This window comes from Streptomyces lasalocidi (assembly GCF_005280215.1).
GTDB classification, from domain to species: domain Bacteria; phylum Actinomycetota; class Actinomycetes; order Streptomycetales; family Streptomycetaceae; genus Streptomyces; species Streptomyces longwoodensis.
Genome location: NZ_SZNQ01000001.1, coordinates 3561169 through 3672401, shown reverse-complemented (window position 1 = coordinate 3672401; position 111233 = coordinate 3561169). Strand labels below are relative to the sequence as shown.

Here is a 111233-nt window from a genome sequence, read left to right as displayed (position 1 = left end):
AGCAGCCGGCGTAGGCCTCCATGGCCTGCTCGTAGGAGCGGCGGCGCAGGGAGACACTGGCCGCCGGGGCGCCCACGCGGTCGGCGAGGCGGTCGACGGCGTTCTGGAGCTGGCCGTAGGTGCCGATGCTGAAGGCCGCGACCGACACCTTGGGCGTGCCGCCCGGGGTGTTCTCCAGGTGCAGCGAGGACCAGATCTCGTCGGGCTGGGCGGGGCCCCACTCCTGCCACGCCCGCACCACCGCGGCCGCCCGCGACCAGGGCCAGGTGAGGTACCCGGTGACCGCCTGCGGCGCGGGGTGGGTGCGGAAGCGCAGCTCGGTGACGACGCCGAAGGTGCCGTTGCCCGCGCCGCGCAGCGCCCAGAACAGGTCCTTGTTCTGGGTGGCGTTCGCCACGAGCTGCTTGCCGTCCGCGGTGATCAGGGTGGCCTGGGTGAGGCTGTCGCAGGTCAGGCCGTAGGCCCGGGAGACCACGCCGTGGCCGCCGCCGAGGACGAGCCCGGAGACGCCGACCGTCGGGCAGGAGCCGGCCGGGATCGTCACGCCCTTGGCGGCCAGCGCCCGGTAGACGTCGATGAGCTTGGCGCCGGCGCCGACGACGGCCTCGCTGCCGCTGACCCGGACCCGGCTGAGCCGGGAGACGTCGACGATCAGCCGTCCGTCGCCCGAGGACCAGCCGGCGTAGGAGTGGCCGCCGTTGCGGATGGCGACCTTGGTGCCGTGGGCGCGGGCGAACGACAGGGCCGTACGGATGTCGTCGGGGTGGTCGACGTAGGCGACGGCGGCGGGCTTCAGGCCGTCGAAGCGGGTGTTGTAGAGCTGGTGGGCCGTCTTCCAGGACGCGTCGCCGGGGCGGACCAGCGCACCGTCGAGGTCGTGCGCGAGCGCGGACCAGTCGGCCGGTGCGGTGGCTCCGCTCGCGGTGAGCGCGGTGATGCCGCCGGCGGAGCCGGAGCCGCCGGGCGTGCCACTGGGTGTGCCGCCGCCCGCCGGGCCCGAGCCGTTGCTGTCGCCGCCCTTGCACCCGGCGGTCACGGCCGCCGTGAGCGCGGCGGCGCCGCCTATGAACGTACGCCGTTCCATGGTCCGTCCCTGGTGTGGGGCGCCCGGGGGCGCCGTCCTGCACGGGCCCGTCGACCGGCGGGACCGCGCCTCATGGAGCGAGACGGCGGCGGGGCCTCAGGGGTTCCCGCCGTCCGTGGCGTGTCCCTGGGCGTCCGTGCGCGCCAGGCTTCTCGCCCGGCGGGCGGGGCCGCGCCAGCCGCAGGCGCAGCGGGCGTAACAGAAGCGTCCTTGCTCGACGGTGTCGGTGCGGTGCTCCCCGGGTGCGGGGGGAGCCGTGGGTCCGTCCTGCTGCGTCACGACGACTAAGGTACCCACGCTCGGCAAAGGCTTTCCCCGCCGCGCGCACTGCTTCCCGGGCGCCCCGCGCACGCCCTGCGCACGCCCGGGCCGCGCGTGACGGCGGCCCCCGCACCTCGTTAACCGGACGACAGGGCGCCCGTGACGGACGTGACCGGCTGGGGGTAGGCAGCGATGGCGCAGCGACAGCACAGGTGGGCGGGTGCGGTGGCCGTCGCGGGGCTCGTGGCCTCGGTCTGCGCGGGTGCCGCCGGGTGCGCGGGCAGCGGGGCGGCCGCCGAGGGCGGGCGGGGCCCCGAGGGCGGCCGGGCCACCGACCCGGTCGGGACCCTGCACCGGGCCGCCGACACCCTGGTCGGCGCCGGCAGTTCCCAGGCGCGCACCTCGATGGAGATGGCGACCGGTGGGACCCGGGTGACCATCCGTGGCGAGGGGGTCTACGACTACCGCCACCGGCTCGGCCGGCTGAAGGTGATGCTGCCGCAGGACCCCGCGGGCGAGAGCCGGCACCGCCCGATCACCGAACTCCTCACGCCGGACGCGCTGTTCATGAAGAACCGGGGTGCCGGGGTGCCCGCCGACAAGTGGGTGCGGGTGGAGACGGCGTCGCTGTCGGACGGCAACCTGGTCACCGGCGGGGCGACCGATCCGCTGGCCGCGGCCGAGGTGCTGCGCGGCACGCGCACGGCGACGTACCTGGGGCGCACCGAGCTGGCCGGGACCGCGGTGCGGCACTACCGCGGCACGGCCGACCTGACGGTGGCCGCGCGCAGCGCGACCGGCGGGAACCGGGCGTCGCTGGCCGCGGCGGCGAAAGGGTTCGCCACGGCACGGGTGCCGTTCGACGCCTACCTCGACGACGAGGGCCGCATCCGCAAGGTCCGCTACCGGTTCAGCTTCGTCAACGGCCAGCGCGGGCGGGCGGTCGAGGTCGCCTCGACGACGCTGCTCTACGGCTTCGGCGCCCCCGTGGACGTGCGGCTGCCGGCGCCGCGCGACATCTACGCGGGACGGGTCGCGGAGGAGTAGCGCCCCGTGGCACGGCCCGCGTACGCGGGGCGCGGTAGGCGGTGACTACGCCGTGGACTAGCCCGTCCGTGCCATGCGCGGTGTGTGGGCCGCTCCCTACTCTAGGAAGCCGGTGACGGCAGGGACGAGGTGATGCGCGTGGTTCCGGGCGGCGGTACGGCAGTGCAGGACCACGTGGCCCTCGCCGAGATCGAACTGTGCGGGGAGCTGATCATCGCGGCGTCGGCGGCCGAGGAGCGGCTCAGCCTGGAGAGCATCGACGAGGTGCTCCGGGTGGCCGAGGAGCGGGAGACCGCCGGGCGCGACTGACGTGTGCGCTTGACGTGCGCGAGCGGCGTGCGCGAGTGACGTGCGCCGCGCGGCCGTGGCCGAAAGAAGACCCCGGGCCGGCCGCGCGGGAGGCCCCGTCAGGTGCGCAGGAGGCGGCCGATCGCCTTCGTGGCCTCCTCGACCTTCGCGTCGATCTCGCCCCCGCCCTTGAGGGCCGCGTCGGCGACGCAGTGCCGCAGGTGCTCCTCCAGCAGCTGGAGCGCGAAGGACTGCAGGGCCTTCGTGGACGCGGAGACCTGCGTGAGTATGTCGATGCAGTAGACGTCCTCGTCGACCATCCGCTGCAGGCCGCGGATCTGGCCCTCGATCCGGCGCAGCCGCTTGAGGTGCTCGTCCTTCTGGTGGTGGTAGCCGTGCACCCCGCGGTCGTGGTCGGTGACCACCGCGTCCGCGCCGGCCTCCGGGGAGGGCGCCGGGGTCGCGCCGGCCTCGGTCGTCGTCATCGCGTCCTCCCGTTTCGGATGGTGGCGGGCGATATATACCCCTGCCGGGTATATGGTAGCCAACTTTGGCGGGTACAGGACCCTTGGTCGCCCCTGTGCTGATCACTCTGCCTCATGGGCGACACTGGGGGACGGCCCCTTAGCCGTGGCCGGATGATGCGCTTAGCATCACCCTGACCGAAACCGATGCACCCCGAGGACCCCACGTGCGCTTTCGTCTGACCCCCAGGGAGACGAGCTTCTACGACATGTTCGCCGCATCCGCGGACAACATCGTCACGGGCTCGAAACTCCTGATGGAACTGCTCGGAGCGGACATGTCCGCCCGGGCCGAGATCGCGGAACGCATGAGGGCGGCCGAACACGCGGGCGACGACGCCACGCACGCGATCTTCCACCAGCTGAACTCCTCGTTCATCACGCCGTTCGACCGGGAGGACATCTACTCCCTGGCCTCGTCCCTCGACGACATCATGGACTTCATGGAGGAGGCCGTCGACCTGGTCGTCCTCTACAACGTCGAGGAACTGCCACGGGGCGTGGAGCAGCAGATCGAGGTCCTGGCCCGGGCCGCCGAGCTCACGGCGGAGGCCATGCCGAACCTGCGGACCATGACGAACCTCACCGAGTACTGGATCGAGGTCAACCGGCTGGAGAACCAGGCCGACCAAATCCACCGCAAGCTGCTCGCCCACCTCTTCAACGGCAAGTACGACGCGATCGAGGTGCTGAAGCTGAAGCAGATCGTGGACGTCCTGGAGGAAGCGGCCGACGCGTTCGAGCACGTGGCGAACACGGTGGAGACCATCGCCGTCAAGGAGTCCTGAGCCCCAGCATGGACACCTTCGCTCTGGTCGTGACCATCATGGTCGCGCTCTTCTTCACGTACACCAACGGCTTCCACGACTCGGCGAACGCGATCGCCACGTCGGTGTCGACCCGGGCGCTCACGCCGCGGGCCGCGCTGGCGATGGCGGCCGTGATGAACCTCGCCGGCGCGTTCCTCGGGTCCGGGGTCGCCAAGACCGTCAGTGAGGGGCTGATCCAGACACCCGAGGGCTCGACGGGGATGGCGATCCTGTTCTCCGCGCTGGTGGGCGCGATCACCTGGAACCTCGTCACCTGGTACTTCGGGCTGCCCTCGTCCTCGTCCCACGCGCTGTTCGGCGGCATGGTCGGGGCGGCGCTGGCGGGCGGCACCACCGTGTACTGGAGCGGCGTGCTGGACAAGGTCGTCCTGCCGATGTTCATCTCGCCGGTGGTCGGCCTGGTCGTCGGTTACCTGGTGATGACCGCGATCATGTGGCTCTTCCGGCGGTCCAATCCGCACAAGGCCAAGCGCGGCTTCCGCATCGCGCAGACGGTGTCGGCGGCGGGCATGGCCCTCGGGCACGGTCTGCAGGACGCGCAGAAGACCATGGGCATCGTGGTGATGGCCCTGGTCATCGCCGACGTCGAGGACTACGGCGACCCCATCCCGGTGTGGGTCAAGCTGGTGTGCGCCCTGATGCTGTCGCTGGGCACGTACGCCGGCGGCTGGCGGATCATGCGGACGCTGGGACGCAAGATCATCGAGCTGGACCCGCCGCAGGGGTTCGCGGCGGAGACGACCGGCGCGTCGATCATGTTCGTGACGGCGTTCCTGTTCAAGGCGCCGATCTCCACGACGCACGTGATCACCTCGGCGATCATGGGCGTGGGCGCGACGAAGCGGGTCAACGCGGTGCGATGGGGTGTCGCGAAGAACATCGTGCTCGGCTGGTTCATCACGATGCCGGCCGCCGGGGTCGTCGCCGCGCTGGCCTACGGGCTGGTGAAGCTGACGGTGCTGTAGCGCCGCCGGGTTCGTCCTCCACGCGTGCACGCACCGGCTCACGTCTCCGGAAAAACGTTTCTGAACAGCAGCGGGCCCGCCCCCGGGAGCCAGGGGCGGGCCCTTTGCGTCCTCGCGGTGGCACCGCCATGCAGCACCGCGAGGGGTCTTTCGGGACGGCCCGGTCAGCCGAAGCGGCCCGAGATGTAGTCCTCGGTCGCCTGGACCGACGGGTTGGAGAAGATGCGCTCCGTCTCGTCGATCTCGATGAGCTTGCCGGGCTGGCCGACCGCGGCCAGGTTGAAGAACGCGGTGCGGTCCGAGACACGGGCCGCCTGCTGCATGTTGTGCGTCACGATGACGATCGTGAACCGCTCCTTCAGCTCGCCGATGAGGTCCTCGATGGCGAGCGTGGAGATCGGGTCCAGGGCCGAGCACGGCTCGTCCATGAGCAGGACGTCCGGCTCCACCGCGATCGCCCGGGCGATGCACAGCCGCTGCTGCTGACCGCCGGAGAGACCGGAGCCCGGCTTGTTCAGGCGGTCCTTGACCTCGTTCCAGAGGTTCGCGCCCTTGAGGGACTTCTCGACGACGTCGGACAGCTCCGACTTCTTGTACTTGCCGTTCAGGCGCAGGCCCGCCGCCACGTTGTCGAAGATCGACATGGTGGGGAACGGGTTCGGGCGCTGGAACACCATGCCGACCTCACGGCGCACCGACACCGGGTCGATGCCCTGTCCGTAGAGGTCCTCGTCGTCCAGCAGCACCTTGCCCTCGACCCGGCCGCCCGGCGTGACCTCGTGCATGCGGTTGAGCGTGCGCAGGAACGTCGACTTGCCGCAGCCCGAGGGGCCGATGAAGGCGGTCACCGAGCGGGGCTCGATGGTCATCGAGATGTCCTCGATCGCCTTGTGGGATCCGTAGTAGGCGGTCAGCCCGCTGACGTCGATTCGCTTCGCCATTGCTTCTTCACTTCCAGATAGTCGCCTTGGGGTCGCCGTCAGCGACCGGCCGCGCGGCGGTGGCCGCGGAGGGTTAGCGCGGGGCCTTCCAGCGGGCGATGCCGCGGGCCGCCAGGTTGAGGATCATCACGAACGCGATCAGCGTCAGGGACGCGGCCCAGGCCCGGTCGTACGCCGCCGTGGAACCGGCGCTCTGCGAGTACTGCTGGTAGATGAACAGCGGCAGCGACGCCTGGGCGCCCTCGAAGGGGTTGTTGTTGATGAACGGGTTGCCGAACACCAGCAGCAGGACCGGGGCGGTCTCACCGGCGATACGGGCGATCGCCAGCATGATGCCCGTGGTGATGCCGCCGAGCGAGGTCGGCAGGACCACCTTGAGGATCGTGCGCCACTTGGGCACGCCCAGCGCGAGGGACGCCTCGCGCAGCTCGTTCGGGACGAGCTTGAGCATCTCCTCCGTGGAGCGCACGACCACCGGCATCATCAGGATCGCGAGCGCGAGGGACCCGGCGAAGCCGAAGGGCTGCATGTCCCACATCAGCATCAGGCTGAGGATGAACAGGCCGGCGACGATCGACGGGATGCCGGTCATCACGTCGACGAAGAAGGTGACCGCGCGGGCCAGGTTGCCCCGGCCGTACTCCACCAGGTAGATCGCGGTGAGCACACCGATCGGGGCACCGATCACCGTGGCGAGGCCGACCTGCTCCAGGCTGCCGATGATGGCGTGGTAGATGCCACCGCCGGCCTCGGAGTCGGCGACGACGCCCATGGAGTGGGTGAGGAAGTAGACGTCGAGGACCTTGGTGCCGCGCTGCACCGTCGCCCACACCAGGGAGAGGAGCGGGATCACGGCGAGCAGGAAGGCGACCCAGACGAAGCTGGTCGCGACCCGGTCCTTGGCCTGGCGCCGGCCCTCGACGCGCGCGGCGATGACGTAGGTGCCGGCGACGAACAGGACCCCGGCCATCACGGCCCACTGGATCTTGCTGTCGAGGCCGGCGGCGGCGCTGATGCCGAGGCCCAGCGCGACGGACCCGGCGGCGATGGCCCAGGGGGTCCACTTCGGCAGGCTGGCGCCGCGCAGGGTGCTGGGGCGCTTGTCGGCGATGACGGCGTGGCTCATGCGTTGGCCCCCGAGTACTCCTTGCGGCGGGAGATGATCCAGCGCGCCGCGCCGTTGACCAGCAGGGTGATCACGAAGAGGACCAGGCCGGAGGCGATCAGCGCGTCCCGGCCGAACTCGTTCGCCTCGTTGAACTTGCTGGCGATGTTCTGGGCGAAGGTGCCGCCGCCCGGGTTGAGCAGGCTGGCGTGGATGTCGAAGTCCGGGGAGAGCACGGTGGCCACGGCCATCGTCTCGCCGAGCGCGCGGCCGAGGCCGAGCATCGAGGCGGAGATCACGCCGGAGCGGCCGAAGGGCAGGACCGACATGCGGACCACTTCCCAGCGGGTGGCGCCGAGGGCCAGCGCGGCCTCCTCGTGCATCCGCGGGACCTGGCGGAAGACCTCGCGGCTGACGTTGGTGATGATCGGCAGGATCATGATCGCCAGCAGGATGCCCACGGTGAGCATCGAGCGCGGCGCGCCCTCCTCCCAGCTGAAGACCCCGGTCCAGCCGAGGTAGTCGTTCAGCCAGCCGAACAGGCCGTCCATGTGCGGTACCAGGATCAGGGCGCCCCACAGGCCGTACACGATGGACGGCACCGCGGCGAGCAGGTCGATCACGTAGGCGATCGGGCCGCTCATCCGGCGGGGGGCGTAGTGGGTGAGGAACAGCGCGATGGCCACGGCGATCGGGACCGCGATGACCATGGCGATGACCGAGGACACGACCGTGCCGAACGCCAGGACCGCGATGCCGAACTTCGGCGGCACCAGGCTCGTGTTCCACTCGAAGGTGGTCAGGAAGTTGGCGTCGTCCTTGCTGATGGCCAGCGAGGCACGGTAGGTCAGGAAGATCGCGATCGCGGCCATGACGGCCAGCAGCAGGATGCCCGAGCCACGGGACAGGCCGAGGAAGACGCGGTCACCGGGGCGGGTGGCGCCCCGCGCGGCGCGCTTCTGCTCGGTCGGGGTCGGCAGCGTGGTGGGAGGTGGAGCTTCGTCTGTCTTCTGTGTCGATATGTCCATGGGGTTCTCCGGTCTGCGGAGTCGCTCTGGGCGGCTCGGGCGGGGCCGTGCTCGGCGGCCCCTGGCGGCGGTGCACCGGACGGCACGGTCCGGACCGGGGTCAGCCGGTCCGGACCGCGCCTTCAGTTCAGCTCAGGCTCGCGACCGTGCTGCGGACCTTGGAGATGATCGCGTCGGGCATCGGGGCGTAGTCGATGCCGGAGAGGATGGACTGGCCCTCCTGCGAGGCGATGTAGTTCAGGAACGCCTTGGTGCCGGGCAGGCTGGCGGACTTGTTGCCCTTGTCGCACACGATCTCGTAGGTGACGAGGGTGATCGGGTACGCGCCGTCGGCCTTGGTGGTGTAGTCGAGCTTCAGCGACAGGTCGCTGCCGGTGCCGACGACCTGGGCGGCGGCGACGGCCTTGGTGGCGCCGTCGGAGGAGGCCTTGACCGGGGCGGAGGCGCCCGTGTCGATGTCAACCGTCTTCAGACCGTCCTTGGCGTACGACAGCTCCATGTAGCCGATCGCGCCATTGGTCTGCTTGACGCCCTGGGCGACACCGGAGGAGCCCTGCGCCGCCTGGCCGCCCTTGGCCTGCCAGGCCTTGCCGCCGGAGTACTTCCAGTCGTTCGGGGCGGCGGCGATCAGGTACTTGGTGAAGTTGTCCGTGGTGCCGGACTCGTCCGAGCGGTGGAACGCCTGGATCTTCAGGTCGGGCAGCTTGGCGCTCGGGTTGAGCTTCTTGATGGCCGCGTCGTTCCACTTGGTGATCTTGCCGTCGAAGATCTTGGCGATCGTGGCGGCGTCGAGGGTGAGGCCGTCCACCCCGGAGACGTTGAACGCGACGGCGATCGGGCCGGCCACCATCGGCAGGTCGATGCCCTGGCCGCCGGAGCAGACCTGCTTGGAGGCGGTGACCTCTTCGGGCTTCAGCGCGGAGTCCGAGCCGGCGAACGCGACCTGGCCCTGGGTGAAGGCGGTGATGCCGGCGCCGGAACCGGAACCCTTGTAGTTGATCTGGACGCCGTTGCAGGCCTGGGTGAAGTTCTTGACCCAGGCGTCGATCGCGTTCTTCTGCGCGGAGGAGCCGTCGGCCAGGAGCTGGCCCTTGGCGTCGTCGCACTTGATGGAGCCGGCCGCGGTGGTGGCGGAGGCGGAGCTGCTGCTGTCACCGCTGGAGCCGGTGTCGTCCGAGCCGCACGCCGTGAGGGCCAGGGCGCCGGAGACGGCGAGAGCACCGAGGGTGAGGGCCCGCCGGTTCATGCGCTGAAGCTTCACTGAGGGTGATTCCTTCCAGGAGCCGCCGTCCTGGCGGCGTGCGAAAGTCTGGGTTGCGCGGATGCGACCGACAGGTCGCGTTCCGCACCGGGTAAGGCCGAAATTAGGCAGAACAGGTGAAGGCGCCTATGGGCGCAAATGAACGCCGGGTGAACCCTGGTGGACGGTGCGGTTAGGTCACGGAAGGCTTACGCCGAGGACACGGCGTGGTCCCGGTTCCCGGCCCGTCAGGCGGACCGCAGCGACTCCATGAGCGCGTCGACGAGGTCGCGGTCCCTGGGCTGGGTGAGCCGGGCCCGGGCGGACGCCGGCGGCAGCCACAGCACCCGGTCGACCTCGAGGTTCGGCACGAAACCGCCTGGTCCCGCCTCGGCGGCCCAGTAGCGGACCTCCTTGGGGCGGCCCTGGGCCCGGTAGCGCAGCGTGGGCAGCTCGGCGCCGGGCACCGCGGTGTAGCCGGTCTCCTCGACCACCTCCCGCAGCGCGCCCGCGAGGGCGTCCTCACCCCGCTTCAGCTTGCCCTTGGGATGGGACCAGTCGTCGTATTTCGGCCGGTGGACCAGGCACACCTCCAGGCCACCGCCGACGGCGGACCGGCGCCACAGGACGCAGCCGGCCGCCAGGACGGGGGTCTCGCCGGCATCCTCGGGGCCGTGTCCGCCCCGGGGGTACCGCGGGTCCTTCGGGGAGCTCACCGTGGGGTCACCGCCTCCGGGACGACGAAGGGGACTGCTGGAAGGGGACTGCTGGAAGGGAGTGGGGTCAGGCCGTGTGCACGGCGGGTCTCTGCCAGGCCCGCTGGAACGCGTACCGGGCCGCCTCCACCTCGTGCCGCTGGTCGGCGTGCAGCACACCGAGCGCGTACGCCGTGGCGGGCGCGATCCGGGGCGTACGGGCCGCCTGGGCCGCGGCGGCCGCCGCCTCGGAGGCGTCCCGGTGCCGGTCCAGGGCCTCGCCCGCGGCGATCAGGCGCACGTCGGGCGGGCAGTCGCCGCCGTGCAGCACCTCCAGCGCGTACCGGTGCAGGCGCAGCAGCAGCCGTACCTGGTGCCAGGGCGCGTCCTGCGGGTGCGGGGCGGTGTCCGGGGACAGGCCGTGGACCAGCGCCTCCGCGTTGTACGGGTGGCCCGCGGTGACCAGGGGCAGCGCGGCGACCGCGTCGGTGAGCCGCTCCTCGGCGGCCGTGGCGAACGGCGCCAGGTCGGTGCCGGGGGCGTCCGGGGTCAGCGGGACCTCGCTGGCCAGGACGGCGACCTTGTCCGCGACCGCGTGGAAGCGGGAGGAGCCGAGCGCCTGGAGCGCCGTGGAGTGGGCGCGGGTGCGGGCGAGCGTGAGCTGGCGGTCGAGCAGGGCACCGGCCTTGGCGGCGCCGACGGTGAGGGTGCCGCGTTCGTTCACGGGGCCGGGCGCGGTGGCCACGGGCCCGGCGGAGGACGTGGCGGTGCCCGTGGCGCGGGAGTCGGCGGGCGCGCTCGCGGTACGGGACGCGGCGGACGTGCTCCCCGCGGCGCGGGAAGCGACGGCCGCGGTCGCGGCGCGGGAGGTGCCGGGCGGGCTTCCGGCGGCGCGGGAGGCGGCCGGTGGGCCTCCGACGGTGCGCGAGGCGGCCGGTGGGTGGGCCGTGCCCGGGGCGGTCCGGGGGGCGGTGGACGCCTCCGCCGGGTCGGGGAGGTGGGCCGTCCCGTGCAGGGGGGCGCCCCCGCCCGCTCCCTGCACGGGGACCGCCGTCGCGCCCGACAGCCGCTGCAGCGCCAGCAGCAGCCGCTCCAGCCGGGCCTCGTACGCGTGCTCCAGCGCCAGCGTCCCGGACAGCCAGGCCAGCTCCGGGCGGATCTCCTCCGACCAGTCGGCGTCCAGAAGGGCCCGGAAGGTGTGCAGGCTGCCGCTGATGCGGCGGGCCGAGCGGCGCAGGGCGCGCGCCGCCTCGGCCGCCTCGTCGGTCCCCCCGTGGGACCCGCCCTCGCGCTGCAGCCGCAGCGCGCGGAGGAACTCCGTGGCCCGGGCGCGGAGGTAGCCCGCGAGGGCGTCCCCCGTCACCGGAGCCCCGGCCGCGGAGTCCGTCAGGTCATGGTGTCGCTGTGCCACGCCGGCGCCTCCGGGCGTCTATGAGCATCTCCTGGACGTTGCGCAGGGGCGCGCCGTCCGCATCGGTCGCGTGCCGGGTCCACTCGCCGTCCGCGCCCAGGTGCCAGGACGCGGTGGCGTCCGACATGCCGGTCTCCAGCAGCCGGTTGAGCGCGGCGCGGTGACCCGGGTCGACGACCCGGACGAGCGCCTCGATCCGGCGGTCGAGGTTGCGGTGCATCATGTCGGCGCTGCCGATCCACACCTCGGGCTCGCCGCCGTTGCCGAAGGCGAAGACCCGCGAGTGCTCCAGGAAGCGGCCGAGGATCGAGCGGACCCGGATGTTCTCCGACAGGCCCGCGACCCCCGGGCGCACCGCGCAGATGCCGCGCACCCAGACGTCGACCGGCACGCCCGCCTGCGACGCGCGGTACAGGGCGTCGATGACCGCCTCGTCGACCATCGAGTTGACCTTGATGCGGATGAACGCCGGGCGGCCCGCGCGGTGGTGCTGGGCCTCGGCGTTGATCCGCGAGACCAGGCCGTCGCGCAGGGACTTGGGGGCGACCAGCAGCCGGCGGTAGGTCTCGCGGCGCGAGTACCCGGAGAGCCGGTTGAACAGGTCGGACAGGTCCGCGCCGACCTGCGGGTCGGCGGTGAGCAGCCCGAGGTCCTCGTAGAGGCGGGCGGTCTTGGGGTGGTAGTTGCCGGTGCCGACGTGGCAGTAGCGGCGCAGCGTCTCGCCCTCCTGGCGGACCACGAGGGACAGCTTGCAGTGCGTCTTCAGCCCGACCAGGCCGTAGACGACGTGGCAGCCGGCCTCCTCCAGCTTGCGCGCCCACTTGATGTTGGCGTGCTCGTCGAAGCGGGCCTTGATCTCCACCAGCACCAGGACCTGCTTGCCCGCCTCGGCCGCGTCGATCAGCGCGTCGACGATCGGGGAGTCGCCGGAGGTGCGGTACAGGGTCTGCTTGATGGCCAGCACGTCCGGGTCGGCCGCCGCCTGCTCCAGGAAGGCCTGCACGGACGTGGAGAACGAGTCGTACGGGTGGTGCAGCAGCACGTCCCGCTGGCGCAGCGCGGCGAAGATGTCCGGCGCGGACGCCGACTCGACCTCGGCCAGGTCACGGTGGGTGCCGGCGATGAACCGGGGGTACTTCAGCTCGGGCCGGTCCAGGCCGTGGATGCGGAACAGGCCGGTCAGGTCGAGCGGGCCGGGCAGCGGGTAGACCTCCGCCTCGGAGATCTTCAGCTCGCGCACCAGCAGGTCGAGCACCTCGCGGTCGATGGACTCCTCGACCTCCAGGCGCACCGGCGGCCCGAAGCGGCGCCGCATGAGTTCCTTCTCCAGCGCCTGGAGCAGGTTCTCGGCGTCGTCCTCCTCGACCTCGAGGTCCTCGTTGCGGGTGAGCCGGAACGCGTGGTGCTCCAGCACCTCCATGCCCGGGAACAGCTCCTCCAGGTGCGCGCCGATCACGTCCTCGATGGGGACGTAGCGGCCCGGGGAGCTCTCCAGGAAACGGGACAGCAGCGGAGGCACCTTCACGCGCGCGAAGTGCTTGTGGCCGCTGACCGGGTTGCGCACGACGACCGCGAGGTTCAGCGACAGGCCCGATATGTACGGGAAGGGGTGCGCCGGGTCGACCGCGAGGGGGGTCAGGACCGGGAAGATCTGGTGCCGGAACAGCGTGAACAGCCGGGCCTGCTCCTTCTCTGCCAGCTCGCTCCAGCGGACCAGGTGGATGCCCTCCTCCGCGAGTGCGGGGGCGACGTCCTCGTGGTAACACGCGGCGTGCCGGGCCATCAGCTCGCGCGAGCGGGCCCAGATCATCTCCAGCACCTCGCGCGGCTGGAGGCCGGACGCGGAGCGGGTGGCGACACCGGTGGCGATGCGGCGCTTCAGACCGGCCACCCGGACCATGAAGAACTCGTCGAGGTTGCTGGCGAAGATGGCGAGGAAGTTCGCCCGCTCCAGCAGCGGGGTGTCGGGGTCCTCGGCGAGCTCCAGGACCCGCTCGTTGAACGCGAGCCAGCTGCGCTCCCGGTCGAGGAAACGACCCTGCGGCAGCTGGATCCCGTCCACCACGGTGTCTTCGTACGCGTCGAGGTCGGCGTCGAGGTCGGGTTCCAGATCGGAGACCACGGCGGCCACGGTGTGCGGGCGGTGCGCGGCGATGGAGCCCACGGAGGGCTGCGCGTGCTGGACCTTGGCCTGGGAGTTCTGCTGGCTCATGGATTCATTGTTCCGCGCTACGAGCGGGACAGGCGCGTCGGAACGCGCGGGCGGGAGCACGGCGGCGGTCCCGTCGGGGGGCGGCGAGGGCTCGGGCACGGCGGCGTTCATTGGCCGAGCGTCGCAAGGTCGTCTGAATCACCGGTTACGGAGACATGACGTGCGGGATAGCGGGGAGGGTCCCGCGGGGGTTGGTGGGGTCGGTGGGGTCGGCGGGGTTGGTGGGGTCGGTGTGGCGTGTCTGTGGTTCCCGGGCGTGGGTGGCTTCAGGGTGTTCGGTGGGCGCGCACGCGCGCGTGGCGTCCCGGTCGGTGGGCCACGCGCGCGTACGTGTGGGGGGTGCTGTGCCGGGGTTTCCCCGCGTCAGCGCGTCCGGTGCTGCCGCGTCTGGTGTCGTCGCGTCCGCCGGCGTACGACGGTGAAGGCCGCGGCGGTCGCCAGCGCGGCCACCGCCAGCACGACGGCCGTCTCGACCAGGTGCAGCGGCCAGTAATGGGACTGCGGGTGGTACGAGGCGTAGTAGCCGGTGACGCCCAGGTCGTCCAGGCAGCGCCGGGCCGCGGCCGGGGCGCCGCCGCAGTTCCAGTACGGGACGCCGGTCCGGGGTCGGCCGTGGACCAGGGCGCCGCTGTCCAGCACCCACGCGTGCTCCGGCGGGACGACCTCCGCCGCCGAGGTGCGGTGGACCTGCGGCCACAGGGAGGGGCGCAGGCGGGTGAGGGCCAGGTTCAGCAGTCCCATGACGGCCGGCGAGACGCCGAGCGCGGGCAGGGCGCGGCGCAGCAGGAGCGCGGTGAGCGTGCCGACGGCCAGGGCGCACAGGGCGTACGCGACGGTGGCGGGGCCGCGGGCCAGGAACGGCGCAGCCCCGCTCCACTCCTCGAACATCAGATGGGGATCGGAGTCCCAGGACCAGCGGAACACCAGGACCAGCACGGTCGCGCCGCCCGCGATCACCAGCGCGGGCACGGCGAGCTTGGCCGCCAGCCAGCGGGTGGGCGTGACGGACTGGGTCCACGCGAGGCGCGCGGTGCCCGACTCCACCTCCCGGCCGATCAGCGCGCCACCCGCGAACGCGGCCGCGGCGAGGAAGGCGTAGGCCACGAGCATGCCGATCCAGCCGACCGGGGTGCTGAAGCCGAGGCCGGGCACGGTGCTGTCGCAGAAGTCCTCACCGGTGCAATCGATGGCCGCCCGCTCGGTGGGGGCCGTGACCAGCGTCAGCCACACCAGCCAGCCCGACAGGCCGGCCACGACCGCGGCCCACACCAGCAGCGCGGTGCGGTGCAGCCGCAGGACGGTCCGCGCGGTGCCCCACGCGCGCGGGGCGGCGGGCGGCGCGGCGACGGCCCGCTCACCGGTGAGCGCGGTCATCCGGCGACTCCCGTCCGGCGGCCCTGAGCGGCTCCGGTCCGACGGTCCTGGCGTCCCTGGCCGGCTCCCGTCGTCCGGCGGTCCTGGGCGGCCCCGCCGGTCGACCGGCCGAGCAGGCGGAACGCAATCACCGTGAGCACGGCGACCAGGGCCAGCAGGACGGCCGTGGTGGTCAGCTGGAGGGGCCAGTAGTGCGCGGCGGGGTGGTAGCTGTGGAAGAAGCCGACCGCGTCGGCCTTGGCGTAGGTGGCCGTGCAGCCGTGCACCGCGTCCTCGGGCGGGCAGTGCGGGAGCGGGGCGTGCGCGCCGGTGGAGGTGACGATGCCCTCGTCGACGGTGATGCCCACGCCGCCGGGGCCCCGGCTGAGCGGAGTGACCACGGTGTCGGCCGCCCACAGGTGCGGCATCAGCCGGTCCGCGAGGACCCGGACCGCCGCCGTGGCGACCAGGCCGGTCACCAGCGCGGGCAGCGCACGGCGCCACAGCAGGCCCGCCAGCGCCCCGACCGCGAGCCCGGCCAGGGCCAGACCGACCGTGGTCGGGCCGTTGGTGTGCAGGGTGAGGCCGTCGTACCAGGACTTCGCCGTGTCCACGCGGCCGTTCGCCGCCGACCACGCGCGGTGGTGCAGCCGGACCAGCAGCCCGGTGCCCGCGGCGACCAGCACGGCCGGCGCGGCCAGCTTGACAGCGAGCCAGCGGGCCGGGGAGACACCCTGCGTCCAGGCGAGGTGCGCGGTGCCGGACTCCAGCTCACGGCCGATCAGCGCGGCGCCGGACCACGCGGCGACGAGGAACGGCAGCGCGGTCAGGGCGAGCGTCGTGTAGCTGTACACGTCCTTGTAGCGCAGGATCGCGTCCTGGTAGTAGGAGCAGCGCCCTCCGTCACGGCACGCGTCGTAGTCGCGCCACGCGTCGGCGGACGCGTCCGTCAGCGGGCCCGCGAGCCAGAGCAGCGCGGCGGCCAGGACGACGACCACGGCCGCCCAGACGTACAGGGTGGGACGGTGCAGGCGCAGCAGCCAGCGCAGGTCGCGGGCGAGCGCGGCGGGACGCCCGGGGGCGGTCGGCAGCGGGCCGGGGGTGGCCGGCAGCGGGGAGGCGAGGGCGCTCATGCGGCGGCCTCCGTGTCGGAGTTCGTGTCGGCCTCCGTGTCGGCCGTCATGGTGGTGTCGGTCCGGTCGGCGGGCTCCTCGGGGGTGAGGGGGGCGGCCTGCGGGTTGCGCAGGTGGGCGAGGACCAGCTCCTCCAGGGTGGGCGGCGTGGCGCGCCACTCGGCGGGCAGCGGGCCGTCCGGCCGGATCAGAGCGGTGAGCTGACGGCCGGTGGTGCGGGACTCCACCACCGTGTGTCCCGTCAGGTCGGCCGTCTCGGCGGACGCGCTCACGCGTGCGTGCGCCTCGATCAGCTCGTCGATCTCACCGGCCAGCCGCACCCGGCCGCCTCCGACGAGCAACAGGTGGTCGCAGGAGTCCTCCAGCTCGGCGACGACGTGCGAGGACATCACGATCGTGGTGCCGTACTGCGCCGCCTGCGCCATCAGCGTGCCCATCAGCTCGTGCCGGGCCAGCGGGTCCAGGTCGGCCATCGGCTCGTCCAGCAGGAGCAGTTCGGGCCGCTTGCCCAGCGCGAGCGCGAGGGCGACCCGGGTCCGCTGGCCGCCGGAGAGCGAGCGGATCCGCGCCCCGGGGTCCAGCTCCCCGGCCCGTACGACGGCTTCGGCGACGGAGGGCTCCCAGTGGCCGGGGTTGAGGTCGGCGCCCAGGCGCAGCGTCTCGGCGACGGTGAGCTGGGGGTAGAGCGGCTTGTCCTGGGCGACGTAGCCGACCCGCGCGCGTGCCGACGCCGGGTCCGTGCCCAGCACCGTGACATCGCCCTCGGAGGGCGCGGTGAGTCCGGCGGCGAGGACGAGCAGGGTGGACTTCCCGGCGCCGTTGGGGCCGACGACGGCGCAGACCCGGCCGGCGGGCAGCCGGAACGAGCAGTCGCGCAGGGCCCAGGCGCCGCGGCGCCCGAACCGCTTGCCGAGCGCGGTGGCCCGCAGGGCGTACGGGGTGGGGCGGCTGGTCATGAAGGGTCTCCCCCCTGGAGCGCAGGCTTGCTGCTCGGGTTGCTCGGGTTGCTCGGGTTGCTCGGGCTGCTCGGGCTGCTCGGGTTGTCGGGACTGCTCGGGCTGCTCGGGCTGCTCGGGTTGCTGGGGTGGTCGGGGTGGACGGGGTGGCCGGACGGGCCGTCCGGTGTCGGGAAGGCTTCGTCGAGGACGGCGGCGAAGAGCGCGGCCACGTCCTCCCGGTCCAGCCCCGCCGCGCGGGCCTCCGCCGCCCAGGCGCCCAGTCCGGCGCGCAGCGGGGAGTCGTCGGCGGGGGTCGCGCCGAGGGAGCGCCGCACGAAGGTGCCGAGCCCCCGGCGGGCCTCGACCAGGCCCTCCCGCTCCAGCTCGCGGTACGCCTTGAGCACGGTGTTGGGATTGATCGCGGTCGCCTCGACGACCTCCCGGGCGGTCGGCAGCCGGTCCCCGGGCCGCAGCAGGCCCAGGCGCAGGGCCTGCTTGGTCTGCTGGACGATCTGGACGTAGGTGGCGACGCCGCTGTGGCGGTCGATGCGGTAGGCGACCACGGCAACCACCCTTTCACTAATTGAGTAGTGAAAGGGTGGTGCAGGGGTGGGGCGGAAGTCAAGCCGGGGACGAGGACGGGGACCGTGATGAGGTGCCCGAGACGGGTAGGCCCGGGGGTTCTCGAAATCCGGGTCGCGATTCGTGAACCGCTGGGCGGGGCTTGTCCGATGAGGGGGTGTGAGCGAAACGGGAAGCGACGGGGAGCTGCTGCGGGCCATCGCGGCGCACGGGGACCGTCATGCCTTCGAGGAGCTGTACCGGCGCTACGCGCCGTGGCTGAGCGCACGCATGCGCAGCCGCTGCGCCGACGCCGGGATAGTCGACGACGTCGTCCAGGAGACGTTCCTCGCGGTGTGGCGCGGCTCCGCGCGCTACCGCGAGGAGGGCGACGTGGCCGGCTGGCTGTGGCGCATCGGCTCGCGCCGGCTGGTCGACGCGCTGCGCAACGACGGGGCGCGCGGCCGGCTGCGCCAGACGCTGGCACGGCTGCGCCACCGGGACGAGGCGTCGGCGGAGGACCGCGTGCTCGCGGGGGTGGAGCACGGGGACCTCGCCGGGGCCCTGATACGGCTCTCCCCCGAGCTGCGGGCGGTCCTCCAGGCGACGGTCATCGACGGCCTGAGCACCCGGGAGGCCGCGGTCCTGCTCGGCATCCCCGCCGGCACGGTCAAGACGCGGGCCCAGCGCGCCCGCAAGCAACTGCGGGAGGCGCTGGCGTGAGGCGGACGGAGCGGGTCATGGACGGGAGCCGGACCGTGGCCGGACGGGGCGGTCCGGTGTGCGGCGGGGCTGTCCCGGCGCACGCCGGGGGAGCCCCGGAGGGCGGTCCGGGAGTCCCGGCGCACAGCGGCGGAGTCGAGTGGTGGCAGCGGCGGCAGCAGGAGGTGGCGGCATGACGTGGCACGTGGCCGAGGAGGACCTGCGGGCCTACGCGCGCGGAGAGTTGGCACCCCCCTCGTTGTGGTCGGCCGACACGCACCTCACGGCGTGCGCGCAGTGCCGGGCACGGCTGGCCGGGGTGACCGAGCCGGCCGTGCTGGACGCCGGCTGGGAGCGGCTGGACGCCGAGCTGGACGCGCCCCGGCCGGGACCGTTCGAGCGGGTGCTGCTGCGGCTCGGCGTCACCGACCACACTGCGCGCCTCCTGACGGCGACACCGATACTGCGCCGGTCCTGGCTGCTGGCGGTGCTGTCGCTGCTGGTGATGACCGTGCTGGTGGTCCGGGTGGCGGACACCCCGGGTCTGTTCCTGGCGCTGGCGCCGCTGCTGCCGCTGGCCGGGGTGGCGCTGTCCTTCGGCCCGTCGCTCGACCCGACGTTCGAGATGGCGGTCGTCGCCCCGCTGCACGGCTTCCGGCTACTGATGATCCGCACGGTCGCGGTCCTCACCACCGGGCTCGTCTGCAACGGCCTGGCGACCCTGGCCCTGCCGGGGTACGGCCTGTCGGCCCTGGCCTGGCTGCTGCCCGCGCTCGCCCTCACCGCCACCGGACTCGCGCTCAGTGCCCGGCTGGGCCCGGCGCTCGCGCCCGCGCTGGTCGGGGGCGGTTGGCTGGCGCTGCTGCTGGTGGCCACCGCGCAGGCCGACGGCCACACGCCCGTGCCGTTCACGGCGGCCGGGCAGTCGACCGCGGCCGGGCTGGCGGCCCTGGCGACCGTGCTGCTCGTTCACTCCCGGGACCGCTTCGACACCGGGCGGGCGGGCCACTTCGCGGGAGGGGACCTGCCATGACGGCCGACCGTCGTACGACACCTCGTCCGCCGGACCGAGTCCCGTGGCACCGCCGCCCGTCGACCCGGGTCCCGCTGCCCCGCCGGCCCTGGACTCCTGGGACAGCAGCCGACGGCCCCTCACTCGACGGTCCCTCACCCAAAGCGACCCACCGGTCGCCGTCTCCGCCCACCGCCCTTCACTCGACGGCCGCGCAGGCCACTGCCCTTCCGGGAGCACCGCATGACCGCCGCACCCACCACGCTGACGGCCTCCGGCCTCACCCTCCGCTACGGCGGCACGCGGGCCCTCGACGACGTCTCGCTGAGCCTGACGCGCGGGGTCACAGGGCTGCTCGGGCCCAACGGCGCGGGCAAGACGACCCTGCTGCGGGTGCTGGCCACGGCCGTGCCGCCGGACGGGGGTGAGTTCAGGGCGCTGGGCCACGACCCGCGCACCTCGGCGGGCCGGCTCGCGCTCCGGAGGGAGCTGGGCTACCTGCCCCAGACCCCCGGGTTCCACCCGGACTTCACGGCCTTCGAGTTCGTCGACTACGTGGCGATCCTGAAGGAGCTGACCGACCGCGGGGCACGCCACCGCGAGGTGCGCCGCGTCCTGGAGGCCGTCGACCTCGGCGAGGTGCGCGGCAAGCGGATCAAGCGGCTGTCCGGCGGGATGCGCCAGCGCGTCGCCCTGGCCGCCGCCCTCGTCGGTGACCCCGGCTTCCTCGTCCTGGACGAGCCGACCGTCGGCCTGGACCCGGAACAGCGGATGCGCTTCAGGGAGTTGGTCGCCGAGGCCGGCGAGGGCCGCACGGTGCTGCTGTCCACCCACCAGACGGAGGACGTGGCGATGCTCTGCCACCGCGTGGTGGTCCTGGCCCACGGCCGGGTCCGCTTCGAGGGCACCCCCGCCGAGCTGACCGCGCGGGCGGCCGGCCGGGTGTGGAGCAGCGACCAGCGTGACCCCGCCGCACGCGCCGGCTGGCGGACCGGCACGGGCACCTTCCGCAACGTCGGCGACCCGCCCGAGGGCGCCGACCTCCTCGAACCCACCCTGGAAGACGGCTACCTGCTCACCCTGGACGGCGAGAGCGCGGCGGTGACGGCATGAGCACCACGGTCAAGGAGCCCACGATGGACCCCGCCCCCGCCCCGGCCGACGTCGCCCCGACCGGCGTCGCCCACCGCACGGCGGCCGTCCTCGCCCTGGCCCGCGTCGAGGCGCGGGAGCTGGCGATGCAGATCCCGGTGCTGTTCTTCTTCCTGCTCGAAGCCGGCCTGCTCGTCTGGAAGTGCTGGGACGAGGAGGGCATGGACGCCTTCCCGGTCCTCAACACGATGGACCGCGACACCCAGTCCGGCCCGCTGCTCGCCTCCATCGCCCTGCTGATCTGCGTCAACGCGGCGGTGCAGCGCGACCGCCGGAACGGCACGGCCCAGCAGTTCGGCGTCCTGCCCATGGAGCCCTGGCGCCGCACCCTGGCGCACTTGCTGTCGGTGGTGCCCTTCGCCCTGCTGGCCGCGCTGCTGGTCGCCGTCGAGTACGGCTGGTCGGCGCTCAAGCCCGGCGCGATCGGCCACGGTTCGCTCGGCGAGCTGGCCGTGGGACCGCTGATGGTGCTCCTGACCGGGGTGGTGGGCGTGCTGCTGGCCCGGCTGCTCCCGTCGAGCTTCGTGCCCATACTCTTCGCGGTCGCCGGGTACATCCTGATCACGAGCCTGCTGCAGACCGACGGCGCGCCGGAGGGCGTACGGCGGCTCGCGCCCGTCCTCGACACGGACGGCGGCGGGGGCGACCCGGTCCCCTCGGACCTGCTGGGCCGCCCGGCCTCCTGGCACGCGCTGTACCTGGCCGGGCTGTGCGCCCTGCTGGCCTGCGCGGCGCTGCTCGTCGCCGGTGGCCGTACGCGCGCGCTGAAGGCGGTGACGGCGGTCGCCCTCGCGGCCACCGCGACGGGGGTCGTCGGCCAGCTCCCGCGGGACACGGCGGCCCTGGAAGCGGCGCGGAAGACGGCGTCCACGGCACCGGAGCGGGTCCAGTCCTGCACGGACCTCGGCGGGGCGACGTACTGCTCCTTCCCCGAGTGGAACGGCGTGCGGGGGGAGTGGGCGAAGGTCGTGGACCGGGTGCGCTCGGCGGCCGGCGCCCCGGCGTCCGGCCTGCGCCTGACGGTACGGCAGCGCATCGACACCAGCGGGGGCCTGGAGGTCGACAGCGCGCTGGCCCCCTCCACCACTCCCGGTGAGGTCACGGTCGGCACCCGCTGGGGCGGCAACCGCGTCGGCGAGTTCGCGGTGGGCGTGGCCGCGGTCCTGGTGGCCGGTACGGAGGCCAGGGCCGACGCGCTGTGCGACGGCCGCATGGTCACCGTCATGTGGCTCGCCCTGGGCAGCGAGCCGCACCCCCTGACGGCCTTCCGCAACGTCCGCCTCGACGACGCCGTCACCGGCTCGGGCGTGGTCCTGGCCCCGACGGACTCGCTGTCCCTGACGGCCCAGCAGACCGAGGTCCTGCGCGCCCTCCTGGACCATCCGCGCGCGGAGGTGACCGCCCGGGTCGAGGCCCACTGGCGGGACCTGACGTCCCCCCGGACGACGACGGCACAGACCGCCCGGCTGCTGGGCGTGCCGGTGCCGAAGGGGAAGGAGAGCTGTGGAGACGAGGAGTAGCCGCCTACTGGGTACGGGGAGGGGCCCGTTGCTGCGGGCGCTGGTACCGCCGGTGTGGAGGACGTTGCCCTGGCGGGCGGCCGCGGTGGCCGGGACGGGGGGCCTGCTGCTGGCCGGGAGCACCAGACTCCCGGAGCGGGTACCCGACGCGGACGCGGGATGGGCCGTGCTGCGGCTGGTCGCGCTGCTCGGCGCCATGGCGCTCGGGTTCCTCCTGGACGACCCGGCCCGGCACACCACCGCCACCACACCGGTGGGCCGCGCGGTCCGGGCCGGCCTGCGGACCGGGCTGGCCCTCCCGGTCGCGGCGGCGTGGTGGACGGCGGCCCTGCTCCTGGTGCCAGCGCCCGCGCGTCCCCCGGCCGGCCCGGTCACGCTGGAAGCGGCGGCCATGGCGACGACGGCACTCGCCCTCGCGACGGCGGTGATCCGCTGCACGGACGCGACCCGGCCGGGCAGGGCGACGGCGGTCCGGCTGGCCCTGGCCGCACTGGCCGTGGCGCTGGTCCCGGACCGCTGGGGACTGCTGAGCCTGCCCGGGGACCCGTGGTGGACGGGGACCCGGCTGAGATGGGCCTCGGCCCTGGTCCTGACGGCGCTGCTGGCCGGGGCGGGGACACCGGAGCCGCTGCGGCGGTGGAGCCCGGGACGCAGACCGCTCGCCGGCCGGCCGGGGCGCACGTCAACCGCGCGCTGACCCGGCCCTGCCCACCCGCAGCCTCACGTCTCCGTGCGGTACATCAGGTCCGTCTCGTAGGTGACGAAGCCCAGCCGCTCGTACACGGACACCGCGGCCTTGTTGTCGGCGTCCACGTACAGCATCGCCGTGGGCATCCCCTGGGCGGCCAGGTGCCGCAGGCCGATGGTGGTGAGGGACTTGCCGAGGCCCCCGCCCTGGGCGCCCGGGGCGACACCGACGACGTAGACCTCGCCGAGCTGTTCCTCCGCGTGGACCTTCGTCCAGTGGAAGCCGACCAGCTGCTCCCCGCGGAAGGCGAGGAAGAAGCCCGCGGGGTCGAACCAGGGCTCGGCCTTGCGGGCGTCGAGGTCCACCTGGGTGAGGGAGCCCTGCTCGGGGTGGTGGGCGAAGGCCGCGGCGTTGACGGCGAGCCAGGCGGCGTCGTCGGTGCCCGGCACGAAGGCCCGTACGGTGACGCCCTCGGGCAGGACGGGGTCCGGCAGGTCGAGGTCGGTCAAGGACCGGCGCATCTGGCGCAGTTCGCGGAACAGGGTCAGGCCGAGCACCTGGGCCAGGTGCCGGGCGGCGGGGTGACCGCCGTGGGCCCAGACCCGCAGCCGCTTGCCGGAGGCGGCGAGCAGCGCGGACCCGAGCGCACGGCCGTGTCCGTGACCGCGGTGACCGGGGTGGACGACGAGTTCGGCGGCCGGTGCCTCGACGGGGTCGGTGTCCTCGAGCTGGCCGTAGCCGACGAGTTCGTCGTCCACGGTGAGCAGCAGGTGGGACACGCCCGTGCGGGCGCCGCCGCGCAGCTGCAGCCGGCCCTGCTCGGACACCGCCTGCTGGCCGTCCGCGCGGGCGGCCTCGGCGAGCAGGTCGAGGACGGCGTCGATCTGGTCCGGGGCGAGCGCCGAGGTGGTCTCGAGGGAGCGGGAGAGGGGGAGCCGTGCGGGGTCGTCGCTGGTCATGCGTACGAGGGTAAGGCTCGCCCCGGCCGAAGTGGCGGCAGCGCCCGGGCGGGACGGCGACGGCAAAGACGTCGGAAAAGGGAAACCAGGATGTAACCATGAACCCCCTGTCGCGCTACGCGCGTTGACTTTAGGCTGCGCCGGGCGAACCACTCACCACAGTTGAAGCACAGGGGGGCGCATGCCAGCCACTTCCCAGTCGAATCCGAGCCGCGGACGCCGGACGTTCCGCATGCTCGCGGCGGCCATCACGCTCGCCAGCGCGGGTGCGCTGGCCGCGGCGCTCCCGGCGGACGCGCACGACAGCAAGCACTCCCGTCCGCTGCCCAGCCGTTACCAGGACGTGCAGCTGCTGTCCTTCAACGACCTGCACGGCAACCTGGAGCCGCCGTCCGGTTCCTCCGGCCGGGTCACCGAACTGCAGGCGGACGGCACGACGAAGACGATCGACGCGGGCGGTGTGGAGTACCTGGCCACGCACCTGCGCCAGGCCCGCCAGGGCCACCCGTACTCCGTCACCGCGGCCGGCGGTGACATGGTCGGCGCCTCGCCGCTGATCTCGGGCCTTTTCCACGACGAGCCCACCATCGAGGCGCTGAACAAGCTCGACCTGGACGTCACGTCGGTGGGCAACCACGAGTTCGACGAGGGCGCCAAGGAACTGGGCCGGCTGCAGAACGGCGGGTGCCACCCCACCGACGGCTGCTACACGGACACGCCGTTCGAGGGCGCGGACTTCCCCTACCTCGCGGCGAACGTGCTGAACGAGAAGACCGGCAAGCCGATCCTCAAGCCGTACTGGGTCTGGAAGAAGAAGGACGTCAAGATCGGCTTCATCGGGGTGACCCTGGAGGGCACGCCGGGCATCGTCTCCGCGGAGGGCGTCAAGGGCCTGACGTTCAAGGACGAGGTCGAGACGATCAACAAGTACGCCAAGGTGCTGCAGCGCCAGGGCGTGAAGTCGATCGTGGCGCTGATCCACGAGGGCGGCTTCCCGGCCTCGACGGCGTACAACTACGACTGCGACGCGCCGGGTGCGGGCGCCGGGATCTCCGGTCCGATCGTCGACATCGCCAAGAACGTGACGCCGGCGGTGGACGCGCTGGTCACCGGCCACACCCACAACGCGTACGTGTGCACCATCAACGACCCGGCGGGCCGGCCCCGCATGGTCACCTCGGCGTCGAGCTTCGGCCGCCTGTACACGGACACCACGCTGACGTACGACCGGTTCACCGGTGACATCGCGCGCACGGCGGTGAAGTCGGCGAACCACGTGGTCACCCGGGACGTCCCCAAGGCGCCCGACATGACGCAGCTGATCAGCAAGTGGAACACGCTGGCCGCGCCGATCGGCAACCGTCCCATCGGCTACATCTCCGCCGACGTCCCCAACACGGGCACCGAGTCCCCGATGGGCGACCTGATCGCCGACGCGCAACTGGCGTACGGCAAGCAGCTGGACCCGGAGACCGACCTGGCGCTGATGAACCCGGGTGGTGTGCGCGCGGGCCTGACCTACGCGGCCAAGGCCGGTGAGGGCGACGGCGTGGTGACGTACGCGGAGGGCTTCACGGTGCAGCCGTTCGCCAACACGGTGAACCTTCAGGACTTCACGGGCGCCCAGGTGATCCAGGCGCTCAAGGAGCAGGTGAGCGGTGCGAACGCGGCGGCCCCGAAGATCCTCCAGCCGTCGTCGGGCCTGACGTACACGCTGGACCTCACCAAGTCGGGTGCGGACCGCGTGGTCACGGACTCGATCCGGCTGAACGGCGCGCCGATCGACCCGGCGGCCACCTACCGGGTCGCGACGAACAGCTTCCTGGCGGGCGGCGGTGACGGCTTCACCACGCTGGGCCTGGGCACCAACGACCTGGTCGGTGCCGACGACCTGGCGGCCCTGGCGCAGTACCTGACGGCCGGTTCCTCGGCCACCAGCCCGATCGCCCCGCCGGTCCCGAACCGGATCACGATCGTGCAGTAGGCCTCGGCCGACGAGGCAGGGCCCCGCACGTACGCGCGTCGTACGTGCGGGGCCCTTTTGCGGTGAGGGGGTACGGCCGCGCGCCGGGTCGCTACGCGACGGGTGTCCAGTCGCCCAGCCAGTCCGCGACCTCCTGGTCCGCCGCCTGGGCGGCCGTCAGCTGCGGGCGGTCGCTGCTCGCCGGGCCCGAGCCGGGACCCTGGTTGGCGTACTCGGCGAAGCGGTCGGACTTCCAGGAGAAGCCGCTCATGTCGGTCCAGGGAGTGGACTTGATCGCGGCGCTCAGCGTCGTGTTGCGCACGGTGGCCTGCGGGTCGAGGGTGGCGTCGCCCCCGGCGTGCCAGGGGCGGCCGAGGTAGAAGGTGCGGTCGGAGACGTCGCCGTTCACCGTGGAGTTGGCGATGAGGATGCCCCGGCGGCCGGCCGCGGTGGAGGGGGCGGTGACGTAGCCGGCGGAGGCGCCGTTCCAGCGCTTCTTCAGCGTGATGACGGACCGGTCGACGACCGCGGTGGCCCGGCCGAAGATGAAGTCGACGTTCCCGACGACGTACGAGTTCGTCAGGTAGACCCGGCCGAGCCTGTCCTTGGACGCGGTGTCGACGAGCAGAGTGTCCTGGTCGCCCTCGACGATGACGGAGTCCAGGAGCACCTTGTCGGCGGCCGTGCGCAGCGCCACCGCCTGCTGGGCGATGTCCTGGTGGGCCGCCTCGTCGAAGTCGTTGGCGACGGTGAGGTTGCGGGCCTGGAAGTCGTCGGCCTCCACGGCGACCGTGGCGCTGCCGCCGGTGCCGTACGTGCCGGAGCCGTCGGGCTTGGCGGTGCCGGAGGCGTTGTTGTAGACGATCACCGTGTCCTTGCGGCTCGCGCCGGTGCCCTGGATCGTCACGTGCGGCTTGTTCGACGGCACCTTGACCAGTTCGCGGTACGTGCCGGGCTTCACCGAGATCACCACGCGGGAGGTGTTGCCGGCCGGTACGGCGTTCACCGCGGCCTGGACCGTCGTGTACTGGCCGGTGCCGTCCTTGGCCACGGTGAGCGTGGCCGCCGCGGCCGCCGCCTGCTGCTGTCCGCCGAGCCCTCCTGCCGTGCCGTACGCGAGGGTGCCGGCCGCCGTCAGGACCAGCGGCAGGGCGAGGACCGGGATCCTCGGGCGCCTGCGCCGACGGGGCCGGGCCGTGCCGTTGCTGCGGTGTGTTCTCCCAGCGCTCATGCGACTGTCCGTTCCGTGTGGGGGAGGTGACCGACAGGGGGTCGCCACGGGGAACGGAAAGGTTGCCGACCCACGGGGAGGGGCAGGGCGGGTCCTACGGCGCCGGCGTCCCCGGCGCGGTCCCGGCACCCGGCGTTCCCGGTGTCCCCGGCAGCTCCGGCGGCGGCGTCGGCGCGCCCGGCAGCCGTACGGTCGCGACCGTGCCGCCGCCCTCCGCGCGGGCCAGCGTCACCTGGCCGCCGGACTGCTGCACCGTCCGGGCCACGATGGACAGGCCGAGGCCCGAGCCGGGCAGCGCCCGGGCGCTCGGGGAGCGCCAGAACCGGTCGAAGACGTGCGGGAGTTCGTCCTCGGGAATGCCCGGGCCGTGGTCGCGCACGGTCAGCACGCCGTCGGCGAGCCGCACCTCCACGGTGCCGCCCTCGGGGCTGAACTTCACCGCGTTGTCCAGGACGTTGACCACGGCCCGCTCCAGCGCGGCCGGTTCGGCCCGGGTGTACCACGGCTCCAGCGACGCGTCGATGGTCAGCTCGGGGCCGCGCAGCCGCGCCCGGCGCAGGGCCGACTCGACGGCGTCCTCCAGCGACACGACCTGCACCCGCTCCCCGCGCTGGCGCTCCGAGCGGGACAGCTCCTGCAGGTCCCCTATCAGCGAGGCCAGTTCGGTCATCTGCGCCTTCACCGACGCGAGCAGCGCCTTGCGGTCGGCCTCCGGGAGGGGGCGGCCGGTCTCCTCGCTGCGGGTGAGGAGTTCGATGTTGGTGCGCAGGGAGGTGAGCGGCGTGCGCAGTTCGTGTCCGGCGTCCGCGATGAGCTGCTGCTGGAGCTCGTGGGAGTCGGCGAGGGAACTCGTCATGGAGTTGAACGACCGCGACAGGCGGGCGATCTCGTCCTCGGCGTCGTCCTCGACGGGGATGCGGACGCTGAGGTCCTCGGTGCGGGCGATGTGCTCGACGGCCTCGGTCAGCTTGTCCACGGGCCGCAGCCCGGCCCGGGCGACGGCGAGCCCGGCGAACCCGGCCCCGATGACGCCGACGCCGGAGAAGAGGAGCAGGATCAGCGCCAGTTCGTTCAGGGTGGACTTGGTGCCTTTGAGGGGGGTCGCCAGGAGCAGGCCGACTCCCTCGCCGTCGGGGCCGATGCCCAGGTACCCCGTCAGCACCCGTACGGGGTTGCCCTTCTCGTCCGTACCGTCCCGGAAGTAGCCCTCACCACCCTTCGCGTTCCTGATGACCGTCCGGTCGCTGCCGGTGACCTTGACGGCGCTCGGCGAATTCGGATCGACGCAGGGCGCGCCCTCCTCCTTGATCGCCTGCACGTAGTCGTTCCGCCCGGGGAAGATCTGGGTGTTCCCCGGCGGGCTCTGTGTGCACCGCTCGAGCAGCGCACCGACCGTGCCGGGCTTGCGCGCCATCTCCCGCAGGTCGTCGTCGACCTGGTCGTACAGCTTCCCCTGCACGATGAACCAGCACGTCACCGATACCGCCGCCACCGCGAACGCCACCGCCGCCGCGACCAGCAGGGACAGCCGGGCGCGGATCGGGAGCGTGCGGAAGCGGCGCGTGAGCCTGTTCACTCGGCGCCGCCCTGCCGCAGCACGTAGCCGACGCCGCGCACGGTGTGCACGAGGCGCGGCTCGCCGCCCGCCTCGGTCTTGCGCCGCAGGTACATCACGTACACGTCCAGCGAGTTGGACGACGGCTCGAAGTCGAAGCCCCACACGGCCTTGAGGATCTGCTCCCGGGTGAGCACCTGGCGCGGGTGCGCCATGAACATCTCCAGCAGCGTGAACTCCGTCCGGGTCAGCTCCACCGGCCGCCCGCCGCGCGTGACCTCCCGGGTCGCGAGGTCCATGCGCAGGTCGGCGAAGGTGAGCGCCTCGTCCGCCTGGGCCTGCGCGGACACGGCGGCGGCGTAGGAGCTGCGTCGCAGCAGGGCCCGGATGCGGGCGAACAGCTCGTCCAGCTCGAACGGCTTGACCAGGTAGTCGTCGGCCCCGGCGTCCAGCCCGGTGACCCGGTCGCCGACGGTGTCGCGGGCGGTGAGCATGAGGATGGGCGTGGTGTCGCCGGCGCCCCGGATGCGGCGGGCGGCGGTCAGGCCGTCCATGCGGGGCATCTGGATGTCGAGGACGAGGAGGTCGGGCCGGTACCGGGTCGCCTTGTCCAGGGCGTCCGCGCCGTCGACGGCGACCTCGGTGTCGTAGCCCTCGAAGGCGAGGCTGCGCTGCAGTGCTTCGCGCACCGCCGGCTCGTCGTCGACGATCAGGATGCGCTGGGTGTCACGGTCGCCTTCGGCGGGGCTCATGGGCGTGGGTTCCTCGGGTGCGGGTGGGCGGTGGGCTGACGGACACGGGCGTGCCGGGCCCGACGGGCGGGGCCTTCTCAGCGTCGCACGAATCCCGGCCGACACGGGGTGAGCCCGGGCAGGGGCCGGTCAGGCGGCCCGGCGGGCCGGGCGGCGGCGGGCGCCGCGGGACGGGGGAGCGGTGCGTCGGGCGGCCGCCGGTGCGGGGGCCGCGGCGGCGCCGGCCACCTCCGGCGCCCGGGTCACCGGGGCGTGCAGCGTGTGCGCCACCCCCAGTGCCAGGGCGAGGTCGGCGGCACCGGCGCCCGTCGCCGCGTGGACTACCTGCTGGATCATGACGTGCTCCTGGTTGTCCGCCGGTCGTCCGCTAGTCGTCCGCGCCGCCGGCCCGCAGCGTGGCCAGGTCGGACTTCACGGTGTTGATCGGGATGGCGAAGCCCAGGCCGATGCTGCCGGCGTCCGAGGAGGACGACGAATTGGCCGAGTACATGGCGGAGTTGATGCCGATGATGTTGCCGCCGGCGTCGATCAGCGCGCCCCCGGAGTTGCCGGGGTTGAGCGAGGCGTCGGTCTGGATCGCCTTGTAGGTCGTCGTGGAGGAGCCGGTGTCGCCGTTGAACTGCCGGCCGCCGAACTCGAACGGCCAGCCGCCGCCCTGCTGCTGTTGCTGCTGGCCCTCGTCGGTGGAGACGGTGACGTCCCGGTCGAGGGCGGAGACGATGCCGCTGGTGACGGTGCCGCTCAGGCCCTCGGGGGAGCCGATCGCGACGACGGTGTCGCCGACCCGCACGCCGGCGGAGTTGCCGAGCGTGGCCGCCTTCAGCCCGGAGCCGCCCTGCACCTTGATCAGCGCGAGGTCCTTCTTGCTGTCGGTGCCGACGACCTGCGCGGTGTAGGTCTTGCCGGTGCTGGTCCTCACCTTGACCGAGGAGGCGCCGGCGACGACGTGGTTGTTGGTGACGATCTCGCCGCCGCTGGTGATGATCACACCGGAACCGGTGGACTGGCCGGAGTTCGACGTCGCCTGGACCTCGACGACGCTGGGGCTGACGGCCGCGGCGATCGCGGCGACACTGCCGGTCTTGGCGGTCGGCACCACGCTGGTGGTGGTCGAGGAGGAGACGACCTCGTTCTTGCCGGTCAGCTCCTGGATGCCGTAGGCGGTGCCGCCGCCGATGGCCGCGGCCACGATCGCGACGGCGGCCAGCAGCCCGAGCGGGCCGCGGGTGCGCTGCCTGCGGGCGCGGGGGGCCGGCTCGGCCGCGACGGGGGTGAGGAGAGCGGTGCCGCCGCCGTCGCCGTCCCCGGCGCCCTGCGCCGTGAGGGGCCGGTACGCCGGCGGGGGCGGCCACTCGGGGTCGACCGGCGAGGGGGTGGCGGGGGTGGAGGCGTGCTGCTGGGCGCCCTGGTGAGGGTGGGGGTACGCGCTGTCGTACTCGCCTTCGCGGCGGAAGCTCTCGGTCATGTCCCCGAGCTTGCCGCCCGACCATGAGAGCTCCCTGAGTGCTCCCTGAGAAGCCCGGCAGAAGCTCGTTCGCCCGGTATAAGGGCGTTGCAGCACGCTCGGGCGGGGCGTTCAGGAACCTCTCAGGAAGGCCGCCGGGGCCTCGCGCGCGGCCTCACGCGCAGCCGCAGGACCGCCGTACCACCAGTCGCGACGGGAACACCTTCAGCCGCTCCCGCCGCGAGCCCGCGACCCGCAGCCCGTCGTCCAGGACCAGGTCGACCGCCGCGCGGGCCATCGCCGAGCGGTCCGAGGCGACCGTCGTCAGCGGCGGGTCAGCGAGCGCCGCCTCCTTGATGTCGTCGAAGCCGGCCACGCCCAGCTCGCCGGGCACGTCGATGCGCAGCTCGCGGGCGGCCCGCAGCAGGCCGATGGCCTGGTCGTCGGTGGAGCAGAACACCGCGGGCGGGCGTCGGGGCCCGGAGAGGATGTCGAGCGCCACGCGGTAGGCGTCGTAGCGGTTGTACGGGGCCTCGAAGACCCGGCCCTCGGTGGGCAGACCGGCCTCCTCCATGGCCCGCTTCCAGCCCTCGACGTGGTCGGAGACGGGGTCGCCCACGGCCGGCGTCTGGGCGGTGCCGCCCATGCAGGCGACGTAGTCGTAGCCGTGCTCCAGCAGGTGCCGGACGGCCATCTGGGCGCCGTTGACGTCGTCGAGGACCACGGCCACGTCGTCGATGGCCTCGGGCCGCTCGTGCAGCAGCACCACGCGCGCGTCCCACGCGTCGATCTCGGCGGCGGCGGAGTCGTTCAGCGCGTGGGAGACGAGGATCAGGCCCGAGACGCGCATCCCGAGGAACGCCCGCAGGTAGTGGACCTCGCGCTCGCCGATGTAGTCGGAGTTGCCGACGAGCACCATCTTCCCGCGCTCGGAGGCGGCCTGCTCGACCGCGTGCGCCATCTCCGCGAAGAACGGCTGGCGGGCGTCCGGGACGATCAGGCCTATGAGGTCGGTGCGCCGGGACGCCATGGCCTGGGCGACCCGGTCGGGCCGGTACCCCAGCTCCTTGATGGCGGCGAGGACACGCTCGCGCGTGGCCGGGGCGACCGGCCGGGGTCCGTTGTTGATGACGTAGCTCACGACGGCGGTCGAAGTCCCCGCCAGCCGCGCCACGTCGTCCCGAGTCACCTTGGCCACGCGCGGAGTCTACGCGGAGAGACCCGCCCTGGGCAGGGCGTCCCGGGGCTTGCCCAGGGCCGTCCGTGCGGTGGCAATGCCCAGGTGGCAGGGGGCCTACACGTCCGCCGCGACCTCTTCGGCACCGATCCTGGCCGCGTTGTCCGCATCGCCCGGCTTTGGCCGGTCCGCCGTGGCCTTCGGGGCCTTCGCCTCGTCCGCGGAGCGGTCGCCCTTCTCGGGAGTAACGAATCGATAACCGACGTTCCGGACGGTGCCGATCAGCGACTCGTGCTCGGGGCCGAGCTTGGCACGCAGCCGCCGTACGTGGACGTCGACCGTGCGGGTGCCGCCGAAGTAGTCGTAGCCCCAGACCTCCTGCAGCAGCTGGGCGCGCGTGAAGACGCGGCCGGGGTGCTGGGCGAGGTACTTCAGGAGCTCGAACTCCTTGAAGGTCAGGTCCAGGACCCGGCCCTTGAGCTTGGCGGAGTAGGTCGCCTCGTCCACCGACAGGTCGCCGTTGCGGATCTCCATGGGGGAGTCGTCGTTGACGATCTGCTGCCGGCCCATGGCGAGCCGCAGCCGGGCCTCCACCTCGGCCGGTCCTGCGGTGTCCAGGAGCACGTCGTCGATGCCCCAGTCGGCGGTGACGGCGGCCAGGCCGCCCTCGGTGACGACGAGGACGAGCGGACAGCCGGGCCCGGTGGAGCGCAGCAGCTGGCAGAGGCTGCGCACCTGGGGGAGGTCGCGGCGGCCGTCGATGAGGATGACGTCGGCGCCCGGGGTGTCGACGAGGGCGGGGCCCTCGGCCGGGGCGACGCGCACGGTGTGCAGCAGCAGTCCGAGGGCGGGCAGCACCTCCGTCGACGGCTGGAGGGCATTGGTCAGGAGCAGCAGAGAACTCATACGTCTGGTTCCTCCTCGGTCCCTGCGAGGACGTGGGCGGTGCGGCACTGCTCTGCGATCCCGGGGCCCGTACACCAGCGGTTCGCCCACTCGTATACAACGCTTCCGAAAGCACGAAAGGACCCGGGGGCTTCACTGCCCGAGTCCTCTTCCCAGCACAATAGCGGACATGAGCAACGGTTCGGCAGGTCGTGCGGCACGTTCCCTCGTTCGTCCGGATGGCGAGACGAGTGGAACCGCACCATTGCGGACGTTCCTGTACACGGTAGACGGGACATCGATCGATTCCGTATACGATCCGGGACCCGTTGTATACGACACGTCACCGTCGCCCGCCGATCATCCGGTGTTCGTCGTGGCGCACGGCTTCACCGGCGACGTGGACCGTCCTCATGTTCGCCGGGTGGTGCGCGTCCTAGCGCGGTACGGCGCCGTCGTCACCTTCTCCTTCCGCGGCCACGGGGCCTCCGGCGGGCGCTCCACGGTCGGCGACCGCGAGGTGCTGGACCTGGCGGCCGCGGTCGGCTGGGCGCGCTCGCTCGGGCACACGCGCGTGGCGACGGTCGGCTTCTCGATGGGCGGCTCGGTGGTGCTGCGGCACGCGGCCCTGCACCGGGACGCCGAGGGCACGGACGCCGTCGTCTCGGTCAGCGCCCCCGCCCGCTGGTACTACCGGGGCACGGCCCCGATGCGGCGGCTGCACTGGCTGGTGACCCGGCCGGCGGGCCGCCTGGTCGGCCGCTACGGCTTCCGCACCCGCATCCACCACCGCGACTGGGACCCGGTGCCGCTGTCCCCGGTGGAGGCGGTGCCGAGGATCGCCCCCACCCCGCTGCTCGTCGTCCACGGCGACCAGGACGGCTACTTCCCCGTCGACCACCCGCGGATGCTCGCCGAGGCCGCCGCCGGTCACGCCGAGCTGTGGCTCGAACCCGGCATGGGCCACGCCGAGCACGCCGCCGCGGACCCCCTGCTGACCCGGATCGCCGAGTGGACGGCGGCCCGGCTGCGGGAGAGCGGCTGACGGGGGCACTGCCGGGCGGCCGCGGGCACGCGGAAGGGCCGCACCCCAGGTGTCCAACCCGCGGGGTGCGGCCCTTGCGTGCGGTGCGGTCCGGCTCAGACCGCGATCGCGACCTCCGCGAGGCCGCCGTGCTGGGCGACCACCGTGCGGTCGGCGCTGGCGCCGGGCACGAGGGCGCGGACGGTCCAGGTCCCCTCGGCCGCGTAGAAGCGGAACTGTCCGGTGGCGGAGGTCGGGACCTCCGCGGTGAACTCGCCGGTCGAGTCGAGCAGGCGCACGTAGCCCTGCACCGGCTCGCCGTCCTTGGTCACCTGGCCCTGGATGGTGGTCTCACCGGGCTTGATCGTCGAGGCGTCCGGCCCGCCGGCCTTCGCTCCACACATGTCGTACTCCTGAAGGGGTCGGATGCGGTCGGTGGGGTTACTTGCCGGTGCCGAGCTCGATCGGCACGCCCACCAGGGAGCCGTACTCGGTCCAGGAGCCGTCGTAGTTCTTGACGTTCTCCACGCCCAGCAGCTCGTGCAGCACGAACCAGGTCAGGGCCGAGCGCTCACCGATGCGGCAGTAGGCGATCGTGTCCTTGGCGAGGTCCACGTCCTCCTGGGTGTAGAGCTCCTTGAGCTCCTCGTCCGACTTGAACGTGCCGTCGTCGTTGGCGTTCTTCGACCACGGGATGTTCTTCGCGGACGGCACGTGGCCGGGACGCTGGGACTGCTCCTGCGGCAGGTGGGCCGGGGCGAGCAGCTTGCCCGAGAACTCGTCGGGCGAACGCACGTCGACCAGGTTCTGCGCGCCGATGGCCTGGACCACGTCGTCGCGGAAGGCGCGGATCGAGGCGTCCTGCGGCTTGGCCTTGTACTCGGTCTTCGGGCGCTCGGGGACCTCGTCGCCCGGGACCAGCTCGCGGGCGTCCAGCTCCCACTTCTTGCGGCCGCCGTCGAGGAGCTTGACGCTCTCGTGGCCGTAGAGCTTGAAGTACCAGTAGGCGTAGGACGCGAACCAGTTGTTGTTGCCGCCGTAGAGGACCACCGTGGTGTCGTTGGCGATGCCCTTCTCCGACAGGAGCTTCTCGAAGCCCTCCTGGTCGACGAAGTCACGGCGGACCGGGTCCTGGAGGTCCTTGGTCCAGTCGATGCGGATCGCGTTCTTGATGTGGTTCTTCTCGTAGGCGGACGTGTCCTCGTCCACCTCGACGATGGCGATGGTCGGGTCGTCCAGGTGCTCCTGGAGCCAGTCGGCGTCGACCAGGACGTCGCTGCGGCTCATGCTCGTTCTCCTCCGGGGCAGTGCGGCGGGGGTGTGCAGGTGGGGGACGTGCGCGGGCACAGGGGCGGGGCGCACGAACGCCCTGGGCAGGGCGGCGGGGAACGCGGGTGCCCGGCTCTCGGGTCGGGGTCCGCTCAGAAGGGGCGACAGAGCATGGCGGCGACGCGGCACAGGTCTACTGCCCGCCGCTTCGTGAGGTCCGCCTGTCGCTTCATGGTCCCGATCGTAGGGACGGATCGGGACGTGTGTCACCGCCGTGTCATATGGCGAGACACGATCGTCCGAATGGCGGGATGGGATACTCGTTCGAGGGCCGTCCGCGGGTGCGGCGGAGCGCCGCGCGGGCCCTGGCGGCTGCGGTACGGACGGCACCGTCTCGCCAGTCGGACGTCGGCGTCCGTGGGGCCCGCAACGGCGCCACCCGTGCGACATGTTCCGGCCAGGTGCTGCCTACCCGGCCAGGCGGACGCCGGAACCCTTCACCGTGATCTCGACGCCGTTCTTCGCGGGCACCACCGTGTCCAGGCGGATGCCGCCCGGCAGGTCGTCGATCTTCTGCTCGAAGTCGGTGACCGAGCGGACCTGGTTCTCGCCGATCCTGACCCCGCCGATGCTCGGCAGCGAGTCGGCGTGCACCCGCACGGTGTCGCCCTCGACGGACATGGAGCTCAGCACGAACACCGTCGGCAGACCCGCCGCGCTGACCCCCACCTTGATCTTGCCGTTGCCGCCGTCGGCCAGGCTCACCACGCGCGCGGTGAGGCCGAAGCCGAGGTCGGTGGGCTGCGACTTGGCCGCCTTCAGCAGCTGGTCGTAGGTGATCGACGCGGTGCCGCGGGCCGTCGACGCGGTGGCGGAGCCGAAGCCGGAGGTGAACCTCACGCCCTTCATCGACGCCTTGAGGTCGTCGATGCGGATCGGCTCCCCGCCGTTGCCGGTGTCCGCCTGGTAGCTCTTGATGCCGACCTCGACGTCGTCCAGCGAGCCGCCGGCCACCTGGGTGAGGAAGGGGAAGCCCTTGATGGACACGTCCGGGGTGGAGGCCAGGTTCTCGCTGGTCCTCAGCTTGTCGGCGGCCTCGCCCTCGGCGAAGTGGACGGCCAGCCGGTCCGCCAGTACGAACAGGCCGCCCAGGACCACGACGACGATCAGCAGTATTCGCAGCGCACGCATTGCAGTTGTTTCCCCCACCCGGGACGGCCGGCCTGACGGTCAGTGACCACTCACGGTAACCCTGAGGGCAAGACCGGCCGGTGATTTGTCGATCAGCTGTGACAGAGGGCCGCCGTCACACCAGGGCCCGTCCCAGCAGGTACACCGCCGGGGCCGCCGCCGCGAGGGGCAGGGCCACGCCGGCCGTGAAGTGCACGAAGCGGGACGGGTAGTCGTAGCTCGCGACCCGGTGGCCGATCAGCGCGCACACCGCGGCGCCCGCGCCGAGCAGCGCGCCCCGCGCGCCCACGTCGGTCAGCCCGCCGACCGCGATGCCCGCGCCCGCGGCGGCGAGCAGCGCCACCACCACGGACGCCGGCGTGGGCAGCGGCAGCGCCCGGGCCACCAGGGCGACGGCCACCGCGGCCGCGCCGACCGTCACCGCGTCCGGCTCGGCGGCGAGCCAGCCGGTCGCCAGGATCGCCAGGGCCGAGGAGGCGACCGTCGCCATCAGGCCGTACATCCGCTCGTCGGGGTCGGCGTGCGAGCGCAGCTGCAGCACCAGGCAGAGCAGGACCCACACGCCGAGCGTGCCGAGGATCGCGGCGGGCCCGTTGTCGCGGCCGGCCACCAGCAGGGCGGCGTCGGAGACCAGCGCGCCGAGGAACGCCAGCGCGATGCCCTGCCGGGCGGGCCACATGCCGTTCAGCCGGAACCAGCCGGCCGCCGTCACCGCCTGCAGCACGACCAGCGGCACTAGCAGCGCGTACGTCCCGAGCGCCGCCGTGCCCGACAGGAGCAGCCCGAGCAGCGCGGTGAGCGCGGCCGGCTGCATCCCGGGCTCTATCACCGGCGAACGGCCCTCCAGGCGGGCCCGCTGGGCGTCGGTGACCCGGGCGTTCCCGGCGAGCGTGGCGGGACCGTACTCGGGTGCCTGGCCGGAGGCCGCCGCCTGCGGGGCGGCGGGAGCGGCGGCGACCGGCTCGGCCGGGGGGAGCGCCGCGTCGTACGGCTGGGCGGTGTGCTGCGGGGCGGCGTGCTGCGCGGGGTAGGCGTAGGCGGGCGCGGGGGACTGGGCGTCGGGGTACTGCTGTACGGGCTGCCCGTACGCCGACGGGGCGTACGGGGCCTGCGGGGCCTGCTGCCAGTCGTCCGCCGCCGGGGTGGGGGGCAGGTAGGACGCCTCGGCCGGGCCGGCCGCCGTCACCGGCGGCTGCGTGCTGGTCTCCCAGGTCTGGCCCTGCCACTGCTGGGTGTACTGCTGGTCGTCGTACGGCTGCTCCTCGTACCGCCCGTACCCCGGCTCCTGCGGGTACGGCTGCTGCCCCGGCCAGGCGGCCGGCTGCGGGGACCCGTGGGGCTCCTGCCCGTCCTGCCCCTCCGGGTACGGCGGGTGCTGCTGGTACGGCTGGTACGGCTGATCGGTCATCGGTGTCTCGTCACCCTCCTGCGAACGGCGGAAGCACCTCGACCGTGCCGCCCTCGGCCAGCCGTACCGTCTCATGCGCGCGGGTCCCCACGGGGTCGCCGTCGACCAGGAACGAGCAGCGCAGCAGGACGCGCGTCAGCTCACCGGGGTGTCGCGCGCGCACGGCGGCGAGTGCCTCGGCGAGGGTGACCGCGTCGTACGGCTCCTCCGCGACGCCCGCGGCGGCCTTGGCGGCGGCCCAGTAGCGCACCGTGACCTCTGCCATCTCGTCCCTCTGTCGGTCATGCGGAATCGGCTGTGAACACCGCTCAGGCTACTGGGCCCGCGCGGCCTACCCTGGACCCATGTACGCAAGGCGACGGCACGTGTACTTCGCCATGATGGGGACCTGCCTGGCCCTCTTCGTCCTGGCCTGGGGCGTCGTGCGCATCTGGTCGGTCCCCGCGGCCGTCGGCATGTGCGTCGTGGCCATGGTGATCCCGCCCCTCGCCGCGATGGTCGCCAACCGCCGCGGACCCGAGGACCGCTGGTGGGACGACCCGTCCGGCGACCCCAAGTCCGACGAGTGGTGGGACGAACTGGACGGCCGCAAGCGCCCGCGGTAGGCGCGGGCCGGGGTCCTGCGCCGCGTCAGCACCCGAGCGCGCGTCAGCACCCGAGCGCGCGTCAGTACACGAGTGCCTGGGTGTCGTCCGCCAGGGACTCCTGGACGAAGACCTGGGCGCCCGCGATGCGCACGCCCTCGATGACGTCCTTCTCCGTGATGTCCCGGCGGGCCGCGCACTGGGTGCACAGGGTGAGGCGGCCGCCCGCGAGGATCGCCTCGATGAGCTCGGGGAGCGGCGCCGCGTGCGGCAGCTCGAACTCCGCGGCCCGGCCCGGCAGCGCGAACCACGCCGACTCGCCGGTCAGCCACAGGGACACCTCGACGCCGCTGGCGACCGCCACGGCCGCCACCGTGAACGCCTGCGAGCACCGCTCGGGTGCGTCGGCCCCCGCCGTCACCTTGATCACCAGCTTCTTCGCCATGACGGAATCGTAATCAACTCCTCCGCAACTACTTGTGGGGACCACGAGTCTCCTGTGCGCACGCCGCGACGGCATGCGCTTTCTCTTTGAGGGGGGACGTGGTGGAAGAGCCAGAAAATTCAGAAAGTTCGGAAAGGCCAGACAGACCCGAAAGTCCGGAGAGCCCGGTCGGCCGGCCGAGCCGCCCCCGTGGCCGCACCGCGCTCCTGATCGCCGCGGCCGCCGTCCTCGGCACGCTGGCCGGCACCTGCGTCGGCTACCTCGTCCAGGCCGACCGCGACCCGACCCCGCTCCCGCCGCTCTCGCAGCCCGTGGTGGGGCAGGCCGAGGGCGAGGTCGCACCGCTGTCGGCGGCCCAGGACCACCAGGTGGCGACCGACGGGGACCTGCGCAAGCTGCTGGTCGACCGGCCCAGGGGGGCCAAGGACACCTCGTCCTCGCGGGGCCGCGAGGGGTGGATGGACCTTGCCGACTACGCCGACGAGTACAAGAACCCGTCCGTCGCCTTCGTCAACCTCACCAGCGACAGCTTCCGCCGCGCGGCCACCGCCTCGTGGCGGGTGGGCGAGACGTACAGCGTCGAGATCAACCTGGTCCAGTTCCGGCAGAGGACCACCCTGGGTGCGTCGGAATGGGCCGACAACGGCAAGCACTGGGCCGAGGAGCGGGAGGGCACCCGCAGCTGGCCCCTCCCCGGCACCGGCGAGGACAACGGCATGGTCTACGTGCACGACCAGGCGAAACGCGAGGCCGGCTACCTCCCGCTGTACTCGGCCGAGGCCCACGCCTGGCGCGGGGACGTCTACATGGAGATCTACGTGAACGACAGCAGGCCGATCCCCAAGGCGAAGATCATGGACCTGGCACAACGGCAGGTGGGCAAGCTGTGACCGAGACCGTCCCGGAGTCCGCCCCCACCACGGAACCCGAGCCCGCCGCCCCGCCCGCCCGGCGTCCACGGCCCGCCCGCATCGCCGCCGTCGCCGGTGGCGCGCTGCTCGCCGCCGCGGTGCTCGGCGGCGCCGGGTACACGGTCGTCGCCGTGCAGGGCGCCGACCGTGACCCCGGCCGGCCGACGTGGAAGCTGCCCGCCGACGCCGAGGACCGGAAGACGGACGGCGCCGGTGAGCAGACGGGCCTGAAGGCGCTGTTCCTGCCGTTCGGCGAGGACGGGTACTCCCCGGGCCCCGACGTCGGCGGGTTCGGCAACGACGCGGAGCTCACCGGCGCCCGCGCCGCCGCGCTCCAGAAGGAGTCGCTGCGGGACCTGCCCGGCACCACCCGCCGCCGGCTCCAGCAGCAGGTCGACAAGCAGCGCATCCAGGGCATGGCGATGCGCAGCTACAACGTCAACTTCGGCTACGCGGCCAGCGGCGGGGACACCTTCACGGTCAGCGTCACGCTGGAGCGCATGGCGAACCGCACCGCCGTCCGCAATCTGTCGACCCTGTACGCCGGGCTCCTCGACGCCACGGACGTCTTCCGCAAGGCGCCGGCGATCAAGGGGCACAAGGACGCGCGGTGCTTCCTGACCCCGAAGGCGGAGAAGAACGGGCTCGAGGGCGCGATCTGCTCCGGGTACGTCGGCGACGTGCTGGTCAGCGCCTATGCCAGTGGTCCCCGCCCGCTGTCCGCCGCCGACGTCGCCACGTTCTTCACCGCCCAGCTCGACCGCATCGACAACCCGGGACAGGCCGTATGACCGAGCAACCGCAGACGACGGACGCCCCGGTGGAGCCCGCCGGGCAGCGCGCCCCCGAGCCGCCGCCCGCCCCCGCGCCCGATCCCTTTACCGCACCCGCCCCCGACGTGCCGCCGGCTGCCGCGCCCCGCAAGGACCGCCGCGTCCTGCGCGCCGCCCTGCGCTGGACCGCCGCCGTCACGGTGTTCGCGGCCCTCGGCGTCGGCTCGGCGTACGGCATCACGCGGGCGGACCGGACCGACCTGCCCGGTCTGGCGACCGCGTCGGACGGGCGCTGGGCGTACCCGGAGATCGAGCGGCCGCCGCTGCCGTCGGGCAGCCCCGGGCCGTTCGACTCCGGCAACCCGGTCAACGCCCACTACGCGGACCTGCGCGCCCTGCTGCTGCCCGCCCCCGAGGGCGCGAGGGACGACGAGGCGCTGCGCGGCGCCGACGGCTGGCTGCCGACGAAGGACCTGCTGGCCCTGTACGCGGCGGAGGCGGACCAGGAGGAGGTCGGGCAGCTGCTGACCGACCACGGGCTGCGGCACGTCGCCGCCCGCGGCTGGACCACCGCCGACGGCACCCGGACCCGGATCTACCTGATGCAGTTCGGCACGGCGGCGGTCGTCGACGAGCTGTTCGGGGCCCTCGTCCAGTACGACAGCCCGGTGTACGCCCTCGACGGCGCCGCCGAGACGGCGAACGAGGACGACTACCCGGCCTCGGCGGTGCCCGCCCAGGTCACGCGCTACGCCTACGACGAGGCCGAGCCGTACGGCCCCGAGCAGGTGCGGCAGGCGTACGTCCAGGCGGGTGACGTGATCGGGCTGGTCGTGCAGTCCCGCAAGGGCACCGCCGCGGCCGTGCCGTTCCAGCAGACCGTGACCCTGCAGTCCGAACTGCTGGCCTGACCGGCGGTGGCCCGCAAGGGCGTCCCTCGCACGGAGCCCCGGGTCCCGGCCGCGTAAGCTGGGGCCCGGCTCTGTGTACTCCCCCGACGGGGGACCCTCCGATCCTCGCCCAAGGAGCATCCCGTGGAACTCTTCTTCGAAATTCTGCTGGTCCTGGTCTGCGTCGGCGTCCTCGCCTTCGCCGGTCTGACCGTGAAGAAGCTGTACCAGGGCCAGCGCTGACCCCTATCCAGGAACCGCCTCTCATGATCGAGATTCCGTCCGACCTCCACAAGAACCTGGTCCCGCTCGTCTTCCTGCTCGGCAACTGGGCCGGCGCGGGCGTGCACGACTTCCCCGGCGCCGAGAAGTGCAACTTCGGCCAGGAGGTCAGCTTCACGCACGACGGCCGGGACTTCCTGGAGTACCACTCCTACAGCTGGGTGCTGGACGAGGACGGCAACAAGGTGCGCCCGCTGGAGTCCGAGCACGGCTTCTGGCGGATCGACGACCAGCGCCGGGTCGAGGTGACGATGACCCGTGACGACGGCGTCGTCGAGATCTGGTACGGCGTCCTCGCCGACAAGAAGCCCCAGATCGACCTGGCCACGGACGCCGTCGCCCGCACCGCCGGCTCCCCGCCCTACAGCGGCGGCAAGCGGCTGTACGGCTACGTCAAGAGCGACCTGATGTGGGTGGGCGAGAAGCAGACCCCCGACGTCGCGCTGCGCCCGTACATGTCGGCCCAGCTGAAGAAGGTCGTCTCCCCGGAGGACGTCGAGCGCTGGGCGAAGGCCCTGCCGGGCGACCTCCCGGACGACGGCATCGCCTTCTTCAAGTAGTCCGCTCCCAGCAGTTCGCCGGCCGGCCGGGACGCCGGGCCGCCGCCCGTCGGCGGCCCCCCGTCCCGCCGTCCCGGAGTGATCCGCACGACACCGCCTAGACTGGCCCGTGTGGTGAGCACCGACTGGAAGAGCGATCTGCGGGAGCGCGGTTACCGGCTGACCCCGCAGCGGCAACTCGTGCTCGAAGCCGTGGACACCCTGGAGCACGCGACCCCCGACGCCATCCTCGGCGAGGTGAGGAAGACGGCCTCGGGGGTCAACATCTCCACGGTGTACCGGACCCTGGAGCTCCTGGAGGAGCTCGGGCTGGTCAGCCACGCCCACCTGGGCCACGGGGCGCCGACCTACCACCTGGCCGACCGCCACCACCACATCCACCTCGTCTGCCGGGACTGCCAGAACGTCATCGAGGCGGACGTGGACGTGGCGGCGGACTTCACCGCGAAGCTGCGCGAGCAGTTCGGCTTCGACACCGACATGAAGCACTTCGCGATCTTCGGCCGTTGCCGGGACTGCTCGCTCAAGGGTTCAAGTACCGGGTCGTAGTCTTGAGGCATGAAGAGCCCCCTGCTGTCCCTGCCCGGCGCCGTCCCCGCCGAGGGCGTGGACGAAGGTGTCGCCGCGCACTACGGCGACCTGTTCCGTGAACAGCGTGCCCTCGCCGACGGCACCGGTTTCGTCGACCTCTCGCACCGAGGCGTCGTCACCGTCTCCGGCGAGGACCGGCTGAGCTGGCTGCACCTGCTGCTCACCCAGCACGTCAGCGACCTGCCCGCCGGCGTAGCCACCGAGGCGCTGATCCTCTCCGCCCACGGCCACATCGAACACGCCCTGTACCTCGTCGACGACGGCACCACCGTGTGGGCCCACGTCGAGCCCGGCACCCGGGACGCGCTGCTCGCGTACCTGGAGTCGATGAAGTTCTTCTACCGGGTCGAGGTCGCCGACCGCACCGCGGACACCGCGGTCGTGCACCTGCCGGCCGGCTCCATCGCCCCGGTCCCCGAGGGCGTCGTGGTCCGCGAGACGCCGTACGGCCGTGACCTGTTCCTGCCGCGCGCCGACCTGGAGGCGTACGCGGCCGAGGTCGGCTCCCCGGCCGGGATCCTGGCGTACGAGGCGCTGCGCGTGGAGCAGCACCGGCCGCGCCTCGGCTTCGAGACCGACCACCGGACCATCCCGCACGAGCTGGGCTGGATCGGCAGCGCCGTGCACCTGCAGAAGGGCTGCTACCGCGGCCAGGAGACCGTCGCCCGGGTGCAGAACCTCGGCAAGCCGCCCCGCCGGCTGGTCTTCCTGCACCTGGACGGCAGCGAGGTGCACCTGCCGGCGCCGGGCACCGAGATCCGCGTCGCCGACGAGGACCCCGACGGCCGCAAGGTCGGCTTCGTGACGTCGTCGGTGCGCCACTACGAGCTGGGCCCGGTGGCCCTGGCCCTCGTCAAGCGCAACGTCCCCCCGGACGCCCACCTGGTCGCCGGCGACACGGCCGCGGCGCAGGAGACCGTCGTCGAGCCGTAGGACGCGTCCCGCGCGCCGGCCGCCTCCGTACCGGGGCCGGGCGCGCGGGCTACATGTCCAGCAGGACGGTGAACGGGCCGTCGTTCGTCAGCGACACCCGCATCCGCGCCCCGAAGCGGCCCGTCGCCACCGTCGCGCCCAGCGCGCGCAGCTGGGCGACCACCTCGTCGACGAGGGGTTCGGCGACGTCGCCGGGGGCGGCCGCGTTCCAGGTGGGGCGGCGGCCCTTGCGGGCGTCGCCGTAGAGCGTGAACTGGCTGATGACGAGCAGGGGTGCGTCGACGTCGCTGCACGACTTCTCGTCGTGCAGCATGCGCACCGACCACAGCTTGCGGGCCAGCTGGGCGGCCTTCTCCTCGGTGTCCTCGTGCGTGACCCCGACGAGGACGCACAGTCCCTCGCCCTCGATCGCGCCCACCGTCTCGCCGTCCACGACGACGCTCGCGCCGTCGACCCGCTGTACCACCGCTCGCATGCGGCCCATCATGCCCTGTGCCCGGCAACCCCCGTACCGGGCCTTCTTTTTGATCCGTAAGGCCCCATCTGGGGCCGTTCGGGGGCACTCGGTCACATAGCGGCCACTTGGGGTGGCACGATGCTTCCCACACGCCGGTCGAGGGGACGGTAGAGGCACATGAGCACACCGAGTACCGGGTGGTCGGGCACGGCCACCCAGCGCACGCCCGTGCAACGCACCGACAGTCCGCGGCTGCCGACGCACCCGCCCGGCCCGGAGGAGGCGTGCGGGACGCCCGTCGCGGCAGCGGCGTGCGAGACACCCGGCGCGGCAGCGGCGTTCCCGGCGCCCGGCGCCCGCGAGGTGGCCGGCGTCCGCGTCGTGCCCGGCGTCTGCGAGGTGGCCGACCCGGCGCCCGGCCACGACCTGTCCCGGCTGAGCCTGCCGCAGCTGCGCACCCTGCGCCGGGACGCCCAGCGCGACGAGGCCGACCTCAGCTACCTGCGGCGGCTCCTGCAGGGCCGGATCGACATCCTGCGCGCCGAGCTGTCCCGGCGCGGTCCCACGCCGCCTGGGGACGCGGACGTGGTGGACCGGCTGCCGGAGATCCTGACCGACGCCCCGGCCCGGCAGCGCTCCTCCGCCCGGCACGTCACGGTCGGCGTCCCGCACAGCGAGGAGTACCGGCGGCTGGCCGCCGAGATGCTCGACGAGGTCGAGCTGTCCGACCTCGGCGCGCGCACCGACACCGAGCTGCGCGACGCGATGGCCCGCCTCGTCCGCTACGAGCAGCAGGTCTCCCGCCGCCGCCAGCTCCTCCAGCTGACGGCCGACGACTGCGGCGCGGAGGTCACCCGCCGCTACCGGGAGGGCGAGGCCCAGGTGGACGACCTGCTGGCGTAGCCCGGACGGACCTGCCGGCGTGGCCCCGGACGGGCGGCGCGGGGGCGCGTCGGCGCGCGGGCCCGGCGCGCGGAAAACCGGGCGACACCACCGGGCCGGTTCCCTACCGTGGTCCCATGACCAGCCCTGCCGAGTCCGCCGACCGTGCCGACGCCCTCGACGTCCGTCCGATCACCGAGGCCGAGACACCGGCCTGGATCCGGGCCCTGGACCTCGGCTTCCTGCGCAGTCCCGGCATCTCGGAGCGGGAGCTGGCCGACCGGGCGGCGGGGATCGACCCCGGGCGGACCCTGGGGGCGTTCGACGCGGGCCGCTGCGTGGCGACGTTCCGCTCGTTCCCGCAGGAGCTGACGGCCGTCGGCGGCACGGTCGTCGCCGCCGACGCGATCACCAACGTCTCCGTGCACGCCACCCACCGCCGCCGGGGCCTGCTGACCCGGATGATGAGCCAGGACCTGGCCGCGGCGAAGGAGCGCGGGGACGTCGTCGCCACGCTGATCGCCGCCGAGTACGCGATCTACGGCCGCTTCGGCTTCGGACCCGCCACCTGGGCCGCCCAGTGGAGCGTCGACGTGCCGCGCACCGGCCTCGACCGGCGTCGCCCGGTGCCCGACGACGGCGGCCGCATCGACCTCGTCGACGGCGCGGAGGTCCGCAAGCTGGGCCCCGAGCTGTACGACCGGGTGCGCCGCGCGCTGCCCGGCGCGATCGACCGTCCCGAGCGCTGGTGGCAGGTGGCCACCGGGGTGCTGCGGACCCGGCCGGAGTGGACCGAGCCGTTCTTCGCCGCGTACCGCTCACCGGCCGGCGAGGTCGAGGGCATGGTGGCGTACCGCACGGACGACCGGTGGGGCGACGCCAAGCAGCCGCTGAACACGGCGTCGGTGCTCTGGCTGCTGGGGAGCACCCCGGCCGCCGAGCGGGCGCTGTGGCATTACCTGTGCTCGATCGACTGGGTCACGACGGTCACCTCCGGCGACCGCGCGCCCGACGACCTGCTCCCGCTGTTCCTGCCGGACCCGCGCGCCGCCCGGATCACGATGCGGGCGGACTGGATGTGGGTGCGGCTCCTGGACGTCGTACGGGCCCTGGAGGCGCGCACGTACGAGGGGGAGGGCGAGCTGGTGCTGGAGGTGGCGGACCACGCGGGGCTGACCGGGGGCCGTCACCTGCTGACGGCGTCGCGCGAGGGGGGCTCCTGCGTGCCGAGCTCGCGCAGTGCCGACCTCACGCTGGACGTGGCGGACCTGGCGTCGCTGTGGCTGGGCGGCGAGTCGGCGGTGCGGCTCGCGGCGGCGGGCCGGGTGCGGGAGGAACGAGCGGGCGCCGCCCGGAAGGCCGACGCCCTGCTGCGTACGCCCAGGCGACCGTGGTGCCCGGACATCTTCTGAGGGCGGTTCCTCCCGGACGGCGACGGTGGTGGTGCGGTATCCGTAGCTGTTCGGTTGTGGCGGTGCGGTACCGGTGTCGGGCACCGGCATTCAGTTGTGGCTGTGCGGGTCGTGCTCGGTGTTCGGTTGTGGCTGTGCCCGGTCTTGGGTTGTGGCTGTGCCGGTTGTGCTCGCTGTGCGGTTGTGGCTGTGCGCTCGTGGCGGCCGTGCCGATCGTGGTAGCCGTGTGCCGGACTCCCGGCTCCCCTCCGGAAGGGAGCCCGACCAACCACCAGGAAGCGTGACCATGTTGGGGAAGTTGGCAGCCAACTTCACTGTACTTATGTCCGTCGGGAAGCGTCTCATAACCATCTCTTCGTGAACTGCCGGAAGATGGCGAGAAGTTGTACTGTTCGGACGTGGAGCCGGAGCACGCCTCCGCCAGTGGGCGGAAAGGGCAACAACGGCCACGGACATCACACCGCGAGGTGGCCGACGAGCTGCGCGCCCGGATCAGGTCCGGGGTGCTGCGGCCGGGTCAGCGCATGCCCACCCAGGCCAAGCTGGCCGATGAGTTCGGAGTGGAACGCGGTGCCGTACGGCAGGCCCTGCGCATCCTCCAGGCGGAGCACCTGCTCACCAACGTCTCCAAGGGCGCACCGGCCACCGTGGCCCCCGACCTGGGGCTGAGCCGCATCCCGGCCGGGCCGACGGCGCCGCCGCAGCCGACGATGGTGGCGCTGGCGCCGCGGATCGCGGAGGCGTTCGCGGCGGAGCACGTGCGGATCGACGCGCTCTGCCTGACCTCCGTCTCGCTCACACTTGCCATCGGCGAACCCCTGCGGCAGATTCACGCGGGCCGACTGGATCCGGCCAAGATCGACGTGCGGGTGCTGCTGCCGTCGCGGGACATCGACCTGGCGTTCCCGGCGCCGGTGACCGACGCCTCGGCCGCCGCCCGGCTGCGTCGCCACTGGCTCACCCACCGCAACGCGCAGGTGCAGGTGCTGCGGCACAACCTGCTGGCGCTGCGCAGCACGCACCGCATCGACGTGGACGTCACTTTCCGCGCACTGCCCTTCACCCCGCCGGTGAAGCTGTACCTCCTCAACGGCACGGAGGCGCTGTTCGCGTACTACACGCTGGAGCGGCGCGAGCAGCTCATCGACCAGGAGCAGTTCCAGATGTACGACGCCGAGGGCACCCGCTCGATGCTGTTCGCCTTCGAGCAGGGTGCCGGGGCGCGGGACACGACGTTCGTGGAGCAGTCCCGCCTGTGGTTCGACGCGCTGTGGGGGACGATCAGTTCGCCGCTGGTGCTCACGAACTGACCGCCGGCCCGGTGACCAGCACCGCGAGGATCACGGCACCGAGGGAGACGGCGGCGGGGATCCTGGCCCGCAGACCGACGGTCAGCAGGAGCAGCCCGGCGGCGCCGGCGGTGCCGTACTTCCACTGCACGGCCTGTTCGAGGAGCGCGGAGAGGAGGGCGTAGGCAGGCACGGTCTTCCTCCCTTCGGAGGGTCCGGTCGTGCGGAGGCGGGAACGCGAAGGCCCGCGTCCCCGGTGGAGGGGAGGCAAACCTTCCGCCAACTCCACTGAGTTGGCAACCAACTTCACTAAGGTTGTCCCCACTTGGCACCAACTCTCAAACAGCTTTCCGGCAACTCCCCGTAGATGGATCTGAGTTGTAGCGTTTGGTTGTGACCCAGGAGAACGTGGCAGTGAACGGGAGCAAGCGGCTCACGCCCCAGGAGATCGCCGACGTCCTGCGCGAACGCATCCGCGTCGGCGAGCTCAGGGCGGGTGACCGGCTGCCCACCCAGGCCGAACTCGCGGAGGAGTTCGGCGTGGAACGGGGCACCGTCCGCCAGGCCCTGCGCGCCCTCCAGGAGGACGGCCTGCTGACCAACGTCAGCAAGGGGAGCCCGCCGCGGATCGCGGAGCCGTCCCCGGTCGTCGAGGAGCCGCAGCCCACGATGGTCGCGCTCGCCCCCCGGCTGACCGAGGCGTTCTCCGCCCCGCACGTACGGGTCGACGCGGTCTGCCTCACGGCCGAGAGCCTGATGCTCGCCCTCAGCGAGCCGCTCCGCCTGATCCACGCCGGCAGTGTGCGCCCGGAGCGGATCACCGTCCGCATCCTGCTGCCGTCCCGCGACATCGCCCTGGCCTTCCCCGTCGCGGTCGACGCGGCCGACGGCGACGACCCGGTCCACCAGCGCTGGCTGAGCATGCGCAACGCCCAGGGCCAGGTCCTGCGCCACAACCTGCGGACCCTGCGCACCCACGGCGTCGACATCGACGTCGCGTTCCGGGCCCTGCCGTTCACCCCGCCGGTCAAGCTGTACCTGCTCAACGGCGAGGAGGCGCTGATGGCGTACTACACGGTCACGCGGCGCGAGGAGCCGACGGACGCCGGCACGCTGGACATGTACGACGTCCTCGGCACCGAGTCGCTGCTGTTCTCCTTCGAGCGCTCGGCGGGCCCGCGGGACGCCGCCTTCGTGATCCAGTCCCAGAAGTGGTTCGACGCCCTCTGGGAAACCATCACGTCCGACCTGACACTCTCCTAGTGACTCCTGATACGAAGCAGACTGAACCGGTGGCATCGGACACCGAGAACGAGATGGCGGACGTACGGGAACTGATCGGCCGGGCGCGGGCCGTGCTCTGGGACTTCGACGGGCCGGTCTGCCGGCTCTTCGCCGGCCACTCGGCGGAGCGGGTGGCCGAGGGCCTGGTGGAGTGGCTCGAGGGCCGGGGCCTGCGCGACCTGCTCACGGACGCCGAGCGCGAGTCCCTCGACCCGCACGTGGTGCTGCGCGCCGTGGACCGCAGGCGGCCCGGCAGCGACCTGGTGGCCGAGCTGGAGGAGCGCCTCACCGAGGAGGAGCTGAAGGCGGCGTCGTCCGCGATGCCCACGGCCTGGGCCGACCCGCTGATCCGCACGTGGTCCGCGGTCGGCTCCCGGCTGGCGGTCACCACCAACAACTCGCCCCGGGTGGTGGCCAAGTACCTCGCGGGGCGTGGCCTGACCGGCTGCTTCGTGCCGCACGTCTACGGCCGGACCCGCGACCTCCACCACCTCAAGCCCCACCCCTACACCCTCAACCGCGCCCTGAACGCGCTGGGTTCGGCACCCTCCGCCGCCCTGATGATCGGGGACACCCCGTCGGACCTCGCGGCCGCCCGGCACGCCGGCGTGCCGTTCCTCGGCTATGCCCGCAACGAGCGCAAGGAGAAGCTGCTGCGGGCGGCGGGGGCGACGGCCGTCGTGGGGTCACTGGAGTCGGTGCTGCGACTGGTGCGCGGTCACGCCTGAACCATGAGCGCCACGAGAGCGGCGGCCGCACCCACGGCCCGGTGTGGCTCGCCCCGGCCCTCCGGTGCTCCTGGTTCGAGTCGATCCGGAGGAATCCGGCCGGGACGGCCCGGAGCCTGCGCTAGCATCCACCCCAACGCGGCCTGGTGCGGAAGAGTGGACGAACCGACCGCTGCGCCCACCCCGCCGCCGCTCGGGTCGCTGACGCGGGGCAGCGCGTCTACCGTTCGTCCTACCCATTCAGCACCATGCGAGTCACGGAGCGGCCAGTGGTCGAGCCCCTTGTTCCCCGTCGCACCCAGGGGGAGCGGGCCGTCGGTCGACCGAAGACCGCCCTGCGGGCGTTCGCCAGGGCCGCGCGGGAGACCGCGGCGACCTGCGGCCACCACCATCTGAACCACGTGCGTCCGCTCACCGGGGACGTGGCCCGGCTGCTGGGCCGACCGCCCGGGACCCGGGTGAACGTGCGGATCCGCCGCCCTGACGTGCTCCCCGTGGTCATCAGGACCTGGCACGACGAGGCAGCCGTCCTCAGGGCCGTCGGCACTGTCCTGCCCGCCCCCGAGTGCCTGGTGACGACGCCGGAGTTCGCCCTCCACAGCCATGTGGAGGGCGTGCCCCTGTCCAGCGTCAACGGATACGGCAAGCCCGTCGACACACTGCTCGTCCAGGCGCTGGCCGAGCAGCTGGCGCGGATGACCCAGGTGCGCCGGGCGGTGCTGCCGCCGCTGCCGCCCGAGTGGCCGGGCAACCACAACGACAGCCAGGCCTTCCTCCGCACCCTGGCCCGTCTCGCCGACCGGCAGATCAGAGAGGCCAACTGGCCCGTGTTCGGCGGGCTGTTCGCAGCCCTCGGCATCCCCGACGACGCCCTCCTGCGGCTGGCCGACCGCGTCCCCGCCCTCGCCCGCAGGCCCTACAGCCTGCTCCACACGGACCTGCACCGCGACAACGTCATCTTCTCCTACGACGGTGAGCCTCCGCTCGTCTGCGTCGACTGGGAGCTGGCCACCTTCGGCGACCCGCTCCACGACCTGGCGACGCACCTGGTGCGCATGCGCTACCCGGCCGACCAGTGGGACGAGGTGATCCACGCATGGCTGACGGCCATGCAGAGGACCCGCCCCGCGGCCGTCAACGGACTGGCCCGGGACCTGCCGCACTACCTGGACTTCGAGTGGGCGCAGTCCGTGTACCCGGACGTCATGCGGGCCGCGTCATCCCTCGTCGAGTCCGGTACCGGCAAGCGCCTGGACGAGGCGACGGCGGAGGTCCACCGCGCGCTCGAGACGGCGGCCGGACCGCTGCGCCTGAGGAGTGTCCCCGCCCGGAACGAGATCGAGCGGGCACTCATCCGCTGGCTGGCCTCCCAGGGCGAGGGCAGGCAGGGCGACTGGATCCGCAACGCCCTCGGCTGGCGGCCCGACGCGCGCGTCCCGGAGGATCCGGGCTTTCCCGCGCGGGCCGTGCGGGAAGCCCTCCTGGCCGAGGGTGCCGCGCCGGCCGGCCGGGTGTTCAAGGGCACGGCCCACCTGAACACCGTCGTCCGACTGCCCGGCGGTCACCAGCCGGTCGTCGTGCGCCGGAAGCTGCCCAACCTCTCACGCAGGGAGCCCAGTTACCTGAGTGAGCACGCCGTGCTGAGGGCCATCCACGAGTCCGGCGCGGAGGTCGCGGCGCCCCGGGTCCTCGCGCTGGGCAGGAGCTACGGCAACGACCTGTTCGCCATCCACACGTACGTCGGCAGCCCGCGCGTCGACCAGCCGCCCCGGCACCCGGTGAACGGCCTTCGCCCGCACGAGGCGGACGGGCTCGTGGACCAGCTCTGCGCCCTGACCCGGGTGGACTACACGTGCCTCGACCCGGCCGCCGGCGAGGGCGGCTTCTACCCCTGGCTCCTGGAACAGCTCGTCGACCTGGTGCGCACGCTGCCCGAGGAGTCGGGCCAGCTGGCCCGCACCCTCGGGCTCCCCGACCACGACCGGCTGCGCGAACTGCTGTCCCGCCACGTGGTCGCCCAGCGCCGTCCCAGCCTGCTGCACGGCGACCTCAACCCCTGGAACCTGGTCTGCCGGGACGACCGTCTCGGCGTCACCATCATCGACTGGGAGATGGCGATCGTCGGCGACCCCCTGTACGACCTGGTGAGACACATGCACCTCACCCCCACCCGGCGGGAGATCATGGACCGCATGTTCCGCCGCTGGGAGAGTCGGCTGCCGTCCGAATGCACCCACGACTGGCGCCGGGACCAGCGCGTCTACCGCTGGTTCGAACTCGTCCGCTCGGCCTACATCGACCTCGACCGCCTGGTCACCGGGTCCGGCATGGACGCCCCGAACGTCCGGCGCGCGGTGGACTCGTACGCCCAGACCCTCGCCGCTGCCACCGCCTGCCTGGGCCTGCCCGTGCCGCGGACGGCGAACCCCCATCTCGCGGTCGCCTTCGCGTAGCTGCCGGGCCCGTGCTGCGTAGGCTCACCCCCGTGACCGATGACGGAACGCGCACCATGGGCCTGCGGGAGCGCAAGAAGCAGCGGATGTACGAGTCCGTGTCGGAGACGGCCATCCGGCTCTTCCTGGAGCGCGGTTTCGACGCCGTGTCCGTCGCCGAGGTGGCCGCCGCGGCGGAGATCTCCAAGCCGACGCTGTTCCGGTACTTCCCGGCCAAGGAGGACCTCGTCCTGCACCGGATCGCCGATCACGAGCGGGAGGCGGCGCGGGTCGTCGAGGCCGCGCCGGACGTGCCGCCCCTGCACGCCCTGCGCCGCCACTTCCTCGAACGGCTCGCCGCCGGCGACCCCATCACCGGCCTCAACGACCACCCGCAGGTCGTGGCCTTCCACTCCCTGGTCTACGGCACCCCGTCCCTGGTCGCCCGCATGTACCGCCATCTCGAACGCTCGGAGGCCGCCCTGGCCGAGGCCCTCGGCGGCGACCTGGAGTCCCGGCTCGCCGCCGGGCAGGTGGTCGCGGCGCAGCGGATCCTCGCCGAGGAGAACTTCCGGCGCGTCGCGGCGGGCGAGCCGGTGGACGCCGTACGGCCGGACGCGGTGGCGGCGGCGGAGCGGGCCTTCGGGCTGCTGGAGGAGGGGTTGCGGCGGTTCGCCACCGCGTGAGGGAGCGGGGGCGGCACCGCGGGCCCACGGTGAGCGAGACTCGGAAAAAAAAGTTACTCGGTCACGAAAGTGCCGTACCCTCGACGCATGACCGACTCCGCCGCCCCCGCCTCCACCCCCTCGCACGACACCCCTCACGAGGCCACCCGGTACGTCGATCACGCTCCGCGGCCCGGCCACCCGGGGCACGTCCCGCAGCCCGACCTCCGCCCCGAACTCCACCGCGAGCGCGCCCACCACGACCGCTGCCGCACCGCCCTCGCCGCCATGGTCGCCGGCGCCCAGGAGCAGGTCGTGATCGGCGAGGACGTCTCCGCCTCCGGCGCCGACGCCGAGGTCCTCGGTTACCGGCTGCGCAGCCACGCCAAGGCGCTGCGCGAACTGCCCGAGGGCCCGCTGTTCTTCGGCCGGCTGGACTTCGGCGACGACGGCCCGGGAGCCGGTCTGGGCGGGCTGCACATCGGGCGCCTGCGCATCGGGGAGCACCCGGCCGCCCCGCCGCTCGTCGTCGACTGGCGCGCCCCCGTCTCCCGCGCCTTCTACCAGGCGAGCGCCGGCGACCCGCAGGGCGTGCTCGTCCGCCGCCGCTTCGGCTGGGCGCCGGGCAGCCGGGGCGACTCCGCCGACCTCACCGGGTTCGAGGACGAGCACCTGGGCGCACGCGCGGGGGAGGGCACGCCTGCCCCCGGACCGGCCACCGGCCCGAGCGTCCTGCTCGCCCAGGAGATCGAACGCCCCCGCGTCGGCCCCATGCGGGACATCGCCGCCACCATCCAGCCCGAGCAGGACGACCTCGTGCGCGGCGGCCTCGGCGAGACCGTGTGCGTCCAGGGCGCCCCCGGCACCGGCAAGACCGCCGTCGGCCTGCACCGCGCCGCCTACCTGCTCTACACCCACCCCCAGCGCATCCACCGCGGCGGCCTGCTCGTCCTCGGCCCGCACCGCGCCTTCCTCTCCTACATCGCCGAGGTCCTGCCCGCCCTCGGCGAGACGGGCGTACGGCAGTCGACCCTGCACGACGAGATCGCCCGCCACCCGGTGACCGGTACCGACAGCGACCTCGCCGCGGGCGTCAAGCACGACGCCCGGATGGCGGAGGTGCTGCGCCGGGCGCTCTACGCGCGCGTGAGCGCCGACCGGGCGAGAGGCGTCGTCGTCGCCGAGGACTCCTACCGGTGGCGGATCACGCGCGACGAACTCGCCGCGATCGTCGCGGGGGTGCGCGCCGAGGAGCCGCCGTACGCGATCGGGCGGGAGCGGGTGCGGGCCCGGATCGTGCGGCGGATCCAGGACCAGGCCGAGGGCCGGGCCGGGCCGCGCCCCGCCTCCTGGGTACGGCGCGTCGAACGGGCACGGGTGGTGAGCGCCTGCGTGGAGGCCGTCTGGCCGAAGGTGCGGCCGGAGGAGGTCGTCGCCGAACTCCTCGTCGACGCGGAGGCGTTGGCCCGGGCGGCGGACGGCCTGCTCGACCCGGCCGAGCAACGGGCGCTGCGCCCGCCGCGCCCCCCGCGTTCCTGGAAGTCCGCGCGCTGGTCGGCCGCCGACCAGGTGCTGCTCGACGAGGTCGCCGGACTGATCGACCACCCCGAGGGGTACGGCCACGTCGTGGTCGACGAGGCGCAGGACCTCTCCCCGATGGAGTGCCGCTCCATCGCCCGCCGCGTCCGCTTCGGCTCCCTCACGGTCCTCGGCGATCTGGCTCAGGGCACGACCCCGTGGGCCGCGCGGTCCTGGCCGGTGCAGATGGCCCACCTCGGGCGGCCCGGGGCGCCGGTCGTCCCCCTCACCACGGGCTTCCGGGTGCCGGGCGCGGTGGCCGACCTCGCCAACCGGCTGCTCCCGCACCTCGACGTGGACGTACCGCCCGCGCGGTCGCTGCGCACGGACGGTGAACTGCGCCTGCGCCGCGCGGACGGCGACCTGCTCGCCGCGGTCACCGACGCCGTCCGCGACGCCCTGGACCGCGAGGGCTCCGTCGGCGTCGTGTCCGCGGACGCCCACACGGACGAGGTCCGCCGCGCCCTCACGGCGGCCGGCATCCCGACGACGGGCCCGGAGACCACGACGGCCCGGGTGACGGTGGTCCCCGCGAGCCTGGTGAAGGGCCTGGAGTACGACCACGTCGTCGCCGTGGAACCGACGGCGATCGCGGAAACCCACCCCCGCGGCCTGCACCTGCTCTACGTGGTCCTCACCCGCGCGGTGTCACGACTGGACGTGGTGCACACGAGGGAACTGCCGTGGGAGCAGGCGGAGATCCCGCGGGCCTGAGGGCACCCGCCGACGGCCCACCCACCGCGCCCGCATCGACGAACTCCTGGCGAAGAGGGGCTTCCGGGAGTGATCCTGAATGCGATGCTGCTCTTCCTGGACATCGACGGCACGCTGATCCCGTTCGGCGGGCGGACGCCGTACGCGACGTACACCGGTCCCACGCCTCCCGGTCACCCCCTGCTCGCCCGGCTCGATCCCGCCCTCGGGCCCTGCCTGCTGTCGCTCGGCTGCGAGATGACGTGGGCCACCACCTGGGGCGAGGACGCGAACAGCGTGGTGGCGCCGTGGCTCGGCCTGCCGCCCCTGCCGGTGGTGGACTGGCCCGAGGAGGCGGACGAGGCGCCCCGGCCGGGCGGGGTCCACTGGAAGACCGAGGCGCTCCTGGCCCGGGCGGCGGGCCGCCCCTTCGTGTGGCTGGACGACGAGATCACCGACGCCGACCGGTCGTGGGTGGCCGCCCGGCACCCGGCGCCCGCCATCCTCCACCGGGTCGAGCACGGCATCGGCCTGACGAGGACGGACCTGGCGGGCCTGCGCGAGCGACTCGCGCGAGCCGGCCTGCGCCGGGGCTGATGACATCCGCCGACGGCTGGCACTACGGCTGGCGGCAACCACGACGGTGACCGCTACGGCCGCCCGGTTCACGTGAAGTCGTACGCCCCCCAGTCGGCCGCCGGGCGGTAGCCCAGGCGTTGGTACAGGGCGTTGCTCGTGGGGTTGGAGCGGTCCGCGAACAGGACGACGTCCTGGGCGCCCGCGGTGAGGGCGGCCCGGGTGACCTCGGTCGTCACGGCGGCCGCGTAGCCGTGTCCGCGCAGCTGGGGCGGGGTGTAGACGATGTCCACCTGGATCTGGCCGCCGATCAGGGGGTTCATCCCGGCGACGGAGACGGGGGTGCCGTCCGGGGTCTCCCAGAGGGTGTAGCGCTTGTCGGCGAAGCGGGTGTGGGGCCAGGACGCGGCGTCGGCCGGGGCGGCCTCGCCGACCGCGCGGGCGAACTCGCCGCACCAGTGGATGACTTCCTCCAGGTCCTGCTCGCCCAGCACGCGGCCGCGGCCCGCCGGCATCGGCTCCGGTGGGGTCAGCGTGCCGAGCCGGTACAGCCGGACCCGCACGTCCCGTGGCCGCGGCGTCGCCCCGGTGAGCCGCTGCCAGGCCCCGGCGAACGCGGTGGCCGTGTCCTGGTCCGCGCTGACGGAGCGCGGTGCGTGCCCGAGGGCGGCCAGCCGGGCGGCCAGGGCGTCGGCCTGGCGAGGGGTGAGCGGGGAGAGGCCCAGCGTGCCGGGCGGGAGCAGGTAGCAGGTCCCGCGGACCTCGCCGCCCTGCTCCAGCAGGCCGAAGGAGGGAGTCCCGGGCCCGAACGCCTCCAGCCCGCGCACCCGCACCCGCTCGGCCCACGTCGACTGCATGACGTGCCGCCCGGGCCGCTCCCGCAAGAATCCGTCGGCCCGCCGGAGGAACTCCCCGACGTCGTCCACGAGGTGCCAGTCGTCCGGGGCGGCGGGGCGTGAGTCATCGGCGCGCATGCCTCATGCTTTCCCCTCTGTCGTCCCCTCGCCCGCGGTGTCCGGATGCGGGACGCGGTCGGAGGAGTCGTCGGTGCGGTCCGCCCCTTGCGGCTCGATCGTGGCCGCCCAGCGCTCCGCCCAGCGGGCGAGGGGGTTCAGGGCGTGGCGCGCCTCCTGTCCCAGCGGGGTGAGCTCGTAGCGGCTGTCCGGCAGTTGGTGGATCACCTGGGCCTCCAGCAGCTCGGTGAGGCGCTGCCGGAGCACGCTGGAGGACATGTCGTCGCACCGCGCCTGAAGGGGGCGGAACCCCAGCGGACCCGCGCGCAGCTCCCACAGGATGCGCAGGCTCCAGCGCCGCCCGAACAGATCGAGTGCGGCCATGAGGGGGCGGCCGGTGGCCGAGCCGCGAACGGGGCTGCCGGGTCGGGGTGTTGCCATGTCGGGACGTCCCGCTCTCCAGGGTTGCTGCTTCGGATTCCGACACGCTAGCATCGACGATCGCTTCGGTAATCGAAGCGGAGGAGGCAGGCGCCATGCCCGAGGCGGTTCTCGTGAGCGCGTGTCAGCCGGACGGCACGGGCGGCAGCCCGACCGTCGTCCTGGACGATGCGCCGTTCACCGACGAGGAGCGACGCCGCATCCCGGCGGAGTGGGGGACGTCGCACGCCGTCTTCCTCCGCGCGGCCGGGACCGAACGCGGTCGTCCCGCCTGCACCCTGCGGTTCTTCACCGCCCAGGCCGAACTGCCCGCCTGCGGCCACGGCACCGTCGCCGCCCTCGCCGTGCTCGCCGAACGGGCCGGCGCCGACCACGACCACCGCGCCGTCCTGCGTACGGCCCACCGCGCCTTCGCCGGTCGGGCGAGCCGGAGCGGTGACGGTCTGACGGCGTGGTTCGACCCCGGTCCGGTCAGCTTGCGGAGCGCGGCCGGACCCGAACTGAGGGCCGTGGCGGGCGGCCTCGGACTGGCGGCGGACGCGGTCGCCGGCGACGCCTGCGTGGCGTCGAACGGGCGGCCGAGGCTCCTGCTGCCCGTCCGGTCCCGCGCCGCACTGGCCGAACTCGCGCCGGACCCGGCCCGGCTGCGCGCGGCCTGCGACCGGCACGGCCTGCTGGGCTGCTACGCCTACGCGCCCCCGGACCGGCACGGCCGAGCAGCGGCCCGGATGTTCGCGCCGTCGATCGGCGTCCTCGAGGACATCGCCAACGCCAACGGCACGGCCTGCCTGGCCGCGCATGCCGCCGGGTTCGGCATCCACCGCCTCGCCGTCGACATGGGTGATCACCTCGGCAGCCCGTCCACCATGACGGCGACCGCCCACCACGACGGCACGGGACTGCGGATCCGCGTCGGCGGACGGGCGGCGATCACGCGCACGGTCGTCCGAGGAACTCCGCACACCGATCCGTTCCGGACAGAGGAGGGACCGTGGCCAAGGGCTACTGGGTCAGCGTCTACCGCACCATCACCGACCCCGAGAGGGTCGCTGCCTACGACGAGCTGGCCCGTCCGGCCGTCAGGGCCGCGGGCGGACGGCTGCTCTCCCGCGGCAGCCGGGTCGTCGCCCACGACGCCGGAATCGCCGAGCGCACCGTCCTGATCGAGTTCGACAGCTTCGAACAGGCGGTCGCCGCACGCGCGAGTGCTGCCTACCAAGAGGCCCTGGCCGTGCTCGGCGACGGGGTCGAGCGCGACTTCCGCATCGTCGCGGGCCTCGACTGACGACCGGCGCCGCGTCAGGGAAGACGGCGCCGGGGAGGAGGGCGTCAGGGACGAGGCCACCCCCTCCCGGGTGGCGTGACACACTCTTGCTAGCGATTGCTTGCAATTGTTAGCGGAGGTGGGGCACGCTGGGGGCATGGCAACGCTCAACGTCGGCAATCTCGGTGAGTACCTGCGCGAGCAGCGGCGCAACGCCCAGCTGTCGCTCAGGCAGCTCGCCGACGCCGCCGGGGTGTCGAACCCGTACCTGAGCCAGATCGAGCGCGGGCTGCGCAAGCCGAGCGCGGAGGTGCTGCAGCAGGTCGCCAAGGCGCTGCGGATCTCCGCCGAGACGCTGTACGTGCGGGCCGGGATCCTCGACGCCGAGCGCGACCGCGACGAGGTCGAGACGCGCGCCGCCATCCTTGCCGACCCGACGCTCACCGAGCAGCAGAAGCGGGCGCTGCTCCAGATCTACGAGTCGTTCCGCAAGGAGAACGGCTTCGACATCGACACCCGCAGCGAGCGCCCCGCCGACGCCCCGCCCCCCGGGCGCGTCGACGGCACCGCCGTACACCGCGGTCGTACCGTCGGCGAAGACGCCGGACACGACGACCACGGCCCGCACGGCGGCCACGACGACGACGCCGATCCGCGGCAGACGGCCGGTTGACCGGACCAGGGGACCGACCGTCCGACCGCGGAGCGACACCACCCCCAGCCGAACACGACGACCGCGCACCACGCGCCCAAGGGAGGACCCTCACCATGGCCATCACCGACGACCTGCGCAAGACCCTCAGCGACCCCACGCCGCTCTACTTCGCCGCCGGCACCGCCGACCTGGCGCTGCAGCAGGCCAGGAAGGTGCCCGGCCTGGTGGAGCAGCTGCGCGTCGAGGCCCCGGCCCGCTTCGAGGCCGTGCGCAACACCGACCCCAAGGACGTCCAGGAGAAGGCCGCCGCCCGCGCCAAGGAGGCCCAGGAGACCCTGCAGAGCAGGGTCACCGAGTTCTTCTCCTCCCTCGACGGCGACCTGAAGAAGCTGGGCGAGAACGCCCAGGACCTCGCCCTGCGCAGCGTCGGCGTCGCCGCCGAGTACGCCGTCAGGGCCCGCGAGACCTACGAGAAGGTCGCCGAGCACGGCGAGCAGGCCGTCCGGCAGTGGCGCGGCGGGGCCGCCGAGGGCATCGAGGGCATCGCCGAGGGCATCGAGAGCGTCGCCGACGGCGTGGAGAACTTCGCCGTCGCCGTCGAGTCGGACCCCGCGCCCAGGCCGCAGCCCGTCACGGTCCGGGACGAAGACGGCACGGCCGGCACGGCCACCGCCACGCCCACCGCCGCGTCCGCCTCGGCCAAGACCCCGGCCGCCAAGAAGACCCCGGCGCCCCGCCGGACGACGCCCACCGCCAAGAAGACGCCCCCGCCCGCCAAGTGACCCCGGCGGCACACGGATCGGGCCGGCACTCCGGGCACTCCCGGAGCGTCCGGCCCGTTCTCCTGGTACACCGTCCCGATCACGGGTGGCGGTGACGTGGTTTGCGGGTACGGTGACCGCGTAAGGACGCGCCGAGTCGGGTGGTGGACGTAGTGCTGATGCAGGGGTTCGCAGGCTTCATGTGGCTGCTGAGCATGGCGCTGATCCTTTTCAGCGGCTTCGCTCTGATCGACGCCGCCACGCGCCGCGAGGACGCCTACCGCGCGGCCGACAAGCAGACCAAGCCGTTCTGGCTGATCGTCCTCGCGCTCGCCTTCGTGGTGAACCTGATCTTCAACATCCTGTCGTTCCTGCCGATCATCGGCCTGATCGCGACCATCGTGTACATGGTCGACGTCCGCCCCGCGCTGCGCACCCTCCCGGGCGGCGGCCGCAGCGGCCGGGGCCGCGGCTCCAGCAGCGACGGCCCGTACGGCCCGTACAACGGCGGCCGCTGACAGCGGGCGTCCACGGCGGCCGGTACGGCGAAGGCCGCCGACAACCGGCGCTCACGACGGCCACCACGGCGTGGGCCGCCAGCCAATGAACGGCGCGGTGGCCGCACGTATGGCACGGGCGTAGGCCAGCGGCTCCTGGGCGGCCGGCGTCCGGCCTCGTTCTGCCAGCTCGGCGGCCACCCTGTCCTTCAGGAGCAACCAGGCGTAGCGGCCGGGATCAGCAGCCATGTGACGCGAGTCCATGGCGAGGTAGACGAACGTCATGTCCACCAGGTAGCGGCTGACATCGTCACTGCCGAGATGAATCATGGCGTACTCGTAGTAGGCCCGGGCGTAGCGTTCATGGAAGTGCCAGGAACTGCTGCGGCATGGAATCAATGAGTTCCGCTACCGCCTGTTCGGCATCGTCCAGGCCACCGCTAGAGGCCTCAGGCGCGGTGAACGGGGGATGGGGGCGGACCAGGGTGTCTAAACGCCTGTCCTGCACAGCCAACCGTGCCACGGCTCCGCGGGCCAGCGCAGAGCTGCCTACCTCGTAGTTCACAGAGCGGGTAGTCCTTCCTCCTTTTGCGCAGACGCCGCCGGCCATGTCTGGTCCCCGTTCCGCCACGGGGCGGCACCTGAGCGTGATTGCTCTGGAGAACAGGTAAGCGGACTCGTACGCCCGATCGTGCAGCGCCCCAACGACCTGTTTCAGCGAGGCCCTGACCGGCGCCGACCGGCGCACCCGGAGCAGATTTGCAGTAGTGCAACGCCACGGTTCGCCCCCCCGCGCTCGAAAGCGCTACCTGCGCACGACCTGGCAGTCCGTCAATCCGTACAAGCAACAACAAAAATTTGCGGAAAGTTGAATTGCGCATGCACTTTCAAGAAGTGACACAGATGACTCAAACTATGCTCTCGATGGCATCCTCAGGCCTTCACCACCTGCGCAGAAAACTGCGGCGAGCTCCCTTGACCCATACCTCGTGACGCGACGCAGAGGATCAGGGCGAGCCGATGACGCTCTCTACTGAGCACCGAAGATGCTCGTGCGAGTAATTCTCAATGGGCACGCCGCGGGCCGAGCGCTGAAGCTGTGCTTGGCAAGGGCACCCGACGCGTCACCGAGACCGGGAAACAAGATCGCGTTTTCGATCCATCTGTTAACGTGACTGCGGTTCGGTCGAGCGCTGCTGACCACAGCGCACGCCGGAACGGTGAATTACCGGTGTTACAAGGGGGGCCCAAAGTGTCTGACGCCACGTCTGCAGACGTTGTTTCCGGCCACGTGCTTGAGTGGCACAGCGAGGAGGGCTGGGGAGTTCTTGCTTCCGATGCCCTCCCGGACAGAGTGTGGGCACACTATTCGGTCATCCAGGCCGAGGGTTATCGAGAGCTGACCGTTGGTCAGTCCGTCACCTTCTCAGCCGAGCAGGCTGAGCAGGACGAGTACCGCTGGCGTGCCGTGTCCGTCTGGCCTGAAGCCGGAGTGCGACGCGCACCCAGCGAGGGTGAACGGCCCGGCTATTCGTCCGACCTGAACATCAGGTTCGATTCCTGACACTGTATCGGTAACCGACCGAATCTGTCCTATCAGCATGTGCAGCCGTGGCGTGGTCTCTGCTGTTGTGCGCTGTCTTAGAAATCCACGAAAAGGATTGCTGCAGTGGGCTCCGCTGCGCTGGCCGCAGTTCTCGCTCTGGCTGCCGTTCCGGCTCATGCCGGGACGCAGCAGGGCAAGTTCACATTCAAGGTCTCAGACCCCTCCTACAAGAAAACGGACGCCAACGGCACCTTCACCGGCCAGGTGAACATGGCCGGTACTGTCGGGCGTCCCGCTCCCATGGCCTGGTCGTTCCGCACATCCCCGGCAGTGCAGGCCATAGCCACAGGTCGAATGACTTGTTCGGCCGGGCACATGCAACTTCCCTACCACAACAGCCACCCGAATGTCGCCGTCAACTACTTCTGGCACTCGTCGGTGCCCAACAATCGTCGCAACAAGAACTACACCCTGTACGGAAACTGCACGTTTCCCGTGAGGGTCGGTGGCAGGACCGGCAGGGCCGACCTCGGCTTCAGCTTCAAATATTCTCTATTCGACGGACTTACTCCGTCCATGACTGTGCAGGACAGCGGCAACCCCCTGGACGCGTACGTCAGCGACCTCGAGATTGCTTATGACTCCTAAAAGGTCGTAACTGCGGTATCCGTCTCGGCTCGTTAGTGCACCTAGCGAGCCGAGACGGCTTGATAGTTGGGCCCCAGTGCGCGGAAGTTGGACCGCAGGGTGGCGCCTGGGTCGCCGCGATCCGGACGGCCAGCGACCCTCGCCCGGCGCCGCCTGTGGACCCAGACCCAGCGCCGCGCTGCCGCAGGACACTTCATGCGCGGTCTCGCCTACGGCACCGGAGTGGCTATCGCCAGCGGGGTCAGCTACTGGCTCCAGCAGGTGGTGTGACCCTCATGCTTTCGAGCCCCCGAACGGCGGTCATTCACCGGCCTCGGGGGGGAAGGCCGTCGTCCAGGATGATGCGAAGCGTCTCACCCTGTCCGGTGACACCGGTGAGTTTGAACGCGACGCGGCTGTAGGAGGTCACGGCCATGGCCCAGTCGCTCTGCAGCGGAGTGGCGGGTGTTCCACGGCTCGATCAGCAGGGCGATGAGGGAGCGTCCGGACAGGACGGTCCGGACGCGGCCTTCCTTGAAGTCCTCCACGGCGGGCGAAGTGCGGAAATGGCTGTGGTCGACGGCCAGGGCGGCGAGCCACTCCCAGGTGTCGCGGTGGGCGATCAGTCCGGCGGAGGCCACCTCGGCGGGCTTCAGCAGCAAAACTCCGTGGGCGACCTGCGGATCCTCCGCGCCGGCGGATGCAGGGCCGGCTGGGGTGTCGAAGCCCTGGCAGGCGGCCTCGATGGCGCGCTTAAGCGTGACGTTCTGTTCATCGCCGGGTTGGGGCTCAGGCCGGTGCCCGGTGTTCTCCACGGTTGCCCCCCCCCGGGAGTCGGTGGCGATTGAGACGGATGGCCGCGCTTCGGTGCCGGCGGACGAGCCGTAACCTCGGGCGGCACGCTGAAACGCAGAACGGCTTTCTACCCCACGTGACCCCCTGGTTACTCGGAGCGTATGACCCGCCCATATCTCCCCGGAAGCCGCCTGAGGGGCGTCCTCAGCCCCGCGTCCGCTCCAGCAGCATCAGCGCCACGTCGTCCGTCAGCTCGCCACCGTTGAGCTCGCGCACCTCGTTCACCGAGGAGCGCAGCAGTTCCTCGCCGCGCAGGCCCTCGCCGAGCAGCCGGCGGATCATCTGCACCATGCCGTCCTGCCCCAGCCGCTCCCGGCTCCCCGTGCCGACCCGGCCCTCGATCAGGCCGTCGGTGTAGAGCAGCAGGCTCCACTCGGCGCCCAGCTCCACCTGCGTGCGCGGCCAGCGGGCGCCGGGCAGCAGCCCCAGCGCCGGGCCGTTGTTGTCGTACGGCAGCAGGCGGGCGGGTCCATCGGGCCGCGCGATCAGCGGGGCCGGGTGTCCGGCCAGGCACAGGCCGGCCCGGCGGCCGTCCGGCGCGATGTCCACCGTGCACAGCGTCGCGAAGATCTCGTCGTCGTCCCGCTCGTGCTCCAGCACCTGCTGCAGCGTGCCGAGCAGTTCGTCCCCGCACAGCCCGGCCAGCGTCAGCGCGCGCCAGGCGATGCGCAGCTCCACGCCGAGCGCCGCCTCGTCGGGCCCGTGCCCGCAGACGTCGCCGATCATGGCGTGCACGGTGCCGTCGGGCGTGCGCACGGTGTCGTAGAAGTCGCCGCCGAGCAGCGCGCGCGAACGGCCGGGACGGTAGCGGGCGGCGAAGCGCAGCGTGGAGCCCTCCAGCAGGGGCGTGGGCAGCAGGCCCCGCTCCAGGCGGGCGTTCTCCTGCGCGCGCAGCCTGCCCTCGGCGAGCCGGCGCTCCGCGCTGTCGGACCGCTTGCGCTCCACGGCGTAGCGGATCGCGCGGCTCAGCAGCCGCCCGTCCAGCTCCTCGTGGAAGAGGTAGTCCTGGGCGCCCACGCGCACGGCCTCGGCGCCGCGCTCGGCGTCGCCGGACGCGGTCAGCGCCAGCACGGCGTGCCGGGGCGCGAGCCGCAGCACCTGCTTGAGCACGGCGAGCTCGTCGTCGCCCTCCTGGGCGCGGCCGGTCGCGGGCAGCGCGAGGTCCAGCAGGATGCAGTGGACGTCGTCGGTGAGCAGCCGCTCGGCCTCGGTGAGGTTGCGGGCGGTGCGCACCCGGATCGGCTTGCCGGCCTGGTCGAGCAGGCCGGGCACGACCGGGGCGGCCGCCGGGTCGTCCTGGATCAGCAGCAGGCTCAGGTTGGCCGGAGTACTGGTGGCGGCGGTGTCGGCGGTCTCGACCGCCGCTTCCTTGCGGCCGTCGGTGCGCGCGGCTCGGTTGTTCGCCTCTTCCTCGAGGGGAGCGCCGCCGCCCTGCGGTGACGCGGTCCGCGCCTGACCGCTCTCCACGGCCGGGATCGCTCTCTGCCGCGGTACGGGTACGGGCATCGTCTGGGTTCCTTCCCTCCCCCCGAGGGCACGGCGGGGACGAGGGACCTCGACCCACCGACGGGGACCATAGCCGCAACGGGCGCCGCGGGGGAATGGTCCACGGCACGCAGGTCGCTCGCGGACCGCCGTCATGTGCCGGTCGCCGCGCCGCAGTTGGGCGGCCCCCGCGACCAGCGGGGATGACGAACGTCACGTCTTCGCCGGGTTTGTGGGCCGTTGGGCGTGCCGTGGGTCACGTGGCCCGGGTCACGGGTCCGTCATGTCGGACTCATGTCGCACCCGGGCCCCGCGTGTTCGACATCACGTGCCCCGGCTCACGACCAGGCTCACGACCCGGCTCACGCCCCCGGCCGGACGACCCCCAGGATCGGCATCGAACCCGCCCCCGCCAGCGTCACCGTCCGCCCCGGACGCGGAGCGTGGACGATCGTGCCGTCGCCGACGTACAGCGCCACGTGGCTGGCGTCCTTGAAGTAGATGATCAGGTCACCGGGGCGCATGTCCTCCACGGCGACGTGCGGCAGCTGCTTCCACTGCTCCTGCGAGGTGCGCGGGACGGGAACTCCGGCGCTCGCCCACGCCTGCGAGGTCAGCCCCGAGCAGTCGAAGGTCTTCGGGCCCTCGGCGCCCCACTCGTACGGCTTGCCCATCTGCGCGGTCGCGAACCGGACCGCCTTCGCGCCCTGCGTGGTCGCCTTGCCCTGCGCGCCCTTGAGGACACCGGTGTCCAACCACGCGGTCTGCGCCTGCTGCGCGGCTTCCTTCTCCAGCTGGGCCAGGCGCTCCTTCTCCTGCTTCTCCAGCTGCGACTCGAGCTCCTCGGCCGCCGCGATCTGCTGCTCGATGCGCTTCTGGGCCTTCGCCTTGGCCTTGCGGTTGGCCTCCAGCTTCTGCCACTGCGCGGAGGCGTCCTCGGCGTACTGCTCCAAGTCCTGCTGGGTCTGCGTCAGTTCCGCGAGCAGGCCCTTGGTGGCCTTCTGGCCCTGGAGCACCCGTCCGGTGCCGTCCAGGAACTCCTGCGGGTTGTCGCTCAGCAGCAGATGGGCCTCGTCGGGCAGCCCGCCCGTGCGGTACTGGGCGGCCGCCGCGGCGCCGGCCCGGGTCTTCAACTCGGCCAGCCGCTCCCGGCCCTTGACGATCTTCCGGGCCAGTTCGACGAGCGCCGCGGACTGCTTCTTCGCGGCCTCCTCGGCCGCGTTGTAGGCGTCGGTGGCGACCGCCGCGTCGTGGTACAGCGTGTCGAGCTGCGCGCGCACGGCCTGGAGGTCCTTGCTGGGCGCGGGCGTCGTACCGGCACCCGCACCCGCCGTCGTACCGGGTGCCGCACCGGGTGTGGTGCCCGGTGCCGGGGTGGCGGAGGCCGACGGCGCGGGGTTCGGGCCGGCCCATGCCATGCCGGGTGCCGCCAGGACGGTGACCGCGCAGACCACGGTCACGGCCGCCGCGATCAGGCCGCCGCGTGTCGTGCCGCTCGCCATGCCGCTACCCCCAAACTGATTTACCGTCAGTAACTTATGGACGCCTGGGGGATCGTGCCATGCCGCGGCCGAAAACGACAGAGGCAGTACGTCCGGTCACTTCCCGCCACGACCGCCTGGTCATGACGCGATCCCCCCTGTGTGACGAACGCCTCACGGAGATCGTTCCGGGGCGGGCGCGATCCGCGGGACGACCAGGGGGAACGCAGGGGGATCCCGGAGAGACGTCCGGGCGGTCTCCGGGCCGGGGTCCGGGCCAAGTCCGGGTCGAACCCTGAACCCGGAGGTCAGGGGCGGAAGCTGGGGGCGATGGCGAAAGCGCCGTCACCCCAGCGGCGCCAACGCCCCCCACGCCACCGTCACTTCGCCCTGCCGCCAGCGCACCGGCCCGTCCACCACCGGCCAGTCGGCCGTCAGGTCCCGTACCGCCCGCATCCACCGCTGCCGCGCGCCGTAGGAGGCGTAGGGCGCCGCCGCGGCCCAGGCGCGGTCGAAGTCGCGCAGGAAGGCGTGCACCGGCTCGCCGGACACGTTGCGGTGGATCAGCGCCTTGGGCAGTCGTTCCGCGAGGTCCGAGGGCCGGTCCAGCGAGCCCAGCCGGGTCGCGAAGGTGACCGTCCGCGGCCCTTCGGGACCGAGCGCCACCCACACGTGCCGCCGGCCGATCTCGTCGCAGGTGCCCTCGACCAGCAGCCCGCCCCGCGACCCGGACGCCGGGTCGGCCGGCGCGAGCCGCGCGCACAGCCGCTCCCAGACCCCGGCGACCTCGCCCTCGTCGTACTGCCGCAGCACGTTCGCCGCCCGGATCAGCGACGGACGCCCGGCCAGCGGCACCTCGAAGCCGCCGTGCCGGAAGACCAGACCGTCGCGCTCGTAGGGCCGGGCGGCCGCCACGCGCGCGGGGTCGATCTCGACGCCCACCACGCGCGCGTGCGGCGCGACGGACCGCAGGCGCGCCAGCAGCTCGACGGCCGTCCAGGGGGCGGCGCCGTAGCCGAGGTCGACCGCCACCGGGTCCGCGACCCGGCGCAGCTCGGCGCCGTGCGCGGCCGCGATCCAGCGGTCCATGCGGCGCAGCCGGTTGGGGTTGGTCGTCCCGCGCGTGACCGTGCCCACGGGGCGGCGCGCGGCCGTGCCCGGGGAACGGGGGGTGGTGCGGGAGGTCATGCGTACGAGGGTATGCGGCGTGGGATGCGGGGCACCCGGGACGTACCACGTGGGGTGGCGGTCGATCGACGGTGTGCGGCGGGGTACCCCCTGCCGCACACCGCGTCCGGTACCGGCCCCGAGAACTCCCCGACGCAGCTCCCTGACGCGAGCCCACGACCCCGTCCCCCGTGACGCAGTGTCGCGTCGAACGGTTGAGCGAAGGCCGGTAATCCCTCGGCAAAAACCGCCCCGGCCGGAATGGGAGTCCGCCCCCGCGATGTTGCACCAGCTTGGAGGGAGCCCCACGTCCTCCGCCCGGCATGCCCGCAGCTAGGAGGAACGCCACGTGAGCCAGTACGTCAGCAGGCTCGGGCGTCGCTCTCCCGCCACGCCCTCACGGCTCCGGCTGCCGTACCGCAGGCCACGCCGCGTCGCCATGCTCTCCGTGCACACCTCACCGCTGCACCAGCCCGGCACCGGCGACGCCGGCGGCATGAACGTCTACATAGTGGAGCTCGCGCAGCGCCTCGCCGCGCTCAACATCGAGGTCGAGATCTTCACGCGCGCGACCACCGCGGCCGTCCCGCCCGCCGTCCAGCTGGCCCCCGGCGTCCTCGTCCGGCACGTCGACGCGGGCCCTTACGAGGGCCTCGCCAAGGAGGACCTGCCCGCCCAGCTGTGCGCCTTCACGCACGGCGTGATGCAGGCCTGGGCCGGCCACCGCCCCGGCTACTACGACCTGGTCCACTCCCACTACTGGCTCTCCGGCCACGTCGGCTGGCTCGCCGCCCAGCGCTGGGGCGTCCCCCTGGTGCACGCCATGCACACCATGGCCAAGGTCAAGAACGCCAACCTGGCGGCCGGCGACACCCCCGAGCCGCCCGCCCGCGTCATCGGCGAGACCCAGATCGTGGACGCCGCCGACCGCCTCATCGCCAACACCACCGAGGAGGCCGAGGAGCTCGTCCGGCACTACGCGGCCGACCCCGGCAAGGTCGCCGTCGTCCACCCCGGCGTGAACCTCGACCGCTTCCGCACCGCCGACGGCCGCGCCGCCGCCCGCGCCCGCCTCGCCCTGCCGCAGGACGCCCTCGTCCCGCTCTTCGCCGGCCGCATCCAGCCCCTGAAGGCGCCCGACGTGCTGCTGCGCGCGGTGGCGGCCCTCCTCGACCGGCGTCCCGAGCTGCGCTCGCGCATCGTCGTCCCCGTCGTCGGCGGCCCGAGCGGCAGCGGCCTCGCCAAGCCGGAAGGGCTGCAGAAGCTCGCGGCCCGGCTCGGCATCGCCGACGTCGTACGGTTCCGCCCGCCCGTCGGCCAAGAGCAGCTCGCCGACTGGTTCCGGGCCGCGTCCGTGCTGGTCGTGCCCTCCTACAGCGAGTCGTTCGGCCTGGTCGCCATAGAGGCGCAGGCCACCGGCACGCCCGTGCTGGCCGCGGCGGTCGGCGGCCTGCCGGTCGCGGTGCGCGACGGCGAGACCGGCTTCCTGGTCCAGGGCCACGACCCGGCCGCCTACGCGCGCGTACTGGCCCGCTTCGCCGACGACCCCGCGCTCACCCCCCGGATGGGCGCCGCCGCCGCACGGCACGCGCAGTCCTTCGGCTGGGACAGGGCCGCGGGGGCGACCGCCGAGGTGTACACGGCCGCCCTGCACGCCCACCGCCGTCGCGTACGCTCGCACCATGGGTGACGCACAGCAACAGGCCGCGCAGACCACCGTCGAGGGCGCCCTCCGTGACGCCGAACTGGAGTGGGAGAGCCCCGAGCCCGGCACCTACGTCGTGCAGCTCCCCGGCACCCGCAAGCTCGCCACGACGGTCTCCCTGCGCCTCGGCCGCCACTCCCTCTCCCTGAACGCCTTCGTCGTGCGCCACCCCGACGAGAACGAGGCCGGCGTCCACCGCTGGCTCTTGGAGCGCAACCTCAAGCTGTACGGCGTGAGTTACGCCGTCGACCGCCTCGGCGACGTCTACGTCACCGCGAAGCTGCCCCTCGCGGCGGTCACCCCGGAGGAGATCGACCGCCTCCTCGGCCAGGTCCTGGAGGCCGCCGACGGCGCCTTCAACACCCTGCTGGAGCTGGGGTTCGCCTCGGCGATCCGGCGCGAGTACGAGTGGCGGGTCTCACGCGGCGAGTCCACCCGCAACCTGGAGGCGTTCGCCCACCTGACCCGCCCGGAGGGCGAGCGCGGCTAGCGGGACGCGGAGGAGGGTTCCGCCGGCGGGCCCTGTCGCCCGTGCAGCGCGTCGTACCCGACGAAGCTGAACATCCGCCGCCCGGCGGGCCACGGCCCGCCCCGACCGGCGTACCGGTGCGCGCCGACGCCGTACGGCACCTCCGGCCCCGACACCCACAGCGGAACGAAGCCGCGCTCCTCCAGCCACCCGCACACTCCGGTGTCGTGGTGCCGCGTCCGCGTCCACACGAGCACACCGCCCGGCCGGCACAACCGGGTGCAGTGGTCGAGGGTGCGTCGTACGTCGGCGTCGGTGAGGTTCCCGAGGACCCCGCACAGCAGCACCAGGTCGGCCGGGGCCATCCCGGCGTAGGCGTCGGTCGCGGAGGCGTCCCCGGCGACCACCTCGACCTGGTGGAGCCCGGCCTCGGCGGCGGCGCGGCGCGCGTGGGCGACGTTGCGCTCGTCCAGCTCGACCAGCCGGGCCCGTACGTCGTCCCGGCGCGGGTGCCCGGCCAGCACCCCTATCAGGTCCCGTCCCTGTCCCGCGCACACGCTGACCGCGCGTAACGGCCCGTCCGGCGCGCCGTCCAGGGCATCGGCGATCCGCTCCCGCACGAGTGCCAGGCGGCGGCTGAGGTAGGAGTCGGGTGCGTCGTAGGCGCGGTGCCAGGTGTGCCAGTCCATGGGAGCCCCTCGTCTCGGGCGGGAGTGAGGACGGAAGTGGGACTGGACGTGCCCGGCCACCCATGGCTTACGCTAGGTAGACCGACCTACCTATTTATGTCGAGGCTGAATGATGCAGGAGACCGAGGAGCCGACGGCCGACGTCGGGACCGCGAGCCGGCGTCGGCGCCCCGCCCGCGAACGCCTGCTGGCCGCCGCGGCCCGCCGCTTCTACGCCGACGGCGTGGCGGCGACCGGCATCGACACCATCACGGCGGACGCCGGCGTGGCGAAGATGAGCCTGTACAACAACTTCTCCTCCAAGTCCGAGCTGGTCCGCGCCTACCTCGACGCCCGGCACGAGGAGTGGCTGGGCCTGTACCGCGCCCGCCTGGACCGGGCCGAGGGCCCGCGCGAGGGCGTCCTCGCGGTCTTCGACGCGTACGCCGCCCACGCGGCCTTCGCCTACGAGCGCGGCTTCCGCGGCTGCGGCCTGCTGAACGCCGCGGCGGAACTGCCCGCCGGGGACGAGGGGCGCGCGGTGGTGCGCCGCCACAAGGAGGAGGTCGAGGCCCTGCTCGCCGGGCACCTGCGGGACCTGCTGCCCGACCGCCCGGACGAGGTACGGGCGACGGCGGAGCACCTGTCGTTCCTGCTGGAGGGCGCGATGGCCCGGGCGGGCCTGGAGGGCGAGGACACGCGCGTGCGGCACGCGCGGGAGCTGGCGGTGCGGGTGCTGGAGGGGCTGGGCAGGTCGTGAGGGAGGGTTCTTCGCGTTCGTCGCCGGTGGTGGCCGCCGCGGTCCGGACCCGGTCGGCGGACGACCCGCGACTGTCGACGGCTCGTCCCTCGGCGGCGACCGTGGGCAGCCTGTGCGTCCTGGCCGCCTCGGTGCTGTGGGGCACGACGGGCACGGCGGCGACCTTCGCGCCGGGGGTGGGCCCGCTGGCGATCGGCGCGGTGGCGATGGGCCTGGGCGGTCTGCTCCAGGCGCTGACGGCGTGGGCGCACATCGCGCGCGAGAGGCGGCCGCTGCGCGCCTGCGGGGGCACGGTGGCGCTGGGCGCGCTGGCGGTGGCGGTGTACCCGTTGGCGTTCTACACGTCGATGCGCCTGGCCGGGGTGGCCGTCGGCACGGTGGTGTCCCTGGGCACGGCACCGCTGGCGTCGGCGCTGATCGAACGGTTGCTGGACGCCGGGAGCCTGACACGCCGTTGGAAACTTGGCGCGGCACTGGGCGTGCTGGGCACGGTGCTGCTGTGCGCGGCGGAGACGATGGGCGCGGGGTCCGCGGCCCGAGGGGGCTCGGCCGCGGAAACGGTCCTCGGCGTGTGCCTCGGCCTGGTCGCGGCGACGACGTACGCCCTGTACTCCTGGGCAGCACACCGCCTGATCACCCGAGGCATCTCCTCCCGGGCGGCGATGGGCACGGTGTTCGGCCTGGGCGGCGCGCTGCTGCTCCCCGTCCTGCTGGCGACGGGCGCACCCCTGCTGGCGTCCTGGACGAACGCGGCGGTCGGCACGTACATGGCCCTGGTCCCCATGTTCACCGGCTACGTCCTCTTCGGCTGGGGCCTCACCCACGTCCGGGCGAGCACGGCAACGACCCTCACGCTGCTGGAACCGGCGGTGGCGGCGGTACTGGCGGTACTGATCGTGGGCGAACACCTGCCGGGGGTGGGGTGGTTGGGGGTGGGGTTGGTGGGGGCGTGCCTGACGGTGCTGACGTGGAGGGGCCGTCCGGCGGCCTAGCTCGGCCCTTCGGCCTTCCCACCACCCCGGGAGATCTGCCGGGCCAACTCGTCGACGACGTGCGGATGAACGCGCCGGGCGCCCTCGCCCTCCAGCGCCCGGACCAACGCCTGACGAACGACCTCGTAGGCCCGCCCCTCGTACGCGCCCCGAGTCAGCACGACGGCCCGCTCCAGCTTGGCGAGCTCGACCGACACAGCGGGCATGGCCTTCTCGTACTCACGGGGATCAACAGCCATGCCCTCAGCGGACCAGGAGGGACGAACGTCGGTCAAGCATCGGGCTCCGCCACCTCATAGATGCTGCTTGGCCGAACTGACGAGCCGCCCGATGTCGTCACGCGTCCGGACCCTCAACTCATCGAGTGCGGCCCTGTGCTCCGCCTTCTGCAACATCGTCACGTCGTCGAGCACGTCGGAGGCCGCCCGGCTCAGCGTCACGTCATCCGTCAGCATCTGCACGCGGAAGCGGGCCTCTTGCGCGGCGGAGCGCAGGTCATAGGCGCGGATGCGCACCGCGTCCGGCTCCTCGGGCGGTGGCTGCTCGTGCTCGCAGAACCAGAGGTGGATCAGGCAACGGCGGTAGTTGACCAACGCGCCGGCATAGGCGGAGTAGGCGTCGAGCCGCTCCTGCCGCAATTTCTCCCGCCGGGCGAACTGATGACTCCGGTCGGTGGTGCGCTGCTGGAACGCCAGGGTGATCCCGGAGCCGAGCAGGGTGCCGAGGACGGCTATGGCACTGGCGATGATGGACTCCACGCGCCAAGTGGACCATCTGCCTCAGTTGTAGAACGCATTTCGCGTACATGAGCCGGAGGAAGGCCCCACCATGTACGCACCACCACGAGGGGCCATACATGACGACTACTCTTACCAAAGGCGGCAATACACCCCTGCCGTCCGGTCTCTGCCACGTCACCCTGACCTCACGCACCACCGGCATCGACGTGTCGGCCGTCCTACTCGATCAGAACGGCAAGGTGCGCAGCGACGACGATCTCGTCTTCTACAACCATCCTCATCAGGGCGGCGTCGCACTGAAAGGCCAGACGATCGTCGCCGACTTGGCCGAGATGTCGGCCCTGGTGGACCGCATCGCCATCGTAGCCAGCATCGACCCCGAACTGCCGGCCACCCACTTCGACGCGAGCAACACCCCTCACGCGGTGGTCGCCTGCGGTGGAGCACGAATTACGTTCATGCCGCCTCCGTTCACGGACCGGGAGACGGTAGCCGTCCTGATCGAGCTCTACAGACGTGCGGGCGGCTGGAAGGCCCGGGCGGTGGGGCAGGGCTGGGACACAGGACTGGCAGGTCTAGCCGGGGACGTCGGCATCGTCGTAGACGACCCCGGACCGAGTTCGGGGCAGACGCCGACTGCGGTGACAGCCGAGAAGACCGGGCCGGGGACGACCGCGCCACCGCGTCCTGCCAACCCGCAGAACAGCGCACCGACAACTACACCAGCCCTGCAAGCGATGCCATCGCGTCCACTGGGCAGGGTGGCTCTCACCAAGGCCGGTCAGGCGACGATCGACATGCGGAAGGACGATCCCAACCTGGTCGTAACGGCCATGCTTGAGTGGAACGGTGGCAGCGCGGCGAGACGACAGGCGGGCGCGGACCTCGACCTCTATGCCCTTCACGTGCCCAAGAGCCTCGTCACACCAGCGGGAAGGCGCCCGAACAGGACCGACGACGTCATCTACTACCGGCAACTCGGATCGACTGCCGCACCGCCGTACATTGCGCTAGACGGTGACTCCAAGGTGCCGGGCCGGGAGACCATCACGATCCGTCGCCCCGACCTGCAGGGTTACGTACTCCTCTGCGCCTACAGCGCTGTGGAGAACGGCACCGGATCGTTCAAGTCTTACGGGGCCCGGGCAGTCATCACCGATGGCCGGGGCTCCACCGTCACCGTGCCGCTCTTCAACAACCGCACCTACTCCTACTGGGTCGCGATCGCCCTGATCGACTTCACCGTCCCCGGCGGCGCGTTGATCAGGCACGTGGAGAAGTACAGCGGCAACCATGTCGAGGCGCGCCCCACGCTGTACTCGAACGGGAACTTCCGAATGAGCACCGGGAAGGTCGAATTCAAAACCAGGTGACGGGAGTGGCGCCGCGAAGCCGGGTTAACGAGGACGACCTCGATGAGCGCGGTCCGTGAGGGCTGGAGCGGCTCGACCGAGCTCGGTTTCGCGGCACAAGGGTGCGAGGCAGTCGTCACCGCCGGCTTTGCGAGCCACCTCGGACGGCCCAGCGACGCCTCTACTTCAGCGGCCCCTACTTGACGGTCGGCACCGCACGAACCGCCCCGTCTGATCGCGGCCGAGGACAACCCGCCCGACCACAGCGAGTGCGCTGACCAACCAGCACGCGTATACCTCGCCGCACCCGTCGGCCTTCCGGAGGACTGCTACGGGTGTGCCGAGTCATCAGCTTGGGAAGCTCCGGTCGTCATGCGGCACGTTACCGGTTTGACCGGTCCAGTAGCATGGCGCCCAACTGGCTGACGCCCTGGTCCTGTCGTTTTGTAGACATCCCGGCCTGTCCTGGCACGCGTCTGGCACAGGCGGACGCGTTCCCCAGTCTGTGTGTCTTCCTGGACAGGCGCACCCGGCACATGCAATGTGCCGCACAAGTCTGTCACGAGCAACGAAGTTGTTGGCCTTTGGAGAAGACAAGTTCCCCGTCTGGTCGCCCTGGTAGCGTCCTCCTATCAGCATGCCGAGGGCCTTCGTCTGGACGAGCCATGTGCTCAGTGAAGGAACACGTCAAGACAATGTGTGGGGAATTCGATGGCTGAGTTGAGCAGTAATCTCATTGTCCGTGGTGAAAATATTCAGACGCTGTACAACAGCTATGTAAACCAGTCATTCGTCGTCAATAGGCGATACCAGCGAAAACTGGTTTGGGCCATTCATGAAAAAGCGGCCTTCATCGATTCACTGCGCAAGCAGCTTCCGGTACCGCTTGTGCTAACGGCGGAACGCACTGCGGGAGGTGCTGCAACGCTCGAAATCATCGACGGTCTGCAGCGTTTGAATGCCATATTTTCCTTCATCGAGAACCAGTACCCGCTTGACGGTTATTACTTCGACCTCGAAACCCTTGCTGAAACCAAGCTGCGGAGAGACGAGGGGAAGTTGCAGCAACGCGTTCCGGTACTCGACCGGAGGGAGTGTGTAAGCATTGCCAACTACGTGCTTCCGATGTCGACCTACCGCGCGCCGGACGAGGAGATTGTCGAGGAAGTATTTCGGCGAATTAACTCCAACGGGCGGTACCTTTCTCGGCAGGAAATCCGTCAAGCCGGAGCGATTTCGAACTTCGCAGATCTGGTGCGCGAGGTCTCTTCCTTCGTGAGGGGGGACACCTCCGTAAGGGATTTGGTTGCCCTCACTGGCATGCCGGCCATCAGTATCTCTAGCGATCGGAAGGGGCCCGGGGTCTTTATCGAAGACGTTTTCTGGGTGCGTCACAAGATTCTTGAGAAGGATCAAGTTCGCGAGTCGCGCGACGAAGAGATTGTCGCTGACCTCTTGGCGACAATGATCCTCGACACTGTCCCCAGGTACGCCTCTGAGACGCTGGATGAGTACTATGGAATCAAGCCGGGAGACTCAAAGGAGCGCAGAAGGGATCGCATCGAATCGGCAGTGCAGCGGGAAGGTGCAGAGCTGATCAGGGGGCGCTTCGAACATGTCCACGGTGTTCTGGAGGCTATCCTGAAAAAGTCTGGGAAGAGCTTCTCTCAACTTGTGTTCAAAACTCCTCGCCAGCGGGTTCCTCGGTACTATGCAACTATCTTCTTGGCCCTCTATACCCTACTGATCCGCGAGAATCGATCGATCAGGGATGTTGGTGAGATGGTGAAGGCCCTCGATGGAATTGGGGATCGCATCCTCAATATTACGGCTGGTGGCGGCACCTGGTCAGCGGAGAATAAGAGGGACAATATCTCTGCGGTGGCAGGTGTTCTTCGGGATCTCACGGTGCCGGAGACTAGCCAGCGGGACGTCCTTTTCGAGGCGAACGAAACTAGAATTCATCGACTTCTGCGCGCTGCCCTTGCTGAGCACAGTCTGTTTGAGTTGAAGCAGGGTCTGCACTCGCTCGATGGTAGTGGGAGCTTTGACTCGCGCGGCTTCGAGCGAATCATGAAAGCGATTTCCGCTATCGCCAATGATGGTGACGGCACTGTAGGATACGTCGTAATTGGCATCGCTGACACTAGGGGCGACGCTGAAAGGGTCTGTAGCCTTTACGGGGCTCCGCCCGTTCAAGATGGGGACTTCTGGATCACCGGAGTGGAGCACGAGTTCTCGGGGCACGGTGGTTCACTGGACGGCTATATGAGTTTCTTTACGGAGAAAGTCAGGGCCTCCGGTCTGGAGTCCGAGCTAAAGTCCCAAGTGCTTCGTGACATGCGTCCTGCTAATTACCATGGGAAGCCAGTATTGCTTCTCACAGTGAAGTCTGTAGGGCACCCGGTTCCGTACAATGACAGCTGGTACGAGCGCCAGGGATCCAGCACCATAGAGGTTGCTGCTCGCGACATAGGTAGGCTGTTCAAGCGGTTCCCATAGTCGGCGGAGCGGCGATGACTCGCAAAAGCCGTGGACCAACCGTCCAGCCGCGGCGTACCCTCTCGTGAAGCTCAGGCTCCTGGTGGACATGCGCGATGCATCGGGCCCAGCGGGGCGAAGATTAGGAGTGCGCGCCCGACCGATGGCCGGGCGCGGCGGACCGGAAGCAAGGCGCGTTATATCAGTGGTGCGTGCGTAGCAGGAAGGCACGGTCGGATTTAACGCGTGGCGCGGGTCTCCGCGGGAGTCACTGGCGCCGTGCAACAGAGATTGGCCGGTCTCAGTGCGAGCCTTTTCCGGCCAGTCCCCCTCGGAGGCATCCGCATCCGCGAACGGTGAGTGTCCGGGGCGACCGCTACCCAGCGGTCCGCCTGGGGCGTCGAGTATGCGCCGGACAAAAAGCCCCCTCCCAGCGGCGTGACCGCAGGCAGGGGGCTTATTCGTGCACGCTTACTTCTTCTTGCCCTGGTTCTTGACCGCCTCGATCGCCGCCGCGGCCGCCTCCGGGTCGAGGTACTTGCCGCCGGGGGTCACCGGCTTGAAGTCGGCGTCGAGTTCGTAGGACAGCGGGATGCCCGTCGGGATGTTCAGGCCCGCGATGTCCGCGTCCGAGATGCCGTCGAGGTGCTTGACGAGGGCGCGCAGCGAGTTGCCGTGGGCCGCGACCAGGACCGTGCGGCCGGCCAGCAGGTCGGGGACGATGCCGTCGTACCAGTACGGCAGCATGCGGACGACGACGTCCTTCAGGCACTCCGTGCGCGGGCGCAGCTCCGGCGGGATGGAGGCGTAGCGCGGGTCGTCCGACTGGGAGAACTCCGTGCCGTCCTCGAGCGCCGGCGGCGGGGTGTCGTAGGAGCGGCGCCACAGCATGAACTGCTCCTCGCCGAACTCGGCGAGCGTCTGCGCCTTGTCCTTGCCCTGGAGCGCGCCGTAGTGGCGCTCGTTCAGGCGCCAGCTGCGGTGGACCGGGATCCAGTGGCGGTCCGCGGCCTCCAGCGCGAGCTGGGCCGTGCGGATCGCGCGCTTCTGGAGCGACGTGTGGACCACGTCGGGGAGCAGGTCGGCGTCCTTCAGGAGTTCGCCACCGCGGACTGCCTCCTTCTCGCCCTTCTCGTTGAGGTTGACGTCCACCCAGCCGGTGAACAGGTTCTTCGCGTTCCACTCGCTCTCGCCGTGGCGGAGGAGGATCAGCTTGTACGGTGCGTCGGCCATGCGTACGAGCGTAATCCACGGCCCTGGGCGCGGGGCGGCCCTGCCCGCCAGGCGGACGGTTGACGGGGATTGTTAATCGAGTGGCCTCCCCGGAGCCCGCGTTCGTAAGGTGTGCCTGCCGTTCCAGCCGCTTACGTCGGCCGATCGCTCCAGGAGCTCGGCCGGGTACGCCGGCCGTTCACCGGCATCCGCACACCACCCGGGGGTCCCGCCATGCCCGTCGCCCGTCTCAGACGCGCCACCCGCGAGTCCGTCTCCGGGCTGCCCCCCGCCTTCTGGTGGCTGTGGACCAGCACCCTCGTCAACCGGCTCGGCGCCTTCGTGGCCACCTTCATGGCGCTGTACCTGACCCTTGACCGCGGCTACTCCGCCTCCTTCGCCGGACTCGTCGCCTCCCTGCACGGCCTCGGCGGCGTCCTCTCCTCCCTCGGCGGCGGCGTCATGGCCGACCGGCTCGGCCGGCGCCCGACCCTGCTCGTCGCCCAGACCGCCACCGCCGTCTTCGTCGCCCTGCTCGGTTTCGTCGAGCACCCGGCCGCGATCGCCGGTGTCGCCTTCCTCGTCGGCATGGCCTCCAACGCCTCCCGGCCCGCCGTGCAGGCGATGATGGCCGACATCGTCCGCCCTGAGGACCGCGTCCGCGCCTTCTCCCTCAACTACTGGGCCATCAACCTCGGTTTCGCCGTCTCCTCCATGGCCGCCGGCTTCATCGCCGAGGTCAGCTACCGCGCCGGCTTCCTCCTCGAGGCCGGCATGACCCTCGCCTGCGCGGTCGTCGTCTTCCTCAAGCTGCCCGAGTCCCGGCCCGCCCCCGCGCCGAAGACCGACGCCGCACCGGCCCACGCCGTCGGTCTCGGGGACGTCCTGCGCGACGGCCGTTTCATGGGCGTCGTCGGGCTGTCGTTCCTCATCGCGCTGATCTTCCAGCAGGGCTCGGTCGGCCTGCCCGTCGCCATGGGCGCCGCCGGGTTCACCCCGGCCGACTACGGCATGGCCGTCGCCGTCAACGGCGTCCTGATCGTCGCCCTCCAGATCCCCGTCACCCGCTTCATCGAACACCGCGACCCGCGCCGGCTGCTCGTCGTCTCCTCGGTCCTCGCCGGGTACGGCTTCGGCCTCACCGCCTTCGCCGGGTCCGTCGGCGCCTTCGCCCTCACGGTGTGCGTGTGGACGCTCGCGGAGATCGTCAACGCGCCCACCCAGACGGGACTCGTCGTCCGCCTCTCCCCGGTCCACGGACGCGGCCGCTACCAGGGCATGTACACCCTCTCCTGGGCCGTCGCCGCCCTCGTCGCCCCCCTGATGTCCGGCTTCGTCATCGACCGGTTCGGGGCGGAGTGGCTCTGGGGGCTGTGCGCCGTCGTCGGCACGGTGGCGGGCTTCGGCTACGCCGCCCTCATGCGCCGCCTCCCCGAGGGAACCGAGGGGGCCGCCGACCTCGCACGCCGGGCCACCCTCCCCACCGACTCCGACCATCCGACCGACGCCGACCGCCCCACCGACGCCGACCGCCCCATCGACTTCGACCGCCCGACCGGCTCCGACCGTCCCATCGGCTTCGACCGCCCCACCGGCTCCGACCGCCCCGCCCAGCCCGCCTGATCCAGCGGCCCGCAAGCGCGGCCCGCAAGCGCGGCGCGCCTCCTCACGGATGCATCCGCGCCCCCTTCAGCACCTTGTCCACCGCGTTCCGCGGCCCGTACACCGACAGGCCCACCAGGTCCAGCTCGGCCGTCGGCACGGCCCGTACCGCCGCCCGGTTGTCCCGGTCGTTGCCCGTGGTGAAGAGGTCGCCCGTGAAGACGGCCCGGGGCAGCGCCCGCGACAGCACGCGCGCGTGAGCCGCCGTCAGGATCTCCTTCGTGCCCTGGAACACCAGGACGGGCTGGCGGAACATCGGCAGGTAGCCCACCCCGTCGGCGTCCTCGTACGGTTCCCCGATCACCTCGGGGACCTGCGTGCCCAGCCCGCTGACCAGGAACGCGGTGACGTTCAGCCGCTGCCACGGCTCCAGGTCCTCGCGCAGCAGCACGGCGATCTTCGTGTCGAAACGGAGGGGTTCAGTGCTCATGCGACGAGACTGCCGAGCCCCGTACGACCCCGTCTTGTACGTTCTTTGCATGGCCGCCCGGCAGGAAGTCACCGCCTGGCGCCCCCGGGTCCGGGGCGTCACCGAGGTGTTCCACGCCCACTTCACCGAGTACGCCTACCCGATGCACGTCCACGACGCCTGGACGCTGCTCATCGTCGACGACGGCGCCGTACGGTACGACCTGGAGCGGCACGAGCACGGCACCCCGCACGACACGGTCAGCCTGCTGCCCCCGCACGTCCCGCACAACGGCGCCCCCGCCACCCCGCACGGCTTCCGCAAGCGGGTCGTGTACCTCGACGCGAGCGTGCTCGGCGAGGACCTGATCGGAGCGGCCGTCGACGGACCCGACCTGCGCGACGCGCTGCTGCGCCGCCGCGTCGGCCAGCTGCACACGGCGCTGGCCCAGCCCGGCGACGAGCTGGAGGCGGAGAGCCGGCTGACGTTCGTCGCCGAACACCTGCGCGAGCGACTGGACGAACGGCTGCGCCCGGCCGGGCGGGACGCGCGGAACCCCGCCCTCGCGCGCCGGCTCCGCGAGCTCCTCGACGCGCGCGTCACGGACGGCGTCACGCTGGAGGAGGCCGCACGCCTCCTGCACGCCCACCCCGCCCATCTCGTACGGGCGTTCAGCGGGGCGTACGGCATCGCCCCGCACCAGTACCTGACGTCCCGCCGGGTCGGCCGGGCCCGCCGGCTCCTGCTGGACGGGCTCCCGCCGGGCGAGGTCGCCACCACCACCGGGTTCTTCGACCAGGCGCACCTGACCCGCCACTTCCGCAAGCTGGTGGGAGTGACCCCCGGCCGCTACCGCCGCTCGGCCCGCTGACCCGGGCCGCACCGGGCCCGAGCCGCACCCGACCCACGCCGGACCCGACCCGGGCCGGGGCGGACCAGTCGCGGCCCGCTCAGACGCTCAACGGCACCGGATGCACCTCGTCCGCCTTGTGTCCCGCGCGCTCGTGGATGCGCTGGACCGCCTCGGCCGAGGGGGCCTCGGACAGGCAGTAGACGACGCCGGCCTCCGGGTCCGCCCAGGCGCTCTCGAAGTGGACGTGCTCGTCCTCCTCGATGGCGAGATCGGCGTTGTGGGCCTCCATCAGCTGCTCCGCCGTGATGCCCGCCATGCCGCGGTGGACGTCCATGAACTTGGGCATGTCCCCGCACCTCCTTCCGTTCCGCCCCGCCCTCCCTCCATGCTGCGCCGCCCCGCGCCGGCTCGCAGACGATCACGGGCCGGCACCGGACCACGCGCGCACGCCCCGCGCACGACGAGGGCCCCGGCGGCAGCCCGCCGGGGCCCTGCTCCGTCCTCGCTCACCTCACCCGCACTGGCACGGATTGCCCGACTGGCACCCGCACCCGCACCCCGAGCCGCAGCCGCACGCGCCGATCAGGGTGAGGTTCCTGATCTCGGCGGGCTGCTCGGTCGGACGCTCCTGCGTGGGGTCGGGTGTCGTACCGGGGGTGCTGGGGGATTCGGCCATGGACCCTCCTCGAGGCTGGTGCCTGTGCCCATTGCATGCCCGCCGGGCTGGGCGCATCAACGGCGCACAGTGGCTCGCCCACGCCCCGCCGGGCACCCGCCCGCCCCCCAGCCTGGCCCCGGCCGTGCCGTCGGCTTTCCCCGGCTCCCCCGCGCAGGCACGCTGCCGGCTACGCCTCGGCCTGGATCTCGGGCTGGTAGTCCGGGCCCAGGAGGTCCGCGTGCTCGCCCGTCACCAGGAAGACGACGCGCTTGGCGACCGCCACCGCGTGGTCGGCGTACCGCTCGTAGTAGCGGCCGAGCAGGGTGACGTCGACGGCCGTCTCGATGCCGTGCCGCCAGCGCTCGTCCATCAGGTGCTGGAAGAGCGTGCGGTGCAGCAGGTCCATCTCGTCGTCGTCCTGCTCCAGCTGCATCGCCAGGTCGACGTCCTTGGTGACGATCACCTCGGCCGCCTTGGCCATCAGCCGCTGCGCCAGCTGCCCCATCTCCAGGATGGTGGCGTGCAGGTCGTGCGGGACGGCGCGGTCCGGGAAGCGCAGCCGCGCGAGCTTCGCCACGTGCTGGGCGAGGTCGCCGGAGCGCTCCAGGTCGGCGGACATCCGCAGCGACGTCACGACGATGCGCAGGTCCGTCGCCACCGGCTGCTGGCGGGCGAGCAGCGCTATCGCCCGCGCCTCCAGCTCGTGCTGCAGTTCGTCGACCCTCTTGTCGGCCTCGATGACGCTCTCGGCCAGCTTCAGGTCCGTGTCGAGGATCGCGGTGGTGGCGCGTCCGATCGCCGAGCCGACCAGCCGGGCCATCTCCACCAGACCGTCGCCGATCGAGTCAAGTTCCTCGTGGTACGCGTCCCGCATCAGGCTTCCCTCTCGTATGTGTCTCTGGGGTCCAGGGGGTTCCGGGTTCGGGGGTGCCGGGGACGTCCCGGGCCGGGAACCGGCGGTGCGAACCCCACGTTCCCACGGTGTGCCCCGTACGCGTCGGTTTCCGTCCCCTCAAATGAACCACCCCTGGCTCCCAGGTGAACTCTGGGCGACGAGTGTTCGAGGTCGCACCTCGATGGCTGTGGCCAGCGCGGACGGCATGCCTAACCTGGGTGCATGGACGTGAACGCGGCGGTCGCCGCAGCGGCAGCGATCGCCGGGGTGCTCACCGGTGTCATCGCCATGCTGGCGTTCCGCTGGAGCGAGCGCGACCAGAGCCGTCCCACCCGCACCTCCCTGCACACCGACCCGGTGCTCCCGCCCGGCGTCGACACGGTGCTCTCCGTACTGCGGTCTTCCGCGGTGGTCCTCGACGAGGCCGACGCCGTCGTCAAGGCGAGCTCCGCCGCGTACGCCCTCGGGCTGGTCCGCGGCGGCAAGCTGGCCGTGGAGCCGATGCTCCAGATGGCCCGGGACACCCGGCGCGACGGCGAGATACGCCAGGTCGAGCTGGACCTCCCGCGGCGCGGCACGGGACGCGGCGACGCGCTCGCGGTCTCCGCGCGCGTGGCCCCGCTGGGCTCCCGGCTGGTGCTGCTGCTCGTCGAGGACCTCACCGAGGCGCGACGCATCGAGGCGGTCCGGCGCGACTTCGTGGCGAACGTCAGCCATGAGCTGAAGACCCCGGTCGGGGCGCTCTCCCTGCTGTCGGAGGCCGTCCTGGACGCCTCGGACGACCCGGAGGCGGTGCAGCGCTTCGCCGGCCGGATGCAGATCGAGGCGACCCGGCTGACCAACCTGGTGCAGGAGCTGATCGACCTCTCCCGGGTGCAGAACGACGACCCGCTGGAGGACGCGGAGCCGGTCCGCATCGACGAGCTGGTCGCCGAGGCGATCGACCGGTGCCGGCACCAGGCGGGCACCAAGCAGATCACCATGGCCGCCGGCGGCCACGCGGACCTGCACGTGTGGGGCAACCGCGGCCAGCTGGCCGCCGCCCTCGGCAACCTGGTCGAGAACGCCGTCAACTACTCCCCGGCCCGCACCCGCGTCGGGATCGCCGTGCGCCGGATCACCGCGCCCGGCGGGGACCTCATCGAGATCGCCGTGACCGACCAGGGCATCGGCATCTCCGACAAGGACAAGGAGCGCATCTTCGAGCGCTTCTACCGGGTCGACCCGGCCCGCTCCCGTGCCACCGGCGGCACGGGGCTCGGGCTGGCGATCGTCAAGCACGTGGCCGCCTCGCACGGCGGGGAGGTCACGGTGTGGAGCTCCGAGGGGCAGGGCTCCACGTTCACCCTGCGGCTCCCGGAGGCGGGCGCCGCCCGTGACCGGGCCCTGCAGCACCCCGCTCTCGACGACGAGGACGACGTCCGAGACGGGGACCGGCAGTCGGCCGGCCCGTCCCACCCCTCTTCTCCCGGCCCATCCCACCCCGCATCCCCCGACTCCACCGCGTACGAAACGCTTTCCGCCCCGGAGGTCCTTCCGTGACCCGTGTGCTCGTCGTCGAGGACGAGGAGTCCTTCTCCGACGCCCTGTCCTACATGCTCCGCAAGGAGGGCTTCGAGGTCGCCGTGGCGGCGACCGGGCCCGACGGCCTCGACGAGTTCGAGCGCAACGGCGCCGACCTCGTGCTCCTCGACCTGATGCTGCCGGGGCTGCCCGGCACCGAGGTGTGCCGCCAGCTGCGCGGCCGCTCCAACGTCCCCGTCATCATGGTGACCGCCAAGGACAGCGAGATCGACAAGGTGGTCGGCCTGGAGATAGGGGCCGACGACTACGTCACCAAGCCGTTCTCCTCGCGCGAGCTGGTCGCCCGCATCCGTGCCGTCCTGCGCCGGCGGGGCGAGCCGGAGGAGGTCACCCCGGCCGCCCTGGAGGCCGGGCCGGTCCGGATGGACGTGGACCGCCACGTCGTGACGGTGTCCGGCTCGAAGGTCGACCTTCCGCTGAAGGAGTTCGACCTGCTGGAGATGCTGCTGCGCAACGCGGGCCGCGTCCTGACCCGCATGCAGCTGATCGACCGGGTCTGGGGCGCCGACTACGTGGGCGACACCAAGACCCTCGACGTCCACGTCAAGCGCCTGCGCGCCAAGATCGAGCCGGACCCGGGCGCCCCGCGCTACCTGGTGACGGTCCGCGGCCTGGGCTACAAGTTCGAGCCGTAGACCGCCCGCACACGATGACGAGAAGGGCGGCGCCCCCGAGGGGGTGCCGCCCTTCTGTGTCGTACCGCGGAGGTCGTCCCGCGTGTGCCGTACGGCGGACGCCGTCCCGCGTGTGCCGTCCCCCGGGCGTCAGGCCCGGGGCCGGGTCACTGGGACTCAGACGCCGACTCCGACGCCGACGGGGAGGAGGACCCCCCGGCGGCCGGGGACTCGCTCGCGCCCGAGACGTCCGTGTTCGGGTTCGTCGACGCGGGCGCGCTCTGCGAGGCGGACGGGCTCTGCGACGCGCTGGGGACGTCGGTGGGGCCCCAGCCGGAGAAGTAGCTCTTGGCCGGCACGACGAAGGCGCGCAGGCTCACCTCGCCCGTCTCGCTGAAGGTGAAGGTCACCTTCTGCGCGTTGCCGTCCTGGACGGCCTCGGGGCTGCCGGAGAGCACGGCGGAGGCGTTGTCCTGGCCACCGAGCACCAGGGACCCGCCGGCCGGGACGACCAGCTTGCCCTTCTGGCCCTTGGCGGGGGAGAGCTGGGCGCCCTTGTCCGCGCCCTCGACGGTGACGGAGTCGAGGGTCTGGTCGGTGTCACTGCCGTTGAAGATGGTGGCGGCGACCACGGCAGGGCCGGTGGACTCGCGGTCGGGCTGGGTGATGACGGTGGCGTTCTGGATCTTGATGTCGCCGACATGGACGGCCGCGTTGTCCGGCTTGATCTCCAGTGTCTGGGCGTTGTTGCCGGCTGCGCAGGCGGCGAGCGTGGCGATCGAGAACGCGAGGGCGGAGGCGGCGAGGGCGCCGCGTCGAAGGCTGCTGCTCACGGCGGCGGCAACTCCTTGAACGCACGGACGGCTCCCTTGACAAAGCCGCCCTAAGGGTCAGTCAGCGGCCTTAGGTTACCGAGCCGTTCCCGGGGCGCCGCACCCGACCCGCCTCTTACGCGCCTCGGGCCCGTCGCGGAGGCCATCGAGCACCATCCGTCCCACCTGTCACATGCACCTCAGGAGTCACAACTGACCCCGACGCCCGCCATTCACATAAGCGTCGACGGCCCGTGTCCGGCGATTTTCCGTACGGGAATGCGCGGCCGTCCCCGGAATTGATCACCGCTCCTTCGGCACCGTCGTGATCAATTCCGGAAACGACGCGGATCCGACTCCCCGCACCGAACGGAGTAGCGGAAGTCGCACGCATGGAACCAGACATTTGGGTACTTTCGGGCGTCTTCGCGGGGCTCCGGATGCGTGTGACGTGCGCGTTTCGCCCGGCTCGGACAGCCGCTCCGACCTGCGAATACCTGCTTCCGGGCACCTCGCGCAGCACGTTCCGGTCGCTGTTGTCAAGCCCCGAGATATGCCCTGACCTGCGAAAACGCCATTCAGAACCGCCAGTTTCCGTGTTACCCTGGATAGCCACGGAAGGGGTACCTGTCACATGACGTTCAAGGTTGGCGACACCGTGGTCTATCCCCATCACGGGGCCGCGCTGATCGAGGCCATCGAAACTCGCCAGATCAAAGGCGTGGACAAGACCTACTTGGTGCTGAAGGTCGCCCAGGGCGACCTGACGGTGCGTGTGCCAGCGGACAATGCGGAGTTCGTCGGCGTGCGTGATGTGGTCGGTCAGGACGGGCTGGACCGGGTCTTCGAGGTGCTGCGCGCGCCGTACGCCGAGGAGCCCACGAACTGGTCGCGTCGTTACAAGGCAAATCTGGAGAAGCTCGCCTCCGGCGATGTCATCAAGGTCGCGGAAGTCGTGCGTGACCTGTGGCGTCGTGAGCGCGAGCGCGGACTCTCCGCCGGTGAGAAGCGCATGCTCGCCAAGGCCCGCCAGATCCTGGTGAGCGAGCTCGCCCTCGCGGAGAACACCAACGAGGACAAGGCCGAGGCGCTGCTCGACGAGGTTCTCGCCTCCTGACGTCAGGCCCCCTGGTCCGGCGCAGCCCAGACAGCAGCATCCAGCAGCACATCGAAATGCCGCGGTGCCCGATGACGAATCACTCGTCGCCGGGCGCTGCGGCATGTTCGTACCCGGCTGGCGTACGGGTACCGGTGTGCTCCGGCGGGTCACTCACGCCGCCACGACGGGCACCCGAGGACGGGCACCTGAAGCGGGTACCTCGGGGGAAGCCCCCGATACTTGGCGTGCCGGGCCCGGGCCGAGCGGCTCGACCGGTGCGTCACGGAAGGGTCTGGTCAAGCGTCGCGCCCGGCACTCCCCAGGCCATACCCACGTAGGCTGAGCACACAAACCTGACAGGAACCGATGTCTGACGATTCGCTTCCCGCGCCCCCGCCGGCCCGTACGGCGGCCGTGATTCCCGCCGCCGGCCGCGGAGTTCGCCTCGGTCCCGGCGCCCCCAAGGCGCTGCGCACGCTCAACGGCACCCCCATGCTGATCCACGCGGTGCGCGCGCTGGCCGCCTCGCGCGCGGTGTCCCTCGTGGTGGTCGTGGCCCCGCCGGACGGCGCGGCGGAGGTGAAGTCCCTCCTCGACGCGCACGCGCTGCCCGAGCGCACGGACTTCGTCGTCGTCCCCGGCGGGGAGACCCGCCAGGAGTCGGTGCGGCTCGGCCTCGAAGCCCTGCCCCCCGAGTACCGGATCGTCCTGGTCCACGACGCCGCGCGGCCGCTGGTGCCGGTCGACACGGTGGACGCGGTGATCGAGGCGGTGCGCGAGGGCGCCCCGGCGGTCGTGCCGGCGCTGCCGCTCGCGGACACCGTCAAGGAGGTCGAACCGGCCGGGACGCCCGGCGACCCCGAGCCGGTGCTCTCCACCCCCTCCCGGGCCCGGCTGCGCGCGGTGCAGACGCCCCAGGGGTTCGACCGGGAGACGCTGGTGCGCGCGCACGGGTCGGTGACCGGCGAGGTCACCGACGACGCGAGCATGGTGGAACAGCTGGGCGAGCGGGTCGTGGTCGTGCCGGGCCACGAGGAGGCGTTCAAGGTGACGCGCCCGCTGGACCTGGTCCTCGCCGAGGCGGTCCTGGCGCGCAGGAGGCTCAACGATGGCTTCTGAGCCGCGGCCCCTGCTGCCCCGGGTGGGCATCGGCACCGACATCCACGCCTTCGAGGAGGGCCGCGAGCTGTGGTGCGCCGGCCTGAAGTGGGAAGGGGAGGGGCCGGGACTGGCCGGGCACTCCGACGCCGACGTCGTCGCCCACGCCGCGTGCAACGCGCTCTTCTCCGCCGCCGGCCTCGGTGACCTGGGCCGGCACTTCGGCACCGGGCGGCCCGAGTGGTCCGGCGCGTCCGGGGTGACCCTGCTGACGGAGGCGGCCCGCATCGTGCGCGCGGCCGGCTGGGTCATCGGCAACGTCGCCGTGCAGGTGATCGGCCCCCGCCCGAAGATCGGCAAGCGCCGCGACGAGGCCGAGAAGATCCTGTCGGACGCGGCCGGCGCCCCGGTGACCGTATCGGGCGCCACCACCGACGGACTGGGCTTCCCGGGCCGGGACGAGGGCCTGATGGCGGTGGCGACGGCGCTGGTCGCGCAGGCCGGTCCGGACCACTGACCGCGGGGCGCGGGGCGTGATGCCCGGCACGGCACGCGCAGCGGCCCGCGCCCACTACCCTGGACCCGTGACTATTCGCCTGTACGACACCAGCGCCCGGCAGATCCGTGACTTCACCCCGCTCACGCCGGGCTGCGTCTCGATCTACCTGTGTGGCGCCACCGTGCAGGCGGCCCCGCACATCGGGCACATCCGCTCGGGCCTGAACTTCGACATCATGCGCCGCTGGTTCGCCTACCGCGGCTACGACGTCACGTTCATCCGCAACGTCACCGACATCGACGACAAGATCATCGCCAAGTCGGCCGACCAGGACCGCCCCTGGTGGGCCATCGGCTACGAGAACGAGCGGGCCTTCAGCGACGGCTACACCGCCCTCGGCTGCCTCCCGCCCACCTACGAGCCGCGGGCCACCGGCCACGTGACCGAGATGGTCGAGATGATGCGCGGCCTGATCGAGCGCGGCCACGCCTACGAGGCCGACGGCAGCGTCTACTTCGACGTACGGTCGTGGCCGGCGTACCTGGAGCTGTCCCGGCAGGACCTGGACGACCTGCGCCAGCCCCCCGAGGACGGCATCACCGGCAAGCGCGACGCCCGGGACTTCGCGCTGTGGAAGGCGACCAAGCCCGGTGAGCCCGACTGGGAGACGCCCTGGGGCCGCGGCCGGCCCGGCTGGCACCTGGAGTGCTCGGCGATGGCCCACAAGTACCTGGGCAGCGCCTTCGACATCCACGGCGGCGGCCTGGACCTGATCTTCCCGCACCACGAGAACGAGATCGCGCAGGCCAAGGCGTTCGGCGACGACTTCGCCCGGTACTGGGTGCACAACGCCTGGGTGACCCTGAGCGGCGAGAAGATGTCCAAGTCGCTGGGCAACAGCGTCCTGGTCTCCGAGATGGTCAAGCAGTGGCGCCCGATCGTGCTGCGCTACTACCTCGGCACCCCGCACTACCGCTCGATGATCGAGTACAGCAAGGAGTCGCTGCGCGACGCCGAGGCCGCGTTCGGCCGCATCGAGGGCTTCGCCCAGCGGGTCGTCGAACTCGTCGGCGAGACCGTCGAGCCGGCCGCCGAGGTCCCGCCCGCCTTCGCCGAGGCGATGGACGACGACCTGGGCGTCCCGCAGGCGCTCGCCGTCGTGCACACCACCGTCCGGCAGGGCAACAGCGCCCTGGCCGCCGACGACAAGGACGCGGCGGTGGCCCGGCTCGCCGAGGTCCGCGCCATGCTCGGCGTCCTCGGCCTGGACCCGCTCGACCTGCACTGGGCCGGCGAGTCCGACGCCGGCGAGGACCTGCACGGCGTCGTCGACAGCCTCGTACGGCTCGTGCTGGACCAGCGCGAGTCGGCGCGCGGCCGCAAGGACTGGGCCACCGCGGACGCGATCCGCGACCAGCTCCAGCAGGCCGGGCTCGCCATCGAGGACAGCCCGCAGGGTCCGCGCTGGACCCTCGGTCCGCGGTAGCCGACCGCACACGAGTGTGCCGCCCGGCCCGCCGGGCGGCACACTGGCACTCACGTACGTTCACCCGCATCACGAAGACAGGTAGGTCATGGCCGGGAACAACCGCCGCATGTCCGGCAAGAAGGGCGCGCAGGTCGGCAGTGGCGGCCAGCGGCGCCGGGGCCTCGAGGGCAAGGGGCCGACGCCCCCCGCCGAAATGCGCAAGGGCCACGTCAAGCAGCGCGCCGCGCAGGCCAAGGTCAGGCGCGCGCAGGGCGGCCGCGGCCCGCAGCGGCGCGGCGGCGGCCGGTCGCCCTCCGAGCTCGTCGTCGGCCGCAATCCGGTCGTCGAGGCGCTGCGCGGGGGCGTCCCCGCGACGACGCTGTACGTCCAGCAGTTCATCGACAACGACGAGCGGGTGCGCGAGGCGCTGCAGCTCGCGGCCGAGCGCGGCGGCATCAACCTCATGGAGGCGCCCCGCCCCGAGCTGGACCGCATGACCAACGGCCTCAACCACCAGGGCCTGGTGCTCCAGGTCCCGCCGTACGAGTACGCCCACCCCGAGGACCTGGCCGACGCCGCCGCCGAGGCGGCCGAGGACCCGCTGATCGTGGCCCTCGACGGGGTGACCGACCCGCGCAACCTCGGCGCCGTCGTCCGCTCGGTGTCCGCCTTCGGCGGCCACGGCGTGGTCGTGCCCGAGCGGCGCGCGGCCGGCATGACCGCCGGCGCCTGGAAGACGTCCGCGGGCACCGCCGCCCGTACGCCGGTCGCGCGGGCCACCAACCTGACGCGCGCCCTGGAGGCGTACAAGAAGGCGGGCGTCGTCGTGGTCGGGCTCGCCGCGGACGGCGAGGTCGAACTCGGCGAGCTGGACGCCCTCGGGGGCCCGGTCGTCATCGTCGTCGGCAGCGAGGGCAAGGGCCTGTCCCGGCTCGTCGGCGAGACCTGCGACCACCGGGTGCGCATCCCGATGCCGGGCGGCGCCGAGTCCCTCAACGCCGGTGTGGCGGCGGGCATCGTGCTCTACGAGGCGGCACGCCGACGGGTCTGAACACCTGTCCGGCAGGCCGCCCGTACGGGTCGATTCCGGCGGGTTGTGCGGGAGCAGGGCAACCTTGACGGGGTCCGGACAGATCGGACCGGTCAAGGCAGTGTCCTAACCACACGTCACTCGGTTAGATGAGTGTGGACACCAGAACACCCCGCACACCCACGGGGGACCGCTCGTCGGATCTCGACGACGCTCCCGCGCTGAGCATGGTGAAGGTGCCGAGCGATCCGGCGCAGATCATCGTCAATCACGCCAGTTTCCGCGTGCTGCTGGGCGCGTCGTCGTGGCGCGCCTCCTCCTCGCGGATCGCCCGGCCCGTGAGCGCCGCCCAGGACACCGCGCGCACGCCCGTCGCCGCCGAGGGCGCCGCCGCACGGCGCCGGCCCGTCGTGTGGAGCGGCCAGACCGCCCCGGACGACACCGGCGCCCACCGGCTGCTCCAGGCGGTGCGGGCGGGCAGCGTCGGCCACGGCGAGGACGGCCGCGCCGACGCCGGCGCCACCCAGGTCATCCCGCGCGTCGACGTCGGCGGCTACGACGCCGACATCACCGCGCAGACCCTGGAGACCCCGGTCGTCGGCGCCCAGCGCAGCCACGGCGACGCCGGGCAGCGGCTGCTCCCGCCGATGCGCACGGTCGGCAGCGCGTACGACGAGACCGGCGCCTACGGCGGGCCCGGCAGCGCCTACGACGGGGCCGGCTCCTACGACGGCGGCGCGCTGTCCGAGACGGCGGCGTTCCCCGGAGCCGGGTACGCCGGCGCGGACGCCGATCACGACGACCCGGACGCCCCCGGTGCGGCGGCGCGCGGCAAGCGGCACGGCGACGACCCCGCGCGGCACGCCTACTACCCGGGCCGCCGCATGAACCTCGGCGTCGTCCTGCTCCCGCTGCGCGTCTTCCTCGGCTTCATCTCCCTCTACGCCGGCATGGGCAAGCTGTGCGACCCCGTCTACTTCGACGGCGGCAAGCGCGGCTCCATGGTCAAGTGGCTCAACACCCTGCACCCCTGGGAAGTCGCCGAGCCGCTGCGGCAGTTCGCGCTGCACCACCCCGTCGGCTCGGGGCTCGTCATCGCCTTCCTCCAGGTCGTCGTCGGTGTCCTCACCGTCCTCGGCTGCTGGCAGCGGGTCGCGGCGGTGGTGGGCGCGCTGCTCTCCGCCGCGCTCATCGTCACGGTCAGCTGGAAGACCGTCCCGGTCTACGACGCGCCCGACATCATCTACCTCGCCGCCTGGTCGCCGCTGATCATCGCCGGCGCGCCCGTGTATTCGATCGACGGGCGGCTCGCCGCGAGCGCCTGGCGGCGCCTCGGCCCGCGCTCCGAACTGTGGGAGCTGCGCCGGTACGTGCTGCGGCGGGGCGCGCTCGTCACGGCGGTCACCGTCGGCCTCACGCTCCTCGTCGGCTCGCTGCTCGGCGGCGCGGTGCGCGACTCGGACCGGGTCGTCGTGCCCGGGCCCGGCGAGGCCCCGCGCAACGAACTGCCGGGCACCCCGCTGCCCGGCGAGCCCGGCAAGCACCGGGCGAGCCGCAAGCCGGCCGCGTCGACCTCACCGACGCAGGGCGCCACCTCGGAGCCGTCCGCCGGGGACGACCGCGAGGACTCGGGCGTCCCGCGCGACGAGGACACCTCGAGCACCGGCGCGCCCAGCCAGACGCAGGGCGCCGTCGGCAACGACAGCCCGCCCGAGCAGTCCTCGCCGGTCCAGGAGGCGCCGAGCACGTCCTCCGGCCCGACGTCGGGCGGCACCTCGGGCGGGGGCGGCTCGACCGGCGGAGGCGGCTCGGACGGCGGCACGTCCCACTCGGACCGCCCGGGCCTGGTGGGCGGACTGCTGGGCTAGCGGGACCGCGTCCAGCGGCCGGTGGCCCACGACAGAGGGCCCCGCACCCATCGGGTGCGGGGCCCTTCCGTGTGGGCGTCGCGGGGCGGGGCCGACGGGAGCGGCGGGGTGCCTTCCGGCGTCAGCGGCCGCCTTCCGGCGTCAGCGGCCGAGGGCGGCCGTGAGGGGCAGCGGCGGAGTGCGGCCGTGGAGGTCAGCGACCGAGAGTGGTCGTGAGGGTCAGCGGCCGAGGGCGGCCAGTTCCTTCGCCGCCTCGGTCAGGTCCTTGGCGGTGTCGATGGCCCGCCAGTAGGCGCCCTGGGGGATCGGGAAGCCGGCCAGGCGGAGTTCACGGGCCAGGCGCGGGAACGTCGTGCGCTCGTGGTCGCCGCGCTCCGGCAGCAGGTCGGCGAACCCCGGGGAGAAGACGTAGACGCCCGCGTTGATCTCGAAGGTCGACGGCGGCGCCTCGATGAAGTCCGTGATGTGGCCGAAGCCGTCGGTCTGGACGGCGCCCCAGGGGATGCGGGGCCGGGCGAGAGCGAGGGTGGCCACCGCGTCGCGCTCGGTGTGGAAGTCGGCCATGTCCCGCAGCGAGAAGCGGGTCCAGATGTCGCCGTTGGTGGCGTACCAGGGCCGGTCGGGGTGCGGCAGGTGGGCGGCGGCGTACTTCAGGCCGCCGCCGCGGCCCAGCGGCTCGTGCTCCACGACAGTGGTCACCTTCAGCGGCAGGTCGGCCGTCGCGAGCCACTGCTGCAGCACCTCGGCGAGGTGGCCGCAGGAGACGACGACGTCCGTCACGCCCTCCTCGGCGAGCCAGCCGAGCTGGTGACCTATGATCGGCGTCCCCGTGCCGGGGATCTCGACCATGGGCTTGGGCCGGTCGTCGGTGTACGGGCGCAGCCGGGAGCCCTGGCCACCGGCCAGGACGACGGCTTGTGTCGGGCGGGACGCGGCGTGCGGATGGGTCATGACGGCACTGTACGTGGCGCCGCGCGGGCGCTGGAGGCCGGGAACCGGTCCGCCGGGCGACGGTCGCCGCCGGTGCCGTGAACGCCGCTGCGGGGCCGCCGGGGCCGCGCCGAGGGCCCGCTGCGACGGGTGGCCGTGACCGCCGTGGCGACGACGGTCACGGCACGGACACCACCGCACTGCGATGTCGGTCGTACGCGCCCCAGCCGTGGGCTGAGCAGTTGTGCTCGGCCGTGTGCTCGGCCGTGCGCTCAGCTGTTTGCTCAGCCGCGGGCCGCGAGGACGCCCGAGGCGAAGGAGGTGTCGCACACGGGGCGGGCGTACGACTGCGCGCGGGTGGGCCCGTAGACGCGGACCGCGGCGCGGCCGAGGGCGCGGGCGATGGAGGAGCAGTGCCGCGCGAGGGACGGCCTGCCGTTGACCGCCTCCTGGAGGTGGGTGAGCGCGGTGCCCGGGTCCTTCTCCTGGAGCTCGGTGAGCAGCCGGTCGCGCAGCACGTCCTGCGGGGCGCGCGGGGCGGTGTGCTTGGCGTCGCCCGCCGCGGCGACGTCGGACGCGGCGAGCACCGAGTCCGCCGGGTTCCCCGACCAGTTGACCCGGGTGACCGCGAGGGTCCCGGAGAGCACCAGGACGACGGGCAGGACGAGCGCGAGGGTGCGGCCGATGTGGCGGGCGGGGCCCTGGCCGCGTCGCGTTGCGGGGGAGGAGCTGGAGTGCTTCACGGAGTGCTTCACGCGAGTGAGGGTAGCGCCCGGTAGTGATTTGGCGACATTCAGTCACTCGGTCGGGGGATGGACCCGTGCACCTTTTTGGGTAGTGGGTTGACGAGTACCGCTCGAAACGCCGGTTTCGCCGGGGTATCGGAGCGGTGGGGAGACACAACGGAAGGGCCCCGCAGCACGCGTGCTGCGGGGCCCTTCCGGTTGCCCGCGGGGAGGCGGGCCGAAGGTGTGGCGCCGGTGACGTCAGTCGGAGAGGCGCGCGCCCGTGGAGGTCGAGAACACGTGGGTCTCGCCGGAGCGCGGCACGACGTTGAGCGTGCTGCCCTTCTCCGGGACCTCGCGGCCGCCGACGCGCACGACCAGGTCCTTGGTCTCGCCGCCGACCTGCGCGGTGCCGTAGACGAACGCGTCGGAGCCCAGCTCCTCGACGACGTTGACGACGACCGCGACGCCCGTGGCGGGGTCGGTGGTGACGTCGAAGTGCTCGGGACGGACGCCGACCGTGACGGTCTTGTCGGTGGCGGAGGACAGGGCCTCGCGCTGCACCGGCACGACCGAGTTGCCGAACTTCACGCCGCCGTCGGTGATCGGGACCTCGACGAGGTTCATCGCCGGGGAGCCGATGAAGCCGGCGACGAAGAGGTTCGCCGGGCGGTCGTACATGTTGCGCGGGGTGTCGACCTGCTGGAGCAGACCGTCCTTGAGGACCGCGACGCGGTCGCCCATGGTGAGGGCCTCGACCTGGTCGTGGGTGACGTAGACCGTGGTGATGCCGAGGCGGCGCTGCAGGGACGCGATCTGCGTACGCGTCGAGACGCGGAGCTTGGCGTCCAGGTTGGACAGCGGCTCGTCCATGAGGAAGACCTGCGGCTCACGGACGATGGCGCGGCCCATGGCGACGCGCTGGCGCTGACCGCCGGAGAGGGCCTTCGGCTTGCGGTCCAGGTACGGGGTCAGGTCGAGGATCTTGGCGGCCTCCTCGACCTTCTGCCGGATCTCCGCCTTGTTGACGCCGGCGATCTTGAGCGCGAAGCCCATGTTGTCGGCGACCGTCATGTGCGGGTAGAGCGCGTAGTTCTGGAACACCATGGCGATGTCCCGGTCCTTCGGCGGCAGGTGGGTGACGTCGCGGTCGCCGATGCGGATCGCGCCGCCGTTGACGTCCTCCAGGCCCGCGAGCATGCGCAGGGAGGTGGACTTGCCGCAACCGGAGGGACCGACCAGGACGAGGAACTCCCCGTCGGCGATCTCGATGTCCAGGGCGTCGACGGCGGGCTTGTCGGAACCCGGGTAGATCCGGGTCGCCTTGTCGAACGTGACAGTGGCCATGGTGAATGGGCCCCCTTCTACCGGCAGGAACGTGCCGGACGATCCGTTGTAGGAAGGTGGTTGGTGTAGTCCACACGAGTGAACCGGGTCAGGACGCTACCTGCCATTCACCCGCCCTGTCAGTACCCGGAGGACTGTGAACTTCGCGGAAATTTCCGCCGGGCCCCCCGGACGACCTGGGTACACTGCACGAGCGCGCGTCCGACGGACCCGCGTAGGCCTCCTTAGCTCAGCTGGTCAGAGCACCGCTCTTGTAAAGCGAAGGTCGTCGGTTCGAATCCGACAGGGGGCTCCGCCGCACAGCGGCACGAACGCCCCGGCCGGTGATCGGTCCGGGGCGTTCGGCGTCTGTGGGAGGCGGCCGAGTGCCCGGGTGCGAGTGGGACCATCAGATGTGACTCTGATTAAGTACATGACAAGTACCAAGAGCGAGCGATGGTGGATCCAGGGTCTTGGACTCATGGCCGCAGCAGCCTGGGCCGGCGTTCGGGCGTTGGGGCACGGACGACCGCCACTCCTGCGGGTGGGCTTCGGCGCAGCGGCGTTCTTTTTCCTGGCTGGACTGGCCGGACTTGTCATCGACCGGATTCGGGTAGCCAAGCGCGGTCGCGGAGGTTCTGCGGACGACACTGACGTGGCCGAGCACCACGAGCTCTGATCGAGACGCTGGCGTCCCCGGCTTTCGTCAGTGCCGCCCCGCGATCCGGTTCGCCGCCGTCGCCAAGTGGGACGTTCCCGTCGTGCGGAGGGACTCCTCTCGGTGGTCCGCCGTGCGGTACGTCGCGTACAGGGTGTGGACCGCCAGCCAGCGGAGGGGTTCGGGTTCCCAGCGGCGGACCTTGTGGTTGACCCAGGGGAGGGTCGTGAGGTCGGTGGGTGTGCCGGTGAGGACGAGGTCGCGCAGGGTGCGGGCGGCCAGGTTGGTGGTGGCCACGCCCGAGCCGACGTACCCGCCCGCCCAGCCGAGGCCCGTGGCGCGGTCGAGGGTGACTGTGGCGCACCAGTCGCGCGGGACGCCCAGGACGCCCGACCAGGCGTGCTCGACGCGGACGCCGGCCAGGGCGGGGAAGAAAGCCGTGAGGATGCGGCGGAGCGCCTCGATCGTCCCGGGCTGCGTGCGGCCGTCGTTGTCGGTGCGCGAGCCGAAGCGGTACGGCACGCCCCGGCCGCCCAGCGCGATGCGGCCGTCGGCGGTGCGCTGGGCGTACATGTAGGCGTGCGCCATGTCGCCCAGCGTCGCGCGGTCCTCCCAGCCGATCGCCGCCCACTGGTCGTCGGTGAGCGGCTCGGTGGCGATCATCGAGGAGTTCATCGGGAGCCAGGTGCGGCGCTGGCCCTTCAGGTCCGCCGTGAAGCCCTCGGTGCAGCGCAGCACGTAGGGGGCGCGGACGGTGCCGTACGGGGTGACCGCGTGGCGCGGGCGGATCTCCGTGACCGGGGTCGACTCGTGGATCGTCACGCCCAGCGCCTCGACGGCCGCCGCGAGCCCCTTCACCAGCTTCACCGGGTGCACCCGGGCGCCGTGCGGGGTCCAGGACGCGCCCACCGCGTCGGCGACGCGGACGCGGGCCGCGGTCTCCGTCGCGTCGTACAGCTCGCGGTCGTGCTCGCCGTAGGACAGCTCGTGGGCGTGGAAGGCCTTCAGGCGGGCGAGCTGGGCGGGGGTGCGGGCGACCTCCAGGACGCCGCCGCGGTGCAGGTCCGCGTCGATGCCCTCAGCAGCGGCGACCGCGATCACCTCGTCGACAGTGGCGTTCATCGCCCGCTGCAGGCGTACGGCGGCCTCGTGGCCGTGCAGCTTCGCGTAGCGGTCGCGGCCGGCGATGCCGTTGTAGAGCCAGCCGCCGTTGCGTCCGGAGGCGCCGTAGCCGCAGAAGCTGCGCTCCAGGACGGTGACGCGCAGGGAGGGGTCGGCCTTCTTGAGGTAGTACGCGGTCCACAGGCCGGTGTAGCCGCCGCCCACGATGGCGACGTCGGCGTCCGTGTCCCCGGACAGCGGCGGGCGCCGGTCGGGCAGGCCGTCGTGGGCGTACCAGAAGGAGATGCCGCCGTTCACGGGGCCGCGTGCCGAGCTGTCCATGGGCGGACGTTAGCCCCTGGGGACGGGGGCTGTCTCCTTCGGATTCCGTACCTCCGTACCGCCCCTGACCAGCGGATAGCAGCCCAGTCCGACCAGGACGGCGACGAAGTGGCCGACGTCCGTGAAGGTGGGTCCGCTCGTCAGCGGCAGGGTGTAGACGAGGAGCACGCCGGCCAGGTAGCCGTACCGCCAGGGGCTGCGGATCCCGTACGTGAGCACCGCGACGATTCCGGCCAGCGCGTAGCTCACGCCGATGTCGAGGGCGTTGTACTCGGAGTGCGGTGCGACGCTCTGCTCGATCGCCCACAGCAGCGCGCCCTCGCTGATCAGCGTGGCGAGGACGTGTGCGAGCGCGCACACCAGCAGCCAGCGGGCCGTGCCGAGCCGGCGCTCGGCGCTCGCGTGGAAGACGGTGTAGAGCACGGCGTACGGCAACCAGCGGCCGCCGTCGATCCACATGGCGCTGGCGACCAGGACCCGCACCGGGTTTTGGGACAGCTCGTGCAGATTGGTGGACCGCTGGCGCAGGAAGTCCTGCTCGAACTCCGGCGACATGTGGTGCAGGGCGACCGTGGTGACGAACAGGACGCCGAGCCACGCGTACGTGCCGGGCGCGCTGCGGACGTACGACCGCACCGCCGCGAGGGCCCGGGGGACACGCGTGTGCCGTTTCATCCCCGTCAGTATCGTCCCGGGGGCCGTCGCGGCACCTGTCGGGCGGGCCGCCGGCCGGAGGGTCGGAGGGTCGGAGGGTCGGCTCAGACCACCGGCTCAGACCACCGGCTCAGACCACCGGCTCAGACCACCGGCTCCGGGACCGCCTCCTCCTGCCGCGCCCCGTGCTTCGGCGGCCCGGCCGTCACCATGAGCACGGCGACCAGGCCGGCCAGGAGCATGACGCCCGCGGCCCACCACAGGGCCACCGTGTAGCCGTGCACGGTGCCCTCGGCGACGACCTGCGCCCGCCGGGCGGGGTCGCGCAGGTGGGCGGCGACGTAGCTCGCGGCGCTGGTGGTGGCGATGGTGTTCAGCAGGGCCGTGCCGATCGAGCCGCCGACCTGCTGGGAGGTGTTGACCGTGGCGGAGGTGACCCCGGAGTCGCGGGGCGCGACGCCCGCGGTGGCCGTGGAGAACACCGGCATGAACGTCAGGCCCATGCCGAGGCCCATCAGCAGCAGGGCGGGCAGGATCTCCGTGGTGTACGACGAGTGGACCGTCATCCGGGTGAGGATCAGCATCCCGCCCGCGGCCAGCAGCATGCCGGGCCCCATCAGGGCGCGCGGCGCCACGTGCGGCAGCAGCCGGGCGGAGATCTGCGTGGACCCGATGATGATCGCGACGGTCAGCGGCAGGAAGGCCAGGCCGGTGCGGACCGGCGAGTAGGCCAGGATGACCTGGAGGTAGTAGGTCATGAACAGGAACAGGCCGAACATGCCGATGGTGGCCAGCCCCATGGTGAGGAAGCAGCCGGCCCGGTCGCGGTCGCGGACGATGTGCAGCGGCAGCAGCGGGGACTTCGCCCGGGTCTGCCACCACACGAACACCGCGAGCAGGGCCACGCCCCCGGCGAGCAGGGCCAGCACCACGGGGTCCGACCAGCCGCGGGGCTCGGCCTCGCTGAAGCCGTAGACGATCGCGACGAGGCCGCCGCAGCCCAGCAGGACGCCGGGCACGTCCAGGCGGGCGTCGGCGTGGCCGGGCCGGTCGTGCAGCAGCGCGAACGCGCCGAAGACCGCGACGGCCGCGATCGGCACGTTGACGTAGAGGCACCAGCGCCAGTTCAGGTACTCGGTCAGCAGGCCGCCGACGATGAAGCCGATGGCGGACCCGGAGCCGGCCAGGGCGCCGTAGATGCCGAACGCCTTGCCGCGTTCCCTCGGGTCGGTGAAGGTCGTGGTGAGCAGGGAGAGCGCCGAGGGGGCCAGGACGGCCGCGAATACGCCCTGGAGGGCGCGGGCGGCGAACAGCATGCCGTCGGTGGCCGCCGCGCCGCCGATCGCGGAGGCCACGGCGAAGCCGATCAGCCCGATGACGAACGTCCGCTTGCGGCCGGCCAGGTCGGCGATGCGGCCGCCGAGCAGCAGCAGGCCGCCGAAGGCGAGGGTGTAGGCGGTGATCACCCACTGGCGGTTGCCGTTGCTCATGCCCAGGTCCGCCTGGGCGGAGGGCAGGGCGATGTTCACGATGGTGGCGTCGAGGACGACCATGAGCTGCGCCAGGGCGATGACCACCAGGCCCCACCAGCGGCGGGGGTCGGTTCCGGGTTCCGTCGGGGGTTCACCTGTGTGGGTGACACTCATCCGCCCAGAAGACCACGTATCGGGACGAGGTGCATCTTCGGGACGGCGCCCCTTGCCGGGCGGTGCCGGTCACGGCTCCAGGACGACCTTCCCGACGGTGGCCCGGCCCTGGAGGGCCCAATGCGCGGCGGCGGCCTCGGCGAGGGGGAAGCGGGTCACGGCGGGGACGAGGCGTCCGGCGGCGGCCTCGGCCAGGGCGCGCTCTTCGAGGGTGCGCAGCGGGTCGGGGCCGCCGGCCCTGCTCAGCATGGCGGGACCCAGGACCTGTTCGGAGACGCCGTCGACGACGTATCCGCGGCCGCCGACGACGCCTTCGGCGGACCAGCCGAAGACCAGGTGCCGTCCGCCCGGGCCGAGCAGGGCGACGGCCTCGCGGGCCACGTCGCCGCCCACCCCGTCGAGGACGACGGTCGGCACCCGGCCGCCGAGCCCGGCTCGGACCGTGCCGGGCCAGCCGGGGTCGCCGTAGTCGACGGCGAGGTCGGCCCCGGCCGCCCGGACCCGGGCGACCTTCTCCGGACCGCCGGCCAGGCCGACGACGGTGGCGCCGGCGTTCCTGGCGTACTGCACGAGCAGGGTGCCGATGCCGCCGGCGGCCGCGGGGACCAGGACCACCGAGTCGGGGCCGAGGTCGGTGAACAGGGCGATCCCCAGCGCCGTACGGCCCGTGCCGATCATGGCGACGGCGGCGGCGAGGTCGAGGGCGTCGGGGACCTCGTGCAGGCGCCCGGCGTCCGTGACGGCCAGCTCGGCGTACCCGCCGGGGGCGAAGCCGAGGTGGGCGACGACGCGCTTGCCGAGCCAGCGGGCGTCGGTGCCCTCGCCGAGGGCGTCGACCACGCCGGCGACCTCGCGGCCGGGGATCGTGGGCAGCTCCGGGAGCGTGGGGGCCGGGCCCCGCACCCCTTCCCTGAGGGCCGTGTCGAGCAGGTGCACCCCGGCCGCGGCGACGGCGACGCGGACCTGGCCGGGCGCGGGCCGCGGATCGTCGGCCTCCTCGTACCGGAGGTTCTCGGCGGGGCCGAAGGCGTGGAGCCGGATGGCGTGCATGGGGTCCCCCTGGGTGGGCCGGACGGGCCGGTGACTGGTGGCTGTGGGGGTCCGCCCCGGTGGCGGTTCCCCGTACGCCGCCAGCCTCCGACCTCAAGCACGCTTGAGGTCAAGATCCCCGCCAAGGGGTGCCCTTCGCCCGGACCGGGGCGTTGTCAGTGGCGCCGTGCAGGATGGGCGCATGACGAGCGCGAGGACCGGTCCTGGACGCGGCGGGGTGAAGGGGGCGCGGCGGCCCCAGGTGCGGCTGCCCGCGCTGGAGGAGTTCGGGGGAGTGGAGCTGGAGCCCGACGGGGACTACGACGGGCTGGAGTTCCGGGAGCGGGACCTGGCCGGGCAGGAGGGCGGGGGCGCCCGCTTCATGGACTGCGCGCTGCGGGGGTGCGCGCTGGACGGGACGGGGCTGCGGCACGCGCGGTTCCTGGACTCGGTGCTCGCGGGCGTCACCGGGGTGGGCACCGACCTGGCGGAGTCCACGCTGCGCGACGTGGAGCTCACGGAGGCCCGCCTGGGCGGCACCCAGCTCCACGGCGCGGTCCTGGAGCGGGTGCTGGTGCGCGGCGGCAAGATCGACTACCTGAACCTGCGCCAGGCTCGGCTGAAGGACGTCGTCTTCGAGGGCTGCCTCCTGGTGGAGCCGGACTTCGGCGGGGCCCGTCTGGAGCGCGTCGAGTTCGTCGACTGCGCCCTGCGGTCCGCCGACTTCACCGCCGCGACCCTCAAGGACACGGACCTGCGCGGCGCGACCGAGCTGTCCGTGTCGGGCGGCGTGGACCGGCTGTCGGGCGCCGTGATCAGCACGGGGCAACTCATGGACCTGGCGCCGGTGTTCGCGGCCGCGCTGGGGGTCAGGGTGGAGGACTGACGGGCGACGCCCGACGTCCTACGGACTCACCGGGCCCCGCCGGTTCCTCCGCGGGGCGCTCACCCCACCCGCGGGAACCTGGCCTGGAGCGTCCAGATCGCCGGGTTCTCGCCCAGGTCGTCGTGCAGGTCGACCAGGTCGGCGAGGAGGTCGTGGAGGAAGTCGCGGGCCTCGCGGCGCAGTTCGGTGTGGGAGAAGGTGAGCGGCGGCTCCTCGGCCGGCATCCAGTCGGCCTCGATGTCCACCCAGCCGAAGCGGCGCTCGAAGAGCATGCGGTCGGTGGACTCGGTGAAGTCCAGCTCCGCGTGCTGCGGCCGCGAGGCGCGGGAGCCCGCCGGGTCCCGGTCGAGGCGCTCGACGATGTCGCACAGCGCCCACGCGAAGTCCAGCACCGGCACCCATCCCCAGGCTGTGGACAGTTCCCGGTCCGACCTGGTGTCGGCGAGGTAGACGTCGCCGCAGAACAGGTCGTGCCGCAGCGCGTGGACGTCCGCGCGCCGGTAGTCCGTCTGCGGGGGGTCGGGGAAGCGGTTGGAGAGGGCGTAGCCGATGTCGAGCACGCCAGTGATGGTGTCATGCCCGCATAGGATCGCGGTCGTGTCCTTTTTGACGCGCCTTGTCCGCCCCGGCCCGGCCGTAGCCGGCGCCCTCGCCGTCTGCCTGCTCGCCCTCACCGGGTGCGACGACGACGGACGCGCCGACGCGGGCGCCCCCGGCGTCGGCGACCCCTACTTCCCCCTGGCCGGGAACGGCGGCTACGACGTGTCCCACTACGGCCTGACCCTGAGCTACGACCCCGGGACCGGGCGTCTCACCGGCAGGGCCGTCGTCACCGCCCGCGCCACGCGGGACCTCGCCGCCTTCGACCTGGACCTGGCCGGCCTCGACGTGCGGGACGTCACCGTCGGGGGCCGGCGTGCCGGGGTCCGCCGCAGCGGGCAGGAACTCACCGTCCGGCCGGCCGGGGCCGTCGGCGCCGGGGAGACCTTCGAGACGGTCGTGCGCTACTCCGGGCGCCCGCGCACCCTCACCGACCCCGACGGCTCTCAGGAGGGGTGGCTGCCCACCGCGGACGGCGCGCTGGCCCTCGGCGAGCCGGTCGGGGGCATGGCGTGGTTCCCGGGCGACCACCACCCGTCCGACAAGGCGGCCTACGACCTGACCGTCACCGTCCCCGAGGGGCTGACGGCCGTGTCCAACGGGCAGCTGACCCGCGCCACGACCTCCGGCGGGCGGACCACCTACACCTGGCACACCGCCGAACCCATGGCGAGCTACCTGGCCACCCTCGCGATCGGCCGGTACGAGGTGCGGCGCTCCACCACCGGCGGCGGGGTGCCGGTGTACACGGCCGTCGACCCCGAGCAGGCCGACGACAGCCGGGCGGTGCTGGCCCGGCTGCCCGAGATCATGGACTGGGCGACGTACAACTTCGGGCCCTACCCCTTCTCCTCCACCGGCGCGGTCGTGGAGCGCCCCGGGGACGCCGAGTACGCGCTGGAGACCCAGAACCGGCCCGTCTTCCCCGGCGCCCCGGACACCGGCACGCTGGTGCACGAGCTGGCCCACCAGTGGTTCGGGGACTCGGTCACCCCGCGGACCTGGCGGGACATGTGGCTCAACGAGGGCTTCGCGACGTACGCCGAGTGGCTGTGGGACGAGGACCACGGCGGCGACAGCGCGCAGGAGACCTTCGACACCCTCTACGACGAGGGCGAAGACGGCGACGAACACCTCTGGGACTTCCCGCCCGCGAAACCGCCGGGCGCCGCGCACGTCTCCGGCCGGCCGGTGTACGCGCGCGGCGCGATGGTCGTCCACATGATCCGCCGGACCGTCGGCGACGACGCCTTCTACGACCTGGTCCAGGGGTGGACCGCCGCGCACCGCCACGGCACGGCGAGCACGGCCGACTTCACGGCGTACGTGGAGCGGCACGCCCCCGACGAGGACTGGGCGCCCATCTGGAAGACCTGGCTGTACGGCAAGGCGAAGCCGCCTCGGCCTTAGTCGGGGCGGGGTGCCGTCCGGTCGGCCCACTGCTTGCGCAGCACCGTGCAGGGGCGGTCGCGCCGGAGGTCGCGGCGGTGGGCGACGGGTGCGTAGCCGAGGGCGGTCCAGAAGGCGAGGCCCCTGGGGTTGGCGTCCAGGACGGCCAGCCGTACGGCGCTGCGGCCCGCGGCGCGGAAGCGGTCCTCCACCGCCTCGGCGATCCGGCGGCCGAAGCCGCGGCCCTGCACGGCCGCGTCGACCAGCAGCAGCCCGATCCAGGGGTCCGGTTCGGCCGGGTCGGGGTGGTGGGCCAGGGTGACCACGACGCCGACGAGCCGCCCCTCGGAGCGGGCGAGCTCCACCTCCACGTGCGGGTTCGCCAGCTCGTCGGCCAGCTCGGCCGCCACCTGCTCCGGACGGATGTCGTCCGGGTCGGGGAAGTCGCCGCTGAGCGCCTGGAAGGCGTGGTCGGAGGCGTAGAGCGCGGTGAGCTCGGTCAGGACGGCGGGCGGGATGTCCCGGTCCGGGGTGAGGGGCAGGGGCTCCAGGATCACGGGGCGGCCTTTCGCGGGGACAGGCGGAGCCCCCGGCCGTGGCGCACCGCGGCCGGGGGCTCCCACCGGACCGGCCCGAGCGGCCGGCCGGACTGCTCAGACGTTGACGCCGAAGTCCTGGGCGATGCCGACCAGGCCGGAGGCGTAGCCCTGGCCGACCGCGCGGAACTTCCACTCCGCGCCGTTGCGGTAGAGCTCGCCGAAGACCATGGCCGTCTCGGTGGCCGCGTCCTCCGACAGGTCGTAGCGGGCGATCTCCGCGCCGCCGGCCTGGTTGACGATGCGGATGTAGGCGTTGCGGACCTGGCCGAAGTTCTGCGAGCGGTTCTCGGCGTCGTAGATGGACACCGGGAAGACGATCTTGTCGATGTCGGCCGGGAGGGCAGCGAGGTTGACGTTGATCGCCTCGTCGTCGCCCTCGCCCTCGCCGGTGCGGTTGTCACCGGTGTGGACGATGGTGCTGTCCGGGGTCTGCTTGTTGTTGAAGAAGACGAAGTGGGCGTCGGAGTAGACCTTGCCCTGGGTGTTGACCGCGATCGCGGAGGCGTCGAGGTCGAAGTCCGTGCCGGTGGTGGTGCGGACGTCCCAGCCGAGGCCCACGGTGACGGCGGTCAGGCCCGGAGCCTCCTTGGTGAGCGAGACGTTGCCACCCTTGGACAGGCTTACAGCCATTGTTGGGAGTCCCTTCCCTCGTTCCGCGTGCGCGGTGGTGCCTTACGGGGCTTCGTACGGGCACGAAGCTACCTCTACCCCTAGGAACGCCGTGAGGGGGCGCGAAGGTTCCGCACGCCTTTACTTTCTTTACCCTCCGCTAATTCGCGTGACGTGGACGGGTCAGAGCCGGGAACATGTACGGCATGTCCGGTCCCCATCTGATCCGCGGCTCCGTCTCCCTCCCGGAGGCCGAGCTCATGTGGCGCTTCTCGCGGTCGTCCGGGCCCGGCGGCCAGCACGTCAACACCAGCGACTCGCAGGTGGAGCTGCGCTTCGACCTGGCCCGCACCGAGGCCCTGCCCGAGGTGTGGAAGCGGCGTGCCCTGGAGCGGCTGGCGTCCCGGCTGGTCGACGGGGTGATCTCGGTGCGCGCCTCCGAGCACCGCTCCCAGTGGCGCAACCGTGAGGCGGCCGCGGTGCGCCTCGCGGCGCTGCTCGCGGAGGCCACCGCGCCCCCGCCCAGGCCGCGGCGTCCCACCCGCATCCCGCGCGGCATCAACGAGCGCCGGCTGCGGGAGAAGAAGCAGCGCTCGGAGACCAAGCGCGGCCGCTCGGCGAAGGACTGGGGCTGACGCACCGCGCACCCCCCGGCGCCTGCCGGGCCGGAGCGTGCCGGCCGGGCCGATGAGGCCTCAGCCCAGCTGCCGGTAACGCCCCCGGAAGTACAGCAGCGGCCCGCCCTCCGCGCTCGGCACGCCCGCGGTCAGGACGCGACCGATGACCAGCGTGTGGTCGCCCGCCGCCACGCGCTGTTCCGTGCGGCACTCCAGGGTGGCCAGCGCACCCCCGACGAGCGGGGAGCCGGTGGCCTCGCCGCGGACGTAGGGGATGTCCTCGAACAGCAGCCGGTCGCTGATGCGGCCCTTCATGGCGAACCGGCCGGCGATGTGCCGCTGGCTCTCGGAGAGCACGGAGACCGCCCACAGGGGCTGCTCGTCGAGCAGGTCGTCCATCCGGGAGCCCTCGCGCAGGCTGACCATCACCAGGGGCGGTTCGAGGGAGACGGAGACGAAGGCGGTGGCCGTCATGCCGACGTCCTCGCCCCGGGGGGCGGAGGGGTCGTCGGGGTCCAGTGGGGGCTCCTGCGCGGTCACCAGGACCACACCGCCGGCCAGCCGGGACATGGCGGCGCGGAACTCGTCGTTGCTCACCCCTTCAGCATGCACAACGGCGGCGGCGGGGGCGGCGGGGGATGTCTTCGGCACGCTTGCAGACGCTAGTCTGCCCTCTCCGCGCCCCGCATCGGACCTCGGCCCGAAGCCGGTCCTAGGACCACGGTCCCGGCACGCCCCCGAACCACCGGAAGCGCGGCAAACCCGGGAAAGGCCGCGAACACCGGGAAACCCGGAAATCTCCCCCAATTGTTCATGTTCTTATGTGACTTGAGTCACAAGGGCCATGAATTGTTGACCCTGTGTACCGACCGGGCTTCGCGCTGTGATTCAGTGGCGGAGACCGCTCAAGAACAGCAGCAGAACGGCAGCCCGACAGCTGCGGAGAACAGTACGCCGACGACAGACCCTTGATTCGCTGCGAAGTCTCGGGGGGAGGGCGAGCATGGAGACCGAGTCGGAGCCGTACGTCCGTCTTGCCTCCCTGCGACAGCTGCACCAGGTCATGGCCGACATGAACACGGCCCGCAGCCTGGCGGACACACTGCAGACGGTCGCGGACGGCGTCGTCACCGCGCTCGGCTACGAGCTGGCGTGCGTCAACCTCGTGCGCGCCGACGGGGACCTGGTGGTGGCCGCCTTCGCCGGCAACCCGGCGGCCGAGGCGCTGATCACCGGCCGGGTCGGGTCCCGCGAGTCCTGGGAGCGGCGGCTGACCATGGGCGAGCACTGGGGCGACCTGGTGTTCATCCCGCACACCGAGGGCTGGATCCTCGACGACGACGACGTCCCGCAGTGGTACACCGACGGGCCCGCGCCGCGCTTCGAGGACGAGTGGCACCCCTCCGACCGGCTGTTCGCGCCGATGTACACGCCCTCCGTGCCCGGCGGCTCCGGCGGCGAGCTGATCGGCGTGCTGTCCGTGGACCGCCCGCGCAACGGCCGCCGGCCCGGCGCCTGGGGCCGCGAGGCGCTCCAGATGTACGCCTTCCAGGCCGCCATCGCGATCAGCAACGCCCGGCTGCGGGCCAACATGCAGCGCGCCCTGGTCCGCCTGGAGCGCGAGCAGCAGGCCCTGCGCGCCAGCGAGGAATCCTTCCGCCAGGCCTTCGAGTACGCCCCCTCCGGCATGGCCATCGCCGAGATGGGCGGCGACCAGCACGGCCGGATCCTGCGCACCAACGACGCCCTGTGCCGCCTGCTCGGCCGCCCCGCCTCCGCGATGCGCCGCTACTCCTTCTCCGACCTCGTCCACCCCGAGGACATAGGCACGCTGCTGCGCACCTCCGCCGAGGGCGGCCGCGCGGAGCTGCGCCTCGGCCGGCGCGACGGCACCTACGTCTGGGTCAGCCTGCGCAACAGCGTCGTCGCCGACGCCGCCGACGGGCCCCGCTTCCTGCTCACCCACGTCGAGGACATAGAGGAGCGCAAGCGCCGCGAGCTCCAGCTCGCCCACCGCGCCTCGCACGACTCCCTGACCGGCCTGCCGAACTCCGCCGAACTGCGCTCGCGCCTCTCCTCGCGGCTGTGCCGGCGGCCCGCCCATGCGGCGCTGGACGAGGCCTTCGCATCCCACGACGCCGCCTTCGGCCACGCCGTGCCCGACCTGAGCGACCACGGCTTCGACTACCGCCCCGAACCGGTGGAGTCCTACGACGGCTACGACCACCACGTGCACACCGTCGCCCCCGAGGAGGGGCACGACGACGGCACCAAGGGGCTCGCGGTCCTCTTCTGCGACCTCGACGGCTTCAAGTCGATCAACGACCGGTTCGGGCACAACGCGGGCGACGCCGTCCTCATCGAGGTCGCCCGCCGGCTGTCCCGGGGCGTGCGCGACGGCGACACCGTCGCCCGGCTCGGCGGCGACGAGTTCGTGATCCTCGCCGACGGGCTCGGCCGGGCCGACGCCCAGGACCTCGCCGTACGGCTGCGCAACGAGATCATCCAGCCGATCCGCGCCGAGGGACGGGCCGTGCGGGTGGGCGCCAGCTTCGGCATCGGCTGGGCGCACTGCGGCATGACGGCCGACGAGGTGCTGAAGTCCGCCGACGAGCGGATGTACGTCGAGAAACGATCTCGTCCCAAACAGCACCGGCGTGCCGGATGAGGTGCAGGTCAGCGCGGTGATGCGGCCGATGGTGCGGTCCGGGTCACCCGTTCGGGCCCTGCGGAGCGGGTAGGCTCGCACTTCGCCACACCTGTTCAGACGCGCCCCGCGAGACGCCCACGGCGTCCCGGGACGCCCCCCGCATCCGCCCCCCGCACCTGTTGAGGAGTACGAAGGGATGACGCCCGGCAACAACGGCGCGAGCACACCCGAGGACGACGACCCGTTCGGCTACCTCTACGCCGACGGACAGGCCAACGGAGCGCAGCCGCCCTCCAGCAGTGGCTACGGCTACCCGAACGCGGTCGGCCGGGTGCGCACGGTCGGCGAGCGCCAGTACGGCCAGCAGCAGGCCCAGCCGTACGGGCAGCAGTCCTACGGGCAGCAAGGCGCGCCCCAGCAGCAGGCGCCGTACGGCACGCAGAACCCCCATTACGCGGCGCCGGAGACCCTCCCCGGCGGTGCCTCCACGACCCGCCAGCAGGCGGTGTCCGGTGGCGGCGGCCGGGGCCGCGGGCCCAACACCAAGGGCCTGCTGATCGGCGCGGTCGCCGTCGTCGCCGCGGTCGTCATCGGCATCGCGGTGGCCATGGCCAACGGCAACACCGACGACGACAAGGGCGGCGGCAACGAGGCGGCCTCCTCGCCCACCGCGTCCGCGAGCGCCTCGCCCAGCGAGTCGAGCACCAGCGAGGCGAGCGAGACCGAGCTGCCCACGATCGAGGCCAAGGCGCTGCGGCTGGACGGCGGCGCCACCACGTCCTCGGACGTCGAGGGCGCCAAGGCGGCCGGCGGCGTCTACGTCGGCAACCTGAACAACGTCGGCGCCTCCGTCACCTGGACGGTCAACGGCATCCCCGAGGACGGCGCCTACACGCTGTTCGCGCACTACAGCACGCCCGGTGAGGACCAGTCCATGACCCTCACCATCAACGGCAAGGTCTTCGGCACGAAGATGCCGCTGAAGAACTACGCCAAGGCCGCCCAGGGCGACTTCGCCAAGGGCTGGACCACGACGTACGCCTATCCGGCGCTGACCAAGGGCACCAACACCATCTCGCTGTCCTGCCAGGACGGCGACAAGTGCAACGTCCTGCTCGACCAGCTGTGGCTGAAGAAGGGCCAGGTCACCGACTAGCCGCGGGTCAGGCGGCGGTGACCTCCCCGGTCACCGTCACCCGGCCCAGCAGGTCCCGGTAGGCCGTGGGGTCGAACTCGCCGGCCGCCGGGGCCAGGACCGTCGCCGCGGACAGGGCGACCGCGCGGGACAGGCGGTCCGGCCAGGGCTGGCGGTCCACCAGTCCCGCCAGCAGGGCCGCCGCGACCGAGTCGCCCGCGCCCGTGGGATTGCCCCGCACCCGGGCCGGCGGCACGGCCCGCCAGCGCCCCTCCGGCGTCACCGCGACCAGGCCGTCCGGGCCGAGCGTCGCCACCACCGCGCGCGCTCCGCGCCGCCGGGCGTCCTGCGTGGCCCGTGACGGCTCGTGGGAGCCGGTCAGTTCGGCCAGTTCGTCGGCGTTGGGCGTGATGACGTCCGGGCGGGCGGCCACCCCGCGCCGCAGGGCCTCGCCGGCCGTGTCCAGCAGCACCGGCACCCCCGCGGCCCGCGCCGTGCGCACCAGCCCCGCGTACGCCCCGACCGGCACCCCCGGCGGCAGGCTGCCGCACAGGGCCACCGCGTCGGCGCGGCCGACGAGGCCCTCGTACGCCTCCTGGAAGGTCGACCACCGCGCCGGGTCGACGACCGGGCCCGGTTCGTTGAACTGGGTGGTGTCGCCGGTGAGTTCGTCGACCACCGCGACGGTGCGCCGGGTGGGCCCGGTGACCGGGACCAGGGCGTCGGTGATCCGGGGCGTCGCGGCGAGCCGTTCGCGCACCGCGTCCCCGGTGGTCCCGCCCGCGAAGCCGGTGACCGTCACCTCGTGCCCGAGGGCGGCGAGGACCCGGGCCACGTTCAGCCCCTTGCCGCCGGGCCGTTCGGTGACCTCCGAGACCCGGTGGGAGGCGTGCGGCCGCAGGGACCGTACGCGGTAGGTGATGTCGAGAGCGGTGTTCAGCGTGACCGTGAGGATCACCTGGCTGACCTCCCCCGATGAGTGTGTACGACGTTGCCGTCCGGTGGCCCGATCATGCCAAAAAGACGGCGACCGGCCCAGGGTGCGGGTCGGCCACCGTCTTCCTCCGGGCGGACGTATCAGACCAGTCGGGGATCGACCACCCACGCGCCGTGCCGCATCACGCCCTTGAGCTCGAAGTCCGCGTCCAGCACCACCAGGTCGGCGTCCTTGCCCGGCTCCAGGGAGCCGATGCGGTCGTCCAGGCCGAGCAGCCGCGCCGGGTTGGCGGACAGGGCGCGCACCGCGTCCGTCACCGGCACCCGGTCGATCGTCACCGCCCGCTTGAACGCCCGGTCCAGGGTGAGCGTCGAGCCGGCGATGGAGCCGCCCTCCACCAGCCGGGCCACGCCGTCCGCGACCTCCACCTCCAGCGGGCCGAGCATGTAGCGGCCGTCGCCGAAGCCGGCCGCGTCCATCGCGTCCGTGATGAACGCGACCCGGTCGGCGCCCGCGTGGTGGAAGGCCAGTTGCAGCGCCGCCGGGTGCAGGTGCGTGCCGTCGTTGATCAGCTCGACGGTGACCCGCCCGTCCTCCAGCAGCGCCGTGATCGGTCCCGGGGCGCGGTGGCCGACCGGCGGCATCGCGTTGAACAGGTGGGTGGCGACCGTCGCGCCGGCGTCGATCGCCTCGACGGTCTGCTCGTAGGTGGCGTCCGTGTGCCCGATCGCCGCGATCACCCCGTGCTCGGCGAGCAGTCGTACGGAGTCGATGCCGCCGGGAAGCTCGGTGGCGAGGGTGACCATCTTCGCGTGCCCGCGCGCCGCGTCGACCAGCTTGCGCACCTCGGCCGGATCGGGGTCGCGCAGCAGCTCCTCGGAGTGCGCGCCCTTGCGGCAGGGCGAGATGAACGGCCCCTCGAAGTGGACGCCGGCGATGTCGCCCTGCTCGGCCAGCTCGCTCAGCAGCCCGGCGCGCTGCGTCAGGAAGTCCATGTCGCCGGTGACGGTGGAGGCCACCAGCGTGGTGGTGCCGTGCAGGCGGTGGGTGTGGATGCCCTTGAGGACGTCCTCGACGGTGCCGGAGGTGAAGGACGCCCCGCCGCCGCCGTGGTTGTGCAGGTCGACGAAGCCGGGGACCACCCAGTGGCCGCTCAGGTCGACGACCTGGGCGTGCTCGGGTGCGGCTGCGGCGATGCGGGTGTCCTCGATTACGACCCGGCCGTCC

General features: G+C 72.5%; 112 protein-coding genes, 1 tRNA gene and 3 pseudogenes (2 of these 116 only partly in view). 56 read left to right on the top strand and 60 right to left on the bottom strand.

Annotation, left to right across the window (positions count from 1 at the left end; genetic code table 11):
• On the bottom strand, nucleotides 1-1084 hold the 5' portion of the coding sequence (locus E4U91_RS16420) for an FAD-binding oxidoreductase (RefSeq protein ID WP_137307557.1). Its footprint begins 503 nt before the window's first position; 1084 of the gene's 1587 nt are visible here — the first part of the coding sequence; it begins with the start codon at nucleotides 1082-1084; its stop codon lies beyond the left edge, outside the window.
• A 96-nt stretch (nucleotides 1085-1180) separates the two neighbouring features.
• Complete coding sequence (locus E4U91_RS16415) at nucleotides 1181-1363, bottom strand: hypothetical protein (RefSeq protein WP_168218124.1); 183 nt, start codon at nucleotides 1361-1363, stop codon at nucleotides 1181-1183.
• A 174-nt stretch (nucleotides 1364-1537) separates the two neighbouring features.
• Between E4U91_RS16415 and E4U91_RS16410 the strand changes: the two genes are divergently transcribed.
• A complete protein-coding gene (locus E4U91_RS16410; RefSeq protein WP_137307555.1) occupies nucleotides 1538-2392 on the top strand; it encodes an SCO4651 family lipoprotein in 855 nt (284 codons plus the stop codon).
• A 132-nt stretch (nucleotides 2393-2524) separates the two neighbouring features.
• Nucleotides 2525-2701, top strand: a complete 177-nt coding sequence (locus tag E4U91_RS38100) for a hypothetical protein (RefSeq protein ID WP_168218123.1) — start codon at nucleotides 2525-2527, stop codon at nucleotides 2699-2701.
• A gap of 98 nt (nucleotides 2702-2799) precedes the next feature.
• Here E4U91_RS38100 and E4U91_RS16405 read toward each other — a convergent pair whose 3' ends face one another.
• Entirely contained in the window at nucleotides 2800-3165 is a 366-nt protein-coding gene (locus tag E4U91_RS16405; RefSeq protein ID WP_067234658.1) for a metal-sensitive transcriptional regulator, read from the bottom strand.
• Nucleotides 3166-3371: 206 nt separating this feature from the next.
• Here E4U91_RS16405 and E4U91_RS16400 point away from each other — a divergent pair, with 206 nt between their 5' ends.
• Entirely contained in the window at nucleotides 3372-3992 is a 621-nt protein-coding gene (locus E4U91_RS16400) for a DUF47 domain-containing protein (RefSeq protein ID WP_137307554.1), read from the top strand.
• 8 nt (nucleotides 3993-4000) lie between these two features.
• Nucleotides 4001-4999, top strand: a complete 999-nt coding sequence (locus E4U91_RS16395; protein ID WP_137307553.1) for an inorganic phosphate transporter — start codon at nucleotides 4001-4003, stop codon at nucleotides 4997-4999.
• Between the two features lie 164 nt (nucleotides 5000-5163).
• Here E4U91_RS16395 and pstB read toward each other — a convergent pair whose 3' ends face one another.
• The 11 genes and pseudogenes from pstB to E4U91_RS16340 all read right to left on the bottom strand — a co-directional run.
• A complete protein-coding gene (pstB, locus tag E4U91_RS16390; RefSeq protein ID WP_137307552.1) occupies nucleotides 5164-5940 on the bottom strand; it encodes a phosphate ABC transporter ATP-binding protein PstB in 777 nt (258 codons plus the stop codon).
• A 73-nt stretch (nucleotides 5941-6013) separates the two neighbouring features.
• Nucleotides 6014-7066 (bottom strand): phosphate ABC transporter permease PstA, encoded by a 1053-nt coding sequence (gene pstA / locus E4U91_RS16385; protein ID WP_137307551.1) that lies wholly within the window; start codon nucleotides 7064-7066, stop codon nucleotides 6014-6016.
• Nucleotides 7063-8073, bottom strand: coding sequence for a phosphate ABC transporter permease subunit PstC (pstC, locus tag E4U91_RS16380; RefSeq protein ID WP_137307550.1), 1011 nt, complete (start codon nucleotides 8071-8073; stop codon nucleotides 7063-7065). The genes pstA and pstC overlap by 4 nt, the downstream gene beginning before the upstream one ends.
• 127 nt (nucleotides 8074-8200) lie before the next feature.
• Entirely contained in the window at nucleotides 8201-9334 is a 1134-nt protein-coding gene (gene pstS, locus E4U91_RS16375) for a phosphate ABC transporter substrate-binding protein PstS (protein ID WP_137307549.1), read from the bottom strand.
• Between the two features lie 227 nt (nucleotides 9335-9561).
• Complete coding sequence (locus E4U91_RS16370) at nucleotides 9562-9957, bottom strand: NUDIX hydrolase (RefSeq protein WP_241678857.1); 396 nt, start codon at nucleotides 9955-9957, stop codon at nucleotides 9562-9564.
• 139 nt (nucleotides 9958-10096) lie between these two features.
• On the bottom strand, nucleotides 10097-11419 hold the full coding sequence (locus E4U91_RS16365) for a CHAD domain-containing protein (protein WP_168218122.1): 1323 nt from the start codon (nucleotides 11417-11419) through the stop codon (nucleotides 10097-10099).
• Nucleotides 11400-13631 (bottom strand): RNA degradosome polyphosphate kinase, encoded by a 2232-nt coding sequence (locus E4U91_RS16360; RefSeq protein ID WP_137307547.1) that lies wholly within the window; start codon nucleotides 13629-13631, stop codon nucleotides 11400-11402. Before E4U91_RS16360 ends, E4U91_RS16365 begins: the two co-directional genes overlap by 20 nt.
• A gap of 363 nt (nucleotides 13632-13994) precedes the next feature.
• Complete coding sequence (locus E4U91_RS16355) at nucleotides 13995-15005, bottom strand: hypothetical protein (protein ID WP_241678600.1); 1011 nt, start codon at nucleotides 15003-15005, stop codon at nucleotides 13995-13997.
• Nucleotides 15002-16117, bottom strand: a complete 1116-nt coding sequence (locus E4U91_RS16350; protein WP_174867808.1) for an ABC transporter permease — start codon at nucleotides 16115-16117, stop codon at nucleotides 15002-15004. The genes E4U91_RS16355 and E4U91_RS16350 overlap by 4 nt, the downstream gene beginning before the upstream one ends.
• Nucleotides 16114-17073 (bottom strand): ABC transporter ATP-binding protein, encoded by a 960-nt coding sequence (locus tag E4U91_RS16345; RefSeq protein ID WP_137307546.1) that lies wholly within the window; start codon nucleotides 17071-17073, stop codon nucleotides 16114-16116. The genes E4U91_RS16350 and E4U91_RS16345 overlap by 4 nt, the downstream gene beginning before the upstream one ends.
• Before the next feature lie 173 nt (nucleotides 17074-17246).
• A pseudogene (locus E4U91_RS16340) lies at nucleotides 17247-17618 on the bottom strand (GntR family transcriptional regulator); the annotation flags it as partial.
• 178 nt (nucleotides 17619-17796) lie between these two features.
• Here E4U91_RS16340 and E4U91_RS16335 point away from each other — a divergent pair.
• From E4U91_RS16335 to E4U91_RS16315, 5 genes are all read left to right on the top strand, one after another.
• The gene (locus tag E4U91_RS16335; protein WP_067234628.1) at nucleotides 17797-18339 is read left to right on the top strand and encodes an RNA polymerase sigma factor; all 543 of its coding nucleotides are present in this window, start codon (nucleotides 17797-17799) and stop codon (nucleotides 18337-18339) included.
• Between the two features lie 172 nt (nucleotides 18340-18511).
• The gene (locus tag E4U91_RS16330; protein WP_137307544.1) at nucleotides 18512-19351 is read left to right on the top strand and encodes a cupin domain-containing protein; all 840 of its coding nucleotides are present in this window, start codon (nucleotides 18512-18514) and stop codon (nucleotides 19349-19351) included.
• Nucleotides 19352-19573: 222 nt separating this feature from the next.
• Nucleotides 19574-20443, top strand: coding sequence for an ABC transporter ATP-binding protein (locus E4U91_RS16325; protein ID WP_137307543.1), 870 nt, complete (start codon nucleotides 19574-19576; stop codon nucleotides 20441-20443).
• Nucleotides 20440-22002, top strand: coding sequence for an ABC transporter permease (locus E4U91_RS16320; RefSeq protein WP_241678599.1), 1563 nt, complete (start codon nucleotides 20440-20442; stop codon nucleotides 22000-22002). The genes E4U91_RS16325 and E4U91_RS16320 overlap by 4 nt, the downstream gene beginning before the upstream one ends.
• 28 nt (nucleotides 22003-22030) lie before the next feature.
• Nucleotides 22031-22699, top strand: coding sequence for an ABC transporter (locus E4U91_RS16315; protein ID WP_241678598.1), 669 nt, complete (start codon nucleotides 22031-22033; stop codon nucleotides 22697-22699).
• A 23-nt stretch (nucleotides 22700-22722) separates the two neighbouring features.
• Here the strand turns inward: E4U91_RS16315 and mshD are convergent, their stop codons facing one another.
• A complete protein-coding gene (gene mshD / locus E4U91_RS16310) occupies nucleotides 22723-23649 on the bottom strand; it encodes a mycothiol synthase (protein ID WP_137307542.1) in 927 nt (308 codons plus the stop codon).
• Nucleotides 23650-23830: 181 nt separating this feature from the next.
• Between mshD and E4U91_RS16305 the strand changes: the two genes are divergently transcribed.
• Nucleotides 23831-25633, top strand: a complete 1803-nt coding sequence (locus E4U91_RS16305) for a bifunctional metallophosphatase/5'-nucleotidase (protein WP_137307541.1) — start codon at nucleotides 23831-23833, stop codon at nucleotides 25631-25633.
• Between the two features lie 91 nt (nucleotides 25634-25724).
• Here the strand turns inward: E4U91_RS16305 and E4U91_RS16300 are convergent.
• The 7 genes and pseudogenes from E4U91_RS16300 to E4U91_RS16270 all read right to left on the bottom strand — a co-directional run.
• Nucleotides 25725-26690 (bottom strand): annotated as a pseudogene (locus E4U91_RS16300) (pectinesterase family protein); the annotation flags it as partial.
• A 247-nt stretch (nucleotides 26691-26937) separates the two neighbouring features.
• On the bottom strand, nucleotides 26938-28419 hold the full coding sequence (locus E4U91_RS16295) for a sensor histidine kinase (protein ID WP_137307539.1): 1482 nt from the start codon (nucleotides 28417-28419) through the stop codon (nucleotides 26938-26940).
• The gene (locus E4U91_RS16290; RefSeq protein ID WP_137307538.1) at nucleotides 28416-29150 is read right to left on the bottom strand and encodes a response regulator transcription factor; all 735 of its coding nucleotides are present in this window, start codon (nucleotides 29148-29150) and stop codon (nucleotides 28416-28418) included. The genes E4U91_RS16295 and E4U91_RS16290 overlap by 4 nt, the downstream gene beginning before the upstream one ends.
• Nucleotides 29151-29279: 129 nt before the next feature.
• Nucleotides 29280-29486 carry a hypothetical protein gene (locus tag E4U91_RS16285; protein ID WP_137307537.1) on the bottom strand — a complete coding sequence of 69 codons (207 nt, stop codon included), beginning with the start codon at nucleotides 29484-29486 and terminating at the stop codon, nucleotides 29280-29282.
• Between the two features lie 31 nt (nucleotides 29487-29517).
• Complete coding sequence (locus tag E4U91_RS16280) at nucleotides 29518-30615, bottom strand: S1C family serine protease (protein ID WP_137307536.1); 1098 nt, start codon at nucleotides 30613-30615, stop codon at nucleotides 29518-29520.
• A 154-nt stretch (nucleotides 30616-30769) separates the two neighbouring features.
• Entirely contained in the window at nucleotides 30770-31792 is a 1023-nt protein-coding gene (locus E4U91_RS16275) for a LacI family DNA-binding transcriptional regulator (RefSeq protein ID WP_137307535.1), read from the bottom strand.
• A 96-nt stretch (nucleotides 31793-31888) separates the two neighbouring features.
• A complete protein-coding gene (locus tag E4U91_RS16270) occupies nucleotides 31889-32677 on the bottom strand; it encodes a winged helix-turn-helix transcriptional regulator (protein ID WP_137307534.1) in 789 nt (262 codons plus the stop codon).
• 169 nt (nucleotides 32678-32846) lie between these two features.
• Here E4U91_RS16270 and E4U91_RS16265 point away from each other — a divergent pair, with 169 nt between their 5' ends.
• Entirely contained in the window at nucleotides 32847-33701 is an 855-nt protein-coding gene (locus tag E4U91_RS16265) for an alpha/beta hydrolase (RefSeq protein WP_137307533.1), read from the top strand.
• Nucleotides 33702-33796: 95 nt separating this feature from the next.
• Here E4U91_RS16265 and E4U91_RS16260 read toward each other — a convergent pair whose 3' ends face one another.
• From E4U91_RS16260 to E4U91_RS16235, 6 genes are all read right to left on the bottom strand, one after another.
• On the bottom strand, nucleotides 33797-34084 hold the full coding sequence (locus E4U91_RS16260) for a DUF1416 domain-containing protein (RefSeq protein WP_067234592.1): 288 nt from the start codon (nucleotides 34082-34084) through the stop codon (nucleotides 33797-33799).
• A 37-nt stretch (nucleotides 34085-34121) separates the two neighbouring features.
• Complete coding sequence (locus E4U91_RS16255) at nucleotides 34122-34967, bottom strand: sulfurtransferase (RefSeq protein ID WP_137307532.1); 846 nt, start codon at nucleotides 34965-34967, stop codon at nucleotides 34122-34124.
• A 134-nt stretch (nucleotides 34968-35101) separates the two neighbouring features.
• Nucleotides 35102-35182 (bottom strand): Ms5788A family Cys-rich leader peptide, encoded by an 81-nt coding sequence (locus E4U91_RS39920; RefSeq protein WP_350751515.1) that lies wholly within the window; start codon nucleotides 35180-35182, stop codon nucleotides 35102-35104.
• A 235-nt stretch (nucleotides 35183-35417) separates the two neighbouring features.
• On the bottom strand, nucleotides 35418-36140 hold the full coding sequence (locus tag E4U91_RS16245; protein ID WP_137307531.1) for an LmeA family phospholipid-binding protein: 723 nt from the start codon (nucleotides 36138-36140) through the stop codon (nucleotides 35418-35420).
• Between the two features lie 115 nt (nucleotides 36141-36255).
• Nucleotides 36256-37548 carry a hypothetical protein gene (locus E4U91_RS16240; RefSeq protein WP_137307530.1) on the bottom strand — a complete coding sequence of 431 codons (1293 nt, stop codon included), beginning with the start codon at nucleotides 37546-37548 and terminating at the stop codon, nucleotides 36256-36258.
• A 10-nt stretch (nucleotides 37549-37558) separates the two neighbouring features.
• Nucleotides 37559-37813: a MoaD/ThiS family protein gene (locus tag E4U91_RS16235; RefSeq protein ID WP_137307529.1), complete on the bottom strand. Its 255-nt coding sequence runs from the start codon at nucleotides 37811-37813 to the stop codon at nucleotides 37559-37561.
• A 79-nt stretch (nucleotides 37814-37892) separates the two neighbouring features.
• Between E4U91_RS16235 and E4U91_RS16230 the strand changes: the two genes are divergently transcribed.
• On the top strand, nucleotides 37893-38153 hold the full coding sequence (locus E4U91_RS16230; RefSeq protein ID WP_067234578.1) for a DUF3099 domain-containing protein: 261 nt from the start codon (nucleotides 37893-37895) through the stop codon (nucleotides 38151-38153).
• 61 nt (nucleotides 38154-38214) lie between these two features.
• Here E4U91_RS16230 and E4U91_RS16225 read toward each other — a convergent pair whose 3' ends face one another.
• Complete coding sequence (locus E4U91_RS16225; protein ID WP_137307528.1) at nucleotides 38215-38577, bottom strand: DsrE family protein; 363 nt, start codon at nucleotides 38575-38577, stop codon at nucleotides 38215-38217.
• Nucleotides 38578-38678: 101 nt separating this feature from the next.
• On the opposite strand from E4U91_RS16225, the gene E4U91_RS16220 reads away from it, so the two are divergent.
• The 6 genes from E4U91_RS16220 to ygfZ all read left to right on the top strand — a co-directional run bounded on the left by E4U91_RS16220 (nucleotide 38679) and on the right by ygfZ (nucleotide 43517).
• Complete coding sequence (locus E4U91_RS16220; protein ID WP_241678597.1) at nucleotides 38679-39467, top strand: hypothetical protein; 789 nt, start codon at nucleotides 38679-38681, stop codon at nucleotides 39465-39467.
• Nucleotides 39464-40279 carry a hypothetical protein gene (locus E4U91_RS16215; protein ID WP_137307527.1) on the top strand — a complete coding sequence of 272 codons (816 nt, stop codon included), beginning with the start codon at nucleotides 39464-39466 and terminating at the stop codon, nucleotides 40277-40279. The genes E4U91_RS16220 and E4U91_RS16215 overlap by 4 nt, the downstream gene beginning before the upstream one ends.
• Entirely contained in the window at nucleotides 40276-41172 is an 897-nt protein-coding gene (locus E4U91_RS16210) for a hypothetical protein (protein ID WP_137307526.1), read from the top strand. The genes E4U91_RS16215 and E4U91_RS16210 overlap by 4 nt, the downstream gene beginning before the upstream one ends.
• 245 nt (nucleotides 41173-41417) lie before the next feature.
• Nucleotides 41418-41993 carry a heme-binding beta-barrel domain-containing protein gene (locus E4U91_RS16200; protein ID WP_137307525.1) on the top strand — a complete coding sequence of 192 codons (576 nt, stop codon included), beginning with the start codon at nucleotides 41418-41420 and terminating at the stop codon, nucleotides 41991-41993.
• A gap of 111 nt (nucleotides 41994-42104) precedes the next feature.
• Nucleotides 42105-42542: a Fur family transcriptional regulator gene (locus tag E4U91_RS16195; RefSeq protein WP_137302445.1), complete on the top strand. Its 438-nt coding sequence runs from the start codon at nucleotides 42105-42107 to the stop codon at nucleotides 42540-42542.
• A 9-nt stretch (nucleotides 42543-42551) separates the two neighbouring features.
• Nucleotides 42552-43517 carry a CAF17-like 4Fe-4S cluster assembly/insertion protein YgfZ gene (gene ygfZ / locus E4U91_RS16190; protein WP_137307524.1) on the top strand — a complete coding sequence of 322 codons (966 nt, stop codon included), beginning with the start codon at nucleotides 42552-42554 and terminating at the stop codon, nucleotides 43515-43517.
• 49 nt (nucleotides 43518-43566) lie between these two features.
• On the opposite strand, the gene dtd is transcribed toward ygfZ, so the two are convergent.
• On the bottom strand, nucleotides 43567-43992 hold the full coding sequence (gene dtd, locus E4U91_RS16185) for a D-aminoacyl-tRNA deacylase (RefSeq protein ID WP_137307523.1): 426 nt from the start codon (nucleotides 43990-43992) through the stop codon (nucleotides 43567-43569).
• 159 nt (nucleotides 43993-44151) lie between these two features.
• Between dtd and E4U91_RS16180 the strand changes: the two genes are divergently transcribed.
• The 3 genes from E4U91_RS16180 to E4U91_RS16170 all read left to right on the top strand — a co-directional run bounded on the left by E4U91_RS16180 (nucleotide 44152) and on the right by E4U91_RS16170 (nucleotide 47578).
• Nucleotides 44152-44877: an RsiG family protein gene (locus E4U91_RS16180; protein ID WP_241678596.1), complete on the top strand. Its 726-nt coding sequence runs from the start codon at nucleotides 44152-44154 to the stop codon at nucleotides 44875-44877.
• A 116-nt stretch (nucleotides 44878-44993) separates the two neighbouring features.
• Nucleotides 44994-46268: a GNAT family N-acetyltransferase gene (locus E4U91_RS16175; protein WP_137307522.1), complete on the top strand. Its 1275-nt coding sequence runs from the start codon at nucleotides 44994-44996 to the stop codon at nucleotides 46266-46268.
• 383 nt (nucleotides 46269-46651) lie between these two features.
• On the top strand, nucleotides 46652-47578 hold the full coding sequence (locus E4U91_RS16170) for a GntR family transcriptional regulator (protein ID WP_168218121.1): 927 nt from the start codon (nucleotides 46652-46654) through the stop codon (nucleotides 47576-47578).
• Here the strand turns inward: E4U91_RS16170 and E4U91_RS16165 are convergent.
• Nucleotides 47568-47750 carry a hypothetical protein gene (locus E4U91_RS16165; protein ID WP_137307520.1) on the bottom strand — a complete coding sequence of 61 codons (183 nt, stop codon included), beginning with the start codon at nucleotides 47748-47750 and terminating at the stop codon, nucleotides 47568-47570. The genes E4U91_RS16170 and E4U91_RS16165 overlap by 11 nt on opposite strands.
• 194 nt (nucleotides 47751-47944) lie before the next feature.
• Between E4U91_RS16165 and E4U91_RS16160 the strand changes: the two genes are divergently transcribed.
• From E4U91_RS16160 to E4U91_RS16135, 6 genes are all read left to right on the top strand, one after another.
• Nucleotides 47945-48820 (top strand): winged helix-turn-helix domain-containing protein, encoded by an 876-nt coding sequence (locus E4U91_RS16160; protein ID WP_137307519.1) that lies wholly within the window; start codon nucleotides 47945-47947, stop codon nucleotides 48818-48820.
• Nucleotides 48769-49569 carry an HAD family hydrolase gene (locus tag E4U91_RS16155; protein WP_168218120.1) on the top strand — a complete coding sequence of 267 codons (801 nt, stop codon included), beginning with the start codon at nucleotides 48769-48771 and terminating at the stop codon, nucleotides 49567-49569. The genes E4U91_RS16160 and E4U91_RS16155 overlap by 52 nt, the downstream gene beginning before the upstream one ends.
• A gap of 269 nt (nucleotides 49570-49838) precedes the next feature.
• On the top strand, nucleotides 49839-52022 hold the full coding sequence (locus tag E4U91_RS16150; protein WP_137307517.1) for an aminoglycoside phosphotransferase family protein: 2184 nt from the start codon (nucleotides 49839-49841) through the stop codon (nucleotides 52020-52022).
• A 56-nt stretch (nucleotides 52023-52078) separates the two neighbouring features.
• Nucleotides 52079-52687 (top strand): TetR family transcriptional regulator, encoded by a 609-nt coding sequence (locus E4U91_RS16145; RefSeq protein WP_137310847.1) that lies wholly within the window; start codon nucleotides 52079-52081, stop codon nucleotides 52685-52687.
• Between the two features lie 87 nt (nucleotides 52688-52774).
• Nucleotides 52775-54958, top strand: a complete 2184-nt coding sequence (locus tag E4U91_RS16140) for a HelD family protein (RefSeq protein WP_137307516.1) — start codon at nucleotides 52775-52777, stop codon at nucleotides 54956-54958.
• Nucleotides 54959-55042: 84 nt separating this feature from the next.
• Nucleotides 55043-55534 (top strand): HAD domain-containing protein, encoded by a 492-nt coding sequence (locus E4U91_RS16135; RefSeq protein WP_137307515.1) that lies wholly within the window; start codon nucleotides 55043-55045, stop codon nucleotides 55532-55534.
• Between the two features lie 68 nt (nucleotides 55535-55602).
• Here E4U91_RS16135 and E4U91_RS16130 read toward each other — a convergent pair whose 3' ends face one another.
• Nucleotides 55603-56487, bottom strand: coding sequence for a GNAT family N-acetyltransferase (locus tag E4U91_RS16130; RefSeq protein WP_137307514.1), 885 nt, complete (start codon nucleotides 56485-56487; stop codon nucleotides 55603-55605).
• Nucleotides 56488-56490: 3 nt separating this feature from the next.
• On the bottom strand, nucleotides 56491-56907 hold the full coding sequence (locus E4U91_RS16125; RefSeq protein ID WP_168218119.1) for a winged helix-turn-helix transcriptional regulator: 417 nt from the start codon (nucleotides 56905-56907) through the stop codon (nucleotides 56491-56493).
• Between the two features lie 95 nt (nucleotides 56908-57002).
• Here E4U91_RS16125 and E4U91_RS16120 point away from each other — a divergent pair.
• The 5 genes and pseudogenes from E4U91_RS16120 to E4U91_RS16100 form a co-directional block, all read left to right on the top strand.
• Nucleotides 57003-57830, top strand: a pseudogene (locus tag E4U91_RS16120) (PhzF family phenazine biosynthesis protein); the annotation flags it as partial.
• Between the two features lie 68 nt (nucleotides 57831-57898).
• Nucleotides 57899-58192 (top strand): DUF1330 domain-containing protein, encoded by a 294-nt coding sequence (locus tag E4U91_RS16115; RefSeq protein ID WP_137307513.1) that lies wholly within the window; start codon nucleotides 57899-57901, stop codon nucleotides 58190-58192.
• Between the two features lie 136 nt (nucleotides 58193-58328).
• Nucleotides 58329-58844, top strand: coding sequence for a helix-turn-helix domain-containing protein (locus tag E4U91_RS16110; protein ID WP_174867806.1), 516 nt, complete (start codon nucleotides 58329-58331; stop codon nucleotides 58842-58844).
• Between the two features lie 95 nt (nucleotides 58845-58939).
• Nucleotides 58940-59608 (top strand): hypothetical protein, encoded by a 669-nt coding sequence (locus E4U91_RS16105; protein ID WP_137307512.1) that lies wholly within the window; start codon nucleotides 58940-58942, stop codon nucleotides 59606-59608.
• A gap of 158 nt (nucleotides 59609-59766) precedes the next feature.
• Nucleotides 59767-60105, top strand: coding sequence for a DUF2516 family protein (locus E4U91_RS16100; RefSeq protein WP_174863998.1), 339 nt, complete (start codon nucleotides 59767-59769; stop codon nucleotides 60103-60105).
• A gap of 51 nt (nucleotides 60106-60156) precedes the next feature.
• Here E4U91_RS16100 and E4U91_RS16095 read toward each other — a convergent pair whose 3' ends face one another.
• A complete protein-coding gene (locus tag E4U91_RS16095; RefSeq protein ID WP_137307511.1) occupies nucleotides 60157-60414 on the bottom strand; it encodes a hypothetical protein in 258 nt (85 codons plus the stop codon).
• 922 nt (nucleotides 60415-61336) lie between these two features.
• Here E4U91_RS16095 and E4U91_RS16090 point away from each other — a divergent pair.
• On the top strand, nucleotides 61337-61648 hold the full coding sequence (locus E4U91_RS16090) for a cold-shock protein (RefSeq protein WP_241678595.1): 312 nt from the start codon (nucleotides 61337-61339) through the stop codon (nucleotides 61646-61648).
• Between the two features lie 105 nt (nucleotides 61649-61753).
• Nucleotides 61754-62278: a hypothetical protein gene (locus tag E4U91_RS16085; RefSeq protein ID WP_137307510.1), complete on the top strand. Its 525-nt coding sequence runs from the start codon at nucleotides 61754-61756 to the stop codon at nucleotides 62276-62278.
• A gap of 353 nt (nucleotides 62279-62631) precedes the next feature.
• Here the strand turns inward: E4U91_RS16085 and E4U91_RS16080 are convergent, their stop codons facing one another.
• The 4 genes from E4U91_RS16080 to E4U91_RS16065 all read right to left on the bottom strand — a co-directional run bounded on the left by E4U91_RS16080 (nucleotide 62632) and on the right by E4U91_RS16065 (nucleotide 67215).
• Nucleotides 62632-63072: a hypothetical protein gene (locus E4U91_RS16080; protein ID WP_137307509.1), complete on the bottom strand. Its 441-nt coding sequence runs from the start codon at nucleotides 63070-63072 to the stop codon at nucleotides 62632-62634.
• Nucleotides 63073-63256: 184 nt separating this feature from the next.
• Entirely contained in the window at nucleotides 63257-64618 is a 1362-nt protein-coding gene (locus E4U91_RS16075) for a PP2C family protein-serine/threonine phosphatase (RefSeq protein WP_168218118.1), read from the bottom strand.
• A gap of 341 nt (nucleotides 64619-64959) precedes the next feature.
• Nucleotides 64960-66099, bottom strand: a complete 1140-nt coding sequence (locus tag E4U91_RS16070; RefSeq protein WP_137307507.1) for a C40 family peptidase — start codon at nucleotides 66097-66099, stop codon at nucleotides 64960-64962.
• A gap of 324 nt (nucleotides 66100-66423) precedes the next feature.
• Nucleotides 66424-67215, bottom strand: coding sequence for a class I SAM-dependent methyltransferase (locus tag E4U91_RS16065; RefSeq protein ID WP_168218265.1), 792 nt, complete (start codon nucleotides 67213-67215; stop codon nucleotides 66424-66426).
• A gap of 379 nt (nucleotides 67216-67594) precedes the next feature.
• Between E4U91_RS16065 and mshA the strand changes: the two genes are divergently transcribed.
• A complete protein-coding gene (gene mshA, locus E4U91_RS16060) occupies nucleotides 67595-68935 on the top strand; it encodes a D-inositol-3-phosphate glycosyltransferase (protein WP_137307505.1) in 1341 nt (446 codons plus the stop codon).
• Complete coding sequence (locus E4U91_RS16055) at nucleotides 68928-69440, top strand: type III secretion system chaperone family protein (protein ID WP_137307504.1); 513 nt, start codon at nucleotides 68928-68930, stop codon at nucleotides 69438-69440. Before mshA ends, E4U91_RS16055 begins: the two co-directional genes overlap by 8 nt.
• Here the strand turns inward: E4U91_RS16055 and E4U91_RS16050 are convergent.
• On the bottom strand, nucleotides 69437-70108 hold the full coding sequence (locus tag E4U91_RS16050; RefSeq protein WP_137307503.1) for a class I SAM-dependent methyltransferase: 672 nt from the start codon (nucleotides 70106-70108) through the stop codon (nucleotides 69437-69439). The genes E4U91_RS16055 and E4U91_RS16050 overlap by 4 nt on opposite strands.
• A gap of 112 nt (nucleotides 70109-70220) precedes the next feature.
• Here E4U91_RS16050 and E4U91_RS16045 point away from each other — a divergent pair, with 112 nt between their 5' ends.
• Together E4U91_RS16045 and E4U91_RS16040 are read left to right on the top strand one after the other, a co-directional pair.
• Nucleotides 70221-70847: a TetR/AcrR family transcriptional regulator gene (locus E4U91_RS16045; RefSeq protein WP_137310844.1), complete on the top strand. Its 627-nt coding sequence runs from the start codon at nucleotides 70221-70223 to the stop codon at nucleotides 70845-70847.
• A gap of 71 nt (nucleotides 70848-70918) precedes the next feature.
• Nucleotides 70919-71839 carry a DMT family transporter gene (locus E4U91_RS16040; RefSeq protein WP_137310843.1) on the top strand — a complete coding sequence of 307 codons (921 nt, stop codon included), beginning with the start codon at nucleotides 70919-70921 and terminating at the stop codon, nucleotides 71837-71839.
• Here the strand turns inward: E4U91_RS16040 and E4U91_RS16035 are convergent.
• Together E4U91_RS16035 and E4U91_RS16030 are read right to left on the bottom strand one after the other, a co-directional pair.
• Nucleotides 71836-72078, bottom strand: a complete 243-nt coding sequence (locus tag E4U91_RS16035) for a hypothetical protein (protein WP_137307502.1) — start codon at nucleotides 72076-72078, stop codon at nucleotides 71836-71838. The genes E4U91_RS16040 and E4U91_RS16035 overlap by 4 nt on opposite strands.
• A 54-nt stretch (nucleotides 72079-72132) precedes the next feature.
• Complete coding sequence (locus E4U91_RS16030) at nucleotides 72133-72597, bottom strand: hypothetical protein (protein WP_137307501.1); 465 nt, start codon at nucleotides 72595-72597, stop codon at nucleotides 72133-72135.
• Nucleotides 72598-72695: 98 nt separating this feature from the next.
• On the opposite strand from E4U91_RS16030, the gene E4U91_RS16025 reads away from it, so the two are divergent.
• Together E4U91_RS16025 and E4U91_RS16020 are read left to right on the top strand one after the other, a co-directional pair.
• Nucleotides 72696-73952: a TerD family protein gene (locus E4U91_RS16025; RefSeq protein ID WP_137307500.1), complete on the top strand. Its 1257-nt coding sequence runs from the start codon at nucleotides 72696-72698 to the stop codon at nucleotides 73950-73952.
• 690 nt (nucleotides 73953-74642) lie between these two features.
• Nucleotides 74643-76433: a DUF262 domain-containing protein gene (locus E4U91_RS16020; protein WP_137307499.1), complete on the top strand. Its 1791-nt coding sequence runs from the start codon at nucleotides 74643-74645 to the stop codon at nucleotides 76431-76433.
• A gap of 450 nt (nucleotides 76434-76883) precedes the next feature.
• Here E4U91_RS16020 and E4U91_RS16015 read toward each other — a convergent pair whose 3' ends face one another.
• Nucleotides 76884-77645, bottom strand: a complete 762-nt coding sequence (locus E4U91_RS16015; RefSeq protein ID WP_137307498.1) for a phosphoglyceromutase — start codon at nucleotides 77643-77645, stop codon at nucleotides 76884-76886.
• Nucleotides 77646-77858: 213 nt separating this feature from the next.
• Here E4U91_RS16015 and E4U91_RS16010 point away from each other — a divergent pair, with 213 nt between their 5' ends.
• A complete protein-coding gene (locus E4U91_RS16010; RefSeq protein ID WP_241678594.1) occupies nucleotides 77859-79247 on the top strand; it encodes an MDR family MFS transporter in 1389 nt (462 codons plus the stop codon).
• Nucleotides 79248-79290: 43 nt separating this feature from the next.
• On the opposite strand, the gene E4U91_RS16005 is transcribed toward E4U91_RS16010, so the two are convergent.
• Entirely contained in the window at nucleotides 79291-79716 is a 426-nt protein-coding gene (locus tag E4U91_RS16005; protein WP_137307497.1) for a DUF2000 domain-containing protein, read from the bottom strand.
• Nucleotides 79717-79765: 49 nt separating this feature from the next.
• On the opposite strand from E4U91_RS16005, the gene E4U91_RS16000 reads away from it, so the two are divergent.
• Nucleotides 79766-80566, top strand: coding sequence for a helix-turn-helix transcriptional regulator (locus E4U91_RS16000; RefSeq protein WP_137307496.1), 801 nt, complete (start codon nucleotides 79766-79768; stop codon nucleotides 80564-80566).
• Between the two features lie 79 nt (nucleotides 80567-80645).
• Here the strand turns inward: E4U91_RS16000 and E4U91_RS15995 are convergent, their stop codons facing one another.
• The 3 genes from E4U91_RS15995 to phoU all read right to left on the bottom strand — a co-directional run bounded on the left by E4U91_RS15995 (nucleotide 80646) and on the right by phoU (nucleotide 82080).
• A complete protein-coding gene (locus E4U91_RS15995; protein ID WP_137307495.1) occupies nucleotides 80646-80894 on the bottom strand; it encodes an SCO4226 family nickel-binding protein in 249 nt (82 codons plus the stop codon).
• 165 nt (nucleotides 80895-81059) lie between these two features.
• A complete protein-coding gene (locus tag E4U91_RS15990) occupies nucleotides 81060-81224 on the bottom strand; it encodes a hypothetical protein (RefSeq protein WP_137302479.1) in 165 nt (54 codons plus the stop codon).
• Nucleotides 81225-81393: 169 nt separating this feature from the next.
• Nucleotides 81394-82080, bottom strand: coding sequence for a phosphate signaling complex protein PhoU (gene phoU, locus E4U91_RS15985; protein ID WP_137307494.1), 687 nt, complete (start codon nucleotides 82078-82080; stop codon nucleotides 81394-81396).
• Nucleotides 82081-82323: 243 nt separating this feature from the next.
• Between phoU and phoR the strand changes: the two genes are divergently transcribed.
• Both phoR and phoP read left to right on the top strand, forming a co-directional pair.
• On the top strand, nucleotides 82324-83643 hold the full coding sequence (phoR, locus tag E4U91_RS15980) for a two-component system sensor histidine kinase PhoR (protein ID WP_137307493.1): 1320 nt from the start codon (nucleotides 82324-82326) through the stop codon (nucleotides 83641-83643).
• A 5-nt stretch (nucleotides 83644-83648) separates the two neighbouring features.
• Complete coding sequence (gene phoP / locus E4U91_RS15975; RefSeq protein ID WP_018568744.1) at nucleotides 83649-84320, top strand: two-component system response regulator PhoP; 672 nt, start codon at nucleotides 83649-83651, stop codon at nucleotides 84318-84320.
• Nucleotides 84321-84466: 146 nt separating this feature from the next.
• Here phoP and E4U91_RS15970 read toward each other — a convergent pair whose 3' ends face one another.
• A complete protein-coding gene (locus E4U91_RS15970) occupies nucleotides 84467-85132 on the bottom strand; it encodes a copper chaperone PCu(A)C domain-containing protein (RefSeq protein ID WP_137307492.1) in 666 nt (221 codons plus the stop codon).
• Nucleotides 85133-85745: 613 nt separating this feature from the next.
• Between E4U91_RS15970 and E4U91_RS15960 the strand changes: the two genes are divergently transcribed.
• From E4U91_RS15960 to E4U91_RS15935, 6 genes are all read left to right on the top strand, one after another.
• Nucleotides 85746-86228 (top strand): CarD family transcriptional regulator, encoded by a 483-nt coding sequence (locus E4U91_RS15960; RefSeq protein WP_003953493.1) that lies wholly within the window; start codon nucleotides 85746-85748, stop codon nucleotides 86226-86228.
• Between the two features lie 348 nt (nucleotides 86229-86576).
• The gene (gene ispD, locus E4U91_RS15955; protein ID WP_137307491.1) at nucleotides 86577-87329 is read left to right on the top strand and encodes a 2-C-methyl-D-erythritol 4-phosphate cytidylyltransferase; all 753 of its coding nucleotides are present in this window, start codon (nucleotides 86577-86579) and stop codon (nucleotides 87327-87329) included.
• Nucleotides 87319-87825: a 2-C-methyl-D-erythritol 2,4-cyclodiphosphate synthase gene (gene ispF, locus E4U91_RS15950; RefSeq protein WP_137307490.1), complete on the top strand. Its 507-nt coding sequence runs from the start codon at nucleotides 87319-87321 to the stop codon at nucleotides 87823-87825. Before ispD ends, ispF begins: the two co-directional genes overlap by 11 nt.
• A 67-nt stretch (nucleotides 87826-87892) precedes the next feature.
• Nucleotides 87893-89293, top strand: a complete 1401-nt coding sequence (cysS, locus tag E4U91_RS15945) for a cysteine--tRNA ligase (protein WP_137307489.1) — start codon at nucleotides 87893-87895, stop codon at nucleotides 89291-89293.
• An 88-nt stretch (nucleotides 89294-89381) separates the two neighbouring features.
• On the top strand, nucleotides 89382-90326 hold the full coding sequence (rlmB, locus tag E4U91_RS15940; protein ID WP_137307488.1) for a 23S rRNA (guanosine(2251)-2'-O)-methyltransferase RlmB: 945 nt from the start codon (nucleotides 89382-89384) through the stop codon (nucleotides 90324-90326).
• A 128-nt stretch (nucleotides 90327-90454) separates the two neighbouring features.
• Nucleotides 90455-92173, top strand: a complete 1719-nt coding sequence (locus E4U91_RS15935) for a DoxX family membrane protein (RefSeq protein ID WP_137307487.1) — start codon at nucleotides 90455-90457, stop codon at nucleotides 92171-92173.
• Nucleotides 92174-92392: 219 nt separating this feature from the next.
• Here the strand turns inward: E4U91_RS15935 and E4U91_RS15930 are convergent, their stop codons facing one another.
• The 3 genes from E4U91_RS15930 to E4U91_RS15920 all read right to left on the bottom strand — a co-directional run bounded on the left by E4U91_RS15930 (nucleotide 92393) and on the right by E4U91_RS15920 (nucleotide 95175).
• On the bottom strand, nucleotides 92393-93124 hold the full coding sequence (locus E4U91_RS15930; RefSeq protein ID WP_137307486.1) for a nucleotidyltransferase family protein: 732 nt from the start codon (nucleotides 93122-93124) through the stop codon (nucleotides 92393-92395).
• Between the two features lie 263 nt (nucleotides 93125-93387).
• Nucleotides 93388-93858 (bottom strand): hypothetical protein, encoded by a 471-nt coding sequence (locus tag E4U91_RS15925; protein ID WP_241678593.1) that lies wholly within the window; start codon nucleotides 93856-93858, stop codon nucleotides 93388-93390.
• Nucleotides 93859-94089: 231 nt separating this feature from the next.
• Entirely contained in the window at nucleotides 94090-95175 is a 1086-nt protein-coding gene (locus E4U91_RS15920) for an ABC transporter ATP-binding protein (RefSeq protein ID WP_137307485.1), read from the bottom strand.
• Between the two features lie 218 nt (nucleotides 95176-95393).
• Between E4U91_RS15920 and E4U91_RS15915 the strand changes: the two genes are divergently transcribed.
• Nucleotides 95394-95467, top strand: a tRNA-Thr gene (locus tag E4U91_RS15915).
• Between the two features lie 393 nt (nucleotides 95468-95860).
• Here E4U91_RS15915 and E4U91_RS15910 read toward each other — a convergent pair.
• From E4U91_RS15910 to E4U91_RS15895, 4 genes are all read right to left on the bottom strand, one after another.
• Entirely contained in the window at nucleotides 95861-97255 is a 1395-nt protein-coding gene (locus E4U91_RS15910; RefSeq protein ID WP_174867805.1) for an NAD(P)/FAD-dependent oxidoreductase, read from the bottom strand.
• 9 nt (nucleotides 97256-97264) lie between these two features.
• Nucleotides 97265-97930: a rhomboid-like protein gene (locus E4U91_RS15905; RefSeq protein WP_137307484.1), complete on the bottom strand. Its 666-nt coding sequence runs from the start codon at nucleotides 97928-97930 to the stop codon at nucleotides 97265-97267.
• Between the two features lie 122 nt (nucleotides 97931-98052).
• Entirely contained in the window at nucleotides 98053-99555 is a 1503-nt protein-coding gene (locus tag E4U91_RS15900) for an MFS transporter (protein ID WP_137307483.1), read from the bottom strand.
• Between the two features lie 69 nt (nucleotides 99556-99624).
• Nucleotides 99625-100605 carry a zinc-binding dehydrogenase gene (locus E4U91_RS15895; RefSeq protein ID WP_137307482.1) on the bottom strand — a complete coding sequence of 327 codons (981 nt, stop codon included), beginning with the start codon at nucleotides 100603-100605 and terminating at the stop codon, nucleotides 99625-99627.
• A gap of 181 nt (nucleotides 100606-100786) precedes the next feature.
• On the opposite strand from E4U91_RS15895, the gene E4U91_RS39590 reads away from it, so the two are divergent.
• A complete protein-coding gene (locus E4U91_RS39590; protein ID WP_137307481.1) occupies nucleotides 100787-101470 on the top strand; it encodes a pentapeptide repeat-containing protein in 684 nt (227 codons plus the stop codon).
• A 59-nt stretch (nucleotides 101471-101529) separates the two neighbouring features.
• Here E4U91_RS39590 and E4U91_RS15885 read toward each other — a convergent pair whose 3' ends face one another.
• Entirely contained in the window at nucleotides 101530-102030 is a 501-nt protein-coding gene (locus E4U91_RS15885; protein WP_137307480.1) for a hypothetical protein, read from the bottom strand.
• A gap of 7 nt (nucleotides 102031-102037) precedes the next feature.
• Between E4U91_RS15885 and E4U91_RS15880 the strand changes: the two genes are divergently transcribed.
• On the top strand, nucleotides 102038-103480 hold the full coding sequence (locus E4U91_RS15880; RefSeq protein ID WP_137310840.1) for a M1 family metallopeptidase: 1443 nt from the start codon (nucleotides 102038-102040) through the stop codon (nucleotides 103478-103480).
• Here the strand turns inward: E4U91_RS15880 and E4U91_RS15875 are convergent.
• Nucleotides 103477-104016, bottom strand: coding sequence for a GNAT family N-acetyltransferase (locus E4U91_RS15875; RefSeq protein WP_137307479.1), 540 nt, complete (start codon nucleotides 104014-104016; stop codon nucleotides 103477-103479). The genes E4U91_RS15880 and E4U91_RS15875 overlap by 4 nt on opposite strands.
• Before the next feature lie 96 nt (nucleotides 104017-104112).
• Nucleotides 104113-104688 (bottom strand): TerD family protein, encoded by a 576-nt coding sequence (locus tag E4U91_RS15870; RefSeq protein WP_137307478.1) that lies wholly within the window; start codon nucleotides 104686-104688, stop codon nucleotides 104113-104115.
• A 176-nt stretch (nucleotides 104689-104864) separates the two neighbouring features.
• Between E4U91_RS15870 and arfB the strand changes: the two genes are divergently transcribed.
• Entirely contained in the window at nucleotides 104865-105302 is a 438-nt protein-coding gene (gene arfB, locus E4U91_RS15865) for an alternative ribosome rescue aminoacyl-tRNA hydrolase ArfB (RefSeq protein WP_137307477.1), read from the top strand.
• Nucleotides 105303-105362: 60 nt separating this feature from the next.
• On the opposite strand, the gene E4U91_RS15860 is transcribed toward arfB, so the two are convergent.
• On the bottom strand, nucleotides 105363-105935 hold the full coding sequence (locus tag E4U91_RS15860) for a flavin reductase family protein (protein ID WP_137307476.1): 573 nt from the start codon (nucleotides 105933-105935) through the stop codon (nucleotides 105363-105365).
• A 352-nt stretch (nucleotides 105936-106287) separates the two neighbouring features.
• On the opposite strand from E4U91_RS15860, the gene cdgB reads away from it, so the two are divergent.
• Together cdgB and E4U91_RS15850 are read left to right on the top strand one after the other, a co-directional pair.
• Nucleotides 106288-107952, top strand: coding sequence for a diguanylate cyclase CdgB (gene cdgB, locus E4U91_RS15855; protein WP_137307475.1), 1665 nt, complete (start codon nucleotides 106288-106290; stop codon nucleotides 107950-107952).
• Between the two features lie 178 nt (nucleotides 107953-108130).
• Nucleotides 108131-109090, top strand: coding sequence for a carbohydrate-binding protein (locus tag E4U91_RS15850; RefSeq protein ID WP_137307474.1), 960 nt, complete (start codon nucleotides 108131-108133; stop codon nucleotides 109088-109090).
• 7 nt (nucleotides 109091-109097) lie between these two features.
• Here the strand turns inward: E4U91_RS15850 and E4U91_RS15845 are convergent, their stop codons facing one another.
• Together E4U91_RS15845 and nagA are read right to left on the bottom strand one after the other, a co-directional pair.
• Entirely contained in the window at nucleotides 109098-110027 is a 930-nt protein-coding gene (locus E4U91_RS15845) for a 1-phosphofructokinase family hexose kinase (protein WP_137307473.1), read from the bottom strand.
• Between the two features lie 119 nt (nucleotides 110028-110146).
• Nucleotides 110147-111233, bottom strand: partial view of an N-acetylglucosamine-6-phosphate deacetylase gene (gene nagA / locus E4U91_RS15840; protein WP_241678855.1) — the 3' portion only. 44 nt of this gene lie beyond the right edge of the window; 1087 of the gene's 1131 nt are visible here — the last part of the coding sequence; the start codon falls outside the window, past its right edge; it ends in the stop codon at nucleotides 110147-110149.

Coding starts and splice junctions, on each gene's coding strand:
- E4U91_RS15870 (WP_137307478.1), bottom strand. CDS start 104,688: ATGGCTGTAAGCCTGTCCAAGGGTGGCAACGTCTCGCTCACCAAGGAG.
- pstC (WP_137307550.1), bottom strand. CDS start 8,073: ATGGACATATCGACACAGAAGACAGACGAAGCTCCACCTCCCACCACG.
- E4U91_RS15990 (WP_137302479.1), bottom strand. CDS start 81,224: ATGGCCGAATCCCCCAGCACCCCCGGTACGACACCCGACCCCACGCAG.
- E4U91_RS15995 (WP_137307495.1), bottom strand. CDS start 80,894: ATGCCCAAGTTCATGGACGTCCACCGCGGCATGGCGGGCATCACGGCG.
- ispF (WP_137307490.1), top strand. CDS start 87,319: ATGGCTTCTGAGCCGCGGCCCCTGCTGCCCCGGGTGGGCATCGGCACC.
- E4U91_RS16045 (WP_137310844.1), top strand. CDS start 70,221: ATGCAGGAGACCGAGGAGCCGACGGCCGACGTCGGGACCGCGAGCCGG.
- E4U91_RS16290 (WP_137307538.1), bottom strand. CDS start 29,150: ATGAGCCCCGCCGAAGGCGACCGTGACACCCAGCGCATCCTGATCGTC.
- E4U91_RS16355 (WP_241678600.1), bottom strand. CDS start 15,005: ATGACCGCGCTCACCGGTGAGCGGGCCGTCGCCGCGCCGCCCGCCGCC.
- E4U91_RS16180 (WP_241678596.1), top strand. CDS start 44,152: ATGAGCACACCGAGTACCGGGTGGTCGGGCACGGCCACCCAGCGCACG.
- E4U91_RS15900 (WP_137307483.1), bottom strand. CDS start 99,555: ATGAGTGTCACCCACACAGGTGAACCCCCGACGGAACCCGGAACCGAC.
- cdgB (WP_137307475.1), top strand. CDS start 106,288: ATGGAGACCGAGTCGGAGCCGTACGTCCGTCTTGCCTCCCTGCGACAG.
- E4U91_RS16410 (WP_137307555.1), top strand. CDS start 1,538: ATGGCGCAGCGACAGCACAGGTGGGCGGGTGCGGTGGCCGTCGCGGGG.
- E4U91_RS16070 (WP_137307507.1), bottom strand. CDS start 66,099: ATGGCGAGCGGCACGACACGCGGCGGCCTGATCGCGGCGGCCGTGACC.
- E4U91_RS16280 (WP_137307536.1), bottom strand. CDS start 30,615: ATGACCGAGAGCTTCCGCCGCGAAGGCGAGTACGACAGCGCGTACCCC.
- E4U91_RS16015 (WP_137307498.1), bottom strand. CDS start 77,645: ATGGCCGACGCACCGTACAAGCTGATCCTCCTCCGCCACGGCGAGAGC.
- E4U91_RS16145 (WP_137310847.1), top strand. CDS start 52,079: ATGGGCCTGCGGGAGCGCAAGAAGCAGCGGATGTACGAGTCCGTGTCG.
- rlmB (WP_137307488.1), top strand. CDS start 89,382: ATGGCCGGGAACAACCGCCGCATGTCCGGCAAGAAGGGCGCGCAGGTC.
- E4U91_RS15905 (WP_137307484.1), bottom strand. CDS start 97,930: ATGAAACGGCACACGCGTGTCCCCCGGGCCCTCGCGGCGGTGCGGTCG.
- E4U91_RS16210 (WP_137307526.1), top strand. CDS start 40,276: ATGACCGAGCAACCGCAGACGACGGACGCCCCGGTGGAGCCCGCCGGG.
- E4U91_RS16350 (WP_174867808.1), bottom strand. CDS start 16,117: ATGAGCGCCCTCGCCTCCCCGCTGCCGGCCACCCCCGGCCCGCTGCCG.
- E4U91_RS16075 (WP_168218118.1), bottom strand. CDS start 64,618: ATGCCCGTACCCGTACCGCGGCAGAGAGCGATCCCGGCCGTGGAGAGC.
- E4U91_RS16135 (WP_137307515.1), top strand. CDS start 55,043: ATGCTGCTCTTCCTGGACATCGACGGCACGCTGATCCCGTTCGGCGGG.
- E4U91_RS39590 (WP_137307481.1), top strand. CDS start 100,787: ATGACGAGCGCGAGGACCGGTCCTGGACGCGGCGGGGTGAAGGGGGCG.
- E4U91_RS16010 (WP_241678594.1), top strand. CDS start 77,859: ATGCCCGTCGCCCGTCTCAGACGCGCCACCCGCGAGTCCGTCTCCGGG.
- pstA (WP_137307551.1), bottom strand. CDS start 7,066: ATGAGCCACGCCGTCATCGCCGACAAGCGCCCCAGCACCCTGCGCGGC.
- E4U91_RS16055 (WP_137307504.1), top strand. CDS start 68,928: ATGGGTGACGCACAGCAACAGGCCGCGCAGACCACCGTCGAGGGCGCC.
- E4U91_RS15850 (WP_137307474.1), top strand. CDS start 108,131: ATGACGCCCGGCAACAACGGCGCGAGCACACCCGAGGACGACGACCCG.
- pstB (WP_137307552.1), bottom strand. CDS start 5,940: ATGGCGAAGCGAATCGACGTCAGCGGGCTGACCGCCTACTACGGATCC.
- E4U91_RS16285 (WP_137307537.1), bottom strand. CDS start 29,486: ATGATCCAGCAGGTAGTCCACGCGGCGACGGGCGCCGGTGCCGCCGAC.
- E4U91_RS15930 (WP_137307486.1), bottom strand. CDS start 93,124: ATGACCCATCCGCACGCCGCGTCCCGCCCGACACAAGCCGTCGTCCTG.
- E4U91_RS16105 (WP_137307512.1), top strand. CDS start 58,940: ATGGCCATCACCGACGACCTGCGCAAGACCCTCAGCGACCCCACGCCG.
- mshD (WP_137307542.1), bottom strand. CDS start 23,649: ATGACCAGCGACGACCCCGCACGGCTCCCCCTCTCCCGCTCCCTCGAG.
- E4U91_RS16175 (WP_137307522.1), top strand. CDS start 44,994: ATGACCAGCCCTGCCGAGTCCGCCGACCGTGCCGACGCCCTCGACGTC.
- phoR (WP_137307493.1), top strand. CDS start 82,324: ATGGACGTGAACGCGGCGGTCGCCGCAGCGGCAGCGATCGCCGGGGTG.
- E4U91_RS16345 (WP_137307546.1), bottom strand. CDS start 17,073: ATGACCAGCCGCCCCACCCCGTACGCCCTGCGGGCCACCGCGCTCGGC.
- arfB (WP_137307477.1), top strand. CDS start 104,865: ATGTACGGCATGTCCGGTCCCCATCTGATCCGCGGCTCCGTCTCCCTC.
- E4U91_RS16005 (WP_137307497.1), bottom strand. CDS start 79,716: ATGAGCACTGAACCCCTCCGTTTCGACACGAAGATCGCCGTGCTGCTG.
- E4U91_RS16320 (WP_241678599.1), top strand. CDS start 20,440: ATGAGCACCACGGTCAAGGAGCCCACGATGGACCCCGCCCCCGCCCCG.
- E4U91_RS16225 (WP_137307528.1), bottom strand. CDS start 38,577: ATGGCGAAGAAGCTGGTGATCAAGGTGACGGCGGGGGCCGACGCACCC.
- E4U91_RS15935 (WP_137307487.1), top strand. CDS start 90,455: ATGAGTGTGGACACCAGAACACCCCGCACACCCACGGGGGACCGCTCG.
- E4U91_RS16245 (WP_137307531.1), bottom strand. CDS start 36,140: ATGCGTGCGCTGCGAATACTGCTGATCGTCGTCGTGGTCCTGGGCGGC.
- E4U91_RS16230 (WP_067234578.1), top strand. CDS start 37,893: ATGTACGCAAGGCGACGGCACGTGTACTTCGCCATGATGGGGACCTGC.
- E4U91_RS16325 (WP_137307543.1), top strand. CDS start 19,574: ATGACCGCCGCACCCACCACGCTGACGGCCTCCGGCCTCACCCTCCGC.
- E4U91_RS16000 (WP_137307496.1), top strand. CDS start 79,766: ATGGCCGCCCGGCAGGAAGTCACCGCCTGGCGCCCCCGGGTCCGGGGC.
- E4U91_RS15920 (WP_137307485.1), bottom strand. CDS start 95,175: ATGGCCACTGTCACGTTCGACAAGGCGACCCGGATCTACCCGGGTTCC.
- E4U91_RS15910 (WP_174867805.1), bottom strand. CDS start 97,255: ATGGACAGCTCGGCACGCGGCCCCGTGAACGGCGGCATCTCCTTCTGG.
- E4U91_RS16330 (WP_137307544.1), top strand. CDS start 18,512: ATGACGTGGCACGTGGCCGAGGAGGACCTGCGGGCCTACGCGCGCGGA.
- E4U91_RS38100 (WP_168218123.1), top strand. CDS start 2,525: ATGCGCGTGGTTCCGGGCGGCGGTACGGCAGTGCAGGACCACGTGGCC.
- E4U91_RS16360 (WP_137307547.1), bottom strand. CDS start 13,631: ATGAGCCAGCAGAACTCCCAGGCCAAGGTCCAGCACGCGCAGCCCTCC.
- E4U91_RS15960 (WP_003953493.1), top strand. CDS start 85,746: ATGACGTTCAAGGTTGGCGACACCGTGGTCTATCCCCATCACGGGGCC.
- E4U91_RS16025 (WP_137307500.1), top strand. CDS start 72,696: ATGACGACTACTCTTACCAAAGGCGGCAATACACCCCTGCCGTCCGGT.
- E4U91_RS16395 (WP_137307553.1), top strand. CDS start 4,001: ATGGACACCTTCGCTCTGGTCGTGACCATCATGGTCGCGCTCTTCTTC.
- E4U91_RS16305 (WP_137307541.1), top strand. CDS start 23,831: ATGCCAGCCACTTCCCAGTCGAATCCGAGCCGCGGACGCCGGACGTTC.
- E4U91_RS16235 (WP_137307529.1), bottom strand. CDS start 37,813: ATGGCAGAGGTCACGGTGCGCTACTGGGCCGCCGCCAAGGCCGCCGCG.
- E4U91_RS16100 (WP_174863998.1), top strand. CDS start 59,767: ATGCAGGGGTTCGCAGGCTTCATGTGGCTGCTGAGCATGGCGCTGATC.
- E4U91_RS16270 (WP_137307534.1), bottom strand. CDS start 32,677: ATGAGTTCTCTGCTGCTCCTGACCAATGCCCTCCAGCCGTCGACGGAG.
- E4U91_RS15895 (WP_137307482.1), bottom strand. CDS start 100,605: ATGCACGCCATCCGGCTCCACGCCTTCGGCCCCGCCGAGAACCTCCGG.
- ispD (WP_137307491.1), top strand. CDS start 86,577: ATGTCTGACGATTCGCTTCCCGCGCCCCCGCCGGCCCGTACGGCGGCC.
- E4U91_RS15880 (WP_137310840.1), top strand. CDS start 102,038: ATGGTGTCATGCCCGCATAGGATCGCGGTCGTGTCCTTTTTGACGCGC.
- E4U91_RS16265 (WP_137307533.1), top strand. CDS start 32,847: ATGAGCAACGGTTCGGCAGGTCGTGCGGCACGTTCCCTCGTTCGTCCG.
- E4U91_RS16125 (WP_168218119.1), bottom strand. CDS start 56,907: ATGGCAACACCCCGACCCGGCAGCCCCGTTCGCGGCTCGGCCACCGGC.
- E4U91_RS39920 (WP_350751515.1), bottom strand. CDS start 35,182: ATGAAGCGACAGGCGGACCTCACGAAGCGGCGGGCAGTAGACCTGTGC.
- phoU (WP_137307494.1), bottom strand. CDS start 82,080: ATGCGGGACGCGTACCACGAGGAACTTGACTCGATCGGCGACGGTCTG.
- ygfZ (WP_137307524.1), top strand. CDS start 42,552: ATGAAGAGCCCCCTGCTGTCCCTGCCCGGCGCCGTCCCCGCCGAGGGC.
- E4U91_RS16260 (WP_067234592.1), bottom strand. CDS start 34,084: ATGTGTGGAGCGAAGGCCGGCGGGCCGGACGCCTCGACGATCAAGCCC.
- E4U91_RS16240 (WP_137307530.1), bottom strand. CDS start 37,548: ATGACCGATCAGCCGTACCAGCCGTACCAGCAGCACCCGCCGTACCCG.
- dtd (WP_137307523.1), bottom strand. CDS start 43,992: ATGCGAGCGGTGGTACAGCGGGTCGACGGCGCGAGCGTCGTCGTGGAC.
- E4U91_RS16110 (WP_174867806.1), top strand. CDS start 58,329: ATGGCAACGCTCAACGTCGGCAATCTCGGTGAGTACCTGCGCGAGCAG.
- E4U91_RS16035 (WP_137307502.1), bottom strand. CDS start 72,078: ATGGCTGTTGATCCCCGTGAGTACGAGAAGGCCATGCCCGCTGTGTCG.
- E4U91_RS16200 (WP_137307525.1), top strand. CDS start 41,418: ATGATCGAGATTCCGTCCGACCTCCACAAGAACCTGGTCCCGCTCGTC.
- E4U91_RS16095 (WP_137307511.1), bottom strand. CDS start 60,414: ATGATTCATCTCGGCAGTGACGATGTCAGCCGCTACCTGGTGGACATG.
- E4U91_RS16140 (WP_137307516.1), top strand. CDS start 52,775: ATGACCGACTCCGCCGCCCCCGCCTCCACCCCCTCGCACGACACCCCT.
- E4U91_RS16050 (WP_137307503.1), bottom strand. CDS start 70,108: ATGGACTGGCACACCTGGCACCGCGCCTACGACGCACCCGACTCCTAC.
- E4U91_RS16255 (WP_137307532.1), bottom strand. CDS start 34,967: ATGAGCCGCAGCGACGTCCTGGTCGACGCCGACTGGCTCCAGGAGCAC.
- E4U91_RS16020 (WP_137307499.1), top strand. CDS start 74,643: ATGGCTGAGTTGAGCAGTAATCTCATTGTCCGTGGTGAAAATATTCAG.
- E4U91_RS16405 (WP_067234658.1), bottom strand. CDS start 3,165: ATGACGACGACCGAGGCCGGCGCGACCCCGGCGCCCTCCCCGGAGGCC.
- E4U91_RS16130 (WP_137307514.1), bottom strand. CDS start 56,487: ATGCGCGCCGATGACTCACGCCCCGCCGCCCCGGACGACTGGCACCTC.